Raw genomic sequence first — 90,130 nt, 5'->3', positions numbered from 1 at the left:
TCTGCCTCATTGTAGTTTTTTTTCCATGATTATGGGATGTTTGGTTTCACCCTTTTTTAATTCGCCAACAGTCTCTTGAAACCGATCCTACACAAACTTTGGTCTCTCTCGCTTGAGACTAATGGAGTTAGTAAGGTGCTTATGACGAGCCCTACCGCTGTTAGTTACAGTTTCAAACCCCTCATGGTGAAAACATCCCTGACAGCTTATAAATATGTTTGATAAATCTACATCAAAATCAAACAGGAACATTTCTGATGGTACAACCAAGCAAACCCACCTCCGAGACTCTCCAAAATTATCAAGGAATCGGAGTCCCAGATGAAAGTCTGCCAGTGATTTTGCAGCGCGGCGGCGATGAATTGCTGCTGTCAAAAGTGGACGATCGCTTTACAGTCCGCCCCTCATCAACAGCATCAGCCTCAAATGATTGGACTGCAACAACTGGGGCAAAACTCAACCGTCGCGTCGGCCAAAGCAATCTGGAAGAATATCTCGTTACACCCGATCGCCTAGAAGCAGCAATGCAAGCAGCCCGCGCCAGCGATGCTGTAGCTTTTGCCAGCCACGTCTATTGCCCCGCGAACAATCCCAGTACATTCTTTTATTTAACCGACCAAATTACCATTCAATTTGGCGAACAAGTAGACGAACAATCGCGAAAAGCGATCGCCAATGCAGCAGCTTTAAAAATAGTCCGGCCAGTAGAAGGAATTGCTAACACCTTCGTCTGCGAAGTCACCAAACAAGCAACAGAAAACCCGGTCAAAATTGCCAACCGCCTGACAAGATATCCAGAAGTTCTGGTAGCTGAACCCAACATTGTAGTAGAGACGCAGCAGCATTACACGCCCCGCGATCCGCTTTATCCCAAACAGTGGTATCTAAACAACAAAGGCGGCAACGAACTTGTCGGCGGTGCTCAAATTTATGCAGAACCAGCTTGGAACCTGACTCGCGGAGTTCGATCGATCGTAATTGCCATCGCCGACGATTCAGTTGACATCACCCACCCAGATTTTCAAGGCCAAGGCAAAATCGTCTCACCCATCGATTTCAAAGACGGCGACACTTCCCCGATGCCAGTCGCCGACTCAGACAACCACGGCACAAGTTGTGCCGGCGTCGCCGTTGCTGAAGAAAACGGCAAAGGCATTGTCGGCGTCGCCCCCGGCTGCGCCTTGATGCCCATCCGTACCAGTGGTTTTCTCGATGACAATTCTGTCGAAAAAATCTTTAATTGGGCGATCGAAAAAGGTGCCGCCGTCATTTCTTGCAGTTGGGGGCCTGCGGCAGTTTACTATCCCCTTTCCCTGCGGCAGAGTGCCGTTATCACCAAAGCAGCAACCCAAGGGCGGGGCGGCAGAGGCTGCGTTATTCTGTTCGCTGCCGGCAATGCCAACCGCCCAGTCAACGGCACAATTAACGAGAAAGGCTGGCCCAACAACGTCCTGGGCGGTCAAACTAGATGGCTGGCAGGATTTGCCGTCCACCCCGACGTAATTGCCGTCAGCGCTTCCACTTCCCTCAACAAAAAAGCAGCCTACAGCAATTGGGGCAGCAGCATCTCGGTTTGCGCCCCCAGCAACAACGCGCCGCCGGGAACTTGGTTGCCAGAAACCGGATTTATCGGCACGCCGCCGGAGGTGACGCAGTATTTGCCCGGTTTGGGGGTGTTTACTGCCGATCGAGTGGGCGATCGGGGCTACGACTGGGGGGACTATACTGATACTTTTGGCGGTACTTCCAGCGCCACTCCAGTAGTCGCTGGGGTTGCAGGGTTGATACTTTCGGCTAACCCCCGTTTGACGGCGCGGGAAGTGCGGGGAATTCTCGAACAAACTGCTGAGAAAATTGTCGATCCCGATCCCGATCCCCAGTTGGGCAATCGCATGGGAAATTACGATCCTAACAACGGCCGCAGCGATTGGTTTGGTTACGGGAAAGTGAATGCTTTTAAAGCTGTGCAAGCTGCGGTGAGAAAGGGCGGCGGCAATCCGAATATCGGGGGTACAGTGTTCAGCGATATTTCTGGACATTGGGCACAGAAGTTTATTGAAGCTTTGGCTGCGGCGAATATAATTAGCGGTTTTCCTGACGGTTCTTTTAGGCCTGATGACAGTTTAAACCGTGCTCAATATGCGGCGCTGTTGGTGAGTGCGTTTAGTCCGATTCCGAGGGTGCCGGCTACAAATTTTATTGATGTTTCTGCTACTTTTTGGGCGAGAAGTGCGATCGAACGGGCAAATCGGGGGGGGTTTTTGGCGGGGTTTCCGGGGTTGAAGTTCGGCCCGAATCAGAATTTAACTAAGGCTGATGCGATCGTGTCTTTGGTTAACGGTTTGGAACTTAAGGGCGGCAATCCTGATACTTTGAAAGTTTACACCGATCGCTCTCAAATTCCTAATTATGCTTTAAGTGCGATCGGCACAGCAACTGCTTTGAAGATTGTGGTTAATTATCCTTCCCGCGATTGGCTTTCGCCGCTGCGGGACATTACCCGCGGTGAGATTTCGGCTTTGATTTACCAGACTTTGGTGGCGATTAATCGGGCAAAGGCGATCGATTCTCCTTACATTGTTTAATCGCGATCGGTTCGTAGTGAGGACTGAATTCCTGATAATTTTATGAGGACTTTAGTCCTCACTACAAACCTATTTTATTGTGGCATTTTTAAGCTCGAAAATCCCCCAAAGCTTTCAAGGCAAATTGTGGCAAAGCCAACATCCTCCGCCACCGCCAAGGTTCTTGATAAAGCCGATACAACCATTCTAAATGATTGTCGCAAAACCAAGCAGGGGCGCGAGTTTTTTTGCCCGCCCAAATATCAAAACTGCCGCCAACTCCCACCCAAATCGAATCAGGACAAAGATGCCGGTGTTCGGCAATCCAAAACTCTTGGCGCGGCACTCCCAAGCCCACAAAAATCAGTTTTGGCTGCATTTCTTTCAAGCTTTGATCCAAGTCTTTTTGTTCGTGTGGCGAGAGATATCCATGCTGAGAAACAATCGACAATCCCTTAACTTTTTGCTGCCAATTTTCTGCTGCCGCCTCCGCAATTCCGGGGTAACCTCCGAAGAAAAATATTGATTCAGAATTCGGCAAGTTTCCGGCAGCTTCTAACAGCGATTCTGCTAATTCAATCCCCGGATAGCGCTGTGCCGGTTTGCCACGCAGCCGCAAGTACAACACCACTCCCGAACCGTCGGGAATCACGAGTTCCGCTTTGCGGATTACATCTGCTAAGGCCTGATTTTGCTCGGCTTGCATGGCCATTTCAGCATTCAAAGTCACCACATGACTTCCTAACCCTTGATGCAGACGCTCCATCAGCCAACCTGCATAATCATCTAATATGTGAACTGGTAGTCCCAGCACTGAAAATTGCGGCTGCGATCGATCCATATTTTTTTATTTGAGATTCCTACACACCTAGTTATTTAAATTAGCTTAGATTGGCGATCGACGCTAGACCAGTTTTGGTCGCAAAAAACCCGGTTTGTGCCACCCAGAGTCTGTTAAGTCATCGTTCTGTGGCCCAGAAACCGGTTTTTTTGTAAGCGACGAGTCGCGCAAGTTCATTAGAGTTTGCCCGCCAAGTGCGATCGAGCATTAGCGTTCGATTTTTTTGACAGAGCCGTCTGCGTACCATTCCATCGGTACTAGCTCAATTTTACCATTAATTTTCACTGTAGAGTAGACAACTTTCACGAAAGGAACGCTGTTGTTATTGTGGTTTTGGGTAGACATGGCAATTACCTTTTTGTGTTTGGATAACTTGAGAAATAATCTAATCTCTGATATATTTAAAAGTCTATTCACCCCAAATCTACTCGCATCAGGAAAAAGCAGGAAAACGAAATGGCGATCGCAAAAAACCAGCGGCAAACCAGGTTAGATTATTACTACGAGCAAATCAAAACCATCATCCTCAAGCGCCAGAACCCAATTACTGGTTTGCTGCCCGCGAGTACCGCCGTTAACGCCCACGGCGACTACACCGATGCCTGGGTGCGCGACAACGTGTACAGCATTCTCGCGGTTTGGGGTTTGGGTTTAGCTTACCGCAAAATTGATGGAGATCAGGGCAGGACATTTGAACTCGAACACAGCACAGTCAAACTGATGCGCGGCTTGCTGTTTGCGATGATGCAGCAATCGAGCAAAGTAGAACGTTTTAAAAATACTCAGTCGCCGCTAGACGCCCTGCACGCTAAATACAATACTCAAACGGGAAGTATTGTTGTCGGTGATGACCAGTGGGGACATTTACAGTTAGACGCTACATCTATATTCTTATTAATTCTTGCTCAAATGACGGCTTCCGGGCTGCACGTAATTTTTACAATTGATGAAGTCAATTTCGTGCAAAATTTAGTTTACTACATCGGTAGAGCCTACCGCACGCCGGATTACGGAATTTGGGAAAGAGGTCATAAAATCAATCGCGGCAATGCAGAATTGAACGCCAGTTCAGTTGGCATGGCAAAAGCAGCGCTGGAAGCAATAAATGGGTTGGATTTGTTCGGAATTAAAGGCTCTCAAGCATCGGTGATACACGTTTTGCCAGACGAAATTGCCAGAAGTCGCATAACTTTGGAATCGCTTTTGCCTCGCGAATCGAGTTCAAAAGAAGTAGATGCCGCTTTATTGAGTGTGATTAGCTTTCCGGCTTTTGCTGTGGAAGATCGAGAATTAATAGAACGGACTCGAAATAAGATTATTGACAAATTGCAAGGAAATTACGGCTGCAAGCGGTTTCTGCGGGACGGACACCAAACAGTGTTGGAAGATGCCGATCGCCTGCACTACGAGCCCACAGAATTAAGGCAGTTCGAGCACATTGAATGCGAGTGGCCGCTATTTTTCACTTATTTATTGTTGGACGGCATATTTCAGGGAAATCAAGCCCAAGTGCAAGAGTACCAGCAGCGTTTGGAATCTTTAGCAGTCGATCGCTCTGGTGTGCCGCTACTACCAGAATTGTACTACGTCCCCGCCGAAAATATAGAAGCAGAAAAGCTAAATCCCAGCAGCCAGCAGCGCTTACCCAATGAAAATATTCCCCTAGTTTGGGCCCAAAGTCTGTATTTTCTCGGTCAATTGCTAAATGAAGGATTAATCGCAGTGGGCGATATCGATCCGCTGGGAAGGCATCTGTCAGTGGACCAACACAGAGAACCTTTAGTGCAAATTGCACTGTTAGCTGAAGACGAAGATTTGCAAGCAGAATTAGCCGCTAACGGCATTGCCGCGCAAACCCCAAAACAGGTAGAACCTATTCAAGTCCGCCAGACTAAAGAATTATCAGCTATTTACACCCAAATTGGACGCAACGACCAATTAGGCTTAACCGGCCGCCCCGTGCGCCGTTTGCGGAGTTTAACAACTTCTCGGGTGTTTAAAATTCGCGAAGAGGCGATCGTATTTCTCCCCTCATTTTTGAACAGACAAGAGTTTTACTTAACTTTAGATTACCATTTTTTAGTAGCTCAAATCAAGAGCGAAATAGCTCACATTCACCGCCACTGGTATCAGTTGGGACGCCCTACGGTAACGCTGATGCTGACTCACACGATGCTGGAAACCGGGCGGGAAGCGTTGTTAGAATTAATGAAGGAATTCCGGGATGGACACTGTAACAACACGCCAGTTAAACTCGGAAATCTTAAGCAGTTAATGCTGACCGCTGGCACCGAAAGAATTGATTTCATGCACGATTTTGAATTTACCGAATCTCCGGTGACAGGTGCAGTAGAAACGCGCAGCTATCTAACTTACAATCCGGAAAAAACTTGGCCTTTGGGTCACACGCAAGAATTTAAATTAGAGTGCGAAACTAATACTCAATTCTTGCTAACTAGCCTGCGCGATTCAGAAAACTTGTACGAACAAATAGAGTTGCTGCACACGTTAGTTCGCCTCAAAGGATTAAATTTTGATACGGGATTTGGAGGGGCGGAAGAAACAGTTAAAGTTGTGGATTTGCTCAACGAAGTTTATATAAAAGCTGGAGAAAGTTCGCAATCAAAAATCCAATGGGCAGTCATCCGCCATGCCGCAGGTTTGCTGGACAAAGTTGATATCAGCTTGTCCGATGCGGTGACAGACATTTTGGTGCGGCAAAAACAGATTGCTGTGGGGAAAGCTTACAGCGAAGATTCGATAATTTCGCGACCCGGATCTTACACGGAAGTGATGGACAAAATTCGCCAATTCTGCGGAGAAGACATTCGCGATCGAGTTCTAACTCAAGAAGTTCTCATCTACCTCGGCCTGCTAATTAAAGCCGAACCGCAGTTATTTAAAGGCCTGCTGACGCTAAGAGTTAGCTACTTTATTTTGCTGCTGACTAGCGAGTTTGCCCGCGAATTGGGAGTTACGCAAAATGAAGCTTACGAACATTTAATGCAGCTAAGCCCCTTTGAAATCAAAAATCGCCTGCGCCAAGTGTTGACAGAATACGAGGAAATGAATCAAATCCTCAAACAGCAAGAATCCCTGCGCGTCAAACAGCCGGAAAAAGATATTGAATGGGTAGTAGCGCCAGTTTCTGAAGAACCAACCATGCCTGGGGGAGGATGGCGCCGAAAGCGGCAAATGGAAGGTACTGTCAATCGCGTACCGAAGGATTTTTATCCGAGTGTTTGGGGACTGCTGCGGCACTGCAAAGGCTTGATAATTGGCGACAAATTAGAGCGTCGCAATCGGTTAGATAGCCATATCATTTTATCGGAAATGACACCCGGTGAAAAGAATTTCGCGCTACAAATCGAGCATTTGCTGAATAAAATTGTCGCACCGGAATATCGACAAGTCAATATTGAGGCGCTGATGGAGTTGGCGGCGATCGCCCAGCGCAACCCAGAATTGCAAGTAGAAGAATACATCGTTTTAGATGTATTAGTCGGTCACGCAGTGCGCCTGAATTGGCAAGGAAAACACCCGGAAAGAGCGGGAAAATACGACGAAGATAAAGCCGCGGCTTGGCAAGCTTTTTACAATACTTCGCCTTACGTTTGCGCGAGTCATGTACTCGATGCTTTCCGATTCTTGACGAAGTTTGGATAGAGTGAGGGCGGGTGGTTAATACAAGTCTCGATTGACCTGTTTGTAGTAACGACTTCCGTCCTTTCTTTGCCAACTCATCAGCAAGGGCGAAAGTCCTAACTACAAAGTTATTACATTTTTGCAACAAGTCAAGTAAACTGAATATTCGCAGTAAAATAATGTCAGCTATTAGCTCAATTACACGCGCCATAATCAAAGCTTACTTAGAAGTCTTCATCGAAAACCTTGTCAATGAATACAGAGGACGGCTAATACCGAAACTTGATATTCCAGCAGCATATTTATCATGCAAATCCTCTAAAGGTCAATTGAAACCGTTTCAGGCTGCTATTATGCCCTCAGAGTTGCTGCGGATTAACGAGTTTGAAAGAGGTTTCAGCAGCAGCTTGGGCACAACTTATGAAGAATGTGCAAAACTCATTGCTTTGGAACATCACCAAGAAGCAAGCAGAAGCTATGAAATTTCTGGCGAAGTTAGCATAGAGGCTATCCATGAAATTGAGCGTCAGATAGCGCTATTTGAGAAGTCAGCCGACAAAAATGCAAATAAACCTGCTTTTGAAGAAATGATAGAAGCTGTTCTTGAGGCTCCCAAAACTAACCATTTAGTTACGCGATCGGTCACAGTCAAAGCAGATTTGTACGTGCTATCCCGTGACGGGAGGAAATTTTTCTTTGAAATTAAAGGATCGAAACCCAACAAAGGACAATGCTTGGAGGTAATTCAACGACTGCTGAGATATCATTTACTGTGCGGACTGTCTCGACCCGATGCTCAATCTTATTATGCTATGGCTTACAATCCTTACGGGCCAAATCGTTCAGATTATAAATGGTCAGTGGCAAGGAAGTACACGCCTTTTGAACAAGCTGTCATTATGGGACATGAGTTTTGGAATATTATAGGGGGAGAGACTGCTTACGAAGAACTTTTGGATATATATCAAGAAGTCGGGCGGGAGAAGGGTAAGTATATGCTTGATGCTCTTGCTTTTGGATTTTAGTAAAGTATGAGTTTCTTCAGCTTTCTCTTTTCAGTTAACTAATATTTAAAATAGAGTTGAGGAGAAATAAAAGTGTCAGAGCAACTTCATGAATTATTAGCATTTGTTTTAGAAAAAGAAGTAGGACTGCCGGCCAGAAAGTCTCGCTCTTTCGCCGGTCATTTTGCGGAGTTAGAAGAATTTTTTAACTTACAAGCAGAAACACTCAGAAACGGCATCAGCAGCATATCGGGCAAAAGAGCCCTGAGATTTACTCCCGATGAGATTGAACGCATTTTAGCATTTATATCTTCAGGCCAACTGTCGCTGCAACTTACTATCGCTGAAAATTTTTTAGCCAGCATTTGTCGAGATTTTACTGGGCGACAGCTAGTTATGGTTGAAAATCTGACTTTAGGGAAAATTCATCCCAACCCATTTTTAATTAGGGCGTTAAATTTGGACACTCCCGAAGAAGTTGTCAGGCTCAATGTTTATATGACTGCTACTAGGTCTATTGTCACTTCAATGGGATTTTTTATTCAAAAACTATTGATATCTTGTTCTGAAAGTGCAGAAATTCCACCGGAAGAGTCTGGATGGGACGCAATTAAAACTACCAGTGATGGCGAGAAATGCTGGATACAGGTAAAAAGTGGCCCGAATGATATGGATAAAGACCAGATAGTATATTGGGCTGCCAAAATTGAGGAAAAAATTCAGGAGGGCGATCGCGCTTATATTGGTATAGCTTACGGTAAAAGAACGAATAAAACTGTAACACTTGGTTTGCTGAAGCAAATTTTGCCAAATTCGGAAATGATCACTTTAATAGGTCGAGAACTGTGGGATTTTGTCAGTGAAGATACTCGCTATACTGTGAATCTGTTTGAAGTGTTGCGTCAGTCGGCTAGTCAAGTTTTAGCACAAAGTTCTATTGATGAAGCTATAGAAAGGTGTAGCGATCGACTAATCGCTGAATTTATCGGAAAGTACGGCGAGGGAAGTCAAGGTGTTTTTAACTATATAGCAGATATATTTTGATTTACAAGTTCGTAGTAGCGCCCAAACGCTACTACAAACCCCAAACTACAAAACTCCTTTAGAACTCGGAATCCCACTGGCGCGCCGCGGGTCGATTTCTACCGCCATCCGCAGAGCTCGCGCAAATGCCTTAAACGCCGCTTCCACAATGTGATGAGAATTCCCGCCCTGCAACTGTCGAATGTGCAGTGTCATCTGACTGTGGTTCACCACCGCCGAAAAAAACTCTTTCACTAATTCAGTATCGTAAGTGCCGATCCGCTGGTTGGGAATTTCCAAGTTGTAACTTAAGTGAGGCCGTCCCGAAAAGTCTAGCACTACCTCAATTAAAGCTTCATCGAGAGGGGCGATGAAATGGCCGAAGCGAGAAATGCCCGATCGATCCCCGACAGCTTTTGCTAGGGCTTGGCCCAAGGTAATTCCCACATCCTCGTTCGTGTGGTGGTCGTCAATCTCCAAATCCCCGATCGCCTGCACGTCCAAATCGATCAATCCGTGAGAAGCAATCTGGTGCAACATATGGTCTAAAAACGGAATCCCCGTAGACGCCTTGCAAGTTCCCACACCGTCGAGATTGAGGCTAGCAGTGACATCCGTTTCCAGTGTCGTGCGTTTCACCAAGGCGGCCCTACCTGGTTGAACTGAAGTTGCAGGAGGTACAGAAGGGCGATCGATTATCTCCATAATTCGCAATTGGTCATTCATTAGTTATTGATAATTAGTAATTTGAGAACGGGATTTTTTTAGTGTTGAGTCTCAAGCGAGGGGCTGGTTCTGCATGCAACTGACATCAGACACCAATGTCAATCAAGGGATTTTTGGTGGGTGGGGGCGGGTTTATTTAACCTGTCTGTCACGGGAGAAAGTTTTTGGTGAACCCGCCCCTACAGGTTCTTGAAAATGGTGCAAGATGCGAGTGGGTGGGGGCGGGTTTATTTAACCTGTCTGTCACCGGAGAAAGTTTTTGGTGAACCCGCCCCTACAGGTTCTTGAAAATGGTGCAAGAAGATGCGAGATAAAACTTACTTGTTAAAGTTAAAGTTTATGATCTCAACCCGCCCCTGAATAACTCAAAATTATCGAAAACTGTTACATTCCCATGATTTCGTAACCGGCATCGACATACAAAACTTGACCCGTAATCCCGCTAGCGAGATTGCTGCACAGAAAAGCCGCAGCATTTCCCACTTCCTGCTGAGTCACCGTCCGCCGCAGCGGGGCCACTTCCTCAACGTGGTGGATCATGTCCAGAATACCGCCAACTGCTGACGAAGCCAGAGTCCGAATCGGGCCAGAAGAAATCGCATTTACCCGAATATTTAACGGGCCGAGTTCAGCAGCCAGATAGCGAACATTCATTTCCAAAGCCGCCTTAGCAATTCCCATCACATTATAGTTAGGAACTACCCGGACGCCGCCCAAATAAGTCAGGGTCACAATACTGCCACCCTCGGCCATCAGGGGTTTAGCAGCAGCACAAAGCCGCACCAGCGAGTAAGCGCTAATATCCAAAGCATTGGAGAAACCTTGGCGCGAAGTGTTGGTGAAGTCTCCCGAAAGTTCGTCCTTGCCGGCAAAAGCCAGACAGTGAATCAGGACATCTAACTTGCCCCACTTGTCGGCGATGGTTTTAAAAGTAGACTCAATTTCGCTCTCGTCTTGGACATTGCAGGGCAAATACAGACTGGGATTGAGCGGTTCCACCAGTTCAGCGACTTTGCGCTCGTGCTTGCCTTTCTCGTCCTTCAAATAAGTTATGCCGAGGTTGGCCCCAGCTTTGTGGAGCTGCTGAGCGATGCCCCAGGCGATCGAGCGATTGTTGGCAATGCCCGTAACAAGAGCATTTTTTCCGGTCAAATCTATCATCTGTAGTTTATCTAAAAGCAACTTGCACCGTTCTCATTGGCTCTATGCGACAACCCCGCCAGTTTAGACACAACTGATTCAGATTTAACTGATTGAGACACAATTGAGACACAATTGAGACACAATTGATATTAATTTTGCTGTGGAGCTACATGGGGGGGAATTGAAAAAGTTAAGAGAAGGGCTAGATTTAATCATACAGCGTGTGTTTACCTTAACATTAGATGGAAGTAACAGAATCCCTAGATATTGGAGGTTAGGAAGTATATTTACTCAATAAGGTTAATCGGCAAGTTATAAAGTATTGATTAGTACAAAGGATCTAGTCGTGACGCATGATAGACCGCTAGCAGCCGTGTTCCGCCAAATCAGCGGCGGGGCGTTTCCACCCATTGTGGAAACCTTTGAACGGGGCAAGACAATTTTTTTCCCTGGAGACCCGGCTGAGCGCGTCTACGTTCTCATTAGAGGTGCTGTGAAGCTCTCCAGGGTGTACGAAGCAGGGGAAGAAATTACAGTCGCCCTCCTGCGCGAAAATAGCGTATTTGGGGTGCTGTCTCTGATTACGGGACACCGATCGGACAGGTTTTACCATGCGGTAGCCTTTACACCGGTGGAATTGATCTCGCTGCCGATCGAACAAGTTGAGAAAGCGCTCAAGGAAGACCCAGAATTGTCGATGGTGATGCTGCGGGGACTGTCGTCTCGGATTTTGCAAACCGAGATGATGATCGAAACGCTGGCCCACCGAGATATGGGTTCGAGACTCGTCAGCTTTCTGCTGATTCTGTGCCGGGATTTTGGCGTACCCGGTACAGAGGGGATTACGATAGATTTGAAGCTGTCCCACCAAGCGATCGCCGAAGCGATCGGCTCGACACGGGTAACTGTGACTCGTTTACTGGGCGATCTCAGGCAAGAAACAATGATCTCGATCCACAAGAAAAAGATCACAGTCCACAACCCGGTGGCCCTAAGCCAGCAATTCACTTGATGCCGAGAAAGTATAGGATTTTGGATTTTGGATTTTAGATTCAATCCAAAATCCAAAATCCAAAATCTAAAATCGGAATGACTGCTGGATACATCCTGGTATTTGTAATTTTAGTGTTGGGGGGTGTGATCGCCACTGTCAGCGATCGCCTTGGGACGAAAGTCGGCAAGGCAAGGTTGAGCTTGTTCAAACTTCGCCCCCGCGATACTGCTGTTGTTGTGACAGTAATGGCCGGCAGCATCCTGTCCGCACTGACTCTGGGCATTTTGTTTGCGACTAGCAAACCGCTGCGAACAGGAGTTTTTAGAATAGACGAAATTCAAAAAAGACTTAACAACGCCCGCAGAGAACTCAACCAAACCACTCAAGAAAAAAATCGAGTTGAAACTGAATTAACTCAAGCCAGAGCCGCTCAAGCGCAAGCTAGAGCCAATTTAGAGCAAATTAATCAATCCCTCCAAACGGCTAATGCTGAGCAAGCTCGGACGCAAACAAAATTAAACTCGCTGCGGGCCCAGCTCAACAGCGTGCAAGCAGCCAAGTCTAAAACTGAACAGCAGTTAAGTCAGGTAGAAGCGGCTAAATCTCAGACAGAAGAACAGCTCAGCAGTGTGGAAGCAGCTAAATCCCGCACCGAAGAACAATTGAAACTGGTCGAAACGGCCCGATCGAATACACAAGCTCAGCTCGATCGCACCCAGAACCAATTGAAAACAGTTTCTGCTCAAAAAACGACTTTAGGATCGGAAATCGCTCAACTGCAAGAGGAACGCCAACAGTTAATTGAGCAGCGAGAGCAGGTAAAAACTCAAATTGCCCAGCGCGATCGAGAAATTGCCAAGCGAGAGGCAGAAATTGCCCAGCGGGACAAGGAAATTGTCGCTCGCAACGAACTAATTGCCCAGCGAGACAAGGAAATTGCTCAGCGGGTGCAAAATCTGGCAGAGCGCGATCGAATAATTGTCGAGCGCGACAAAGTAATTGCCGAGAGGGAAGCACTCTTAGAAACCTTGGCACAGCAACAAGCTCAACTAGAACAGCAGCAAACTTTATTGCAGCAGCAAGTGCAAGTTTTGGAACGGGACTTTCAGGCAATCCGCGAGGGTACAGTTGCCATCAGGCGCGGTCAAATTTTAGCTGCTGGCGTCGTTCGCATTATCGAACCCGGTATGGCAAGTCGCGCGATCGATCGACTTTTGCAAGAAGCAAATAAAACCACCGTCGGACTCATGCAGCCGGAAAATAGGAAGGTTAGAGACCAGATTATTCAAATTACTAAAGCAGAAATCGATCAACTAATTAGTCAGATTAAAGACGGTCAAGACTACGTGGTGCGGATTGTCGCCGGCGCTAATTACCTGCGGGAAGAAAAGGTAATTAAGGTATTTGCAGAAGCAGAAATCAATCGAGTTGTTTTCCGCGCTGGAGATGTGATTGCAGGGGTTGCTGTCGATCCCGTGACTTTGACCGACGAACAGGTGCGGCAGCAGTTGCTGCAATTGATAGAAGCTTGTCAATTTCGCGCTCGCCTGATCGGTGTTGTCGGCGGTAGAGTTCAAGTGGCCGACAGTCAGATTGAAACTTTGGCTGGTTTTATCGAGCGGTTGCAGCAGTACGAGAAACCGCTGGACGTTCAGGCGATCGCCGCAGATGTCACTTACATCGCCGGCCCGCTTAAAATAGATTTAGTTGCTCTTGAAAACGGAGTCATTGTTTTTCGCACCGGACAACAAAAACAAGACTCAGGAGACTTGAAAATTAAAAATTAAATTTGGTAATTAATAATGGGTAACGGGCTATGATTTTAGGTTTCGATCCAGGTAAAGACAAATGTGGCATAGCTGTAATGGGTAGAGATAAGAAGGTCTGCTACCATCAAGTTGTGCAGTCCGAAGCAGCGATATCTACTATTCAATCTTTGTGCGAACAGTTTCCCATTGAGTTATTGGTAATCGGAGATCAAACGACTTCTAAGAGTTGGAAACAAAAACTGACGCAGAGTTTGTCGCCTGCGCTCAAAATTGTTCAGGTTGACGAGAGATACAGCAGTTTAGAAGCGAGGGAACGCTACTGGCAAATGTACCCTCCGACGGGACTTTCTCGCTTGATTCCCGAGGGAATGCGGACGCCACCGAAGCCAGTGGACGATATTGTGGCGATCGTCCTAATTGAGAGGTATTTAAACAAAAGTTAGTTAATTTTATAACCGTTACCACTGATTCTCTTTGATTATTAAGGAATCAATATATTTTTGCTGGTCTTGAATTTTTCACTTAAATAAAATACACCCTAAATTTAGAGGAGCGATCGTTGAATCACAATTAGGGCTACTTGATAACACCTTCGGTCAAGATTACCTTACCATTCTGCCGGACTTGCAGGCGTTCGGGGTTAATCGAATAGATAATATTGCCGTTAGTCGCTTCATAACTTCCGTCATCACCTGTAGTTACTTGCATGACATTGATTTGGGTGCCATTTATCTTGCTGAGGCCGCGGTAAAAAATATCGCCTTCCTGGGTTTTGCAAATGTATATAGAAAAGTTGGGCGTTGCGAAAGATTGCACCATTTCGGCCCTCGGACATCCCTCAACTTGAGCAATTTGCAGCGGTTGGTTATTGCCCAAAGTGTTGGGTGCGATCGCCCGAACTTTGCCAATCGGTTGATTTAGTGGAGTTGCTTCTGCTGAGGCGGTCAAAAAGCCTATCGCACTAATCCCCGCCATAACTAGAACTACTCCTTTAATACCCTTAACTCTATCTTTATAAAACATCTGGTCACTCCTGGTTTTAACTATATAATTACATCTTAAGCGATATTTGCTGGATATTAATAATATTTAATCTCAGAGGTGAAAGGTGCAGGAACACGGTACACCGTCGGTTTAAGTAAGGTGCGAACTGTGCACGCTACACCAGTAAAAATACATAAGTATGTCAATGCGATCGAAGGAAAGCAATCTCTTGTATTTAGGACTTTTTTAAGATTTTATGGCTTGTTCACGCTGATTCTAGAAACCGGGTTTCTTCATATATTTCTCGTTAGTAAACCTTTGATTTTCGTAGAAACCGGGTTTCTAGACGCCCATGCGATCGCGAACTGACTCAGTTACAGGGTAATGTTTATTTGTGCTTAGCTATTTAGTCAATAATAAAAAGGGAAACAGAAGATACATTTTTCCTCCCATTTCCCATTTTTAAAATAACCTTCGTCCTGACTGCGAACCTGGTAATTAATTAACTGCTGCCAACTGTTTGTCTTTGATTTCCACAGGCGCGGTTAATGCCTCTTCCAAATCCGCACAGCCGAGTTTTTCCTCCAAAATAGCCATCACTTCGCGGCCGAAATCATTGGAATTCCGCTGCCAAGCTTCTAAACAAATTTGCCCGAAAAACGAACCCAAAGGTTCGGGATTCCACAGCAATTTGCGCGCTGTCCAAGGCATCAAACTCATCGGATCGTAACCCGGTTGCAGAATATCCTTTTTAAAGGCGTATTCTTCTAAAATAGTGTGCGGCTGCAACCCGATAAAGAAAATAGCAGGTTCTACTTTATCTGCTCCGAAAATCCGCTCTAGTTCTCGGTGATAAGCAATAGTTTGCCGGATGGTTTCAAAGGTTTCGTCAATGACGTTAAACGAGTAATTCACGGAAACCACATCGTTGTAACCGGCTGCTTTTAAATCGCGACAATTCTCTAAAACTACTCGCAAGTTGTAGCCCATCCGCATTTTGCGAACCAGTTCCTGGGAACCACTGGTGATGCCGATTTCAAAGTAATTCATCCCCGTTTTTACCATCAAATCGCACAACTCTGGTGTGAGATTGTCCGCACGGATGTAAGCTGCCCAGTGTATGTCGTCCATGCCGGCGGCGATGATTTTTTGCAATAATTCAACTGCATCGTCGATGAATTTGCGTGCTGGGATAAATTGAGCGTCGGTAAACCAGAAATTGCGGATACCTCGATCGTACAATTGCCGCATCTCTGCTACCACCTCATCCGCTGGATTGATCCGCACTTGTTTCCCTTCAATCACCGTATAAATGCAGTAACAGCAATTATGAGGACAGCCGCGCTTGGTTTGGACTCCGACATAGAAGTCCATATCCTGCAGATAATAGGAAAATTCCGGCCAAATGGTTTCGATGTAGTTATAGTTGCAGGCTGTTTTCTCGATGTTGGCTGGTTTTTCGTGAATTAGCTTCGCGCGTGGCACGGTTTCTCCCACCACATAACATCTTTCCTCGGCCAAATCTTCGCCCTTAATCAACTTCTCCAGCAAAGCTTCGCCTTCCCCCACCGAAACCACAGTTCCCGTCGGCAAACTGCGGCCCAACTGCTCGTAAAACACGCTCACAGCACCGCCTCCGACCACTGCACGAGCTTCGGGGCGGTATTTCCGGGCCCGCTTCAATCCGCGCTTAATCAGTCCCAAATTGCGCCAGAGTTCGGTGTAGTAAGACGCGGCTAAACGCAGTCCTCCGAGGGCTCCCCGGAACTTGATCAGCGGATTTTTGGCGTAGTAAAACTCGAAGGCATTTTGCAGCGGATTTCCGCCCCGGCCGCCCACGGGCGCATAAATTTGAATGTCGCGCCAAGAGAAAACCAGCAGAGTCGGCTTAAACTCGTCTATGCTGGCATCCAAAGCTTTAGCGAAATCCAGGGGGGGTACGGCACCTAAATCAAAAATGCGCTGTTCGACATCGGGAAACAGCTTGTGTACGTGATCCGAAAGATACACAACTCCGATCGGGAAAATAGGATTGCAAGGGAGGCGAACGTACAGGACTCGGTTTTCTCGGTTTTCCATGATTGCCATATCCTAAAGTGGAACTTTTTCAGCTATGTTAATATTCTTTTAATATAACTTTACAATATGTCTAATTTTCGCAATTTGACATTAAATATTCTTAAATTTTTCTATTGAGCTCAAGGCCGAGCTTGTTGGTGTCGATCGGCGACAGCAGCAGAAAAAAGCTAATTTTTAAGTCTATACAGCGTATTTTGACTTAAAATCCCAGCGGGGAGTCAAAAAGCCGATATTTATCCGGTTAGATTTTAAGTTAGGTTCGATCGGTCTCTCATGTATTAGGGAGTTGGTAGTCGGCTTTACAGTAGGCGGGATCACCTAGTGTTAGCCTGAGAAGATAACTAAAACTTTTAGGCAAGGCTCCCTCAGCAGTTATGGCTCAAATTCTTGACCCCGTACCCTCAGACACCGACAGCAAGATTCTGTGCTGCTACGTCAACGCCACCAGTCAAATTCAGATTGCTCGTATCACCAACATTCCTAACTGGTACTTTGAACGAGTGGTGTTTCCCGGACAGCGCTTAGTGTTTGAAGCGATGCCGGCCGCAGCATTGGAAATTCACACCGGGATGATGGCTAGTGCAATTTTGTCGGATAAAATTCCTTGCGATCGCTTGCAGATTAACGAAGGCCCCTATTCAAACGTCAATCCTAGCAGATCCCCAGAGGCAGTTCAGGGCGATCGAACAGTCATGGCCGGCCGCCCCAAGTCCCGAGAAATCTCAGAACCTCTGACTGTACCGGCCCTAACCGCCGTCGATTAATCGCAGTTGTGAGTTTTGAGTTATAAATTGTCAGTGAATTGATAACTCCGCGCTCAAAATTCCAACTTCTGCAAAGCGGTAAAAACTCAACAGTTAAGAATCAAAGTTTCTGAAATGAATTTTAGATCAAAACTCACAACTGGAAATATTGTCCGGTTTTTCCTATTTCCCTGAGTTTGGTTGGCGGGCCCGACAACTGTGCAAAAATATCCTTAAACAGCTTCTCGAATTTCAGCCATGTCAGCACAACCTCTTGCCTCTTCCCCATCTTCTGCCCCAGTATTTGAGCCGGCGGTATTCCGGCTTTCTCCCCTGATTAGAATCACGCTGTTGAGCTTGTACACAGCCCTGACAATTCCATTGCCGTTTTTGTCGGAAGTAACGAAAGCACCGATTCCCCCGGCCGCACTCTGGGCGGCAATTGTTGTCGGCGCTGTGGGCTTGTACGGCGTGCTCAGTGAAAGGGTAATTTTGAGCGAGGAAGGGATTGAAGTCACCTATCCCAAGTGGTTTCCGCGTTTGTTTCGCAAGGGTTGGTCGCTACCTTGGACTGAGGTAAAAGCTCTCAAACCTCGATCGACAGGTCAAGGAGGTTTAGTTTACTATTTTTTGAGTCATTCGGGTGAAGGTTATTTGTTGCCAATGCGAGTGGCTGGGTTTGGTAAATTAGTCGGTTTGGTGGAAGCAAAAACAGGTATTGATACTAGAGATGTCCGCCCTTTGTCGCAGCCTTGGATGTATATTATTTTACTTTTATGTACGCTGCTGCTGCTGTTGGTGGATGCGTGGACTATTGTTACGGCGATCGGGATTAAAGGAAATCTGTAATATTATCTCCGGTACAATAACTGTTATAAAGTTGGTAGTGAGGACTTCAGTCCAATGGCACTGAAAAAGTGAGCCAAAAAAAATCTGTAAGGCAAGATATACATAGATAATTGCCTTACAAACCAAAATATCTCCATCCATTCTGCCAAATCGTGCGTGCATTCTCAAACAACAATTATTGGCGTTGCTGAATCAAGGTATGAATGCCCCAGGAATGGGAATATCATGAAATTTCAAGTAATGTATTAATACCTTAATAGAATGCTTGAGCATTTCCTCACATTTAGAATAACAAAGAGTCTGACGATTTAGCCTAGCCAAATAATGTCTTAGTCTGGTATTTTTCCCTTCTAAGGAGTGTCATATAAGTCTTGCTAATAATCTGCTACCCATCAGGAATAAACATGGGATATACAGACCATCCATCAGTTACATAAAAGTAGCATTTCCATGCACTTACCTTGTCCCATAATGGTTCAAATATCTTAGCGCTATGATTCCCTAATACCCAGCCTAAAATTCCTGGTTGAAAGTGGTCAACCGCTGTCCACAGACAGATTTTGTCTGTTTTTTTTTACATAAGTTTGTAATTCATCGAGTTCACCAACTTCTGGAATGACTTCAGGATCATAAACATCTGGCAACAGTTTTCCGACTTGTTTTATCCAATTTATTACGCCCGGTATGATGAACTCCCTTAACTCGTTCTATCGCCCGTAATCCCATACCATTGACATACATTTTTAGGCAATCACGTTTGATACTCTCGCTATAACCTCGATGGGGTTCATAGTGATTAATAAATTGACGACCACATTGGACACAAATGTGATTCTGTTTTCCTTTCTTCTTGCCATTTTTACGGATATGGGTTGATTTACATTCGCTTGTATTGCATAAATTATTCCTCCTATTCATACTCTAACTCAGCAACGCCATTTATTCTTCAGTCCGCGCCTGCGGACTTTGTTTGTTTGTTCGCGTTGCTAGTGACTTACGCTCGCCCGGTATAAAGTGAGTAATAAACTCATCTCATCTTCAAAATCTTCTCAGCAGCAACTTCAGATACCGGCATCACCGATAACCGATTGCCTTTCCTTACCACCAAAATCTCATCAGCACTAAACTTTTGTTTCAGTTCATCCAAAGATATTAACTTAGCAAATTCCTCAACAAACTCAACTCTCACAGTTTGCCAGCGAGGAGCATTAAACGGCGATTTAGGATCATAATATTCGCTATTAATATCGAACTGAGTCGGATCAGCAATTCCAGTTTCAACGACGCGCACTAAGCCGACAATTCCCGGTATTTGAGTATTAGAGTGGTAAAAAAATACTAAATCTCCTCGACTCATTTCTCGCATAAAATTGCGCGCTTGATAGTTGCGGACACCATCCCAAATGGAAGTGCGATCGTGCTTCAAATCCGCAATACTATAAACATCCGGTTCAGACTTCATTAGCCAATAATTCATATAATCTATTCGCTTGGGTTAGCCAAATATTCTTGAATTTTATCTAAACACTGCTGCATAGCTTTTTGCATAAAAACCTGAACTAGCAACAACCCAACGGGATAGAATACCGGAGAAGTCAGCATAAAATAAAACTCCCAATCAATCCGAGTTCCCTTTGCTGTAGCAGTGAAATTCCAATCTCCCCCACCAGACTCAATGAGTAGAGAAATCGGAAACTTAAACCCTCTAACCAGTCGGTAGGTTTGTCTTTCTGGCTTTTTGAAAGTAATGATTTCTTCATCAATAACCGAAGAGTCGGAATTTTCTATCCGCCGCACGCCGCCTTCACGCATTTCTCCACCATCTGCCATCTCAGCTTTAATAATTGCTGGAATTGGGCCATATCCGCGAAAGACTTTGGGCAGATTTGACAGGGAGGTAACAAAATCAAAGACTACTTCAGGCGATGCAGCAATTTCTACTACTGCGTTGGCTTTAACTAACATTTATCTCTCCCCCCATCTGATTTGATAATGAACTGTGAGTTGAAAAGGCGTAATTTTAATTATAAAATATCCTTCCGCTTCTGCAACCACAGAGTCAACATCAAATAAACGAAAATATGCACGCACAAAATACCCCAATTTAAACTCAAATTCTCCCAGGTTGGATCGTAAACCGGAGTAGGCTCAAACGGCTGAGGAAGCGTACTCCCGTCCGGTAATGTAGTAGGCGCGGGAACCATCCCATTCACATTAACTAAAGAGCCGTAAGCACCCACAGACCAGCGGCTTAACATCAGCCAAGAAAACTTGCTCGCCGCACCTTCCATCTTAAACAAAACTCCAGAAAAAATAATCTGAGGCAGCAATAATAGAGGCAAAGCGCTATTAGCTTGAGAGCTATTTTTAACAATCGCGGAAACGACTAATCCAAGGCTTATGCAGCTCATCAAAGTTAGGAATGTGGTAATGCTTGCTCCCACAGACCAGGAAATTAAACTCGGTTCTGGGGATTTAAAAGCAATCAGAATAACTCCTACCATTAACAGTGTTTGCAATACTGCTAAACCAGAAAGTATAAAAAGTTTTGAACCTAAATAAGCAAACAATCCTAAATTGACCAAACGTTCGCGCAAATAGATAGCAGATTCTTTAACAATTTCTTGCAGAGAAGTTGCCAGTCCTACCCAAATCGCCGCACAGGTAAATACAAATAGAACTCTGAGCGCCAAAGGTGCTAAAGTTGCCTCCGGTGCGCCAATTAATGGGTCTTTATCTCTGACGGCTAGCCGCAGCAAACTAATGCCGATCGGAGCCGTTAAAAGAGCTAAACTCAAGTTAATTAAGTCGCGGGAAACGAGTTGTAAATAGCGCTGGGCAAGCAAAACGAGTTGTTTTACAAAAGATTGATATTTTGGTACAGAAGGTGCAGAAGGTATTTTTGCATTAGCGTTGCCTGTGCTGAAGTGGTTGACAATATAGCGCTGATAGTAGGGAGATTTATTAAACTTTTCTGCCCAGCTTTGAACGTTGGTTTCTCCTGTTTCTAATTCGTTGTAAATGTCTGCAAAATCGCCTGTTTTGACATCGAAAAAATCGAGCGCTTCCCTAGGCGGGCCGAAGTAACAAAGGCGTCCGCCGCGACCCATAAAAACAATCCGATCGCACATCGTGATATTTGCCGTCGCGTGAGTCACCAGAATCACCGTCCGGCCTTGATTTGCCAACTTTCGCAGCAGTTGCATCATCTTCTTATCCAAACCCGGATCGAGTCCTGAAGTCGGTTCGTCTAAAAAGAAAAGTTTCGGGTCTGCTAACAGTTCAACTCCGATGCTGACCCGCTTCCGCTGTCCGCCGCTAAGCTGTTTTACCAAAGCCTTGCGGCGGTGAGTCATTTCAATATCTTCTAAAGTTTTTGCGACTACCTGCTTGACATCTGTATCGGGAGGTAAGCGCAATTTAGCTGCATAACTCAAGACTTCTTCTACTGTCAAATCTGCGTGTACAATATCATCTTGAGGCACGTAACCGATTTGATTGCGGTAAATATTGAAGTTTTGGCGCAGGTTGTCGCCGTTGAGAAACACAGCGCCGTTAGTAGTTTTTTCGATGCCTAAAAGCGTCCGCATTAAAGTAGATTTACCCGCACCGCTACCGCCGACTAAAGCCACAAACTGCCCCGGTTCGATCGCCAAAGTGATGTTATCCAAACGCTTCGGAATCACCAGACTGTCAGCATCCAAACGAATTTGATTGCCTCGGTCTTGCATTTGTAACTCACCGCTGCGGTAAGTTAGAGTAAACGGGCCGATCCGAATTGCATCTCCCTCGGACAACTGCACAGAATTTGTCACTCGCTGACCGTTAACAAAAACCCCGTTAACGCTGTGGTCTTGCAAAATATAATTACCGCGACTGTCTTGGTCGATTGTGGCGTGGCGTCTAGAAACAAGCGGCGCATCTAATTGCAGCGAAGCGTTTGGATCGCGGCCCAACAAAACCGACCGATTCTTAAGAAGAATTGACTGCTTGCTAGGGACAGCAACCTGATTGGCCAGCGGATTAAAATAAGTCAGCAAAACTTGATTTTGAGGATCGAGACCGATTTTAATTTCTGTGCCGTTTTTCAGACAATAACCGTCATTGGGAGTGATGCGAGTGCGATCGACAAATAAGCCATTAGTGCTCGGCCGCTGCCCGTCACCGTCGTAAATCCAGTAATTATCCCCAATTTGGCGCAAAACAGCGTGAACGCCGGAAACTGCGCGCCAGGGTTCGGGAATGACTAAATCAGCGCGAGTCCCATCGCGCCCCAATACGTGTTGCTGCTGTTTTAACTCTAACTGTAAAACCTCGCCTTGATTGCTTAATACTAAATACGGTCGATCGCTTAAAGCAGTCAGTTGTCCTATATTGCCTGTCATACTTCAATCGCGGTTTTTGCACTCACTTTTGTTAGCATATCAAAAAGTCATTAGTCATTAGTCATTAGTCATTAGTCAACAGTCAACAGTCAACAGTCAACAGTCAACAGTCAACAGTCATTTTGGCAACAACGGACAAACTACGAAGCCGATTAATTGCCGCCGCTAATTCAAACCGTCGAAACATGGCAAAATCCCCTTCAGGAAAAGGCGATAAAATATCCATCCCCTGCGCGTGAATATCTGCCATCACCAAATCTATGATTTCCGACAAAGTGCGTTTTCCGTCCATGTATTGCTGCTTAGCATAAACCATTGCCGCAGCGATCGCCCTTAACTGTCCGCTGTCCACAATTTGCTCAACAGCACCCAAATCAATCTCCTCAGTTCCGAAAGCCAATTCATCAATATCCCGCACCTTCACCCGCACATCTCGCCGTCCCCGACTCGGATCTAAACTAGCAGGAACCGGCACTCTTTGACTAATCTCACCAAAATTTTCTCCCCCTTCACCAGCGCGGCTAATTGAGTAATTACTTGCTATTTTTTTAGCTTTTTCCGTCACATTATATGCTTGAAAATTTTCCATTGCAATCACAGTCTCCGCCACATCAAAATAATCGCCACTTCCGCCCATGACTAAAATAGTCGATACGCCCAAATCTGCGTACAACTGTTTAACTTTATCAATAAACGGCGTAATCGGTTCCTTATCCTTAGCGATGAGTTCCTGCATTCGGCGATCGCGAATCATAAAATTCGTCGCCGCCGTATCCTCATCCACCAATAAAACAGGCACTAAATCCCCTTCTGAAATAGCGACTAACTCCGTGTCTAAAACAAAAGACTGAGCTTCTTCCCTCTTCCCTCTTCCTTCTTCCTTCTTCCCTCTTCCCTCTTCCTTCTTCTTTCTCCCCACTTCCAAAGCCTCAATAATATTAGCAGCTTGCGACGTGCTACCGCTTGCATTTTCAGTATAAAATTGTGCAGTATCTCTACCTTGTGGCAAGTGGTTAATAAAAGGCGAAATATCAACTCCCGCGACACTTCTGCCATCTTCCGCTCTAATTTTCACCGCCGCCGGATTAGTCACCACAAATTCCCTGCCATCTCCCGGAATTCGGTTGTAAACTCCCAACTCGATCGCCCTGAGTAAAGTTGATTTGCCGTGATAGCCGCCCCCAACAATCAAAGTAATGCCAGCGGGAATACCCATACCGGACATCAAACCGCGATTCGGACAATTAAACTCAACTTTTAACGACGGCGGCGACTCAAAAGCCACAGCATTATTTAACAAAGGGCGATCGTCAACACCCGTGCGGCGGGGCAAAATAGAACCGTCAGCCACAAACGCAACTAATCGGTTTTCAGCTAACTGCTGCCGCAGCCAGTCAGCATCTTCTACAGTTTCAACGTGATGGCGACATTCCGCAGCATTTAAGTGAGAATATTTGAGAGAATTACTGACAATTTGCGGAATATCTTCGCAGAGCATTTCAGCAGCTTGTCGCCCTAAAATACTGCGCCCGCCCGCTGGAAGTCCGACGGCAAATCGCAGTTCAACTCCTCCTAAATTTTCGATATCGGATGTATTTGAGGAAATGATAAATGCGGAAGTTCGCTCTAAAACTTCTTGTCCGAAGCCAGTCACTGCAATCAAACCGCTTTTCCCAGTACCGCGTTTGCTGCTGATGCTGTGTGCTGCTTTGTCAAACTGGCGAGTTAGGTAATCTCGCAAGGCTATTTCTCGACTGCGAGAATTGAAAAGTTGATAAGGAATTTGAGCAATGTTTGGCGGAACTCTGACTCTAAATTTACTCGGAGAAGCAAACGGATCTCCCTGCACGTAATCAATAATTAATCGAAATTCAGAAAAGTCGTAACTACCTTGAATGTCTTTGTAGGCTTTGTAGCCTCGATTGTCTAGTTGCAGTAAATGCCGTTGCAGGCTTTCTTTGTTAGTCATTCGTTATTACTTATTAGTTATTACTTATTAGTTATTTACCTAGTTCCTAGGCTCTGCCTAGGAATTGATATCCAGAGGCTCTGCCCCGCTTGCTTGGCGTGGGAAAATTGGAGGCAGAGCCTCTGGATATGCGTTACCAGGCCCTGCCTGGTAATGAGTAGATTGCTGATTACCAATTACCGATTACCAATTACCGAATTTCCAATAATTTAGCAACGGCATTAACAACAATTTGAGCAGAACCGGCGAAAAAAGGTCGATCGATAGTTGCTAATGTATCGCTAGATTGGTGATAGTGGGGCGATCGCAAATTTGCAGTATCCGTCACCAACACAGCACCAATTCCTTTATACCAGAAAGGCGCGTGGTCGCTGCGTAAAACATCGGGAGTCAGCAACCCTTTCAGGGGAACCGGCAGCGCCACCACCGGCGGCAAATCGGCTTTTCCAGACTCCGCAAAACTTTTCAATAGCAGCGGATGTTCCGCATCCCCAATCACAGCGATAAACTCGCCTTTATCGGGAGAAGTTACCCCCGATGCTTCTAGAAAAGGTTGCGCTGTCAATCCTTCGGGATATTGCTGGCATCCGGGCGTGCGGCAGGCATAACCTACCATATCCAGGACGATCGCACCCTGCAAATTTTTTAACCGCGCCTCGCTACCAGTGAATGCTAAACTGCCTAAAAGTCCCAGTTCTTCCCTGTCGAAAAATGCTACTTGCAATGTCCGAGGTGTGGGGCGAGAACCCAGCAATCTTGCTACTTCTAAAACTACTGCAACTCCCGTCGCATTGTCGTCAGCGCCTGGGGAGTTTGGTACAGTATCGTAGTGTGCTGCCACTAAAATTGCACCGGCGTTTGAGTCAGTACCTTTTCTCTCAGCGAAGACGTTGATTCCGCGATCGAACTGCTGCAAATCAGGGGAAAATCCTAATGTTTGGAGTTGTTGGGAAATGTAGTCTCTAGTAAAAGATCGAGAGCCTTCTCCATCCCGTTCTCCTGCTAAACTATCGACGTGTTTCCACAAGCGAGACTGGTCTATTTGGGGCAGAGAAAAAGCATTTTTTTCAGCAGGAAGCGGTAAGGGAGACGGGTTTTGAGAAGTGTGGATATTGCGATCGATCCCAACTTCGGGTACAGCCGACAACCGCTGCCACGAGTCAGAACCCAAGCCAACAGCCGTCACCGCAACCAGAATAAATAGCGCTATCCAAATCAATTGTTTCATCAGTAAGTTTATTTGAGATTTTAGACAGAGCTCACGCACTCCTCGCTCTCATCAACCGGGTTTTTTAGCGGAAGCGAGGGCTGCAACAAAGTCTTTTCGTAAAACCCGGTTGATGCGTCCAGAACTGTTATATTTTAGATTTTAGATTGACACGAGACTTAAAAATAAACCTGTTTCAAAAAATGAAACTCAAAAATCTTAAAATTAGCTGTACCAGAGGCAGTTTTGTATTTTTTATCTAAAAAAGCAGGTAAAATAATTGCGATGTTGCCGTCGAATCTGTATTGCTTATTAGATGGTTCGACGGCGACATTCAAATCACTAATTTACCTTGAAACTTTACAAGTCAAAACTACGTTTTTTCCCACTCAATCTCCTTATTCTCCAATATCAACCCGCTGCTGCTGGGAACAGCATAAGGAATAGTTGTTGCAGAAAATTTGACTATTTGAGTTGGTTGTTGAAACCACTCAGAATAACTCGGGTTTAGTTGGTCGTACAGTGCTTTCAAAGCTTGAATTTCTACCTCTAGCTGCGCTGCTGCTTGATTGATTCTGCGAGCTTGTGCTTGCAAGCGCTTTTCCCCGGTTTGAACAGTATTTTCTACTTCTTGCCAGTGCTCTCCTGCCAGCATTTTTTCTAATTCACCTTGCTTGTAATTGAGTAAAGCCTGTTTTTGTTGCAGTTGCTTTTCAATATTTTTAGTCTCTCGGTCAATTTCCTGGATTTGCTGCAACCACTGCTCCCCAAAAGCAGCAGTTTGCTGGTGGAACTCGGCAATGGCTTCAGGAGTATTATTTTTGGGAAAACTGACTGCCACTCGGCACTCTGAGCGCTGTACGGCAAGTTTTTCCCGCGACTCTTGCAGGGCGGTAACTTCTGCTTGCAGCGCGCGGACTTCTTTTTGGAGTTCTGGGATGGTCTGACTCATGGGTTCAATTAGTGGACCTCTGCATCGATTTTAAGCTAATTGTTTATTTTTCTAACAAATCCCGATCGCCTCCTTGCGGGAATTATCTAATCTTAGCGCGCTTCCACTCGGTGTCTAGGCAGAATGGCGGATAATTTGTGGCACAATGGCTGATGACACATTTTAAATTAAGATTAAAATTGTAATTAGTTATAAAGCTAAGTTATTAGCTGGGTACAATTTAATTTACAAGCCCACATTAATTAAGGTTGGCTGGGTTTTCCTATGGCAGAGCAAGTTATGCTAAAAGTTTTAACATTTAGGATTGCGGAAAAAGGATTTATTTAAATTTATTAGGAACAGGATCTAATGAAAATAATTTTTCAATTGATGTTGGGATATTTCGCGGTTGCTATTTTTGGTGCGGAATGTTGCATTAATCCCAAAAAATTACCGACAAGTCTAGGAGATGGACATGGTACTAGCCCTGTAGAAGGGATTGTGGTTGGGTCTCAGAAACATAGCTATTTGCGATCGGCATCTCGCCCCCTTACTTCTGCAAGCGCTGCATTATTTTTAGATAAATTATCCCCAATTGAGCCACTACAATTACCGAGTTACAATTATATACAATCTCAGAAAAATTCTAGAAAAGAACCTACTATTAGGTTAACAATAATCGGTTATTCTCTGGTTTTTATTTGTTTAGTAATCTCATTATTTATCAGGGGGAAGACAGTAAATAGCTTATCCAAGAGGATGAGGTTAATCAAGCCGAAGTCTGAAACAGAGAATGACAAGCTACCAAAAGGAGAAAAAGTGTTGTATCCAAAAAAAGAACAGGATATCTGGCATACTATTGCCCAAATGACCCAAGATTTGCAGCAAACTGCCGAATATGTCCTGGATATTTGCGAGGAAATGAACGTCTCGATAATTGCGACCACCCCGGGCGGTCATATCCTGTCGTTAAACCAAGCTACCTGTCAACTTCTGGGATACTCTAAAAAAGAGTTGTTAGGCAAACCAATAGCCGGACTTTTTAAGAAAAGTGAATCACCGGCACAGGAGTTAGAGTTAGCTAGTTTAACAGCCGAAGGTTCTGTCCGCAACGTCGAAAAAGTCTACCTTTCTAAACACAGAAAAAAAATAATTGTACTGCTTTCTATTTCAATTATTCGCGACGGTCAAGGTAAGGTCAGCGGCAAGTTATATATAGCAGAAGATATTACCGATAGCAAGCGGGTTGAAAGAAATTTGCGGCGCAGTGAAAAAAAGTTTCGCCAACTGATAGAAACTGTGAATGCTGTGGCATTTATCTATCACCGTAGACAGTTCCGTTATGTCAATGCTCAGACAGAAGCTCTGACAGGATATACTCGCGAAGAATTACTAGCATTGGATTTATACGACTTAATTCATCTAGATTTTATAGAAATAGTTAAAAAATGGGGTAAATCCAGCCATGCGCGCTCAAATGCAGGGTCTAAATATGAATTAGTAATAGTCACGAAAACTGGAGAAATGCGCTGGATTGAAGCAACTGTAGATATTATCAAATTTGAAAAAAAAGCCTCAATATTAATCACAGCGTTTGACATCAGCGATCGCAAATTAGCAGAGCTAGAACTAGAAACATCTCTTTCGTTGCTTCAAGCAACCATTGAATCTACTGCTGACGGTATTCTGGCGGTTGACAGTGGAGGCACAGTTCTCACCTTTAATCGCAAATTTGCCGAAATGTGGCAGTTGCCGGATTTCCTGCTGGATTCGAGAGATAACAACCAAATTTTGGCGTTTGGAATCAACCTGTTAAAATACCCGGAAATATTTCTCAACCGTACTAAAGAATTGTCCGATCGTCCTGCAGCAGAAAGTTACGATCTCATCGAGTTGACAGATGGCAGAATTTTCGAGCGCTACTCGCTGCCCCAGCGCACCGGAGGCAAAATTACTGGTCGGGTATTCAGCTTTCGGGATGTAACGGAACGGGTGCAATCCGAAGAAAAACTACGCAAAAGCGAAGAACGCTTTCACCTGCTGACGCGGGCGACAAATGATGCCGTATGGGATTTTGATTTATCAAAAAATGAGTATTGGTTGAGTGAAGAATTTGAAAAAGTTTTTGGATACAAACTCAACGAAAATCAGACGATAGAAGTAGAATCGTGGTGGCTAAATATTCATCCCGAAGAACGGGAAAGAGTGATGTTAAGCTTCAACGAAACAATGAACTCAGACGCTCAATATTGGTCGGAAGAATACAGCTTTCACCGTGCAGACGGGGGATATGTTTTTGTACTAGATCGCGGCTATATCATCCGTAATGAAAGTGGCAAAGCAGTAAGGGCGATCGGCACGATGATGGACATCACTCAGCGCAAGCAAGCTGAAGAAATTATTCGCTATCAAGCTGTTTATGACCAACTCACAGGTTTACCGAACCGGATACTTTTTAACGAGCGGCTGCTGGCTTCCTTAAAACAAGCTAAAGAAACCAAAAAAATGCTAGCTGTGATGTTTTTAGACTTGGACAGGTTCAAAAAGATTAATGATACACTAGGTCACGCTGCGGGCGATCGCCTGTTAGAAGGTTTTGCCGGACGCATCAGCGACACTTTGCGATCGACTGACACGGTTGCCCGCTGGGGAGGCGACGAATTTACCATACTGCTTCCCGATATCAATTGCTTAGAAGATGCAGTTAAAACAGCTCAAAGAATACTCAACAATTTAAAGCCAGCATTTAAACTAGAAGGACAGCCGTTTCATGTTAGCAGCAGCATCGGCATTGCCCTTTATCCAAACGACGGCGAAGATGCCGAAACTTTAGTCAAAAATGCCGATGCCGCCTTGTACCGCGCTAAAGAAATGGGAAGAAATAACTATCAGTTATATACTTCAACAATTAATCCCCAAGGCAGCCAGTTACTAACTATAGAACACAGGCTGCACGAGGCTTTAGAACAGGGAGAATTTGAGGTTTTTTACCAACCAAAAGTCAACATCGCTACTTGGAAAATTCAGGGTATGGAAGCCCTGCTACGCTGGCAACATCCACAATTAGGTTTAGTTACTCCCGCTACATTTATTCCGATCGCCGAAGAGAACGGACTCATTGTACCTATTGGGGAATGGGTGCTGCAAACAGCCTGCACTCAAAATAAAGCTTGGCAGGATGCTTTGCAGCCAGATTTGCGGGTAGCAGTCAACGTTTCGGCTCGGCAGTTCCAGCAATTTAATTTATTAGAAATGGTAGCGAAGTGCTTGGAAAAAAGCGGTTTAGCACCCAAGTATTTAGAATTAGAAATTACTGAGACTACAGCCATGCAAGATGTGGATTATACCACAAAAGTTCTCAGGGAGTTGCAGAATATGGGAGTGCAAATTGCGCTGGACGATTTCGGCACGGGTTATTGTTCTCTAAATTATCTCAAAAAGTTTCCCTTGAATATCTTAAAAATAGATAAATCCTTTGTCAGCGGACTGACGACTGATCCGTGCGAACGCGCGATCGCCAAGGCTGTAGCGACGCTGGGGCGAGATTTGAACTTGAGCGTGGTAGCCGAAGGAGTAGAAACTAAAGAGCAGTTGGAGTGTTTGCGCGAACTCCACTGTCAAGAAATTCAGGGTTACTATTTCAGCCCTGCCCTGTCGGCTGGTGATGCTAGGAAGCTATTGCTAAATTCTCAGTTGCAACAAGTGAAAATTGCTTAATTGGGTCGCGACTTACGACTGCGTGCGGTTGTAACGCTGCGTGCAAGTCCTGCGAAGTTACACGTAAAAAGTCGTGCGACCACCGCCGAAACCCGCATACGTCCCGCCGCCGCAGCCGTCGCACGAGCAGCCACTGTAGGAAAACTCGTTGCCGCACTCAAGACAGATCGCCGTCCAGTCGTGATGGTCTGGTGGCGAGGCCTTCTTGCGACAGTTATCGCAGCCGAAAACGGCCAGTTCGCTCACATCGAACGACCTGCGCTTCCGTTTCGTCTGCTTGATGGCATAGTGCATGAACTGGTTAAAACTTAAAATAGTGTGCAGAATAACGGACTTGTACCTAAAGACAGAGGAAAATATCGCTACCCCAACATAAAGGCTTTGTCTATGCAGCCAATTCGTACATTTAACGTTTCCCCGTCGCTACCGACAATTCTCGAACCCCTACGCAAGCTTGCCTACAACTTGCACTGGGACTGGAACGTCGATACCAAAGACCTCTTCCGCCGCCTCGATCGAGACCTGTGGGACTCCAGCAACCAAAACCCGGTGCTGATGCTCGGAACCATATCTCAAGAGCGGCTGCAAGAAATGGCAGAAGACGAAGGCTTCATTGCCCAAATGAACCGAGCAGCCCAGCAGTTAGACGATTATCTCAAAAATCGCGCCTGGTACCGCAAACAGCGCGGCACCGAGCAGCAAGAATGCTACGCTTACTTTTCGATGGAATTCGGCTTAGTTAAAGCCCTACCGATCTATTCGGGCGGCTTGGGCGTGCTCGCAGGCGACCACCTCAAATCAGCTAGCGATTTGGGCTTGCCCTTAGTCGGTGTCGGCTTGCTATACCAAGAAGGTTATTTTTCGCAGTATCTCAACGCCGACGGCTGGCAGCAAGAACGCTATCCGCTCAACGATTTCTACAATATGCCGCTTCACCCAGAACGCAATCCCGACGGTTCGGAATTGCGGATTGAGGTGGACTATCCCGGCCGCAAGGTGTATGCCCGGATTTGGCGAGTACAAGTGGGAACGGTTCCTTTGTACCTAATGGATACAAATATTGAACCTAACAGCCGCTACGACCAAGATATTACCGACCAACTGTATGGTGGTGATAAAACTCTGCGGATGCACCAAGAAATCATGCTGGGCATCGGCGGCGTGAAAATGCTCAAGGCATTGGGGCTGACAGTTACGGCTTATCACATGAATGAAGGCCACGCGGCTTTCATGGCTTTGGAACGCATTCGGATGCTGATGGAGGAATATCACCTGAGTTTCGTAGAAGCGGAACAGGTGGTGGTTTCGAGCAGTATGTTTACGACTCACACGCCGGTGCCTGCTGGGTTTGACTTGTTCGAGCCGGATATGGTGATGCACTATCTGAGTCACTATCCCAAGATATTTGGCTTGTCGCAAGATGAGTTTTTAGGATTGGGCCGGGAGAATACTGGCGATTTGTCCGCACCTCTGAATATGGCAATTTTGGCAATTAAAATGTCGAGTTTTGTCAACGGGGTGGCGGCTTTGCACGGTGTGGTGTCGCGCCCGATGTTTCAGGGTTTGTGGCCGGGTTTGCCGCAGGAAGAAGTACCGATTACTTCGATTACCAACGGGGTGCACGCTCGCAGTTGTGTGGCGAAGTCTACTCAGGAGTTGTACGATCGATACCTCGGCCCGGAGTGGGAAATGACTCGCAAGGACGATCGACTCTGGGATCGGATGTCATCGATTCCTGATGAGGAACTGTGGCGAAATCACGAACGTTGTCGATCCGAGTTGGTAGTGTTCGCACGGGAGTGGCTGCAAAAGACTTTGCGTGAGCGCGGTGCGGCCCAAACGGAAATCGAACACGCGCGGGAAGCTCTCAATCCGAAGGTGCTGACGATCGGGTTTGCACGCCGCTTTGCTACTTACAAGCGGGCGACGCTGTTTTTGCGCGATGTCGATCGAATTATGCGGATCATGCGGGACAGCAATCGCCCGGTGCAGTTTGTGATTGCTGGGAAGGCTCACCCGATGGATATTCCGGGTAAGGAATTGATTCGGGATATCGTTCACTTCATCCGCGAGCACGACACGATGAGCTCGATGGTCTTTTTGCCGAACTACGACATTAACGTCGCTCGGATGATGGTGTCGGGCTGCGATGTGTGGCTGAATACGCCACGCCGCCCGCGTGAGGCTTCCGGGACTTCGGGGATGAAAGCTTCGATGAATGGTTTACCGAATCTGAGCATTCTCGACGGATGGTGGGATGAAGCTGATTATGTTCGCACCGGTTGGCCGATCGGACATGGCGAGTTTTACGAAGATACTAAGTATCAGGATGAGGTCGAGGCTAATGCTTTGTACGACTTGATGGAGAAGGAAGTTGTACCGCTGTTTTACAACCGGGATGCTGATGGAATTCCTCGCGGTTGGACGGAGAAAATGAAGGATTCGATTCGCTTAAACTGTCCTTTCTTCAATACTGCTCGGATGGTGAAAGATTACGCGCGGCGGGCTTATTTCCCGGTGAGCGATCGATTCTTCACGATGACTTCGGATAATTGTGCTCCAGCCAAGGAGTTGTCTCACTGGAAGAAGCACGTTCTGGCGAAGTGGAAGGATATTAAGATTGAGGCTGTTGATATTTCCCAGGATAAGGAAGTTAAGGTCAATCAGTCGATCTCTGTTAAATCTCGGATTAATCTGATGGGATTGACACCTGCAGACGTGCAAGTTGAACTTTATCAAGGCTCCGTTGATGCTAACGGCGATATCATTGGTGGCGTGCCGGTGGTGATGGAGTATTTGGGAGAAGATTCTCAGAATGCTAGCCTTTATACGGCTGACATTACTTATACTTCTAGTGGTTTGCAAGGTTTGTCGTTGCGGGTTTTGCCGAAGCACGATAATCTCAGCAGTCCTTATGAAGCTGGCGTGATTCTCTGGGCACATTAAAGGAAGGAAGAAGGAAGAGGGAAGAGGGAAGAAGGAAGAGGGAAGAAGGGTACGACACGGATTCGGACACGGATACACGGATGAATTTAACTGTGTTTCCCAATTCTCCCCCTCTCCCCCCTCTCCCTCTCTCGCACTCTTTATGGAAGTTGGGGAATGACTATTTAGCCGCTTGTGCGATCGCCCAATACCAAATTCCGCTCTATTCCCAGTACCACCAGTGAGCGCCTATATAAGCGTATAGCAAGGCATCTCGCTGTTCTTTTAAGGCTTTGAGGGTGGCAACACTGGTGGGGATTTCGGGGAGGTTTGAACCACCGATAAACGCTGATTATGCGGAATATTTGCGAAATTCAGACTTGGTTCGAGGATTGATAAATATATAAAATATACTGGCAGAATTTCATCAATTAGAGTTGACATTCTGCCAGTTTTTCTTGTTTGTTGCATTAGGGTTTACTTCATAAACCTGGAATACGCTGTATATCCCTCAATATGAAAGCAGCCGAACAAAATAGTGGTTTCACAATAGTCACACTTTTTTATCCTGCTATTTCATAAAATTGAAGGCAGCCTTGAGACACCTCTAGTTTAGCTTATTTACCTACACCCGCTGGCTGCTGACGGTTTCGCACTTCCAGAAAAATCAACAAAGCATTAACATCAGCCGGATTTACCCCACCAATTCTGGCCGCTTGGCCAATCGTCAGCGGTTTCACCTTAGCCAACTTTTCCCGCGATTCTTTGGAGAGAGTTGTAATTGCCATGTAATCCAAATCTGCAGGCAATTGTCGGCGTTCGTGTTTTGCAATGTCATCGATTTGATTTTGCTGTCTTTGCAGGTAGCCGGAATATTTGATGTCAATTTCTGCACCATCTTTCTCAGCCAACTTCAGACTAGAATTGCCTAAATTGTAGCGTTCCAAGTCCACATAATGAAAACCAGGACGACGCAACAAATCAGCCAGAGTAATTGAACCTTTAATCGCTTGTTGAGTGTCTGCAAAAATTGCCTTGCCTACTTCCTCGTGCTCTTTCACCCGCGTCGAGTACAAACGTTCCTTCTCTGCCACAATATTAGCTTGTTTGCGATCGAACAACTCCCACCGGCGATCGTCAATCAAACCAATTTCCCGTCCCAGCGGCGTCAAGCGTTGGTCAGCATTGTCCGATCGCAATAATAGCCGATATTCCGATCGCGAAGTCAACATCCGGTAAGGTTCCCGCAAATCCTTCGTACACAAATCATCGATCAAAGTCCCGATATAACTTTGCTCGCGAGGAAACACAATCATCTCCTGATTTTTCGCAAACCTGGCCGCATTAATCCCCGCCACAATCCCCTGTGCAGCAGCCTCCTCATATCCAGTTGTACCGTTAACCTGACCCGCGCAAAACAGCCCTTCAATCTTCTTAGTCATCAGCGTTGGAAAGCACTGAGTAGCAGGCAAATAATCGTACTCCACAGCATAAGCAGGGCGCATCATCTCGCACTTTTCCAAACCCGGAAGAGTCCGCAGCATTTGCAATTGCAAATTTTCCGGTAAACCAGTAGAAAAACCTTGGATATAAAGTTCAGGAATATCTCTACCTTCCGGTTCAATAAAAATCTGGTGACTTTCCTTATCCGCAAACCGCACAATCTTATCTTCAATACTCGGACAATAGCGCGGCCCCTTCGCATCAACCCAGCCGCCGTAGACTGGAGAAAGATGCAAATTGTCTCTAATTAATTGATGAGTTTCAGGCGTAGTCCGAGTCAAATAACAAGGCATTTGTTCCCGTTCGATCCAAACTTCTGGATCGAAACTAAACCAGCGAACCTCTGCATCTCCCGGCTGCGGTTCGAGGTGGGTGTAATCGAGAGTACGTTTGTCAACTCTTGCCGGAGTTCCTGTTTTTAACCTGCCAGTTTCAAAGCCCAAACGATTGAGAGTTTCCGTCAAGCCAACGGCGGCAAATTCTCCTGCACGTCCGGCGGGCATCGACTTATTGCCCACCCAAATTGTGCCACCTAAAAAAGTGCCTGTGGTGAGAATTACTGCTTTGCATTCAAATGCGACGCCGAAGTATGTTTCGACGCCTATCACTTCTTCGTTTTTACCCAAAACTAAGTCTGTAACCATCGCTTCGCGGATGGTCAAATTGGGTTGATTTTCAACAATATTATTCATCACAGCGGCATATTCCCGCTTGTCGGTTTGTGCTCGCAGCGCCCACACTGCGGGGCCTCTCGAAGCGTTGAGGACGCGCTTTTGTAAGTAAGTGCGATCGGCCATTTTGCCAATTTCCCCGCCTAACGCATCAACTTCGTTAGTAAGTTGGGTTTTAGCTGGGCCGCCGACAGCCGGATTGCAAGGTTGCCACGCAATTTTGTCGAGGTTGAGGGTGAGGAGAAGGGTGCGACAGCCGAGGCGAGAAGTGGCGAGGGCGGCTTCGCAGCCGGAGTGTCCGCCACCTACTACGATGATGTCGAAACTGTCTTGGAATTGTACTGGAGTTTGTGCGATCATTCGATTTTAGATTTTAGATTTTAGATTTTAGATTGAATAATAGACATCTGGCAAAATTAGGTTTTAGTTTCCTTAATTAAAACTCTTCCTCTCCATTAGTGTAGCTGTTTTCTTCAAACATCGATGTTAATCCAGTAATTTTTACGGGGGGTCGATCTTTAAATTCTACGACAAATGACAACTCCCCACCCATTGCCGCGATATAACTTTGCAAAGTAGATACCAACAAATCCGCACGGCGTTCGAGTCGCGAGACATTTTCTTGACGCATATTTAATAATTCAGCCATGCGAATCTGAGTAAATTTCCTTGCTTTTCGTAAGTCTTGCAAGGTCATTTCTTCAGCCATTAATTCAACCGATCGCTTGTCGACTATTGCTCGTTCTTCGGGAGGCAAATTCTCCATAATAGTTTTCAGGCTAATTGTCATCTGTTTCTGGCTCCATTAATTTATTCAAATGACCGGTAAATCTACTATCTGCTATCTTAATTTGAGTCAATTATGCCTTACATAGCATATTATAGGCAATAGTCGATCGAATAACAATATTTATATGCACCCTTCGCGTCTTCGCAGTTCAATAATTCCGTACAATTGCAGTTTTGCGCTATGTTAGACAAAAAAATCTCAACAAGCATACACAAGTGAAATACTTCTTCTTATCCGACGGCTGGAAAGTTGGGCGCGTTTGGGGCGTCGGCGGCGAGTGGAGTCACGCCGCCTGGAGACGGGCGCCGGACATCCAACAGCTCAACCTCTGTCTTTCCGATCGCAACGAAAAAATGTGGCTCTACCGCGTAGAAGACGCCGTACTCATGGTAGAAGTCCAACCAGCAGTCCGTCCCGATCCTGCCGATCCCGCCAAAAATATCGGCAACGTCACCCTCACCAGACTGATCGATGCCGAGCAAGTCCTCGAACGCCTCGGGACGATCGCCGCCCGCTGCGAAATGGGAAACCCGCAACTAATGTAATGCTCAACATATTGCAATCGGTTCTAACACTCGATACACTTCTTTAAATAACTTTCATTTTTATGCCTCCACCTTTGAAGGTAGATGGCAGTCGGCAAAAGGCAGAGTTTAAACCCTGCAGGTAACTGCTGGGGATTCAGAATCTGATTTTTCCGTAAAAATAGACATCATCACTTACACCTTGGAGAACCGCAGTCAATGGGACTACCCTGGTATCGCGTACACACAGTCGTCTTAAATGACCCAGGCCGATTGATTTCTGTACACTTAATGCACACCGCCCTCGTGGCAGGTTGGGCCGGCTCAATGGCCCTTTATGAACTAGCAGTTTTTGACCCCACAGACCCAGTTCTGAACCCAATGTGGCGTCAAGGGATGTTCGTGTTGCCCTTCATGACTCGCTTGGGAGTTACGGGTTCTTGGGGTGGTTGGAGCATCACTGGCGAAGGTAACGTCGATCCGGGCTTCTGGTCCTTTGAAGGCGTCGCCGTCGCTCACATCGTCCTATCGGGCCTGCTGTTCTTAGCAGCAGTTTGGCACTGGGTATTTTGGGACTTAGAACTTTTCAGAGACCCTCGCACCGGTGAACCAGCCCTCGACTTGCCAAAAATGTTTGGCATTCACCTGTTCCTCTCCGGCTTGCTCTGCTTCGGCTTCGGCGCATTTCACCTTTCGGGACTTTTTGGGCCCGGAATGTGGGTGTCCGACCCCTACGGCCTGACCGGTCACGTCCAGCCAGTGGCGCCTTCTTGGGGCCCTGAAGGCTTCGATCCCTTCAATCCGGGCGGCATCGTGGCTCACCACATTGCAGCGGGCGTAGTCGGCGTAATTGCCGGTTTGTTCCACTTGACAGTGCGGCCGCCGGAACGTCTTTACAAAGCCCTGCGGATGGGGAATATCGAAACTGTACTTTCTAGCAGTATCGCTGCCGTATTCTTTGCAGCCTTTGTGGTTGCGGGTACGATGTGGTACGGTTCTGCTGCAACTCCGATCGAACTTTTTGGCCCGACTCGCTATCAGTGGGACGGAAACTATTTCCAACAAGAAATCGATCGCAGAGCTCAAGCTAGCTTGGCCAGTGGCGCTAGCTTCCAAGAAGCTTACGAACAAATTCCCGAAAAATTGGCTTTCTACGACTACGTGGGCAACTCTCCTGCTAAAGGCGGTTTGTTCCGCGCCGGCGCGATGGTCAATGGCGACGGTATTGCTAAATCTTGGCTGGGCCATCCAGTATTTACTGACAACGAAGGCCGGGTATTGTCGGTTCGCCGCCTCCCCAACTTCTTTGAAACTTTCCCAGTAATTTTGACAGACAAAGATGGGGTCGTTCGCGCTGACATCCCCTTCCGCCGTGCTGAATCAAAATACAGCTTTGAACAAAGCGGAGTTACTGTCAGCTTCTACGGCGGCGAACTTAACGGTCAAACCTTTGATAATCCTCTAGATGTTAAGAAGTTTGCTCGCGCTGCTCAAAAAGGTGAAGTGTTTGAATTCGATCGCGAAACCTTGAATTCTGACGGCGTTTTCCGCACTTCGACTCGCGGTTGGTTCACTTTCGGACACGTTTGCTTTGCTTTGCTGTTCTTCTTCGGCCATATCTGGCACGGTTCTCGGACTATTTTCCGCGACGTGTTTGCTGGAGTTGAGGCTGACCTCGAAGAACAAGTCGAGTGGGGCTTGTTCCAAAAACTGGGCGACGTGACCACCAGAAGAGAAGAACCTCTCTAAATTTCGCCAGCCCCTGGCTAGCCGGGAAACTTTCCCGGTGTAAAAAAACCCGGTTTCTTCAAGAAACCGGGTTTTTTTAGTTAAGAATAAAACCAGCAATTAACTACCAGCCGGGAAGTCCCTCGGTATATTTAGAGGGGATTAATCAGAGCGCTGCGCGAAGTACCCCGAATAAATTACTCCTTGGGATGAAAGGCTCGTCGGGTGTAGGTACGGAAACCGACAATTGTTCTTTTACACCCATTGATGATCGGGAAATACTCTGATACTATATTAGCAAGTGGGGGTGGAACTACCTCACTATAAAAAGCCTTTGAAAAAAAGGAAAAAGAAGCCTGCGGTCTAACTGTACTCAGTTGACCGTCAGGTTTGTTCACGATGAAATAATACGGCAAGGGAAGATAGGGAAAATTTAACATGGAAAGTGTTGCTTACATTTTGATTCTGGCTTTAGCCATAGGCGTACTATTTTTTGCGATCGCCTTTCGGGAACCTCCCCGGATTGGCAAATAATTAGCTATACGCCTCCAGCAAGTCCAAAATATCTTGAACCGGACTGCGGTTAGCCCGCATCATAGCGATCTAATTTGGTGCGGGACTATTTCACCGCTGTGTGTTAAGTGATTTTTCTAGTCCAGCCATTCATCAGACCCCAGGCGGTTAGATGAATGGCAATTTGCTGGCAATGCCTGTTAAAATCAGCAATCATGCGCTGTTCCTCCTGCCAACACACAAATAGCCGCGTTCTAGAATCGCGTTCAGCCGAATCAGGTCAAAGCATCCGTCGGCGGCGTGAGTGTTTGAGCTGCCAGCACCGCTTCACAACTTACGAACGCATAGAATTTGTGCCGATTACGGTGATCAAGCGGGACGGCAAGCGCGAATCTTTTGACAGGTCAAAATTAGTTCGGGGATTGATTCGGGCCTGCGAAAAAACCGGTTTGTCTTCGGGGCATCTCGAAACTCTGGCAGAAGAAATTGAGGCCCAACTCCAAGGTCGATCGCTCCGAGAAATCGCCAGTTCAGAAATAGGGGAACTGGTGCTGTTGCACCTGCGGCCGCTCAGCGAAGTCGCTTATGTCCGTTTTGCCTCGGTATATCGGCAATTTCGAGGCATCCGAGATTTTGTAGATACCCTAAATCACCTTCAGAATCCCCTCAACGAAGCTGAAGATGCAGAAACTAGACCCAATTTTGACGCAGAATTGCCGGATGTCGAAGCAGTCGATCGAGAAAGCCCAGCATCCTGCGCTACTCCCAGCTAAGCTCGCTTAAATTAATTTATAGAAATATTCTGGGAGATTGAAAACCGTGTCGCGAGGAAGGCCGGGAGGAATAGCGACTCAAGGGACTCTCCTTCTAGCGAGTGTTCTTTTTTCTCAGTAAGAGTGCTGGGTGTGATATGATCGTCATCGGTCTAAAATAGAGTATAACTAGACAACGTAAAAACTTAACTGGATTAGTTGAGTGCGTAGTCACACCTAACGGTGTTGCAGTTTAGGAAAGCTCGCATTTGAACAAAACCTAACGAAAGATCGGTGACTAATTAAATACGGTAGGGCATACCGAAATTTACGCTTCTGGAGAAACCGACCTCTACTTAGACTGGAGTCATCCTGTCGCCAGCAAGTCGGCTCGTTGAATGAAGAATCTCAGTTTATTTATACCTGAGAGTGTCAAAATAGTCTACTTGACTCGGAATGTTAAGATTAAACGTTTTAACACAGAGTATGAAGTAACAGTAATGGCAAGCGCTGGTGTGCAGTTGCACCCGGCAAAAGTTAGCAAAAACTGACTTTAGTAAAAGATTTTGAAAAAAGTTAATCGCTTTTTCACCAAAATCTCTAATATCTGCCGGCACAAACGAAAAACATGAAGGAGAGAAATCCTAGGAAACTATTCGCATGGTCAATCTCAAAACCACAGTCAAAGACATCGGCTTTACTCACGAAGATTTTGCAGCCCTACTTGATAAATATGACTATCACTTTAGCCCGGGCGATGTAGTAGCGGGTACAGTTTTTAGTATAGAACCGAGGGGCGCTCTGATTGATATCGGTGCTAAAACAGCAGCTTACATTCCCATTCAGGAAATGTCGATCAATCGAGTCGAAAGCCCTGAAGAGGTATTGCAATCAAACGAAACCAGAGAATTTTTCATTCTAACCGATGAAAATGAAGACGGACAATTAACCCTGTCCATCCGGCGCATCGAATATATGCGGGCGTGGGAAAGAGTGCGACAACTGCAAGCAGAAGATGCCACAGTACGATCGCAAGTATTTGCCACGAACCGCGGCGGCGCACTCGTGAGAATAGAAGGCTTGCGAGGCTTTATTCCCGGTTCTCATATAAGTACCCGCAAACCGAAGGAAGAATTAGTCGCTGAAGAATTACCATTAAAATTCTTAGAGGTAGACGAAGACCGCAACCGCCTAGTGTTGAGTCATCGTCGCGCCTTAGTTGAGCGCAAGATGAACCGCCTCGAAGTCGGGGAAGTCGTCATCGGTACAGTACGCGGTATCAAGCCTTACGGTGCCTTTATCGACATCGGCGGCGTCAGCGGCTTGCTGCACATCTCGGAAATTTCGCACGATCACATCGATACGCCTCATAGCGTCTTCAATGTCAACGACGAAGTGAAAGTGATGATCATTGACTTGGATGCCGAGAGGGGCCGGATTTCTCTCTCCACCAAGCAGTTGGAACCGGAACCGGGCGCGATGGTCAAAAATCGCGAATTGGTATACGAAAAAGCTGAGGAAATGGCAGCTAAGTTCCGGGAGAAAATGCTCGCTCAAAAGCAAGCTAAAGCAGGCATAGACATTCCTGTAGACTCGATCGATGCTGATGATGAGCTCTCCGACGAAATACTCGAAGATGTACCCTCAGCAATGGAAGAGGATCTGCCGGAAGTAGCACCTGAAGCAGCACCTGAAGCAGCATCCGAAGCAGCATCCGAAGCAGCATCCGAAGCAGCACCCGAAGCAGCACCCGAAGCAGCACCCGAAGCAGCACCCGAAGCAGTATTAGATGTAGAGGAAGAAATCCCTTCTGCGACGGAAGAATAACATCGCAGTTAGTGTGATTAAAAGAGGGAATTTTCCCTCTTTTTTTTTTAGTTAGTCATTAATTATTAGTCATTAGTCGCTGCTCGGTGGTTGACAATTCAATACTGTTCAGTTAAGCTCGATCCCCCCTAACCCCCCTTAAAAAGGGGGGGACAAGAACTTACTCAAAGTCCCCCTTCTTAAGGGGGATTTAGGGGGATCTCCGAGGAATAAATAGTTTTAACCCAAGCGTATTGGTTTAGAATTCCCAATTCCCAATTCCCCATTTTTAATTACTGAGATTTAAGATATTTCTGTAGACCGATGCACCGATCGCACTTTGAATTAAAAAAAGTGACAGCGCGATCAATCTGCCTAAATAGGCATCGCCTTCCTCGTGCTAATTTGTTAAGATTTATAAAGGTTAGAGACATTGGCACAGGTGCAAACTCATCAGAATTCTCACGCCAGAACCAACCACACGAGAAAATTATACAAGAAAATTCTTATAAATTTCTTGCCCTGACGCTCAAAGGCAAGTGGATTATGAACATCGAACTATTAAAAGAAAAATTAGAACAGCTCAAAAAACGTCCCAATTGTAGCAAAGGAACGATCGACCAAATTGAAAACTGGTTAACCGGTTCCCACATTTTGCAGAGATTGAGAATTAATCCTTACTATGTAGCAGGCGATACAGTCAAGAATGTTAAAAAAATTACTTCCGAATTTCTGCACGGAGTGAAATCCGGTGCCTTCGACTTGCACTGGGATATTCACTGCCCCCACTGCAACATGATTACAGAAGAATTTAAGGATTTGGCAGACACATCAGAAATGTCTTTTTGCCCGATGTGCGAGCGCGAGTTTAACATTGATTTGCTCGATCGTGTCGAAGTTACTTTTTCCCTGAACAAAGAAATCGAAGACCCGCAACTGCGGCCCGTCTGCGCTCCCCCTCCCGTACTCCAGAGCAAACTGCAACTGGTAACGCCTTTATACTGCACCGAATCAGAGATTGTCACCTTAGAAGAAGGTAGATACCGCTACTGCTGTCCCCTAACTTTAGCTAAAGGGATTTTAAAGGTTGAAGGCGAAGAAACAGAAGCCATACAAGAAATTAAACTCCAGCAGTTAGCCGGCCCAGATTTTGACAAAAAAGAGCTCGCCGTGCGTCCGGGAAAAGTTAAGCTTGAATTAACTAATACCGAACACAATTTGTCCGGGCTGATTTTGCATTCAGATCAATTGCCCGATGAACTGACATTAGAACAACTGCCCCTGCGGCTGTCAGGAATGCAACTGCTTCATCACCCGGATTATAAGCGTTTGTTTGGCGATCAAGTAATATCGGAAAGAGAGCGAGTCAAGATTCGGGCGATTACTATTATGTTTACTGATATTACCGGTTCTACCAGAATGTACGAAACACTGGGAGATACCAAAGCTTACAATATTGTCCGCGATCATTTTGAAATTTTCTTTGAGTCGATCGAGAAATTTGGCGGAAAAGTAATTAAAACCATCGGCGATGCCGTCATGGCTTCTTTTATCAGCAACGAACAAGCAATTATGACAGCCACCGATGCTGTGGCTAGTTTCAGGAAATACAATTCAACTCGCCAACAAGCAGAGTGGATTCAAGTCAGAATTGGTATTCACCGAGGTACGGCTTTGCTCGTAAATCTCAATAATTCGATCGACTATTTTGGCTCTACAGTCAACAAAGCGGCCCGCATTCAAAATCTTTCTAAAAGTGACGAAGTTTCGTTTTCCGAAGATGTTTACAGCGACGAAGCATTTTTAACAGCATTAAAAGCTGCTGGAGTGTCCGAAATTCACAAACGAGTTGAAGATTTAAAGGGAATACAAGGCGCACAAGTCACTTATACTGCTAGAATTAATACGGAATCAGTAATCGCACTTTCTGCTACACAGGTCGCTGAAAAAAGCTAAGTAGGTAAGCAGATATACTACTTAGTTATTGCCAGCCTCTCGTTGCGATCGTCCCGACAGCATATAGCATTGTTCGATCGCCCTCAGATCATGGCCCCCACAGTGTAGCTCATGCTTAATAGAGCTTCATAATGCCAATAATTTAAGTGGGTTCTGAGAAAAATAGTCGGAATTACTTAGGCACAGGCTTACCAGATATCTTTGCTACTAAATAACTGAAGTCGAGGACTTCACATTATGACTTCTCCTCAATTATATCAAGAAAATACACCAGAAGAATCGATCGCACCAGCCGCCCTCGATTCCGAACAATTAGCCGAAACGGATGCCCCGTTTCCCATTGTTGGGATTGCCGCCTCAGCAGGAGGTTTGGAAGCATTCACGCAGTTACTGAGCCATTTACCGAGCGATACGGGTATGGCGTTTGTGCTGATTCAGCATTTAGACCCCAATCACAAAAGTCTGCTGAGCGAGATTCTCGCGAGAACGACGCAAATGCCTGTTAATGAGGTAGAAGACGGCGTAACTGTAGAACCCAATCAAGTCTATGTTATTCCGCCCAACACCAAGATGGTGGTATGTAAAGGCGTGCTGCAACTCTCACCGCGCGAGAAGATTTATGGCAAATATATGCCGGGAGATGCGTTCTTTACCTCATTGGCGATCGATCGCGGGCACAAAGCAATCGCCGTAGTTTTATCCGGGGGAGACGGAGACGGTTCACTCGGGCTCAAGGCAATCAAAGCAGCCGGAGGCATGACTTTTGCTCAATGTCAAGACACAGCAAAATTCGATAGTATGCCGAATACCGCTGTTGCGACAGGAAATGTCGATTTCGTTCTGCCACCGGAAAAAATTGCCGAGGAACTGGCAAACTATAGTCACAATCCCCTTCTGACTGGCCCGCTTGCCATGACAAAAGTTGAGGAATCGCCCGAACAGGGAGATGCCCTGGCTACTATTTTTGCCCTGCTAAAATCCACGACAGGCGTTGATTTTAGCCACTACAAACCCAAGACGATCGCTCGACGCATCCAGCGACGGATGGTTTTGTACAAGCTGGAAAGCTTGAATGATTACGCCCAACATCTTCGACACAATTCGGCTGAAGTCACAGCTTTGTATGAAGAAATCCTGATCCACGTTACCAGTTTTTTCCGCGATCCCGAAGCCTTTGAAAAGTTAACAGAACTGGTTTTCCCCACGATTACCCAAAATAAATCGGCCGAAACTCCGATTCGGATTTGGGTGGCGGGATGTTCGACAGGTGAAGAAGTTTATTCGATCGCGATTTGCTTGTTAGAGTTTTTGAGCGATCGAGTCATCCAGCCACCGATCCAGATTTTTGCCACGGACATTGGCGAACACGCTATCAACAAAGCGAGGTCTGGCGTCTACTCAGAAAACCAGATGGTAGATGTTTCACCAGAACGACGTACTCGTTTCTTTATTGCCGAAGCAAGAGGTAGCTATAGAATCAGCAAGGCAGTCCGCGAACTTTGTGTATTTGCCCGACAAGACTTAGGCAGCGACCCGCCTTTTTCCAATATCGATTTAGTTAGCTGTCGCAATGTGCTGATCTACTTGGGAGAGTCATTGCAAAAAAAAGTTATGCCGATTTTTCATTACAGTCTTAAGCCAACGGGCTTTCTCTTGTTAGGCACTTCGGAGAGTACCGGAGAATTTTCCTACTTGTTTACTTCATTGGATAAAAAGTCTAAAGTTTATACCAAAAAGTTGACTGGGACTCGTCCCAATTTTTCGTTTACGCCGAGTTCCTATCCCGTCGCTAAAGCACGTGAACGGGAGGAAGTGAAAAACAATTTTACGGATAGCTTGGATTTACAACAAGAAACTGACCAACTGATTTTAAATCGATATGCCCCAGCCAGTGTGGTTGTCAACGAGCAGATGAAAATCCTGCAAGTGCGGGGAGACATCGATCCTTACTTGAGAGTGGTAGCTGGAACGCCCGACTTAAACTTGCTGGCAATGGCAAGGGCAGGCTTGCTGGTTGAGCTTCGCACCGCGATTTATCAGGCACAAACGCAGAACGTAACCATTAGGAAAGAAAGGGTTTTGCTTGAATCGGGCGGACGATCGAGTATTGTCAATTTTGAGGTGATTCCGTTCCAGCCACAGGCGGCCGAAGGGCGCTACTTTTTAGTGGTATTTGAAGAGGCTGCACCCCGCGTACTTAACTTCAGCACTCTCCCTTCTGAAAACTTCGAGCAACCTGATTTAGTGCGCGAAATTGAGCTGCTGAGGCAGCAACTTGCAGCCGCTAACCAAGAAAAAACTGCGGCTCAAGCCCAACTGCAAGCGGTGATCCAGGATCAGGAAAGTCTCAACCAAGACCTCAAAGTTGCGAACGAAGAAATCCTATCCAGCAACGAGGAGTTGCAAAGCACCAATGAGGAGTTAGAAACTGCCAAAGAAGAGATTCAAGCCACTAATGAGGAACTCACTACCACTAATGATGAACTTCGCAGCCGCAATATTGAACAAAGCCTGGTCAATAACGATCTGATAAATTTGCTTTCCAGTATCAATATCCCTATCTTAATGCTGACAAACGATTTACAGATTCGACGCTTTACGCCAACGGCACAGCAAATTTTTAGTGTGATTCCTACAGATGTTGGACGACCCTTTAGCGACATTCGCTCAACTCTGAACGTTCCTAACTTGGAACAGATGATTTTGGAGGTGATTGATACTCTCCAGACGAAAGAACAAGAAATTCAAACTTTATCGGGATATTGGTACAACCTCCGCATTCGTCCTTACCGGACAACGGAAAATCAGATTGACGGTGTGGTGATGGTTTTGCTCGATATTGATGCTCTTAAACGCAGTGCCAGAACCTTGGAGGAGGCCCGAAATTATGCTGAAACCATTGTGGAAACTGTGCAAACGCCTTTAGTCGTCCTAGATGCTGATTTCCGAGTGAATAAAGCAAATCGATCGTTTTATGAAATGTTTCAGGTTTCACCGTCAGAAACAGCAAAATCTTCGCTATTTGAGCTAGGCAACGGGCAGTGGAATATCCCCCAAGTGCGATGGATTCTGGAAGATATTCTGGTTAGTGATGTTCAGCTTGAAAACTTTGAGTTGGATCACCTGTTTGATAAGATCGGGCCCAAAACCATGCTGCTGAATGCTTGTAAACTTGAACGAGAAGACCAAGCTTTAATGATTCTGTTGTCGATCGAGGATATCACGCAGCGCAAGCAGTTGGAGACAGTACGATCGCAGTTATTACTGCAGGAACAGTTTGCCCGCCACGAGGCAGAAGCAGCCAACCGTAGTAAAGATGAATTTCTGGCGAATCTCTCCCACGAATTACGCAATCCTTTGACTCCGATTCTGGGCTGGTCACAAATTCTGCGTTCCGGGAAATTAAAGGAACCAGCCGTTACTAAGGCTTTAGAGGTGATCGAGCGCAGCGCGAGGGCGCAATCTCAGTTAATCGAAGATATCCTGGATATTTCCCGGATTACGAGTGGCAAGCTTCAACTGTGCATTTGTCCGATCGATCTGCGGTTAGTGGTGCAAGCTGCGCTGGAGGGGGTGCAATTATCCGCCGAAGCCAAAAACATTCAAATTGTTTCGCAGTTGATTCCTACGACTGTTTTAGGGGATATCAATCGCTTGCAGCAAGTTGTGTGGAATCTTCTGTCTAACTCGATTAAGTTTACTCCGGCGGGGGGACGAGTGGAAATCCTGCTATCGACGATCGAGAATCATGCTCAACTTCGAGTCAGCGATACGGGAAAAGGCATTGGGGCACAATTTTTGCCGTATATTTTTGATCGTTTCCATCAAGGCGATGCCAGCAGCACTAAGGCGAATCAAGGGCTGGGATTGGGTTTAGCGATCGTGCGTCACCTGGTTGAATTGCACGGGGGAACTGTGCAAGCCGAAAGTCCGGGTGATGAACAAGGAACTACAATGACTGTGAGATTGCCGTTGCGATCGCTGCCTCAAGAGTTGACATCGGCGATCGATTTAAAGTCAACTGCTTTGGTAGGGCCTTTAAACGCCTCTAGCGATCGCGTCCCCTCTCTAGAAGGCTTGCACATCTTAGCCGTAGACGATCAGATCGATACGCGCGAGTTCTTACAATTTGTGCTTGAAGGCTACGGGGCGGAGGTTTTGGCAGTTGGATCTGCCAGAAGTGCGATCGCTGCTTTGACTGAAAATCCGGCCAGATACGATGTGCTAATCTCCGATATCGGAATGCCAGAGGAAGATGGGTATTTCTTAATTCGAGAAGTGCGAGCTCTTGCTGCGGAAGCCGGAGGAGAAATTCCAGCCGCGGCGCTGACTGCCTATGCGGGCGATAAAGAACGCGAAAGGGCGATCGAAGCTGGTTTTCAAAGGCATATGGTTAAGCCGATCGAGCCGGTTGTACTAGGATTAATGGTGGCTAATTTAGTAGGACGATTTTAAATATTTTGGAGTGTTGATTTATGATGTTTGAGATTAGATTAGGCAGTTAAACTCTTGTCCCCCGGAGATCCCCCTAAATCCCCCTTAAGAAGGGGAGTAGGGGTTGACTTTGAGTGCTTCATGTCCCCCCCTTATTAAGGGGGGCTAGGGGGGATCGATCCGAGATTAGGAGGATTATGACCAAATTAAACGACTCGAATTTCCACCTACATTACAACCCAAAACTCATCCCTATCGCCAAGGAACTTCGGAAAAATCCAACTCCAGCCGAAAAGAAACTTTGGGAAGATTTTCTGAGAAATTTCCCTTTTCGAGTTTTGAGACAGCGACCGATCGACAATTTTATTGTAGATTTTTATTGTGCTGCTTTAAGATTGGTAATTGAGGTTGATGGCGAGAGTCATTTTACTGAACAGGGGAAACAATATGATGCGGAAAGAACAGGGATTTTCGAGGGGTATGGACTGCAAGTTGTCAGGTTTACGAATGTTGATGTGTTGCAGTGTTTCGAGGGAGTTTGTCAGGAGTTGTTGGGTGCGTGCGATCGTCATTCTTAGGGCCAGATATCCCCTAACCCTCCTTAATAAGGGGGGGGGACAAGAGTACGATATATCTCGTAATAGTTAAGGCCAGATCCCCCCTAGCCCCCCTGATTGTTGGGGAGTAGGGGGTGGGACAAGAGAGTTATGTTGCGCTAAAAACAATTGCTAAAAATAGCACAATATGAGATTATACAAAAAAATATAAAAATTACGGAGTTCAGATTCTTGGTAACTATTAAATGTCGGGGCATTACCTTCTCGAATATCCAAGCCGTAATCTTTGACAAAGACGGTACTCTAGAGGATTCTCAGGAGTTTTTGAGATTGTTGGGGATGAAGCGATCGCGCCTCGCAGACGCTCAAATTCCAGGCGTTGGAGAGCCTTTACAAATGGCTTTCGGCATCGAAAGTGGCAGCATCGACCCCACAGGCTTGTTAGCAGTCGGTAGTCGTAGGGAAAATGAGATTGTGGCGGCGGGATACATCGCCGAAACCGGCCGGGGATGGCTGGAATCTTTAACTATTGCGCGCCGCGCTTTTGACGAAGCTGACGAAATGTTTAAAAATAGTGCTGTTTCTCCTTTATTTGTCGGCAGCTTGGAAGTGCTAAAATATCTTTCGGAAGCGGGTTTAAAACTGGGGATTCTTTCGGCTGCTACAACAGAATCGGTACAGAAATTTGTGAAACACCACGAATTAGCTGACTACATTCAGTTAGAAATGGGAGTTGATTCAACGGTTCATAAACCAGATCCGAAATTATTTTTGCAAGCTTGTGAGAAACTCGGAGTAAATCCCGCAGCAACTTTGATGGTAGGAGATTCAGCGGGCGATATTCAGATGGGTAAAAATGCGGGCGCGGCTGGCTGTATCGGGATTTGTTGGGGAAAGGCCCAGGTTAGTCATTTGGAAAATGCTGATGTGGCGATCGCATCTTTGGATGAAATTACAATTTTAGCAGATTGAGCAAACATCAGAGCCTGGAAAATCTCGCTTCTACCGTAGTCTCGATCCCCCTAAATCCCCCTTAAGAAGGGGAGTAGGGGTTGACTTTGAGCGCTTCCTGTCCCCCCCTTCTTAAGGGGGGCTAGGGGGGATCGAGGCCTAATCGTCAAACAGCAGACCGGTATTACGTTTGACATTAAGTTGACACCAATTGGCATTGCCGTTTCCCTACAGACAACGCAAACCCAGAATTACGACATCTCTTTCAACGCCGTCAAGTTCGGCAACTTGTGGCAGATATCCCCACCGCTGAAAGCCAAATTTCTCAAACAATCTTACACTCGGCTGATTGTGAGCAAAAATTATTCCTATGAGAGTTTTAAGCTTCAATTCTGGACTCCGCACAATTGCCGATTGCAATAAATTTTGTCCGATTCCGCAGCGTTGGCGATCGGGTGCGACGTAGATGCTAACTTCGGCTGTATGCTGATAGGCAGCGCGTCCGTAGAAAATCTGAAAACTCAGCCAGCCCACAATATTTTGTTCTGATTCCATTACCCAAATCGGCCAGGAATTGGGAGAGTGTTCTCTGTACCACGGGAGGCGGCTTTCGACTGAGACTGGTTTTAAATCGGCTGTGGCCATTCTGCCCGGTATTGCTGCGTTATATATTTGGACAATTGCTGGCAAATCGCTTTCTTCTGCGTCGCGGATTTTCATCGTTGGGTTGAATGTTGACTGTTGACTGTTGACTGTTGACTGTTGACTGTTAACTGTTGACTGTTGACTGTTGACTGTTGGCTGTTGACTGTTAACTAATGACTAATGACTAATAACTAATGACTCTTGTACAGTTCCATAATATCGCTGACAGCCATTCTTGAATTTGCTCCCAAAGTCAGCGGTGAGGTGTGTCCTCGCTGCAAGTGTTCTGCCGCCGCACAGCCGATCATTGCTGCGTTGTCTGTACAATATTTTAATGGCGGAAACAATACCCGCAAGTTGTGTTTTGCTGCTGCTGCTTGTAAGTGTTTTCGGAGTCCGCTGTTGGCTGCAACTCCGCCACCGACTACAATAGTGGTAAGCCCGAAATTTACGGCACAGTCGATCGCTCTTTTTGTTAAACCCTTAGCTACTGTTTCCTGAAAGCTGGCCGCAATATCATTAATTGTAGGGGCAGGCAAGAATCCTTCCTCACCCACATTGTTATTTTGTTTTTTGAGTTTCTGCACTAATTGCAAAACTGCTGTTTTCAAGCCGCTAAAACTACTGTCGTAAGGATGATATCCGCCACCAGGCAAGGAAATTCTGCCTTCTGGTAGAGGGTATGCTTGGGGATTGCCAAGGGCGGCCAATTTGTCAATCAGTGGCCCGCCGGGATATCCTAGCTGCAACAGTCTCGCGACTTTATCAAAAGCTTCGCCGGCGGCGTCGTCGCGTGTTTGTCCTACTGTTTCATAAACGCCGCAATCTTTGACGTAAATAAAGCTAGTATGTCCCCCGGAAACTAACAAACACAAAAACGGTGGCTGCAAGTCGGGTTCGGTAAGGTAAGAAGCGTAGATGTGCCCTTCGAGGTGGTGGACGCCTAAAAAAGGTTTTTGATGGACTATTGCCAAGCTTTTCGCCGCTGTCAGCCCGACTAACAATGCACCTACTAAACCAGGGGCACAAGTCGCTGCAATGCCGTCAATTTCTGACCAACTCAGGTTTGCTTCACTGAGACACTGGGCAATTACCTGATTGAGCATTTCTAGGTGACTCCGCGAAGCCACTTCCGGCACTACTCCGCCAAACTGCTCGTGGATTTTAATTTGTGATGCTACAACATTGCTGCAAACTTGACGATTCTTAACAATTGCTGCTGCTGTTTCGTCACAACTTGTTTCGATTGCGAAAATGGTTGCCATTAACTGGTAATTTTATTTGATAGGTTAGTTATTGCTAGCTTAACTAATTCGGCGCAAGTCCCCCGCTCTACCTGTACTCAGGTTATTGTTAAGGGATATTTGCCCGATCGACAGGTAAGGCCGTCATCGGATGCAATGAAGGAATATCCTCGCGGTATTGCTAGCTCAGCATTGACCTATGAAAACGGGAATCCCTCATTCTATTGGGCTTTGCCGCATCAATGATGGATACTTTACACTGTCAACAAACACGATCATCTGGATTCCAGATCGGCAAGTTGAAATGCTTGTACAAAAACTTATTGTTTTGTAACAAAAGGAAACAATTCCATGCGACGATTGTTTGCTGCAATTTTAGTGTTGAGTGTCTGGATCAGTTTTGCTCCAGTTGCTTCGGCTTACAATTTAGTGCCGTGCAAAGACTCTCCCGAATTCAAGGAACTGGCTAAAAATGCACGTTCTACCAATGGCGACCCCGCATCTGCGAAAGCAAGATTCGATCGCTATTCTCAAGCTATGTGCGGCCCGGAAGGATACCCGCACTTAATCGTAGACGGCAACTTGAGCAAAGCAGGGGACTTTTTGATTCCTAGCATACTGTTCTTGTATATCGCAGGTTGGATTGGTTGGGTAGGCCGTTCTTATCTGCAAGTTACCAAAAAATCAGCAACCCCAGAGGAAAAAGAGATTATTATCGACGTTCCTTTGGCAATCAAATGTATGCTGAGCGGCGTTTTATGGCCTCTGGCAGCTCTCACATCAATCACCAGCGGTGAAATGTTTGCGAAGGACGACGAAATTACTGTTTCCCCCCGCTAAAATTGGGAAATGGAGAAGAGCTAATAGCTAAAAGTTAAGTAATTAACTAGAAATTAGCAATTAGCGCGCTAGACCGATCGGCAATTACCAACTGTCTCGAATTTTCAGGAGCAGAATTCATGCAATACTTTGTCAAGTTTCTTTCGACAGCACCAGTATTGGCTATCCTTTGGATATCTATTCAAGCTGCGGCTTTAATTGAATTTAACCGCTTTTTCCCCGACCTGCTTTTCCATCCGATGCCGTAAGATTTGAAGGAAATTAGGTTGGAAAACCTAGTAGGAAAAAGTTGAGAGTTTTGAGTTTTGAGTGATGAGTTACAGGTGAATTCAAAGCTCAAATATCAAAACTCTCACACCATACCAGTTCGTGCAAAACAGCGCCGAAATGGGTGAAACCCAAGGATCTAAACTATTTAGTTATCAAATTAGTTCCCAATGACTAATGACTAATGGCTAATGACTATTGACTATTGACTATTGACTAATATTTTGAATCGATGAAGTCTTATCTCGCCGCAGCAATTCAAATGACTAGCTTGCCTGACCTGCAAAAAAATTTGGTTCAGGCAGAGGAATTAATCGACCTGGCAGTGCGTCAAGGTGCGGAGTTAGTTTCCTTACCAGAAAATTTCTCGTTTATGGGAGAAGAGGAGGAAAAAATTGCTCAAGCAGAGGCGATCGGGCTCCAAAGCGAAAAATTCCTCAAAACGATGGCCCAACGGTTCCAGGTAACGATTCTGGGCGGCGGGTTTCCCGTGCCGACTCCAGGAGGGAAGGTATACAATACTTGTTTGCTAGTAGACCCAAACGGCACTGAAGTGGCAAGGTACAGAAAAGTACATTTGTTCGATGTGGATGTTCCCGACGGCATTACTTACAGGGAATCGAACACTGTGAAAGCTGGTGAAGATTTGCCACCTGTTTATGTGTCGCCGGATTTGGGGACGCTGGGACTTTCGGTGTGCTATGACGTGCGGTTCCCGGAAGTGTACAGGCATTTGTCGTACAAGGGGGCTGATGTTTTGTTCGTGCCGGCGGCGTTTACCGCTTACACTGGCAAGGATCACTGGAAGGTTTTGTTGCAAGCTAGGGCGATCGAGAATACTTGTTATATGATCGCCCCCGCACAGACTGGCCGCCACTACGGCCGCCGTCAAACACACGGTCACGCGATGATTGTAGACCCTTGGGGTGCCGTTTTGGCGGATGCTGGAGAGGAACCGGGTGTGGCGATTGCAGAAATTAATCCCGATCGACTAGAACAAGTCCGCCGCCAGATGCCATCTCTGCAACACCGGGTTTTTCTGTGAATAAATTTTGGCACCCATTGGGTGTCAAAATTTCAGTCCCCGTCAGCGACAAGACCTGAAAAGTTTTTATTCGAGCGAGGAATTGTGTTGGTTCGTACACAAAAAAACTTAGATCATGTGGGTGCGATCGACAAGAATAAGCGGGTGGGGGCGGATTTAGGCTGATCTATGAGTGATATTGTCGATCGGAGGTGACTCTGGCCCCCACAGCTTAATATATTGTTTTTTCCTGCAGATGAACAGCCAATAATATCAAATCCGTTAGCATCGGAATAGTAAATTCGAGTTCACTGTTCACGGCGTTGAGTGTTGACTGTTTACGGCGTCAACAGTCAACAGTCAACAGCCAACAGTCAACATCATTCCGGTGTAACCGGAAATGATATAACTCGCGATAAAATGTCTAATGCAGGTTCAATGGGCGTGCACTTCTGCTAAAAGGCGAATTGGCGAAAGTAGAATTGCACGAAATGCGTCTTTTTGGAGAAATGAAACACACTCTTTCGGTTTTAGTTGAAGATGAAGCGGGTGTCCTCACTCGAATTGCTGGTTTGTTTGCCCGTCGGGGTTTTAATATTGAAAGTCTGGCCGTTGGCCCGGCGGAACAAGGGGGAGTGTCTCGGATTACGATGGTTGTACCCGGAGATGACCAGATTATCGAACAGTTGACAAAGCAACTGTACAAGTTGATTAACGTGCTTAAAGTTCAGGATATAACGGAAATTCCCTGTGTGGAACGGGAGTTGATGTTGCTGAAAGTTAATGCTGCTAGCGGGACGCGATCGGAGATCATTGAGTTAGCTCAAATTTTTAGAGCGCGAGTGGTGGATATTGGTGATGATACGCTGACATTGGAAGTTGTGGGAGATCCCGGCAAAATGGTGGCGATAGTCCAGGTTCTGAATAGATTTGGGATTAAGGAAATTGCTCGTACTGGGAAAATTGCCCTGACGCGCGAGTCGGGGGTAAATACAGAGTTTCTCAAGTCTTTGGAAGCGAAAATTTAGGGAAGTTGACGGTTGACGGTTGACTGTTGACGGTTGACTGTTGACTGTTAACTTGTATTAGTCATTAATCAATTGTTGGCTATCAATTATTTAAAGAAGCTAATATGGAAAGCTTTCAACAGCTACAAGTTTATCAATTAGCTGAAAAAATATCAAATGAAATATGGTTTATTGTTAAAAAATGGGACGACTTTGCGAAGGATACGATGGGCAAACAAATAGTGCGATCGGCTGATAGTGTTGGTGCTAATATTGCAGAAGGACATGGACGCTATAGCTGCCAAGATAATCAGCGTTTTGTGAAAATTGCCAGAGGCTCCTTAAACGAAACAAGACACTGGTTAAGACTTGCTTACGCTCGAAATCTTTTAACTCAAGAACAGAGCGATCGCCTGCATCCCTTATTAAATGGACTTTCACCAAAACTTAATGCTTATCTTAACTCACTAAAACAAAAAGCCAAAGGTTAACAGTCAACAGTCAACAGTCAACAGCCAACAGTCAACAGCCAACAGTCAAATTACCATTTAGGTTGACTTGCTATCAAAAGTGTGGCTGCGATGCTGTCTATCGGCTTTGAGAAAAAGTATCCTTGTCCGTATTCGCATTGCAGAGCTCTGAGTAAATTAAGCTGTTCGCTGGTTTCGATTCCTTCAGCAATTACATCCATACCTAAATGACTGGCTAAAATTAAAATAGTCTGTACAATCGCTTCGTTTCCTTCATCTTCAGTCATGCGGCTGACAAAAGCTCTATCAATTTTTAAAGCATCAGTTGGAAAAGTGTGCAGGCGGCTCAAAGAAGAATAGCCAGTGCCGAAATCGTCAATATATAATTGAATTTCTAAATTTTTCAATTCCGCGAGGATAGCGACTGCTGATTCGGCATTCTCCATGATGACGCCTTCAGTAATTTCTACCTTTAAAGTGCGGGGGTCAAGCTGAGTTTCTTGTAAAATTTCACGAATGCGATCGATTAAATCCGGTTGTTTAAATTGTTGGTTAGAAAGGTTGACGCTGACAGTCAACGGCGGATTGGCAGGGAATTTTTGGTGCCACTCGTGGATCTGATGACAAGCCGATCGCATCATCCACCAGCCCATAGGTATAATCAATCTAGTTTCTTCTGCTACTAAAATAAACTCGCCGGGAGATACGACACCCCGCTGCGGGTGATACCACCGGATCAGCGCTTCAAAACCGCTGATTTTACCGGTAACTAGAGAGACGATGGGCTGATAGTAAAGCTGAAATTCCTGGGAGTCTAAAGCGCGTCGCAGGTCGTTTTCCAGTTGCAAAAGGGCAACGGCGCGAGTGTGCATACTTAAGTCAAAAACTTCGTGGCGAGCTTTGCCCAATCCCTTAGCATGATACATGGCAGCATCTGCATCTCGGAGCAGTTCTTCAGGCCGATCGTACAATACGGACAACGGGACATTGGGAACAGGAGAGTCGGAAGATAAGCAAGACAAAGAAGTTTCCCGATCGATATTTCCCAGATTTTCGGGACTCGACAGTTTGCTGGTTTCCGTTGGATACGGAGGAACACCAGAACAAACAATCCCAATGCTAGCACTGGTAAAAACTTGATATTCGTTAAGGTAAAAAGGCTCTGCCAGTTCCGCTTGCACTCGTTCGGCAATCTGGATCGCATCCTCGGTGCTTTTGATATTTTCCAGCAAAATAGCGAATTCGTCGCCGCCGAGACGGGCAACGGTATCTCCAGCGCGCAAACAGATTCCCAGGCGCTGCGCGATCGCAATCAGCAACCGATCCCCCACTAAATGCCCCAAACTGTCGTTAACAACCTTAAAGCGATCGAGATCGATAAACAGCACCGCAAACAAAATCTCGGGGCGGCGTTTTGAAAGATTGATGGCGTGCCCCAAGCGATCCATAAATAAAGATCGGTTGGGCAAACCGGTTAGCATATCGTGCAAAGCATCGTGTACTAACTTCTCTTCTGCTATTTTGCGGAGGGTAATATCTTCGACAGTGCCTTCGTAGTAAAGTAAATTTCCGTCAGGGTCGCGAACTGCCCGGCCGTTCTCGGAAACCCAGATAGTAGTGCCGTCAGCGCGGTAAACTTGGGACTCGAACTCAGACACAAAACCGTGTTTTTCGATCGCACGCAAAAACTCGACGCGGCGATTGGGATCGAGGTAAAGTTGGCGGTCGATGTTGCGTATGTTCGCGATCAATTCGGCAGCCGAGGAGTAGCCGTAAATTCTCGCCAAAGCTGGGTTAGCGCTGAGGTAGCGCCCGTCAGGCGTTATCTGGAAAATGCCTTCGATCGCATTTTCAAAGATACTGCGGTATTTCTCTTCCGCCTGTTGCAGCGCGAATTCTGCCTGCTTGCGATCGGTGATATCGGTCAACGTGCCGAGATAGCCTAGAACTTCCCCGCTTTTGGTCATTTCTGGCACTGCTTGCCAAAATACCCAGGTTGTGAAGTCACCGTTGCAAAAGCGGTACTCTAACTTACAGGGCAACTTGTCTGTGACAGCGCGATACCACTGGCTCAAAACACGCTCGCGGTCTTCGGGATGCAAACTTTGCGCCCAACCTTCGCCTAGTGCCTTTGGCGCAGTCAGTCCCGCCATCTCCAAAAATCGCTCATTGACGTACAAGCAATCTCCAGAAGCGTCGGCGCGGAAAATCCCGACCGGCAGTATTTTTGCCAAGGTGTAATAGCGGTATTCGCTTTCTAGCAGCGCGCTGGCAGCTACTTTAGTCTCTGTGATGTCAAACATGGCCCCCTGAAGAATGACAGACTTGCTTGCTTCATCGCGAACTGCAGTCGCTTGATCGCGGAACCAGACGACTCGGCCGTTGCGGGCGATCGCGCGGTATTCTGAAACCAGCGACCCCTCGCAGAAGATATCTTCTCCATCGGTGAATTTCTGTGTAGCGTTTTCAACTAACACGCGGTCACGGTCTTCTGGGTGAACGAGTTTCAGCCACAGGTCGGGATCGGCTCTCCATTCAGCTACAGAATAACCTAGAAAAGTCTCGATTTGCGGGCTGATGTAAAGTTTGGCAGCCTTGCGGTTGAGGGGAGAAATGTAGGTGACAGCAGGCATTTGTTCTACCAGGGCGCAGTATTTCGCTTCTACAGTAGACAGTGCTGCTTCTAGGCGCTGCCGCTCTAATTCGGCGGCGGCCCGTCCGGCAAAGATGCTGAGAATTAATCGGAATTTGGCAAGATGTGCTTCCACCAGGGGTCGATCGTGGAAAATACAAATAATGCCTAAAGGTTCGCTGTAAGAGTTTTTCAGCAAGACTCCCAGGAAACTGCGCGCACCTGTAACTACCGGTCTGCAGTCTTCAGGAAAGGTTTCCCAGAGGTTGTCGGGACAGGAATACATTCCCGCCTCCAGCACCCGCGCTTCGGGAGTATTGGCGGTGTCGTAGTCAAAGTTTGGCTGCTGCTGTCCGTCGCTCCAAAAACTGATAAGTTGCAATCTATCAGCACCAGCATCGGTGCGTGCCTTCGACTTAATCGATTTGGCAGCGACGGCGGTGCGAACTCCAAGTGCTGAGGCTAAGTGGCAAACTAAGGCATCAAAGAATTCTCCTCCCCCCGGCGAATCAGTACCTGCTAGGATTTCGCCCAGCAAATCTTCCTCTAATTGCGCGAAAGCATTAACTTTGGGAGGATTCTCGGCATTCGGGCGATCGGGATTTTCCCCCATCGAACCCGAAATGCTCAGACTTAGGGTTTTGCTATTTCCAGGCCCCACAATAGGCGAAGAATTCACTGTTAGGCGCTGTTGCTTGGGCAAGAATACAGCGCGGCCCACACCTAAAACTTTACCCAAGAAGCTGTCAGTTGCCGGCCACCGATTTGAGTTCCGGAAAATCACAAAGTTTTTCGGCATTTTCAATCCTGCAGATAAATCGTCCGGCTTTAAGTCTGCCAACTGCCGTTGCTCTTTGGCTAGCGGTAGCCTGGAAGGCCTTCGGTGCCACTTGAGATAAATCGCGTACACCACGGCTAAAGTCGCCAATAATCCCAGAAGATATGCAAGAATCTCAAAGTAAAAAAATAAATCTAGATCGAACATCGATTAGCACCGCTCGACAATTGTTGTAGTTATCTGAAGCCAATCTATTTAAAAATAACTAAGTATCGTCACGGATGGGTAACGAATACAAGGTCTGATCGCCGTGAAGGCGACAAGAGAGTTAACAGTTCCCAAAAAACCTGGCAATACTTGACATTACCGAACTTTTTGTGGTTTTTTTCGTACAGGCTGAACCCGTACAGGTGAAATTGTAAACACATATATACGATTGTGGCACTCCTCTAAGGGGGTGAGTTTACGTTTACTTTTCTAATTATATTTAACGCTGCCTTCACATCAGAATTAATTCGACTTTCATTCCAAGACCGAAACCACTCGCGTTTACCGATCTTACCCTGGTAAGACTCTTGCTTACCGACAGGCTCTAAATCCCCAAATCTGAACTTATTTGTATAATATGCTTGTGTAACTATTACCTTGATACCGACTAACTCAGTTTTGCAAGTAATAAATTTTATGGGCTCTGTATGAGGAATGACGCCACAAATATGATGCTTTTTTTGTAATTTTATATTCGGTTTATTCCTAACCTTTGTGCCAATAATTAACTGGATTATTTTCTCATACTCCAACCGCTTGACAATCAAACTGCTGGTCTGATGAAGGTAGTTTTCTAAGGGCTTGTTTCGATTAAATGTGATTTGCTGGATTTGGCGCGTGGTAGATTTTTTCCGATCTATTTTTGACAGTAAAAATGCTCTGGGCTGATTGAAAGCTTGAGTAATTAATTTGAGATGTTTTTTATCATAAATAGTTGGAGTAAATGTTGGCTTATTAGATGCCAAAGCGACGAAGTAATCAATCCCTAAATCTATACCTTCTCTGAGGTGGTAATTTAAATTCATCAACGTTACAGGCTTTTGATTAGCAACCTCAAAAAAGTAGAGCGCTGTTGCAGAAACTACCCTTACCTTTATGACATCTTGGAATTTTGTAGAAATTATTATGTCACTTTGAGATAAATGAAGTAGTCCTTTATTGAGGTTTATTCCCCTTTTTTCTAGGGAGTGGTTATCAGAACTTAACAAGTTACGTGTACAGATTTTATGTTGGTATTGGGGAATGCTGGGTAGGAATGAAAATCGAGGTATATCTAGGTCATAAGCTATTCTTAAATTTTGGCAATCCTCCCAATCATGAACAACTTCTTTGAGACCTTGATTTCTAATTTTAGCCGTGAATGATTGAGATATGTCTCTAGGTTTTAAGATGGCAAATAACTGTCGGATAATTCTAGTGCTACCAACTTTATATCCCGAACTGAAAAAGTGTTTTATCATAAACATTTACCATGATAGTAGAAAATTTTGGACAGAAATGATAAGTCATCAAACTCTTTATAAAACGGATGCTGACGATCTATGTAATGCCTTTCAACAACAATCATAAATTTTGGATAAACGAATTTTTTTTTGTTGCTTTGCTAAGCAATATACAATAAAGTTTAGGGATTATCTGATCTAGTGTAACACCCATGATGAAAGCGATTGTTTTTCAAACCCCCGGAAGCCCGTCCGTATTGAAACTGCAAGATATCCCCGCCCCTACTATACAAACAGAAACTGAAGTTTTGGTGCGGTTGCGAGCGGCGGGTATCAATCCGATAGATACTAAGTTGCGATCGCGCGGCACTTTTTACCCCGATAAAGCTCCTCACGTTTTGGGGTGCGACGGTGCTGGAGTCGTAGAGGCTGTCGGTGTTGGTGTGCAAAGTTTCCAAGTAGGAGACGAGGTTTTTTTCTGCAATGGCGGTTTGGGCGGATCGAGGGGTACTTATGCTGAGTTTGCCGTAGTAGACGAACGCTTTCTCGCCCTCAAGCCTGCTGCTTTAAGTTTTGCTGAGGCGGCGGCGGCACCGTTAGTTTTAATTACAGCTTGGGAATCGCTGTACGATCGAGGGCGCTTGCAAGCCGGTCAAAAAGTCCTGGTTCAAGCTGGTGCCGGCGGTGTCGGCCACGTCGCGGTACAGTTGGCGAAGTTGCAGGGTGCAGAGGTTTGCACGACTGTTAGTTCTCAGGAAAAAGCCAATTTTGTCAAGCACCTAGGTGCAGATTCAGTTATTTTATACAAAAATACCAATGTTGTCGATGAGGTTTTGACTTGGACTCAAGGACAAGGAGTTGATTTGGCTTTCGATACAGTCGGGGGAGAAACTTTTTACCAAACTATTCCGGCTGTGAAGATTTATGGAGATTTGGTAACAATTTTGGAACCCGATCCAGCTTTGGGAAATTTGAAAACAGCGAGAATGCGAAATCTGAGAATTAGTCTGGAATTAATGTTAACACCGATGCTGGAAGGTTTGGTGGAGGAACAGGAACAGCAGGCTCATATTTTGCAGAAGTGTGCTCGTTTGTGCGATCGCAACTTGCTAAAAATTCACGTCAGCAAAACTTTCCCTCTCGAAGAAGCGCAAGCCGCTCACGAACTGTTAGAAACAGGCTCAGTAACTGGTAAAATAGTGCTTGAAATTGGGGGCTAAAAATACGGATTGTTAAATAAGAAATTGACAACTGATATCATGTCCGGTCGAGGAACCACGATTTTTGTAGGTAGGGCGAGTTCACCAAGAATACCAGCCAATAATTCACAATCTCAAAAACCCGCCCCGACCGGGATATTATGGTTAATCGATCGGAAATGATATGAAATTCTTGGAGAGAAAGGTGCAAAATCCTGGTTAATAATTTTGAGAGACTTCTGGCTAATTCAACGACCAAGGTAAATCTTTATTTTCTATCAAATCCGTTGGCATCGGAATGATTCATCTGTCTCTTCCGTTTCTCTGTATCCTCTGCGCCCTCTGCGGTTTAATTCGGTTCTATAAACAAGAGCGAAAACCGTATAGGAAAAATGCCGCTGTCGATCGATAAATTTGAAGGTCAACTGCTGAAGTTGACACGACGAAAAGCACGGCCCCGTACCCTAATTGGGGGTAACTAACGGCGATTTACTTGTAACCAAATTTCCAGCGTCACCAGCAGCCACAACTTCAGCCCATAGCGGGGAAAAACTTCCCCACGATAGTTTAGCCACTCGCGGATTAGTGTTCGATCGAGGTAAGGCGCGATCGCCGCATGACGATTCAGCAACAACGATCGCGCTTGCCGCTGCCAATCCCTCAAAAACCACTGCTGCATCGACATCACCATCCCGCTTTTCGGACGGTTGACAATGACATCGGGCAGCAAATCCGCCACAGCAGCCTTGAGAACCGCTTTTTCCTGCGCGCCCGAAAGCTTATATTCTGGCGGAATTTGCAAACTCAGTGCCACCATCCGCGAATCAAACAAAGGCGATCGAGCTTTTAGTCCCGCCGCAGCCGTGAGATTATTTACCTTGGTCAAAATGTAATCGGCTCCCTTAAACTCAATGTTGAGCCGCATCAGCCGATTCAAAAACGTCGTTTCTGTCTGTTGCAATTCCTCAGCAAAGACGGAAGGCGCATTCTTCACCTTTTCCCAAACCTCCGGCTTCAGCAAACGTGGCAAATCCACATAGCATTTTTGAAACGAAGTCAAGTAAGCTGCGATCGGATCTGGTTTACCCTGAATCGAACCGTACAAACTATTCAGCAGCATCGGCTTATTTTTCGGCCCGCCAAAGCACGGATCGCCACCTTCGCCATTCAGTACCACGTCTGCGAATTGCTTTGCCGATCGCCCCAACAGCAAATTGGGAACCGTCAAGCCTTCCCCCACTGGATCATCCATCGCCGCCAGCGTTTCCGGCAGCAACTCCCAAATTTGCTGCGGCGAAACTTCCAAAATGTGGTGCTCAGTGCCACAATGTGCCGCAACGATGTTGGCAAATTCAATCTCGCTGGGATATTGAGCGCCAAAGTGCATCGAAAAAGTGTGTACCGGACGATCATGCAGCCTTGTGGCGATCGCCGCGACGCAACTTGAATCAATACCACCCGAAAGATATGCTGCGACTGGTTCTCCCGCTGGTAGCGCTTCCTGCACCAGTTGTTCCAAAAGCGATCGCACTTGTTGACTGTGCCATTCCAAAGGGCGATCGGCGTTAGTAATTTGCTCCTGTGGCTGCCAGTATCTCTGCGCCTCAATATCCGGTAAGTACAGGTAGCTACCGGGTCGCAACTCTCGCACCGCTTCCCACAGCGTTTGTGTTCCGGGTACAAAGGCACAGCACAAGTAGTCGCGCAAAGCAACTAAATCAAGTTCTCGATCGTGATACGGATTGAGCGATCGCAGTCGGGGCGCAATCCAGCGAGTCGTTCCTGTACGGGTGTAATAGAGGGTTTTGGCTCCGACGCGATCGCGCCCCAGACACAAGGTTTGCTCGTCTCTATCCCACACTGCAAGGGCAAATTGTCCTTCCAGTAAGCTCAGTGTTTTAGTACCGTACTGTTCCCATAGCCGCCCGACGATCGCCAAATCGGTCAATCCATCTGTGTCAATCTGTTGTTTGAGCATGGGAGTGCGATCGAAGCAGCAGTCACCTATCAGCACAAATCGCTGATTGGGGCTGAAGGTGGGTTCAGCTCCGATTATGGCAAAACCGGAAGTCTCCCAAGTTGCAGGGCGCGATCGGCCTTCTGGGCCCCAAGCAATGAGCCAATTAGGGTTAATCAACTTCTGATTTTGCATCGATTTAGTTAGCTTAAAAAATATGAGATATTAACTTATAAATCAAGCGAAAAATAGCTGTGCCAGCGATCGCACCCAAAGCACCCAACCATCCCACAAATAACACGCCAGTGAGCGGAGAATTCGGATAAATCGCAACAGCCGCCGTCTGTAAAACCGGGAAAAACCACAGCAAAGCCACAGTACCTGCACCAATAATCAACATCTCAGTTTGTTCGATCGCCCTGCGGTACTGGCCGTAAATCAAACCCGCCACAATCATCCCCAACAATCCGATACTCAAGCCAGGAGAGGGCAACAAACTCGTCAGGGCGATCGCCAGCAGCCCCCCCTCAAAACCCGTAAACGCCGCCCCCGACAAAACCTCCCAAATCGAAAAAGTCGCTCTCTGCGAAGGTTGTAGCCCTCCTGGAGGTGTTGCAGGAACAGGTATAGGAGGCTGCTGAGTCGGTGGTAGCTGCTGAGTCGGTAGGGGAGTCGGAGTCCGTAGGGTCGGCGGCTGCACGACGCTGTTAGGCTGTTGAGGCCGAGACATCAGAGCCGCTTCCACCTCACTCGCAGATTGAAAACGCTGGCTGGGAGCTGATAATAACATTCGATCGAGAACGTGAGCCAAACGCGAACTTACCTGCACCCGCGACTGCCAATTCCACTCGTTTCTGTAACTATCAAAAAGCTCCGTCGGCTGCAAACCACTCAGCAAAGTAATACAAGTCACAGCCAAAGCATACAAATCCGTTGCCGGATAAACTTCTTGCCCGCTCATCTGTTCTGGCGGAGCGTAACCCAAAGAATAAATGCCCGTCGAAGCTTTTGGACTCCCAACACTTTGTGTTACTTGTTTAACAGCCCCAAAATCTAATAAATAAAGCCGACCGTTTTTACCCCGCATAATATTAGCAGGTTTAATATCCCGGTGAATCGAACCGCGAGAGTGCACAAAATCGAGAACCTTCAAAATTTCCCGCAGCACCTCCACCGTTTCCGCCTCCGAAAACTTGCCTTTAACAGCTAGTTCATCCTCCAAATTTTGACCGTCAATAAATTCTTGAACCAGATAGAAAAACTGATCGTTTTTTCCCGGCTGCAAACTCGTAACAGTCAGCTCAAAAAAAGCCAGCAAACTCGGAATTTGGGAATGTTCGTTTCCCAGTTCTTCCAGCACCGCCGCTTCCCGTTCAAACAGAGTTTGAGCGATTTTTAGCTGGGGCGGAGTCAGACTTACCGACGGCTGCAAAAGTTTAGCAACGCACTGCCGCATCGCCGGAGTATCCCGGTCTCTGGCCAAAAACGCCGCCCCAAAACCGCCTTGACCCAACAACCTCACGGGCAAATAGCGGCCCCTCAAAATCAGGGGCATCCCGCAAGCCGTGCAAAATTTTTGCTGCACCGTTTTCAGCAGCGCACTGTCATTGAGGTCGGGAAAATAGTTTTGAGGGCGCGGGCAGCCCGGTCGGGTGCAGTAAACTTCCATTTTTGTTTGCTAAGAAGAGGGAAGAAGGAAGAGGGAAGAGGGAAGAAGGAAGAGGGAAGAGGGAAGAAAAAGTGATTGTTAAATCAGATTTCGATTTCTCAACTAACCGCGAACTGCTAACTGCCAGCGACCTAAGAGATTAACTTCCCGCCGAGTTGGGGGTTCCTATTTCTATGAATCCCACATCGAGCGCCGGGGGTTCTTTCTTCTCCAGGATGGTGGAATAAGTAGCAAACTGCGGCAAAATTTCATTGCTGAAAGCCTCTGCTGCTTTAGAACGGTAGCGGTTGGGGTTGTAAATCAGCGACAAAATGCGAGTTACCAAAACTTCGTCCATTTGAGATTTGTGCAAGACGCCCATAAGCAACTCTTTTTCGATCGCCGAAACCGAGACAAAAGCAGCTCCCAGCCCCGACTGAACGGCATTTTTAATGGCTTCGATCGAATTTAGTTCCATCTCTATTTTCAAGCGGCGCGTGTCTATGCCACAGCGAGTCAGTACCTGATCGATTACTTTGCGGATCGTAGACTGCGAATCGAGGGATATAAACTGCAATTTGTAAAGGTCTTCTTTTTGGATAGTTTCTTGTTGTACCATCGGGTGAGACGGAGGAAGAATCAGAGCCAGTTCGTCCTCAGCGTAAGGAACAATTTCTAAAGCTTCTACAAGTTCGGTAGGAATTTCTCCGCCAACAATTGCCAAATCGATTTGCCCGTTTGCCACACTCCACGCCGTGCGGCGGGTCGAGTGAACGTGAAGTTGTACTGCTACATCCGGGTACTTTTGCCGAAACATCCCAATCATCCGGGGCAGCAAATACGTCCCGGTTGTTTGAGAAGCGCCCACGATCAAAGTACCGCCTTGGAGATTTTGCAAGTCTTCCAGAGCTCGACAAGTTTCCTGGCAAAGCGATAAAATTTTCTCGCCGTAACTCAGCAGCAGGTGTCCGGCTTCGGTCAGTTGCGCCCGCCGCCCCCCCCGGTCAAACAGCGGCACGTCCAACTGTCTCTCTAAGTTTTGCACCTGCAAGCTAACTGCGGGCTGGGATACATAGAGGCTGTCGGCAGCGCGTTTGAAGCTTCCTTCAGAGGCGATCGCCTTGAGAATGCGTAACTGGTCTAAAGTGAAAGGAAGGTCAGACATATATCTAAATTGTCAGTTGTCAGTTGTCAGTTGTCAGTTGACGGTTGACGGTTGACTGTAGGCAGCGAACAGCAAACAGCGAACAGTCAACAGCGAACAGTCAACAGCGAACAGCGAACAGTCAACAGCGAACAGTGAACAGTTAACTGACTGATAACCGCTGAATGCTCCCATAGATACTTTGTGACACAAATTGGCCGAGAATCAATAACTTTTCTTAATATTTGCAATGACGATCGACTTGGCGCTTGACTCCCACTTAGTTATTCTGGGCTTGTTACTGGTTTTTGCGATCGCCCACAGCGGTTTAGCAGCCCTCCGGCCCAAAGGTGAAAAGCTGATCGGGCCGAGACTTTACCGGGTTTTGTTTGCCCTTGTCAGTTTGCCGCTAGCCGTCATTCTGATTGTCTACTTTTTCAACCACCGCTACGACGGTTTGCAGCTTTGGCAAGTACAGGGAGTACCCGGAGTTAAACCCGCAGTTTGGATACTTTCGGCAATTTCCTTTCTGTTTCTGTACCCAGCAACTTTCAACCTCCTAGAAATTGCCGCCGTTCAAAAGCCCCAAGTTCACCTCTACGAAACTGGCATCATTCGCATCACCCGTCACCCGCAAATGGTGGGACAGGTGATTTGGTGCGTGGCCCACACCCTGTGGATTGGCACTAGCTTTACCCTTGTCACTTCCATCGGTTTGGTACTTCACCACCTGTTCGGAGTGTGGCACGGCGACAGGCGGCTTCAGGCTCGTTTTGGAGAATCCTTTGAAACCATCAAATCTCGAACCTCAATTATTCCTTTTTTGGCAATCCTACAAAAGCGTCAAACCCTTGATTTGCTTGAGTTTCTGCGCCCTTCCTACGTAGGTGTAGTCATTTTTACTGGTTTGCTGTGGGAAATTCATCCTTTTTTGATGCGTGTCACTAGGAACATATACTGGTAGCATGATCCCTAGGATAGAAAAAAAATTATTAAATTTTGAGGGCTCATGGTGTTGTCGGTTAGCGAACGCACTTTTGCACAAGAGGTGTTTCAAGCCTCTACCCCCGTTTTAGTTCACTTTTCGGCTCCTTGGTGCGGTTTGTGCCGCGCGATCGACCCCACGCTTAAGACTTTTGAGGCACAGTGGGCAGAAAAAGTCAAGCTCGTAGGGGTGAATGCTGATCAATGTTTCAAGTTGGCCCACACTTACCGGCTGACAAGTCTGCCCACGCTGATTTTGTTTGAGGGCGATAAAGTTCGATTTAGATTGGAAGACTACCAAGGACGCGAGGAACTGCGGCGGACTCTGGATTCCTGGATGCTCGCGGCTCACGTAGCTTCCCCATCTCAACGGCTGCAACTTCAGGAAGTAGCCAACCGGTAAGGGTTCCAAGGCATTCGGCTCTTGTTGAGAAGGTCTTCGGCTTTATGTCGGAAGCAGAAGGCTTTCCCCATTTTTCCATCAACCATCTGACACCAAAATAAATCTCGCCGTATTGAAGGTACAGGACTGTGAGATTTGTCGTAGAGTTTTAGTTTCCACCGGAATAATAATTTGCGGCGTTTAGTGCGATCGTCTCGCTGGCGATGAAAAAAGTAGTGCAATCGTCTCGCTCGCGATCGCACTCAGCTATAACAATACTTAAAGAATTGGATCAAGTATTTTGGCCCAGTGGCGCAGGCGTGTGTCACAATTGTTTACAGTTTTGGCAATATCTAGTAGAAACTTTAAACTACCTATCAGTCATGGAACTGCTTTATCAATATGCTTGGCTGATTCCTGTCCTGCCACTGGCAGGCGCAATGCTAGTAGGTCTAGGCTTAATCACCTTTAACCAGGCAACCAACAAACTCCGACAAGCGAATGCGATATTAATCGTCTCCGCACTCGGCGGGTCAATGGTACTCTCCTTCGCATTGCTGTGGAGTCAACTACAGGGCCACGCACCCTACACCCGCAGTATTCAGTGGGCTTCTGCTGGCGACTTCTCGCTGAATATGGGCTATATTATCGACCCCCTAACGTCGGTGATGCTGGCGATCGTCACTACGGTCGCCTTTTTGGTGATGATTTACACCGACGGCTACATGGCTCACGATGACGGGTACGTGCGCTTTTACGCCTACCTGAGCATCTTCAGCGCGTCGATGTTGGGTCTGGTCATCAGCCCGAACATCGTTCAGATTTACATTTTTTGGGAACTCGTAGGTATGTGTTCGTACCTGCTAGTCGGATTTTGGTACGATCGCAAACCCGCTGCTGACGCTTGCCAAAAAGCTTTTGTCACCAACCGCGTCGGCGACTTCGGCCTACTGCTGGGCATCCTCGGCATTTACTGGGCCACCGGCAGCTTTGAATTTGAGGTGATGGGCGAACGCCTGCACTCCTTAGTCGAATCCGGTGCTCTCAGCGCAACTCTGGCGACAATCTTCGGCGTCCTCATATTTTTGGGGCCAGCAGCCAAATCTGCTCAATTCCCCCTCCACGTCTGGCTACCAGACGCAATGGAAGGCCCGACACCGATTTCGGCCTTAATCCACGCCGCGACAATGGTAGCTGCCGGCGTATTCCTGATCGCTCGGATGTACCCAGTGTTTGAAGGGTTGCCGGCAGTCATGAATTTGATCGCCTGTACCGGCTGTTTTACGGCATTTATGGGTGCTTCGATCGCGATTACCCAAAATGACATCAAAAAAGGCCTCGCCTACTCCACCATCTCCCAGCTCGGCTACATGGTGATGGCAATGGGCGTCGGCGCTTACAGTGCCGGACTTTTCCACTTGATGACTCACGCTTACTTCAAAGCAATGCTGTTCCTGTGTTCAGGTTCAGTGATTCACGGGATGGAAGCAGTTGTAGGCCACAACCCCGCTCTCGCTCAAGATATGCGAGTCATGGGCGGCTTGCGGAAATATATGCCCATTACCTCTGCTTGCTTTTTAATCGGAAATTTGGCAATCTGCGGAATTCCGCCGTTTGCAGGTTTTTGGTCAAAAGACGAAATCCTCGCCAGCGCCTTCTCCGCAAATCCCGCTCTGTGGGCTGTTAGCTGGCTGACGGCCGGGATGACCGCGTTTTATATGTTCCGAATGTATTTCAGCACCTTTGAGGGCGAATTCAGGGGAAATGACAGCGCCATCAAACAGCAACTCCTGCAACCCGGTGTTGTTTTCGGCCCCGGAGCGATGAACGTTAAGGAATTGGCATCAACTGGCGACAGTCACGATGATCACGACCATTTGCCTCACGAATCTCCTCTGACAATGGCTCTGCCGCTAGTGTTGCTGGCAGTACCTTCTGTGTTTATCGGTTTTCTCGGTACGCCGTTTGCCAATTATTTCGAGCAGTTTGTTCGCGCTCCGGGCGAGTCTCTCGAAGAAGTTTTGGAACACGCTGCTGAGTTCAATTTGACGGAATTTTTGATTATGGGCGGAAGCTCTGTAGGTATTGCTTTGTTGGGCATTACTTTGGCTTCTCTGATGTATTTGAGCCGTAAAATTGACCCAAGTGCGATCGCCCAAAAAATCAAACCGCTTTACGAGTTCTCTCTGAACAAGTGGTATCTCGACGATATCAACGATTTTCTCTTTGTCAAAGGCAGTCGCCGTTTAGCGCGGCAAGTCATGGAAGTGGATTTGCGAGTCGTCGATGGTGTCGTCAACTTAACAGGGTTTATCACCCTGGTTAGCGGCGAAGGTTTGAAATACTTTGAGAGCGGTCGCGCTCAATTTTATGCCTTGATTGTGTTTGTCGCAGTTCTGGGTTTTGCGATCGTTTCTGGAGTCAGTTAAATCGGTAGGGACACGGCATTTAGTGTCAACTTAATGTCCAACCGACTGTATCTCTTGTTTGTCTCGAAGTCTAGATCCCCCCTAACCCCCCTTGATAAGGGGGGAACAAGAGTATTCTCTCAAAGTCAACCCCTACTCCCCTTCTTAAGGGGGATTTAGGGGGATCTGAACTGGGCGAGCAACGAAAGATACAAAAGTTTTTAGGGTTAATTTTACACGCTTTGGGCATTGCCGTATCCCCACGAGGAGATATTTTAAGAAATGGTATTAGCTCAATAACTCACCATTGACAATTAGCAAATAGAAATAAATATTTAATTAAACTTAACTGTTGCGATCGCATAATTTGTCCAAATAATAGCAAAAAAAAATGTTCCGTCTAAAGAAAGTATAAAATTTAGGCCAAAATTGGCAAAATGTGTTTAAACCTAATAACTGATGGATCATTTTAAAACGCAATGGATACAGCTAACTTTCCTTGGTTAACAACAACAATTCTGTTTCCCATTGCTGCGTCCTTGCTGATTCCTTTAATTCCCGATAAGGATGGCAAGACGGTGCGGTGGTATGCCCTAATTGTGGGTTTGATCGATTTTGCCCTACTTGTTTACGCTTTTTACACTCAGTACGACTTCAGCAATCCAGATTTGCAACTGGTAGAAAGTTATACTTGGGTGCAGCAACTCGATTTGAATTGGTCGGTGGGTGCTGACGGTTTGTCGATGCCGCTGATTTTGCTGACTGGTTTTATTACTACGCTGGCTACTTTAGCAGCTTGGCCGGTCACATTTAAACCGAAGCTTTTTTACTTTTTGATGCTGACAATGTACGGCGGCCAAATCGCAGTTTTTGCCGTGCAGGATATGTTGCTGTTTTTCCTAGTTTGGGAACTGGAATTAGTCCCAATTTACCTGATTTTGTCAATCTGGGGCGGCAAAAAACGCCTCTACGCAGCAACTAAGTTTATTCTATACACCGCAGGCGGTTCGCTGTTTATTTTGCTGGGCGGGCTGACGATGGCATTTTACGGCGATACGGTGACTTTCGATATGCGGGCGATCGCAGCTAAAGATTACGCCCCCAATGTAGAATTGCTCCTGTACACGGGTTTCTTGATAGCTTACGGCGTCAAACTGCCAATTTTTCCGCTGCACACTTGGCTCCCTGACGCTCACGGGGAAGCAACCGCACCCGCCCATATGTTGCTAGCAGGAATTCTGCTAAAAATGGGTGGCTATGCTTTACTGCGGATGAATGCGGGAATGCTCCCGGATGCTCACGCTACATTCGCACCCATCTTGGTAATTTTGGGTGTGGTTAACATTGTTTACGCGGCCTTAACTTCCTTTGCTCAGCGCAATTTGAAGCGGAAAATTGCTTATTCTTCGATTTCGCACATGGGGTTTGTGCTGATTGGGATAGCTTCGTTTACCGATTTGGGAATGAGCGGTGCAATGCTGCAAATGGTTTCTCACGGTTTAATCGGGGCGAGTTTGTTCTTTATGGTGGGTTGCACTTACGATCGCACTCACACGCTCATGCTGGACGAAATGGGCGGTGTCGGGCAGAAAATGCGTAAGGTTTTCGCGATGTGGACTGCTTGTTCTATGGCTTCTTTGGCTTTGCCGGGAATGAGCGGTTTTGTAGCAGAATTGATGGTGTTTGTAGGTTTTGCAACCAGCGATGCTTACAATCCGGTCTTTAAGGTTTGCGTGGTATTTCTAGCTGCTGTCGGGGTGATTTTGACTCCGATTTACCTGCTGTCGATGCTACGTGAAATCTTCTACGGCCCTGAGAATAAGGAATTGTCGGAACACGAGGAATTGGTGGATGCGGAACCGCGAGAAGTGTTTATTATTGCGGCTCTGTTAGTGCCGATTATTGGCATTGGTTTGTATCCTAAGATGTTGACTCAGGTTTACGATGCGACTACTGTACAGTTGACTGCAAGATTGCGGGATTCTGTGCCTTCGTTGGTGGCTAAGGCTGCTGCGGATAAAACTGTGTCTTTGAGAGCACCGGCGATCGAGCCGAGCAAGTTGTAATTTAAACTGGATTTAAAAAGGAAACCCCCAAACTTTATTTTTAAAATGGTTTGGGGGTTTTCTATCTACCGGATCGAAGTAAATCGATTAGATTGGGATTTTTAAACCGCAGATTTCAGCAGATAAACACAGATGAACGCTGATGTGATTTTGAGTATTGTCGTTCCTCAAAAAGCATAAAAGAGCATGATAGGCTATATTCGATGTTGCAACTGCAATATAATTAATAGTTGGGCAACATAAAAAGTTCTAGCCTAACAGGGAGACGGAAAAATGAGTGACGACATACTTGGCTCGAAAGATGCGGTCGTGATCTCAGCGGAAAGCATGAATAGTGATGATATCCGCGCGACTATCCAATCAAATATTGACTTTGTGAATGCACTATTTGAAGAGCTTCTGAATCTCTCAGAAATTTCTCACGACGCACTCCTCAGTTACTACGTTGATTACTACCTCGGGCAGGTGAATAATGGCGGTTTTGCTCAGTTTGTCTATAACACAAGGTGGCAGCCTGCGGTCATCGCGCTAGTTAAAGAAGGCATTGAGCAAATCGGCGCGACACAACATACCGATCTTTTTGCAAAAGGAGAGGCGCTGGTTACAGCACGAAAGACAAAGTTAGCATCCTTCTTTTCGAGTGAGTTATTCGGCGAAAATGCTGAGAGAGACAGGCTAAATGGCATAAATGAGAACTTTTATTCGATCGCACAAGAGGAGAGTCTCGAACGATTAAATGCTAACTGGTTAAAAGCGCGCCCCGACCTGATTGTTGTACCAGAAGATCGAATCCAACAGGAAGTCACTCGACGAGCATTCAGTATTTCCGATCGCGAGGCCCGGCGAGCCGAGGCCCGTGCTGCCGAGCCGAAATACATTAAACTGATACGAGCCTTGTGTGATGCAGCCGGCCATAAGCTTGAGCGCGTTACGGCAGGGGATACAATGAATGAGTACGGTGGCAAAAGAATAGTCGCTTGGCACTTTATTACTGACAATGGGCATCACTTCATGGTGGAGGCTGACGGGAAGGCTATGATGTTTTCTGGAAAGTCCAAGGAACAGATTGCGGAGCTGGTAATGGTATAACTATGCAGCCAAATTAATAATTAGGTTGAGGCACTATCTTTTTTAGTCTTAATTGTTCTTATTTCTATATTTGCTAGAATAAAAGGGAATACTAACCGAACTGCAAAGCGTTATTGTTATGCCAAGAGTGCGATCTTTGTTAAGGGCGATAGAAGTGTTAGACCGCAACTACAGTATAATTAATAGTTATGCGGTGTGAGTTATCTTTTCAGGCATAATTGTAAGGTTAGTGGTGGGTAATGAAGATTTATGAGCTATTCAGAAGCATTTTCACCCAACTACATTACTGCACGAGAGCGATTTCGAGCAGCATCTTCATCTTTGGGTTATCAGCACACAGCCTATCCAATCGATCGGGTTAGTCCAACTGGTGAAGAATTAACTATTGATGTGGCGATCGGTGGTTCTTCCAACCCACGACGATGTGTAGTCATTTCTAGTGGCTTGCATGGAGTAGAAGGCTTTATGGGCTCGGCAATCCAACTTACCTTGTTAGAAAAGCAGCAACTTCTCACATCGTTGTCGCCTGATATTAAGGTTGTATTTATTCATGCTCTGAATCCTTATGGTTTTGCATGGCGACGACGTTGGAATGAAAACAACATAGATTTAAATCGTAACTTTTTGTTGCCAGAAGAAGTTTTTGAGGGCAGCCCCAAAGATTATCCTAAATTCAATTCTTTTCTCAATCCAACTTCACCTCCATCACGATTTGAATCTTATATGATTCAAGCTCTCTGGCTGATATTGAGATATGGAATGACGAGTTTGAGAAACACTTTTCCTGTAGGGCAATACGATTTTCCAAAGGGGCTTTTTTTTGGCGGTCATGCTGCATCCAAAACTCAAGAGATTCTAGCTAGCAATTTGCCCCAATGGATTGGTAATGCTTCAGAGGTAGTGCATATTGATTTCCACACAGGTTTAGGACGCTGGGGAACTTATAAGCTTTTGCTTGACGCATCTGCAACATCAGAATCTTGTTCAAGACTAGCTCAACGATTTGGAGCAGAAACAATAGAACCGAACAGTACAGAAGGTGTGTCATATCCCATTCGCGGTGGATTAAAAACTTGGTGCCAAGCTCTTATACCACAGTGTCGCTATGATTTACTAACAGCAGAATTTGGCACTTACTCAACGATTCAAGTCTTGAAGGCATTGCGGGCGGAGAATCGTGCTTACTGGTGGGGTAAGTCACATCAGAAATATGAATGGACAAAAGACCAGTTGGTAGAAATGTTTGCACCCATATCTCGCAAGTGGCGAGAACAATGCTTAAGTCAAGGACTTGAGGTTTGTAAACGAGCCTTGATTGACTGAAGGAGTTGCGACGGTCAGCGATCGCAAAACCCAATACTTCAAAATTACCAGTAGGTCGATCGCCCTTCAATGAGCGTGCGATCGCTCCGTTAGTTCCTAGCCTTATTGTCCTATGGATAGTGTGATATGGGTTTTGGCGATCGAAGTGTTAGACCGCAACTACAGTATATATAACTCGAAATAAACGCCGCTTTGATCAACAAGGTATGCGGGCTGCAACCCTGATTCGGTGTATCTCAATAGCCTCTTTGTCATCCCCCCAGGGTTGATGTATGTATTGGCAGTAGAAATGAATCAGGGGCAAGCGTGATTATGGGATTCTTTATTCCCTATTTCAGAGTCAAGATGCTTCTTGCTTTACAGACTTTTGGAACACATATCCCAAAAATTGGCATTGCACAATTTGAGGATGATTATTGTAGGGTGTCCCGGCTGCTGTGAAAATACACGCCTTCGGGTTTATGGGTTTATTCCACCAATAAAATCACAATCACCCCGCTATTATGCAACGCCAAAAAACACTTAAATATCTACATAACATTCATGTTTCAGTTAGGAGTAACTTTGATTGCACCTCCTAAAATTGAATAAAAAATCCTTCTTATTGTTAATTTGCTATAAGCGACTTATCGAGCCGTAAACCAGGAAAAAGTAAAAATTCGTGATGAATTTATTATGGGCTATTAGTCGAGAATTATCCACGCTGAAGCTAGCATAAATTTATGCAGCACTAGCAGCAATGGCAAGCGCTGCGGAGTATCAAGCTGATGTTTTACAAATGGAAACTGAATTTGCTACAGCTTATTGGGCAGCCTGTAAATTGGCGGAGTCTCAAGGATAACAAACAGTATCAATCAAAAAGATATCCTGGCACATTAACTCACCCTTTACCCCTTTCTCCTTTCAACCTTAAAAACATCCTCAATACTTTTTCCCCCCGTTTTCTCCTCCCACCCCATCGCCATCAAAAAACTCTCAGCAGACTGAGTTTCCACCACATCAACCCCCCATTCTCCCGTCTGCAACGCATCAGCATCGCTACTCAAAGGAGGAGTCTTCTTCAATCCCGCTAAAATCAAAATATCAGGAAAAGAATCATCGGCTTTCCCCTGACTCATCCGCTTATCCACCAAACTTTGAGCACAAAATTCTCCCACTTGAGGCGGAGAAAAAGCATCAGTAGAAAATAAAACTTCTACCATCCAATGACCATGATTTAATTGACGACACTTAATCTCAGGATATTGACTTAAACCCTCAGCAAATACCCGAGTAAATTCTTCCCTACTTAAGGTGGGAAAAACACCCTCTGGCATATCAAAATTATGAGAAAGCAACATCCGCCCCGTTCCAGATTCAGTCATACTTTTAGTTACTTAATTTGAGAAATTGCCAACTTAATCACACCTTGAATCGCCGCTTCTGATTCCTTTGCTAATGCAGCTTGTAGCGGTTCGATCGCAGCCCGATCGCCCACTTTCATCAAAGACAAAGCCGCCGCCCTACGAGTTTCCCCATCACCATCCTCCAGCAACTCAATCAGATTAGGAATTGCAGGTTTATAAGCCAGATTTCCTAAAGCCGCCGCCGCCTCACAACGCACATCCACATCAACATCCGTCAGAGACTTAACTAAAATCTCGAATAATTCATCCTTCGGTTCTTCCTGTGCAACCTTGGCGATCGCACCCACCACCGCACCGCGCACCACAGGCGAATCAGACGCGATCGCCTGATACAAATACTCCTTCGCCCCCGCCCCAATAAAAGCCAACGCCCAAGCCGCATGACCGATCGTACTCTCTGGCAAATCAGTTGACCCTAAAATATCCAACAAAGCCTGCACAGACGGCTCCCCAATCCTCGCCAACGCCCCAATTGATGAACCCTTAACTACCGTATCCTGATCATTCAACAAAGCATGAATTAAATGAGGAACCGCAGTCGGATCAGCAATCAAAGTCAGAGTTTTAGCAGCAGCACGCCGCACAACCGGATTAACATGATTTGCTAAACCATCCAACAAAAAAGGAGTCGCCGCTTCCCCAATTTCAGCCAAAGTTTCCGCGAAACGCAGTCGAGTCATCCCCCGCGTATCTCCCAAACATTCAACCAACCGCTTCAACAGATTGGAATCATTAGCATCGAAAGTATCTAAATCTATTTGTTCAGTAACTTCCCGAAGAAAAGCATCTGTTTCAGCGTGAGCCAATATAATGGGATGTGCCTCAGCTTGAGCATTAGAATTGACCATAATTATCACCTAATTATTAGTAGTTAAAGCCGCCATTTGAGCGCGAAGACTCTCCAGTCCAGCATCAATCTTAGCAAGTTCCGGCTCAATTTTAGCCATCGCCGCCTTCTGAGGTAATTTTGCCTTTTGTGCCGCCGTCATCGTTTCATTAACCAAACGTTCGCGATATTTCTCAAATTCAGCAATTACTTCGGCCAATTCTTCAACATTAGTCTCTGGTAAATTGCCAACTGTTTGTTGATTATCAGATGGATTCAATTCTTCGTTGTCAGACATAGTTTTGAGAGTTTAATAATTAGTCCGGGTAGTCGAGTCGAAATTTGTGTGTAGCTGCAATTGCAGTCGTCTGAATATTTTTTGTTTATGTTACCGCAATTTCAATCACCAGGATATTTTGACTGTGTTTGTAGCTGGGATTTCAAGAGACTCGATATTTGTGCTTTAAGGTGACAGCACACCCACCCCAGAAAATCTCAAGCGATTGTGTTCAATCATCTCTTCTAAAGCAGAGTGAGAAACACAACGACGCTCAGAACAGTATGCCATTTGTTTAACCCCATTTATCATCTGCACAGTCATCACCCGTACCCGAAAATGATCGTTAATAAACCAACAGCGTTCCTGTCCTTGATTAGTCTCATATTCCGTCTCAATAGTCAACACCCCATCATCCGCAAAATGGTAAATACCGATGACCGGAATACCTTCAACATAGCCTCGATTTCGCAGAAACTTGCCCGTTCTCGGATTAGTAGGATTAGGCACATCTAAAAGAATAGCAGCATAGTTTTGGTTCGGAACTGTATCATCTAAATTGTCCTGCCACATAAAACTGCATCCCCCACTAACTAAAGCGGGATCGACATTCTGCTGTTGACAAACATCTAAAAGTCTGGGATCATCTATTGACAAAACTTCAACGATGACATTGGATTCTCCCGACTCATCAGCCGCAGCAGTATCAAAATTATGGACTGTTCGCTGAGTAAACCAAACGCCCTCACTCTTGCGAAAGAAATCCATCATAGTCATAGGTGGTGTTAGCAGCATTTCTGTGTCAACTTAGCGAGAGGAATCAGAGGGATTGAGACAAATCTCATTAAAAAACGGGGATTTAGGCTTTGACCTGAGCTTAGCAGAACTGGGAATCAGAGCTGATTTTGGTTAAGAAAAATAAACAAACGTCAGTCTGGAATCCTTCAAATTCTAGGATAAATGACACAGGACAATTTTGAGCAACTCGATCAATAAATTTTCAGAAAAACATAATGTCACCTCGTCAACACTCATCTTTCCTCTCCGAACCCATTTCTGCAACTGAAATCTTGGCAACTATTCAGCAAGGGAAAAGTCTAGCTCAAAGCAACCTCGCGGGAATCAACCTCAGCCAGATGGATTTATCTGGTATTGATTTCAGTGGATCAAACTTGATTGGGGCAAACCTTAGTCAAACCAATCTGCAAGGGGCAAATCTCCAAGGGGTTGATTTACGAAGGGCAAATCTCAGAGATGCCAATTTGAGTGGAGCGAATTTACAAGAAAGCTATCTTTTTCGTGCAGAGTTACGGGGCTGTAATTTAGTCGATGCCCAGCTACAAGAGGCTAAATTAAAATTAGCTCAATATGATGATCATACTCTTTGGTCAGAGGGTTTTAATTACAAAAATTCAGGAGCCATTGGTCCCCAAGCCAATCTCAGTGGAGCTTTTCTAAATACAGCTTACCTCAGAGGAGCAGATTTACACGGCTGTAATCTGCGAGGTGCTTATCTCAGTGGAGCAGATTTAACTGGGGCCAATTTAGAGGGAGCAGCCTTAAGTGGGGCAAGTCTTCAGAATGCCTTTCTGACTGGTGCTTATTTACGAAACACTATATTGATTGGAGTCGAATTACAAGGAGCGGATTTACGAGGGGCTGACTTAACCGGGGCAAATTTAGAGCAATTAAAGAGTATTGCTGGCGCTGATTTTACCCTAGCACAAGGACTCACCCAAGAGATGAAAGCCATGCTTTGTAGTCGCGATCCCAAAGAATTAGGAACTTGGAATGCTTTTACTCGCAACAATACAGCTCAGAGTCTTCGCTCTCAGGTAGGATAAGTTTAGACTGATTGTTGAACTTCGGGAATGTGGCGTTCTAAATCGAACAGAAAACCGTGAATATATTCCTCAGTCCACTCCTCACCATAGAACCGCGTAAACATTCCTCTAGCGGGATCTTTGGCAGCACGATAATTAATATAACGTCGCTGTGCCTCAAGAATCTCTCCAAGTCGCTGACTATCTGTGACAGGTTGCGCTTGCTCCACCAAATCGAGATAAGCTTGAAGATAATCCTTAAAAGCTTCAAAGACCGTAGTTTGCACAGCCTCTGTTTCTTTGGGACGAGTCCAAAGAAAAGCAGGTGAAAAGAAAGGTTTTGCCTCGTCAGGAAAATCTCCTCCCCAAGGCAATTCCTTTTGATAGTTGTTAAAAATTGGCAAAATTGGCTCTGAGTATTGCTTCTGGTAAGCAACATCGTGAAAAAGAGGCTGCATATCTAAAGCAATTAAATGTCCCCCCGGCAAGGTTACTAAGTCCGCCCCAAAAAAGGGCAAATCATAATTTAACTGGGGGAAAATCACAAAATTAAGTACCTGTAGAGCATCACCACCCTCAACATGAGCTGCCCGAATTTGCCGTAATTTTGAGGACTTAAAAGCATGACTTGTCGTCACAACCAACTGCTCTTTTTTTCCCTTCCCAGTTAGAGCTTCTTTCCGTTCAAAACCTGCGGGAATGGGATAGGGCGCCAAGTCAAGTCGTTCTTTTAGAAGTGGGATAGCGTAATCTAAGAAAGGCTGATAAAGAGTCATTTTTAACTTATCTTACTCCCGCTGGAACTGCTAAGGGAACAGCATCTTCAAACAAAAATTCGTACAGAAACCGATCTGACCATTCATGCCCAAAATAGCTGCCGAATAGCCCTGATGCTGGATCACGTTCCGCACTATACTGATCGTAATCTTTCTGTGCCTTCACAATCCGCTGCATCTCTTCGGGAGAGTTAAGCGGGGAGGCTTGCTCTAGCATTTGCCAATACAACTGGACATATTCTTGATAGGCTGGAAACAAACGACTTACAACCGTTTCTGCATCTGTTTTAGCAAATAGCAAGTTCTTAGAAAAATACTGGTTCGCATCGTAAAACTTCATTTCTAAGTCTTGCGTTAAATCTTTGTATTTCTCCTTAAGTGCGCTCATTGGCCCGATATATTTGTCTATGTAGGCGCGATCGCGGAATAAAGGTTGAAAATCCAAGACAACCAAGATTTTCTTCTGTCCAAATGCTAAAAAATCAATTCCTAGCAAAGGCAGATCGTAATTATAATTCGGATAAATGACACTATTGAAAATTTGTGCCGTTTCTCCAGCATCAATGTAGGTATAACGAATCTTTCGCAATTCGGGACATTGATAGCACCAACTTTGAATCGTCGCGGGATTTTTGCCTCTTTCACTCACCACCGATTCTAACCCAGAGGGAATGGGACGACTCTCTAGAGCAAAACGTCCAACCAGTTCTTTTTCTAAGAATTCCTGAAACGGCTTAAACATAGATTAAAATCTAGCTCCTTCAATCTTTCCCTCAAAACAAGATCATACGGGATTACCTTAAATCTTGTCTCTGTATTTGACAAACAAAGTAATATTTCGTTACAAAAATCTGTTGTGTGCTCAGGATTACCCCGAAAAATCGCGTACCAGCCATCATTAAACGGCTGCATTTGTAATAAATCTTAATCAACCCGCTCATAATTTTAGTCTATCCTAGTAAATTAAGTGAGTGTAATTTAATAAATATGCAATTAAGTGAAAGAGCCAAGCAATTAATTCCCCAAGCGAGAATTGTCAGTTTTGCCACGTGGAAAAACTTATATTCAGATGAAGTAATTGCCATTTTTCAAGATGCTGACAATCAAAGTCGATATCTCACAGATGAGGATTTAGAACGCATTAAAAATCTTCATCCTCATCTCTCTTTAATGCTAGAAAAAGCCAGATTATTGCGAGAGCAAGCTCCTAATATTGTTGCTGATGCGAGGAAAAAGGTATTAGCGGACTTTCCCGATATCACTGAGCCTGGTAATGATCTTTATCCTCCCGAACGTGCTGAAGCCTGTTGGCGAGATTTTTGGCAGTTCCTACGCTGTATCACCTATGGAATTGCAGGTAACAATCCTCAATTTACTAGCCAAGAAGGACTCAAAAACATGGAGCTACTGTATCTAGAATTGCGGGTTCCTGTTTCGGCGATGCTCTGTGGACTAGAACAGTTGAAAAAAGTTAGTTTGCAGCATTTTAATTCTGAAGACCGGGATTTATTGAGTCTCTCTTTTGACCATTTAATCAGTGGGTTAAAAACTTTTAGTCAAGCTTAATCAACTTCCTTATTATTGTCTAAAGCAGATTTTCTAAAGCAGTAGCAACAACTCGATGATTTGAGTCTTGCCGAAGTTGACCTAAAATTTCCTTAGCCTGCGGAGCATCAAAATGCTGTAAAGCAGATGCGACGTGCTGACGCATACGTTCATACTCCGAATTAGCCAGCATTAATAACTGAGAAAGTGCAGCCGGTTCCTGAGTCGTTCCGGCTAATGTACCAAGTGCATCCACAGCCGCTTCCTGGGTGGTCATATCTTCGCCAGCTAAGGCTTCCATACAGACCTCAAAGAGCTCGCTTTCGCACTCCATATCAACCAAAACCGCCAGAATACTACGACGAACCAACCAGTGGTCATCCTGAAAAAAAGTCGAGACTAAATGAGATGCAGCACATCGACCAAACAGCGAAAGAGAATTAGCAGCTTCAGCTCGCACATTCGGCGTATTATCAAATTTCATGATTTGGAGCAATGCGGCGAAGGATTCAGCGGTTTGTTGTGTCCCAAATGCTCTGCTGACAAAGGAACGTACTAAGAATTCCGGGTCATCGAGTTTGGCCTTGAGCAAGGGAACGGCAATCTCTGGTTGATAATCCTTGAGAGCCGCGACGGCCTTGAGTCGATACTGAAAATCAGGATTGTTCAGAGACGTTTCGATTTCGTGAATATCCATAGTCACAACAAAGTATAATTTTTCTTTATTTTAACCAAAAAGTTCCTAATTATGCAAATAATCAAAGATATTTTAATAATTAATAACCTGGGCGGTTGTTATAGCTAAGCTCTTTGATCAAATCGAGTCTGAAAACAGCCGTACTTGAACCAATATTGTCGCAGTTCATGATGAGGTGTATGCAAACTGGCTTTAGCCTGATAGAGAATCACTTGTCGATGATTTCCCATCCAAAGTCGTTTGGCTGGTTCAACAGAAATTAAGCACCCTCCTAGACTGTTAACACATTCCTCAAATCGCTCAACTGCTGGATAGTCTAAAGTTTCAAAAACTAGCAATTGACCGCAAAAAATTAGGTGACGACTTCTGATCCAAGCCTGAATTTTTTTACAAGCTATTGGGGGTAGCATCTTTCAGATTCTCAGCTTGAAAACTGAGTCATTTATTTTTATTCTCAACTGTTGCATAGAAGAAAAAGAGCGAATAATAAACTCGCTCTATAGAAAGCAGGAGATACCAAACTTTAATGAAGACAAAGGTGAAGTCTAGGTAAATTTAGCCAACTTCAGTAATACTGAGAATCTTGCCTCCCATTTTCTGAATATTTTTAATTTGCTTAGACATTTGAGCATAGCTGACTTCATAGCTGATATTGCTCACTCTGACCTTAGCACCACCAGACTTAGCAGCAGTAATCCGAAAACGTTTACCAGTTGTGCTAGAGGCTCCACTGTTACCAACGCTAGAAAGTTTAATTTTCTGAGGCAGATTGCTAGCAACTGTAGCAATTAATTGAGCTTGATTACTACTATCGCTAGTAGCTGCTCCTCCCAGCAAAGAAAGCATCCGATTAAACCCGACATTCTTGATACCAGTTTGGCTGCGAATGTTCCGAGGATAAGGCACAATATTCTCGCCAAAGTTCTGGCTGTAATCGTCACTATCGATATAAGAATCGATTTCGGCTTCATAGCCTTGACCGTTACAAATTTGGACGTGCTCAGAAATCTCCGTCTGTTCTAAAGGAGCGCGACCCAGTAAATGCTTGCAGTTTAACTCGATGAACCGATAGGCAGAATTGGTGTTAAAAAATAGAGACTGATAGAGGTCTGATTTTGCCACTTGTCTGACAAATTCACGCACCGTAATATCACCATTGCGAAGCAATGATTCAGCACTGGTGAGACGCTGACTTTCCATCAGGTGAGCATTTCCTAACACCTGTCGGTAAGCAGCACGAATAACGACTTGTAAATCGTCTTCCGTTGCATTGGAGCGCAGTTCTACTGGGTCACTGACGAAAGCTGCTGTTAAACTGGACATTGTTTTTTCCTAACGTTAATTAAAGAAAGTTTGATTGAGAGTGTAAAAAAAGTTAATGTTGGTTGAAATAGCTTGACAGAGGCGAACACATCTGTTGTTGAGTACAGAAAAACTATCGGTTTATATCGTTATCGCTTTCATAATTTCGAGGGTGATAAGATAAAAATCGCGATTGTTTCAGAGAGGGATAGAGAAGTAAATTTTTACTTCTCTACCCGCTAATCACTCTATGCCTCAAGCAACTTCTGTGATGCTGGCAATTTTGCCACCTGCACGATGAATTCGCTGAATTTGCGGAGTCATATTCGCACCGGATACAAGATATTCAGTGTTACTTAGTCGGCGAGGACTATCAAATTTAGACCCCTTGACTAAAATCTTGAAAGTCTTTTCGGTGGCATCTTTGTAAGCACTGATCCGACCGCCTGTTGTTGGTAAAGTAATCTTGTTACCGCTATTGCCAGCCACAAAATCTACTAAGCGAGAAGCGGTAAAAGCACTATCAACTCCTGCATAACCTTGATACAGGGAAAGGGTACGATTGTAACCGACTTGCTTTTGTCCGACTTGACTTTTTGCCCCTTGATAATAAGGAACGGTATTCTCGCCAAATTTTTCCTGATATTCTGGACTATCGAGATAAGAATCAATTTCGGCATCGTAGCCTTCTTGCGTACACCGACAAATATGCTCAGAAAGTTCCTCTTGAGCTAAAGGAGCGCGACCCAACAAATGTTTGAAGTTTAGCTCGACAAAGCGGTAAGGAGCGCAGGATTCAAAATACCGACGGCGATAAAAGTCAGATTTAGCCACAGCGCGGACAAATTCTCGTACCGTTATCGTGCCATCGCACAACTTGGATTCTGCAATCGTCAGGCGTTCACTTTCCATGACATGGGGATTGCCCAATACTTGCTTGTAAACAGCGCGAATTACCGCCTGTTTATCATCGGAGCTGCTGGTAGGCCAAAGTTCTACTGGCGCATCTAAAACGACACTCATTGAATTTCTCCTAAGAATAAATAACGCTTCAAAACAGGGAATCAGTGATTGTCAAAAACACGCTCAGGGAGATAATTCCCCAAGTCGTTAAGGCAGAAGTTTGAGCGGTTGTTAGTTGACAGCAGTAATGCTGGAAATTACGCCGCCTTGTTTGTGGATGCGTTGATATTCTTGCGAGAGCCTATCAAATGGTACGAGATAGGCTTGATTGCTAGAGCGAAATTTAGAGACTCGGTTCATCACAGTCGTTGCTGAAGAACGATATCCAGTCACAGTAATGCGATAAACTTTGCCTTCTGCTGAGGCGCCTAATCCAGCACGAGTACGTGAATTGATACCAGACTCTTGGAATGCCCAACCATCTCCAACTGCACCACCTGAAGGGGGAACTATGGGTAGGGGGGTTTGCTGAATCACGAATTTATTCAGAACAGGGGTTTTTCCAGAAAGACTGCCCTTGAAGTCGCTACTGGAAGCTCCCCGCAAGAGAGCAAACATATGAGTAAACCCAACCATATTTTGTCCTGGCTGGGTTTTGTAGCCTCGGAAATAGGGAACGATATTTTCCCCGTAGGCATTTTGGTATTCATCGCTGTCGAGGTAAGAATCAATTTCTGCCTCGAAGCCTTCAGTATCTAGAATGGTGCTATGTTCTCTCATTTCTTCTAAGCCATCAGGAGCCCGACCTAGAAGATGTTTGAAATTGAGTTCAATAAACCGATAGCGAGGACAAGTATCGAAAAAGCGAGAGCGGTAAGCGTCTGATTTTGCCAGAGCGCGGACAAATTCGCGCACACTGAATTCACCACTTTTGAATTGGGATTCAGGAATCGTGGCTCGTTCACTTTCCATGACGTAAGCATTACCCAAAACTTGCCGATAAACGGCACGAATAATGGTTTCTACTTCTTCTTGTGAACGTCCTGAAATTAGTTCTAAACGGGGTGTTTCTTCAAATAAACTGACTCCAAGTCGAGATGCAGGTCCAAAAACCATTGAAAAAATCTCCACAAATGTATTACATGAGAAACTACCATACTTAGACGTTATATTAAAAATCTTTACATAACTTAACATAAAATCTAATCAGGGAGATTATTTGTACTACACAAAGAGGTTGATATCTTGGCTATGACTCTCTTATTGCAATATTTTTTCTGTAATACGCCGTGGATTATTGTAATATATGACGAATGGGACTTGAAATTATTAAGGCGATAAGTTATGAGATGTGAGGTAACTCAGTGGCAAAACTTTGACGCTTTTCAAACTGTAGAGAGCCAAAAGCCGACCCCCAAACCTGTTGATGGGTATTCACATCCAGACCTTGATCCAGACTACTCCAAGTTGTTTCTGTAATCTCGACATCACTGACTAGGTAGGTGGAACAACCTCTTTTTTCTATGAGACAAAGGTTTCCAGGTTCCACACGGCCTCGAAACATTTCGCCGTCTCGTTTAAAAATCATGGAACAGTGATAGCGTCGTTGCAGACTATCTGGTTTAATAGTTTTGAGAATGCTTAATTCTCGTGCGGCTCCGGCGTACTGTATGGAGTCTAGGAGGCTATAATTTTCAATATAAATCTGATCTCCCTGGTCGATTAAGCGATGAACTCCCTGACGATAGGGAGTCCACAGATCGTGATCGTAAACCTGTTCAGAGTAAAAGCCAATGGCATTGAAAAATTCAAAGGGTAAGGGACGAAAAAATATCCGAATATGGGCAAATTGTTGTGGGTGATCAAAGGATTGTTGATAGTTACTAAAATCCCCAGCCATCCACTGAGCTAAAGTGATTAAATCATTGCTTTTAACTGAATTCATATGCTAAAAAGAAGGTAGAAGAAAGTTTATGAATAGCAATTGGTAATTCACTAATTCCCTGACAGCGAACGAATCTCTGAGGAAAATGATGCGGTTACTACCCCACTTCCGGCACTGGTTTTAATTAGGGAAACACGAAACCGTAAATTAGGATTAGCAAACCAGATTTTTTCTTCCGCTGCGGCGTGTTCGTAGCTAGTCAAAAGCACAAAAGTTCCATCCTCTGTGATATGATAGTCACCTGCTGCGGCAATAGTTTCAGCATAACCTTGATCTCGTAATAACTTACCCCGATTAGGTACATTTGGATCGGGGATTGGTACCAGAATACAACTCCCCTTAACCTCAGAATTTTCATCCCAATCTGACTCACCCTCCCAACTCATTTGAAAAGGCATTACTGCTTGGGATGGGTCAACATTATACAATTGACAGAGTTCCATTACTGCCCGATCGCCCGGTGAGATAGCAACGATATCAATGACTGACTGCACAGCTTCAAAGTGTCTGAAAGTCAAATGATGGGCGCTGCGCTGCGATCGCCACCGTCCTAGAGAATTTTCAACAAACTGCTTAATATGGTTCATGGAAAACATTGTACAGGGGCAAGAGCCAAAATATTCTTGTCTTCAGAACTCCACTTTTTGTGCCCCTGTCCACGAAAAAAAGTGCTTTTAGCCACAAAAGTAACAAATTGTTACTTTGTTTCTCAGGAATGAGACAGAGGCAACACCCCAGAGATATATTCAAAACCATTAAGTTAGTCACCAAGTTGACCAACTAAGATCAGAAATAATTTTTCTAAGTTAAGGAGAACTCAATGCTTGACGCTTTTTCAAGAGCTGTAGTTGCAGCCGATGCCAGCACCTCCACTGTCGGTGATATTAGTGCCCTGAGAGCTTTCGTTGCCAACGGCAACCGACGCTTGGATGCTGTAAACGCGATCGCCAGCAATGCTAGCTGCATGGTTTCTGATGCTGTTGCCGGTATGATCTGCGAAAACCAAGGCTTGATTCAAGCTGGTGGTAACTGCTATCCTAACCGCCGCATGGCTGCTTGCTTGCGCGATGCAGAAATCATTTTGCGCTATGTAACCTACGCTTTGTTGGCTGGTGATGCTTCTGTTCTTGATGACCGTTGCTTGAATGGTTTGAAAGAAACCTACGCAGCTTTGGGCGTGCCCACCACCTCCACCGTGCGTGCCGTTCAAATCATGAAGGCTCAAGCCGCTGCTCACATCCAAGACAATCCTAGCGAAAAATTTGCTGGTGCTAAGCTCCGCAAAATGGGCAGTCCTGTAGTAGAAGATCGTTGTGCTAGCCTCGTTGCTGAAGCTTCCAGCTACTTCGATCGCATCATTTCTGCACTGAGCTAGTCCGTCGCTAATCGCAATTGGCTCAGCAAAATTGAAACTACGCTCACTGTCATCAAAATCACTTTAGGAGTTTTAGGAAATGAAATCAGTTCTCACCACAGCTATTGCCTCTGCTGATGCAGCAGGCCGCTTCCCTAGCACCTCAGATTTAGAATCCGTTCAAGGTTCTATCCAACGCTCTGCTGCTCGTTTAGAAGCTGCAGAAAAATTAGGCACCAACCTCGACGCAGTTGCTAAAGAAGCTTATGATGCTTGCATCAAAAAGTATCCTTACTTGAACGAATCCGGTCAAGCTAACTCCACCGATACTTTCAAAGCAAAATGCCATCGCGACATCAAGCACTACCTGCGCTTGGTGCAATACTGCTTAGTTGTTGGCGGCACAGGCCCTCTGGACGAATGGGGTATTGCTGGTCAACGCGAAGTTTATCGTGCTTTGGGCTTGCCTACTGCTCCTTACGTTGAAGCATTGAGCTTTGCTCGCAATCGCGGTTGCGCTCCTCGCGATATGTCCGCTCAAGCTTTGACTGAGTACAATGCTCTCCTCGACTACGCGATCAACTCCCTGTCCTAATTAATTGGCAGGTTTGTAATGTCGCAACTGGGTAGTTGATACCCCGACAAGTCTAGGAACTCTTGGCTCATTGCTTTACCAATTTTGGTGAAGTAAGGGTAAAGAATTCCTAGGCTTGTTATTGTATTTTAATAGGCATATCATATTATAGTTTTTGCAGACTGCTAATTTTATGGATAAACGCTTTTTTAGTTTTTTTAATTTAACGGAAGACCAGGCGATCTCCCTTTTAGATACGCCCCAAGCTGAAATCGGCGAAGAGGATTCCCGCTACATAGCTGCTTCCCACTTGATCAATTTCTCCACAGATCGATCGATCGCAGCACTGATGCGAGCAGTACAACAAACTGATCCGGTGCTGGAAAACCGGATTGTGCGCCGCAAATCGGTGGAAACCTTGGGAAGACTCCAAGCTGTGCAAGCATTGCCGGTGATTCGCACCTGTCTGGCGGATGATGACTGTTACACGGTGGAAAATGCCGTTTGGGCGATCGGCGAAATTGGCACTCAAGATCCCGATATTTTAGCAGAAATTGCTCAATTGCTGGATAAACCGGGACAAACCTACCGGGTAATTATCCACACCCTAACTAAATTAGATTATCAGCCAGCCGTAGCCAGAATTCGCAGATTTGTCGATGATATTGACCCGCCGACTGCTAGTGCTGCGATCGCCGGAATTTGTCGCTTAACCAGAGACTTTTCTCAAATGGGAAAAGTTGTCGCGATGTTGCAAAACAAAAATGTCCTTGGGCGCAGATTATCTATTCAGGATTTGATAGATGCGCGTTACTACGATGCAATTCCAAATATTGCCAGGTGTCCGGTATCTTTAGTCTTTCGGCTCAGAGGGATTAGGATGTTAGCAGAAGCAGGCATTGCTGAAAAAATCCTGACCTTTGCTACTATTAAACCATATTTGGAACAAACATTAAGAGACTATCCAGGGGATTTAGATTTAGTGCATAGTTATGAAAAATTACCCGACTTACCGTTTTTGATTCGCCAATTATACGAAACAGATTTTGGACGTTGCTATTTAGCCGCTAAAACGATACTTGAAAATTACTCAGAGGATGCACCAGCAGCCCTGTTTGCTACCTTTGCTGAAGAAGCAAATAATGACTATGGAGCGCATTTTCATGTGGTAAAATTGTTTGGTTGGTTAAAACATTCTCCAGCCTACGATTTGTTATTGGAAGCATTGCATCACCCCCAACCCCAGTTTCAGAAATCCCGTGCAGCGGCGGCGATCGCCCTGGGGGAACTGGGAGAACAACGTGCTATTCCAGAATTGAAAGCCTGTCTGGAAACTAAAATCTGGGATTTGAAGTATGCTGCATTAATGGCACTAGAAAAACTTGGTGATCTCACGGGTTATGAAATCGCTGCGGCCGACCAAGATTGGTTAATTCGAGCTAAAGTAGATGCTCATACTTGTGTAACATCCGAACTATCTTAATTTAGGACGGGAGGCAGAAACCGGGTTTTTTTACGACAATATTGCATCCCTGCCTTTAATACTGGTAAAAAACCCGGTTTCTTTGATATTTATGCGCCCAGGATTGTTAATTCAGCTTAATCAGAATACCTAAAACCACAAAAACCATGACAACAGATGCTTTGTTTGAACAACTAAAACACCCGAATCCTCATCTGCGCGATCGGGCAATGTTTGAAATTGCCGATTCCCGCGATGAAAATACAATTTCTCGACTGGTGGGCATTTTAGATGAAGAAGATGTCACCTATCGTCGGGCGGCAGTAAAAGCCTTGGGCGTGATTGGTGAAGATGCCGTGCCATCGGTGGTGGAGGTATTGTTAAACAGTGATAATGTGACTGTGCGAGGGAGTGCGGCGAAGGTATTGGCACAAATTGCGATTAATTATCCAGAGTTGCCGTTTCCTGAAGCAGGCTTGCAGGGATTAAAAAAGGCGATCGACGATCCGAATCCTGTGGTTAATATTGCTTCTGTGATGGCTTTAGGGCAGATGGGTTCCTCTGCTTTTGAGATTTTGGTGGAGTCGCTGAATACAACGGATAATGTGGCGGTACAAGTGGCGATCGTGAATGCTCTTGCTTCTGTGGGCGATCGGCGTTGTGTAGAAGTTCTCACCACTTTTGCGAATGATGAATCGGTGGATTCTTATGTGCGGGAATCAGCGACAAGTTCTTTATCCCGGTTGGATTTGGTGATGAATTATAAGCGTGCAGATAGTTAGGTTTAGTGAGATTTTTAGCACTACTCTCGATCGCACACAGCACTTGCAGCCGACTAAGCTATGATAAAACTTTGGGGCTTGCTGATTCACGGTATGAATCACCGTTAGAGTCGATAGAGGCGTTGCCACCTCTACCTCTCCTTCAGAACCGGACGTGAGACTTTCATCTCATCCGGCT

General features: G+C 45.7%; 76 protein-coding genes and 1 pseudogene. 41 read left to right on the top strand and 36 right to left on the bottom strand.

Annotated elements, in window-relative coordinates:
- Positions 1 to 257: 257 nt before the first annotated feature.
- Positions 258 to 2,585: a S8 family serine peptidase gene (locus QUA36_RS12960; protein ID WP_333457846.1), complete on the top strand. Its 2,328-nt coding sequence runs from the start codon at positions 258 to 260 to the stop codon at positions 2,583 to 2,585.
- 88 nt (positions 2,586 to 2,673) lie between these two features.
- Here the strand turns inward: QUA36_RS12960 and QUA36_RS12955 are convergent, their stop codons facing one another.
- Positions 2,674 to 3,405, bottom strand: a complete 732-nt coding sequence (locus tag QUA36_RS12955) for a WecB/TagA/CpsF family glycosyltransferase (RefSeq protein ID WP_333457844.1) — start codon at positions 3,403 to 3,405, stop codon at positions 2,674 to 2,676.
- A 207-nt stretch (positions 3,406 to 3,612) separates the two neighbouring features.
- Positions 3,613 to 3,750: a hypothetical protein gene (locus tag QUA36_RS12950; protein WP_333038037.1), complete on the bottom strand. Its 138-nt coding sequence runs from the start codon at positions 3,748 to 3,750 to the stop codon at positions 3,613 to 3,615.
- A 111-nt stretch (positions 3,751 to 3,861) separates the two neighbouring features.
- On the opposite strand from QUA36_RS12950, the gene QUA36_RS12945 reads away from it, so the two are divergent.
- The 3 genes from QUA36_RS12945 (at position 3,862) to QUA36_RS12935 (ending at position 9,098) form a co-directional block, all read left to right on the top strand.
- Complete coding sequence (locus tag QUA36_RS12945) at positions 3,862 to 7,071, top strand: glycoside hydrolase family 15 protein (RefSeq protein WP_333457843.1); 3,210 nt, start codon at positions 3,862 to 3,864, stop codon at positions 7,069 to 7,071.
- Between the two features lie 158 nt (positions 7,072 to 7,229).
- Positions 7,230 to 8,075: a TdeIII family type II restriction endonuclease gene (locus QUA36_RS12940; protein ID WP_333162037.1), complete on the top strand. Its 846-nt coding sequence runs from the start codon at positions 7,230 to 7,232 to the stop codon at positions 8,073 to 8,075.
- A 72-nt stretch (positions 8,076 to 8,147) separates the two neighbouring features.
- Positions 8,148 to 9,098 carry a PmeII family type II restriction endonuclease gene (locus QUA36_RS12935; RefSeq protein ID WP_333457841.1) on the top strand — a complete coding sequence of 317 codons (951 nt, stop codon included), beginning with the start codon at positions 8,148 to 8,150 and terminating at the stop codon, positions 9,096 to 9,098.
- 45 nt (positions 9,099 to 9,143) lie between these two features.
- Here QUA36_RS12935 and hisB read toward each other — a convergent pair whose 3' ends face one another.
- Both hisB and fabI read right to left on the bottom strand, forming a co-directional pair.
- Entirely contained in the window at positions 9,144 to 9,782 is a 639-nt protein-coding gene (hisB, locus tag QUA36_RS12930) for an imidazoleglycerol-phosphate dehydratase HisB (RefSeq protein WP_445301435.1), read from the bottom strand.
- Positions 9,783 to 10,187: 405 nt separating this feature from the next.
- Positions 10,188 to 10,964: an enoyl-ACP reductase FabI gene (gene fabI, locus QUA36_RS12925; protein WP_333101974.1), complete on the bottom strand. Its 777-nt coding sequence runs from the start codon at positions 10,962 to 10,964 to the stop codon at positions 10,188 to 10,190.
- Between the two features lie 328 nt (positions 10,965 to 11,292).
- Between fabI and ntcA the strand changes: the two genes are divergently transcribed.
- From ntcA to QUA36_RS12910, 3 genes are all read left to right on the top strand, one after another.
- Positions 11,293 to 11,958, top strand: a complete 666-nt coding sequence (gene ntcA / locus QUA36_RS12920; protein WP_006634020.1) for a global nitrogen regulator NtcA — start codon at positions 11,293 to 11,295, stop codon at positions 11,956 to 11,958.
- A 77-nt stretch (positions 11,959 to 12,035) separates the two neighbouring features.
- Entirely contained in the window at positions 12,036 to 13,727 is a 1,692-nt protein-coding gene (locus QUA36_RS12915) for a DUF3084 domain-containing protein (protein WP_333457837.1), read from the top strand.
- A 29-nt stretch (positions 13,728 to 13,756) separates the two neighbouring features.
- The gene (locus tag QUA36_RS12910) at positions 13,757 to 14,152 is read left to right on the top strand and encodes a pre-16S rRNA-processing nuclease YqgF (protein ID WP_333162043.1); all 396 of its coding nucleotides are present in this window, start codon (positions 13,757 to 13,759) and stop codon (positions 14,150 to 14,152) included.
- Positions 14,153 to 14,285: 133 nt separating this feature from the next.
- On the opposite strand, the gene QUA36_RS12905 is transcribed toward QUA36_RS12910, so the two are convergent.
- Positions 14,286 to 14,732, bottom strand: coding sequence for a hypothetical protein (locus QUA36_RS12905; RefSeq protein WP_333457835.1), 447 nt, complete (start codon positions 14,730 to 14,732; stop codon positions 14,286 to 14,288).
- 129 nt (positions 14,733 to 14,861) lie between these two features.
- Here QUA36_RS12905 and QUA36_RS12900 point away from each other — a divergent pair, with 129 nt between their 5' ends.
- The gene (locus tag QUA36_RS12900; RefSeq protein ID WP_333457833.1) at positions 14,862 to 15,062 is read left to right on the top strand and encodes a hypothetical protein; all 201 of its coding nucleotides are present in this window, start codon (positions 14,862 to 14,864) and stop codon (positions 15,060 to 15,062) included.
- A 129-nt stretch (positions 15,063 to 15,191) separates the two neighbouring features.
- Here QUA36_RS12900 and QUA36_RS12895 read toward each other — a convergent pair whose 3' ends face one another.
- Complete coding sequence (locus QUA36_RS12895; protein ID WP_333371198.1) at positions 15,192 to 16,772, bottom strand: photosystem II high light acclimation radical SAM protein; 1,581 nt, start codon at positions 16,770 to 16,772, stop codon at positions 15,192 to 15,194.
- A 374-nt stretch (positions 16,773 to 17,146) separates the two neighbouring features.
- Here QUA36_RS12895 and QUA36_RS12890 point away from each other — a divergent pair, with 374 nt between their 5' ends.
- Both QUA36_RS12890 and QUA36_RS12885 read left to right on the top strand, forming a co-directional pair.
- Positions 17,147 to 17,536 (top strand): DUF1830 domain-containing protein, encoded by a 390-nt coding sequence (locus QUA36_RS12890; RefSeq protein ID WP_333162048.1) that lies wholly within the window; start codon positions 17,147 to 17,149, stop codon positions 17,534 to 17,536.
- Positions 17,537 to 17,773: 237 nt separating this feature from the next.
- Positions 17,774 to 18,364 (top strand): hypothetical protein, encoded by a 591-nt coding sequence (locus QUA36_RS12885; protein WP_333457831.1) that lies wholly within the window; start codon positions 17,774 to 17,776, stop codon positions 18,362 to 18,364.
- A gap of 192 nt (positions 18,365 to 18,556) precedes the next feature.
- Here the strand turns inward: QUA36_RS12885 and QUA36_RS12880 are convergent.
- The 7 genes and pseudogenes from QUA36_RS12880 to QUA36_RS12850 all read right to left on the bottom strand — a co-directional run bounded on the left by QUA36_RS12880 (position 18,557) and on the right by QUA36_RS12850 (position 26,877).
- Positions 18,557 to 19,282: pseudogene (locus QUA36_RS12880) on the bottom strand (IS1 family transposase).
- 109 nt (positions 19,283 to 19,391) lie between these two features.
- Positions 19,392 to 19,841 (bottom strand): EVE domain-containing protein, encoded by a 450-nt coding sequence (locus QUA36_RS12875; protein WP_333456617.1) that lies wholly within the window; start codon positions 19,839 to 19,841, stop codon positions 19,392 to 19,394.
- Between the two features lie 5 nt (positions 19,842 to 19,846).
- Positions 19,847 to 20,329, bottom strand: a complete 483-nt coding sequence (locus tag QUA36_RS12870) for an SRPBCC family protein (RefSeq protein ID WP_333159508.1) — start codon at positions 20,327 to 20,329, stop codon at positions 19,847 to 19,849.
- Between the two features lie 59 nt (positions 20,330 to 20,388).
- On the bottom strand, positions 20,389 to 22,749 hold the full coding sequence (locus QUA36_RS12865; protein ID WP_333457828.1) for an FHA domain-containing protein: 2,361 nt from the start codon (positions 22,747 to 22,749) through the stop codon (positions 20,389 to 20,391).
- Positions 22,750 to 22,852: 103 nt separating this feature from the next.
- Positions 22,853 to 24,718 (bottom strand): ABC-ATPase domain-containing protein, encoded by a 1,866-nt coding sequence (locus tag QUA36_RS12860; protein ID WP_333457826.1) that lies wholly within the window; start codon positions 24,716 to 24,718, stop codon positions 22,853 to 22,855.
- A 190-nt stretch (positions 24,719 to 24,908) separates the two neighbouring features.
- Entirely contained in the window at positions 24,909 to 25,946 is a 1,038-nt protein-coding gene (locus QUA36_RS12855; protein ID WP_333457824.1) for a M28 family peptidase, read from the bottom strand.
- Between the two features lie 352 nt (positions 25,947 to 26,298).
- Entirely contained in the window at positions 26,299 to 26,877 is a 579-nt protein-coding gene (locus QUA36_RS12850; protein WP_333457822.1) for a hypothetical protein, read from the bottom strand.
- A 798-nt stretch (positions 26,878 to 27,675) separates the two neighbouring features.
- Here QUA36_RS12850 and QUA36_RS12845 point away from each other — a divergent pair.
- A complete protein-coding gene (locus QUA36_RS12845) occupies positions 27,676 to 30,573 on the top strand; it encodes an EAL domain-containing protein (protein WP_333457820.1) in 2,898 nt (965 codons plus the stop codon).
- Positions 30,574 to 30,630: 57 nt separating this feature from the next.
- Here the strand turns inward: QUA36_RS12845 and QUA36_RS12840 are convergent, their stop codons facing one another.
- Positions 30,631 to 30,867: a hypothetical protein gene (locus QUA36_RS12840; RefSeq protein ID WP_333457819.1), complete on the bottom strand. Its 237-nt coding sequence runs from the start codon at positions 30,865 to 30,867 to the stop codon at positions 30,631 to 30,633.
- A gap of 93 nt (positions 30,868 to 30,960) precedes the next feature.
- On the opposite strand from QUA36_RS12840, the gene glgP reads away from it, so the two are divergent.
- Both glgP and QUA36_RS12830 read left to right on the top strand, forming a co-directional pair.
- Positions 30,961 to 33,519, top strand: coding sequence for an alpha-glucan family phosphorylase (gene glgP / locus QUA36_RS12835; RefSeq protein ID WP_333159521.1), 2,559 nt, complete (start codon positions 30,961 to 30,963; stop codon positions 33,517 to 33,519).
- 80 nt (positions 33,520 to 33,599) lie between these two features.
- Positions 33,600 to 33,743, top strand: coding sequence for a hypothetical protein (locus QUA36_RS12830; RefSeq protein WP_333457817.1), 144 nt, complete (start codon positions 33,600 to 33,602; stop codon positions 33,741 to 33,743).
- A gap of 372 nt (positions 33,744 to 34,115) precedes the next feature.
- Here QUA36_RS12830 and mnmG read toward each other — a convergent pair whose 3' ends face one another.
- Both mnmG and QUA36_RS12820 read right to left on the bottom strand, forming a co-directional pair.
- A complete protein-coding gene (mnmG, locus tag QUA36_RS12825; protein ID WP_333457815.1) occupies positions 34,116 to 36,032 on the bottom strand; it encodes a tRNA uridine-5-carboxymethylaminomethyl(34) synthesis enzyme MnmG in 1,917 nt (638 codons plus the stop codon).
- Positions 36,033 to 36,108: 76 nt separating this feature from the next.
- On the bottom strand, positions 36,109 to 36,462 hold the full coding sequence (locus tag QUA36_RS12820) for a transcriptional regulator (protein ID WP_333457813.1): 354 nt from the start codon (positions 36,460 to 36,462) through the stop codon (positions 36,109 to 36,111).
- Positions 36,463 to 36,677: 215 nt separating this feature from the next.
- On the opposite strand from QUA36_RS12820, the gene QUA36_RS12815 reads away from it, so the two are divergent.
- From QUA36_RS12815 to QUA36_RS12775, 9 genes are all read left to right on the top strand, one after another.
- Positions 36,678 to 37,007 (top strand): hypothetical protein, encoded by a 330-nt coding sequence (locus tag QUA36_RS12815; RefSeq protein ID WP_039887994.1) that lies wholly within the window; start codon positions 36,678 to 36,680, stop codon positions 37,005 to 37,007.
- A 198-nt stretch (positions 37,008 to 37,205) separates the two neighbouring features.
- Entirely contained in the window at positions 37,206 to 38,735 is a 1,530-nt protein-coding gene (psbB, locus tag QUA36_RS12810) for a photosystem II chlorophyll-binding protein CP47 (protein WP_333159529.1), read from the top strand.
- Positions 38,736 to 39,152: 417 nt separating this feature from the next.
- Entirely contained in the window at positions 39,153 to 39,248 is a 96-nt protein-coding gene (locus QUA36_RS12805; protein ID WP_006635641.1) for a photosystem II reaction center protein T, read from the top strand.
- 194 nt (positions 39,249 to 39,442) lie between these two features.
- Positions 39,443 to 40,000 carry a transcriptional regulator NrdR gene (gene nrdR, locus QUA36_RS12800; RefSeq protein WP_333457850.1) on the top strand — a complete coding sequence of 186 codons (558 nt, stop codon included), beginning with the start codon at positions 39,443 to 39,445 and terminating at the stop codon, positions 39,998 to 40,000.
- Positions 40,001 to 40,639: 639 nt separating this feature from the next.
- Positions 40,640 to 41,806: a 30S ribosomal protein S1 gene (locus QUA36_RS12795; protein WP_333457811.1), complete on the top strand. Its 1,167-nt coding sequence runs from the start codon at positions 40,640 to 40,642 to the stop codon at positions 41,804 to 41,806.
- A gap of 525 nt (positions 41,807 to 42,331) precedes the next feature.
- Positions 42,332 to 43,741, top strand: a complete 1,410-nt coding sequence (locus QUA36_RS12790) for an adenylate/guanylate cyclase domain-containing protein (protein ID WP_333457810.1) — start codon at positions 42,332 to 42,334, stop codon at positions 43,739 to 43,741.
- Positions 43,742 to 43,978: 237 nt separating this feature from the next.
- Positions 43,979 to 48,196, top strand: a complete 4,218-nt coding sequence (locus QUA36_RS12785; protein WP_333457808.1) for a chemotaxis protein CheB — start codon at positions 43,979 to 43,981, stop codon at positions 48,194 to 48,196.
- 176 nt (positions 48,197 to 48,372) lie between these two features.
- Positions 48,373 to 48,753, top strand: coding sequence for an endonuclease domain-containing protein (locus tag QUA36_RS12780; RefSeq protein ID WP_333457806.1), 381 nt, complete (start codon positions 48,373 to 48,375; stop codon positions 48,751 to 48,753).
- A 210-nt stretch (positions 48,754 to 48,963) separates the two neighbouring features.
- On the top strand, positions 48,964 to 49,704 hold the full coding sequence (locus QUA36_RS12775) for an HAD family hydrolase (RefSeq protein WP_333457804.1): 741 nt from the start codon (positions 48,964 to 48,966) through the stop codon (positions 49,702 to 49,704).
- Between the two features lie 207 nt (positions 49,705 to 49,911).
- On the opposite strand, the gene QUA36_RS12770 is transcribed toward QUA36_RS12775, so the two are convergent.
- Entirely contained in the window at positions 49,912 to 50,403 is a 492-nt protein-coding gene (locus QUA36_RS12770) for an N-acetyltransferase family protein (RefSeq protein ID WP_333457802.1), read from the bottom strand.
- Between the two features lie 116 nt (positions 50,404 to 50,519).
- Positions 50,520 to 51,593 (bottom strand): tRNA (adenosine(37)-N6)-threonylcarbamoyltransferase complex transferase subunit TsaD, encoded by a 1,074-nt coding sequence (gene tsaD, locus QUA36_RS12765; protein ID WP_333159544.1) that lies wholly within the window; start codon positions 51,591 to 51,593, stop codon positions 50,520 to 50,522.
- A gap of 330 nt (positions 51,594 to 51,923) precedes the next feature.
- Between tsaD and QUA36_RS12760 the strand changes: the two genes are divergently transcribed.
- From QUA36_RS12760 to QUA36_RS12740, 5 genes are all read left to right on the top strand, one after another.
- Positions 51,924 to 52,412 carry a Photosystem I reaction center subunit III gene (locus tag QUA36_RS12760; protein WP_333037176.1) on the top strand — a complete coding sequence of 163 codons (489 nt, stop codon included), beginning with the start codon at positions 51,924 to 51,926 and terminating at the stop codon, positions 52,410 to 52,412.
- 119 nt (positions 52,413 to 52,531) lie between these two features.
- Positions 52,532 to 52,660 carry a photosystem I reaction center subunit IX gene (gene psaJ, locus QUA36_RS12755; RefSeq protein ID WP_333037175.1) on the top strand — a complete coding sequence of 43 codons (129 nt, stop codon included), beginning with the start codon at positions 52,532 to 52,534 and terminating at the stop codon, positions 52,658 to 52,660.
- Between the two features lie 251 nt (positions 52,661 to 52,911).
- Positions 52,912 to 53,724: a carbon-nitrogen hydrolase family protein gene (locus QUA36_RS12750; protein ID WP_333457800.1), complete on the top strand. Its 813-nt coding sequence runs from the start codon at positions 52,912 to 52,914 to the stop codon at positions 53,722 to 53,724.
- Positions 53,725 to 54,212: 488 nt separating this feature from the next.
- On the top strand, positions 54,213 to 54,731 hold the full coding sequence (ilvN, locus tag QUA36_RS12745; RefSeq protein ID WP_333450556.1) for an acetolactate synthase small subunit: 519 nt from the start codon (positions 54,213 to 54,215) through the stop codon (positions 54,729 to 54,731).
- A 104-nt stretch (positions 54,732 to 54,835) separates the two neighbouring features.
- Positions 54,836 to 55,201 (top strand): four helix bundle protein, encoded by a 366-nt coding sequence (locus QUA36_RS12740; RefSeq protein WP_333457798.1) that lies wholly within the window; start codon positions 54,836 to 54,838, stop codon positions 55,199 to 55,201.
- Positions 55,202 to 55,251: 50 nt separating this feature from the next.
- Here QUA36_RS12740 and QUA36_RS12735 read toward each other — a convergent pair whose 3' ends face one another.
- Positions 55,252 to 58,797, bottom strand: coding sequence for an EAL domain-containing protein (locus tag QUA36_RS12735; protein WP_333457796.1), 3,546 nt, complete (start codon positions 58,795 to 58,797; stop codon positions 55,252 to 55,254).
- Between the two features lie 242 nt (positions 58,798 to 59,039).
- Positions 59,040 to 60,098: a transposase gene (locus QUA36_RS12730; protein WP_333347289.1), complete on the bottom strand. Its 1,059-nt coding sequence runs from the start codon at positions 60,096 to 60,098 to the stop codon at positions 59,040 to 59,042.
- A gap of 197 nt (positions 60,099 to 60,295) precedes the next feature.
- On the opposite strand from QUA36_RS12730, the gene QUA36_RS12725 reads away from it, so the two are divergent.
- Positions 60,296 to 61,300 (top strand): zinc-dependent alcohol dehydrogenase family protein, encoded by a 1,005-nt coding sequence (locus QUA36_RS12725; protein WP_333347299.1) that lies wholly within the window; start codon positions 60,296 to 60,298, stop codon positions 61,298 to 61,300.
- Positions 61,301 to 61,757: 457 nt separating this feature from the next.
- Here the strand turns inward: QUA36_RS12725 and QUA36_RS12720 are convergent, their stop codons facing one another.
- Both QUA36_RS12720 and QUA36_RS12715 read right to left on the bottom strand, forming a co-directional pair.
- The gene (locus QUA36_RS12720; protein WP_333457794.1) at positions 61,758 to 63,431 is read right to left on the bottom strand and encodes an asparagine synthase-related protein; all 1,674 of its coding nucleotides are present in this window, start codon (positions 63,429 to 63,431) and stop codon (positions 61,758 to 61,760) included.
- Positions 63,432 to 63,444: 13 nt separating this feature from the next.
- Positions 63,445 to 64,905: a serine/threonine-protein kinase gene (locus QUA36_RS12715; RefSeq protein WP_333450537.1), complete on the bottom strand. Its 1,461-nt coding sequence runs from the start codon at positions 64,903 to 64,905 to the stop codon at positions 63,445 to 63,447.
- 2 nt (positions 64,906 to 64,907) lie between these two features.
- Between QUA36_RS12715 and QUA36_RS12710 the strand changes: the two genes are divergently transcribed.
- On the top strand, positions 64,908 to 65,048 hold the full coding sequence (locus QUA36_RS12710; protein WP_333457792.1) for a hypothetical protein: 141 nt from the start codon (positions 64,908 to 64,910) through the stop codon (positions 65,046 to 65,048).
- Here QUA36_RS12710 and QUA36_RS12705 read toward each other — a convergent pair.
- A complete protein-coding gene (locus QUA36_RS12705; RefSeq protein WP_333128272.1) occupies positions 65,045 to 66,049 on the bottom strand; it encodes a LysR family transcriptional regulator in 1,005 nt (334 codons plus the stop codon). The two genes, QUA36_RS12710 and QUA36_RS12705, sit on opposite strands and share 4 nt — an antisense overlap.
- 229 nt (positions 66,050 to 66,278) lie before the next feature.
- On the opposite strand from QUA36_RS12705, the gene QUA36_RS12700 reads away from it, so the two are divergent.
- Together QUA36_RS12700 and QUA36_RS12695 are read left to right on the top strand one after the other, a co-directional pair.
- Positions 66,279 to 66,992: an NnrU family protein gene (locus QUA36_RS12700; protein ID WP_333457790.1), complete on the top strand. Its 714-nt coding sequence runs from the start codon at positions 66,279 to 66,281 to the stop codon at positions 66,990 to 66,992.
- 45 nt (positions 66,993 to 67,037) lie between these two features.
- Complete coding sequence (locus QUA36_RS12695) at positions 67,038 to 67,415, top strand: thioredoxin family protein (protein WP_006635621.1); 378 nt, start codon at positions 67,038 to 67,040, stop codon at positions 67,413 to 67,415.
- Here the strand turns inward: QUA36_RS12695 and QUA36_RS12690 are convergent.
- Positions 67,394 to 67,636, bottom strand: a complete 243-nt coding sequence (locus tag QUA36_RS12690; RefSeq protein WP_333457788.1) for a hypothetical protein — start codon at positions 67,634 to 67,636, stop codon at positions 67,394 to 67,396. The genes QUA36_RS12695 and QUA36_RS12690 overlap by 22 nt on opposite strands.
- A gap of 141 nt (positions 67,637 to 67,777) precedes the next feature.
- Here QUA36_RS12690 and QUA36_RS12685 point away from each other — a divergent pair, with 141 nt between their 5' ends.
- The 4 genes from QUA36_RS12685 to QUA36_RS12670 all read left to right on the top strand — a co-directional run bounded on the left by QUA36_RS12685 (position 67,778) and on the right by QUA36_RS12670 (position 74,280).
- Positions 67,778 to 69,823, top strand: coding sequence for an NAD(P)H-quinone oxidoreductase subunit 5 (locus QUA36_RS12685; RefSeq protein WP_333457848.1), 2,046 nt, complete (start codon positions 67,778 to 67,780; stop codon positions 69,821 to 69,823).
- 458 nt (positions 69,824 to 70,281) lie between these two features.
- The gene (ndhD1, locus tag QUA36_RS12680) at positions 70,282 to 71,868 is read left to right on the top strand and encodes a photosynthetic/respiratory NAD(P)H-quinone oxidoreductase subunit D1 (protein WP_445251220.1); all 1,587 of its coding nucleotides are present in this window, start codon (positions 70,282 to 70,284) and stop codon (positions 71,866 to 71,868) included.
- Positions 71,869 to 72,141: 273 nt separating this feature from the next.
- The gene (locus QUA36_RS12675; protein WP_333450543.1) at positions 72,142 to 72,957 is read left to right on the top strand and encodes a DMP19 family protein; all 816 of its coding nucleotides are present in this window, start codon (positions 72,142 to 72,144) and stop codon (positions 72,955 to 72,957) included.
- A 249-nt stretch (positions 72,958 to 73,206) separates the two neighbouring features.
- Entirely contained in the window at positions 73,207 to 74,280 is a 1,074-nt protein-coding gene (locus QUA36_RS12670) for a M14 family metallopeptidase (protein ID WP_333457786.1), read from the top strand.
- Positions 74,281 to 75,167: 887 nt separating this feature from the next.
- Here QUA36_RS12670 and QUA36_RS12665 read toward each other — a convergent pair.
- From QUA36_RS12665 to QUA36_RS12650, 4 genes are all read right to left on the bottom strand, one after another.
- Complete coding sequence (locus tag QUA36_RS12665) at positions 75,168 to 75,644, bottom strand: DUF2656 domain-containing protein (protein WP_333159568.1); 477 nt, start codon at positions 75,642 to 75,644, stop codon at positions 75,168 to 75,170.
- A gap of 8 nt (positions 75,645 to 75,652) precedes the next feature.
- Positions 75,653 to 76,534, bottom strand: coding sequence for a HEAT repeat domain-containing protein (locus tag QUA36_RS12660; protein ID WP_333457784.1), 882 nt, complete (start codon positions 76,532 to 76,534; stop codon positions 75,653 to 75,655).
- A gap of 9 nt (positions 76,535 to 76,543) precedes the next feature.
- Positions 76,544 to 76,810, bottom strand: a complete 267-nt coding sequence (locus tag QUA36_RS12655) for a hypothetical protein (protein ID WP_333159572.1) — start codon at positions 76,808 to 76,810, stop codon at positions 76,544 to 76,546.
- 165 nt (positions 76,811 to 76,975) lie between these two features.
- On the bottom strand, positions 76,976 to 77,584 hold the full coding sequence (locus QUA36_RS12650) for a phycobiliprotein lyase (RefSeq protein ID WP_333159573.1): 609 nt from the start codon (positions 77,582 to 77,584) through the stop codon (positions 76,976 to 76,978).
- 218 nt (positions 77,585 to 77,802) lie between these two features.
- On the opposite strand from QUA36_RS12650, the gene QUA36_RS12645 reads away from it, so the two are divergent.
- Positions 77,803 to 78,633 carry a pentapeptide repeat-containing protein gene (locus QUA36_RS12645; protein WP_333457782.1) on the top strand — a complete coding sequence of 277 codons (831 nt, stop codon included), beginning with the start codon at positions 77,803 to 77,805 and terminating at the stop codon, positions 78,631 to 78,633.
- A 2-nt stretch (positions 78,634 to 78,635) separates the two neighbouring features.
- Here QUA36_RS12645 and QUA36_RS12640 read toward each other — a convergent pair whose 3' ends face one another.
- Positions 78,636 to 79,388, bottom strand: coding sequence for a phycoerythrobilin:ferredoxin oxidoreductase (locus tag QUA36_RS12640; RefSeq protein ID WP_333159577.1), 753 nt, complete (start codon positions 79,386 to 79,388; stop codon positions 78,636 to 78,638).
- 7 nt (positions 79,389 to 79,395) lie between these two features.
- Positions 79,396 to 80,130: a 15,16-dihydrobiliverdin:ferredoxin oxidoreductase gene (locus QUA36_RS12635; RefSeq protein WP_333457780.1), complete on the bottom strand. Its 735-nt coding sequence runs from the start codon at positions 80,128 to 80,130 to the stop codon at positions 79,396 to 79,398.
- A 245-nt stretch (positions 80,131 to 80,375) separates the two neighbouring features.
- On the opposite strand from QUA36_RS12635, the gene QUA36_RS12630 reads away from it, so the two are divergent.
- Positions 80,376 to 80,954 carry a phycobilisome protein gene (locus QUA36_RS12630; protein ID WP_333159581.1) on the top strand — a complete coding sequence of 193 codons (579 nt, stop codon included), beginning with the start codon at positions 80,376 to 80,378 and terminating at the stop codon, positions 80,952 to 80,954.
- A 19-nt stretch (positions 80,955 to 80,973) separates the two neighbouring features.
- Here QUA36_RS12630 and QUA36_RS12625 read toward each other — a convergent pair whose 3' ends face one another.
- The 6 genes from QUA36_RS12625 to QUA36_RS12600 form a co-directional block, all read right to left on the bottom strand.
- The gene (locus tag QUA36_RS12625) at positions 80,974 to 81,630 is read right to left on the bottom strand and encodes a HEAT repeat domain-containing protein (RefSeq protein WP_333159583.1); all 657 of its coding nucleotides are present in this window, start codon (positions 81,628 to 81,630) and stop codon (positions 80,974 to 80,976) included.
- Between the two features lie 555 nt (positions 81,631 to 82,185).
- Complete coding sequence (locus QUA36_RS12620; protein WP_333159585.1) at positions 82,186 to 82,953, bottom strand: phycobilisome rod-core linker polypeptide; 768 nt, start codon at positions 82,951 to 82,953, stop codon at positions 82,186 to 82,188.
- 234 nt (positions 82,954 to 83,187) lie between these two features.
- On the bottom strand, positions 83,188 to 83,955 hold the full coding sequence (locus tag QUA36_RS12615) for a phycobilisome rod-core linker polypeptide (RefSeq protein ID WP_333159587.1): 768 nt from the start codon (positions 83,953 to 83,955) through the stop codon (positions 83,188 to 83,190).
- A gap of 111 nt (positions 83,956 to 84,066) precedes the next feature.
- Positions 84,067 to 84,951, bottom strand: a complete 885-nt coding sequence (locus QUA36_RS12610) for a phycobilisome linker polypeptide (protein WP_333457777.1) — start codon at positions 84,949 to 84,951, stop codon at positions 84,067 to 84,069.
- A 226-nt stretch (positions 84,952 to 85,177) separates the two neighbouring features.
- Positions 85,178 to 85,780, bottom strand: coding sequence for a chromophore lyase CpcT/CpeT (locus tag QUA36_RS12605; RefSeq protein WP_333457775.1), 603 nt, complete (start codon positions 85,778 to 85,780; stop codon positions 85,178 to 85,180).
- Between the two features lie 50 nt (positions 85,781 to 85,830).
- Positions 85,831 to 86,367 (bottom strand): phycobiliprotein lyase, encoded by a 537-nt coding sequence (locus tag QUA36_RS12600; RefSeq protein ID WP_333159594.1) that lies wholly within the window; start codon positions 86,365 to 86,367, stop codon positions 85,831 to 85,833.
- Between the two features lie 233 nt (positions 86,368 to 86,600).
- Between QUA36_RS12600 and cpeB the strand changes: the two genes are divergently transcribed.
- From cpeB to QUA36_RS12580, 4 genes are all read left to right on the top strand, one after another.
- The gene (cpeB, locus tag QUA36_RS12595) at positions 86,601 to 87,155 is read left to right on the top strand and encodes a C-phycoerythrin subunit beta (RefSeq protein WP_333067110.1); all 555 of its coding nucleotides are present in this window, start codon (positions 86,601 to 86,603) and stop codon (positions 87,153 to 87,155) included.
- Between the two features lie 79 nt (positions 87,156 to 87,234).
- The gene (locus tag QUA36_RS12590; RefSeq protein ID WP_333159034.1) at positions 87,235 to 87,729 is read left to right on the top strand and encodes a bleomycin hydrolase; all 495 of its coding nucleotides are present in this window, start codon (positions 87,235 to 87,237) and stop codon (positions 87,727 to 87,729) included.
- Positions 87,730 to 87,901: 172 nt separating this feature from the next.
- Positions 87,902 to 89,191 (top strand): HEAT repeat domain-containing protein, encoded by a 1,290-nt coding sequence (locus QUA36_RS12585; RefSeq protein WP_333457774.1) that lies wholly within the window; start codon positions 87,902 to 87,904, stop codon positions 89,189 to 89,191.
- A gap of 146 nt (positions 89,192 to 89,337) precedes the next feature.
- Positions 89,338 to 89,952 (top strand): HEAT repeat domain-containing protein, encoded by a 615-nt coding sequence (locus tag QUA36_RS12580; protein WP_333457772.1) that lies wholly within the window; start codon positions 89,338 to 89,340, stop codon positions 89,950 to 89,952.
- The last annotated feature ends 178 nt before the right edge of the window (positions 89,953 to 90,130 follow it).

Origin of the sequence: Microcoleus sp. Pol10D4 (assembly GCF_036701555.1) — a bacterium.
GTDB lineage: Bacteria > Cyanobacteriota > Cyanobacteriia > Cyanobacteriales > Microcoleaceae > Microcoleus.
Note: the sequence above shows the minus strand (reverse complement) of the source record. Positions and strands in the feature narration are given on the sequence as shown.

Bases quoted from the DNA above. Each gene is read 5' to 3' on its own strand.
- QUA36_RS12960 (WP_333457846.1), top strand. From the start codon at position 258: ATGGTACAACCAAGCAAACCCACCTCCGAGACTCTCCAAAATTATCAA.
- QUA36_RS12955 (WP_333457844.1), bottom strand. From the start codon at position 3,405: ATGGATCGATCGCAGCCGCAATTTTCAGTGCTGGGACTACCAGTTCAC.
- QUA36_RS12950 (WP_333038037.1), bottom strand. From the start codon at position 3,750: ATGTCTACCCAAAACCACAATAACAACAGCGTTCCTTTCGTGAAAGTT.
- QUA36_RS12945 (WP_333457843.1), top strand. From the start codon at position 3,862: ATGGCGATCGCAAAAAACCAGCGGCAAACCAGGTTAGATTATTACTAC.
- QUA36_RS12940 (WP_333162037.1), top strand. From the start codon at position 7,230: ATGTCAGCTATTAGCTCAATTACACGCGCCATAATCAAAGCTTACTTA.
- hisB (WP_445301435.1), bottom strand. From the start codon at position 9,782: ATGGAGATAATCGATCGCCCTTCTGTACCTCCTGCAACTTCAGTTCAA.
- fabI (WP_333101974.1), bottom strand. From the start codon at position 10,964: ATGATAGATTTGACCGGAAAAAATGCTCTTGTTACGGGCATTGCCAAC.
- QUA36_RS12915 (WP_333457837.1), top strand. From the start codon at position 12,036: ATGACTGCTGGATACATCCTGGTATTTGTAATTTTAGTGTTGGGGGGT.
- QUA36_RS12910 (WP_333162043.1), top strand. From the start codon at position 13,757: ATGATTTTAGGTTTCGATCCAGGTAAAGACAAATGTGGCATAGCTGTA.
- QUA36_RS12905 (WP_333457835.1), bottom strand. From the start codon at position 14,732: ATGTTTTATAAAGATAGAGTTAAGGGTATTAAAGGAGTAGTTCTAGTT.
- QUA36_RS12895 (WP_333371198.1), bottom strand. From the start codon at position 16,772: ATGGAAAACCGAGAAAACCGAGTCCTGTACGTTCGCCTCCCTTGCAAT.
- QUA36_RS12890 (WP_333162048.1), top strand. From the start codon at position 17,147: ATGGCTCAAATTCTTGACCCCGTACCCTCAGACACCGACAGCAAGATT.
- QUA36_RS12885 (WP_333457831.1), top strand. From the start codon at position 17,774: ATGTCAGCACAACCTCTTGCCTCTTCCCCATCTTCTGCCCCAGTATTT.
- QUA36_RS12875 (WP_333456617.1), bottom strand. From the start codon at position 19,841: ATGAATTATTGGCTAATGAAGTCTGAACCGGATGTTTATAGTATTGCG.
- QUA36_RS12870 (WP_333159508.1), bottom strand. From the start codon at position 20,329: ATGTTAGTTAAAGCCAACGCAGTAGTAGAAATTGCTGCATCGCCTGAA.
- QUA36_RS12865 (WP_333457828.1), bottom strand. From the start codon at position 22,749: ATGACAGGCAATATAGGACAACTGACTGCTTTAAGCGATCGACCGTAT.
- QUA36_RS12860 (WP_333457826.1), bottom strand. From the start codon at position 24,718: ATGACTAACAAAGAAAGCCTGCAACGGCATTTACTGCAACTAGACAAT.
- QUA36_RS12855 (WP_333457824.1), bottom strand. From the start codon at position 25,946: ATGAAACAATTGATTTGGATAGCGCTATTTATTCTGGTTGCGGTGACG.
- QUA36_RS12850 (WP_333457822.1), bottom strand. From the start codon at position 26,877: ATGAGTCAGACCATCCCAGAACTCCAAAAAGAAGTCCGCGCGCTGCAA.
- QUA36_RS12840 (WP_333457819.1), bottom strand. From the start codon at position 30,867: ATGCACTATGCCATCAAGCAGACGAAACGGAAGCGCAGGTCGTTCGAT.
- glgP (WP_333159521.1), top strand. From the start codon at position 30,961: ATGCAGCCAATTCGTACATTTAACGTTTCCCCGTCGCTACCGACAATT.
- QUA36_RS12830 (WP_333457817.1), top strand. From the start codon at position 33,600: ATGAATTTAACTGTGTTTCCCAATTCTCCCCCTCTCCCCCCTCTCCCT.
- mnmG (WP_333457815.1), bottom strand. From the start codon at position 36,032: ATGATCGCACAAACTCCAGTACAATTCCAAGACAGTTTCGACATCATC.
- QUA36_RS12820 (WP_333457813.1), bottom strand. From the start codon at position 36,462: ATGACAATTAGCCTGAAAACTATTATGGAGAATTTGCCTCCCGAAGAA.
- psbB (WP_333159529.1), top strand. From the start codon at position 37,206: ATGGGACTACCCTGGTATCGCGTACACACAGTCGTCTTAAATGACCCA.
- QUA36_RS12805 (WP_006635641.1), top strand. From the start codon at position 39,153: ATGGAAAGTGTTGCTTACATTTTGATTCTGGCTTTAGCCATAGGCGTA.
- nrdR (WP_333457850.1), top strand. From the start codon at position 39,443: ATGCGCTGTTCCTCCTGCCAACACACAAATAGCCGCGTTCTAGAATCG.
- QUA36_RS12795 (WP_333457811.1), top strand. From the start codon at position 40,640: ATGGTCAATCTCAAAACCACAGTCAAAGACATCGGCTTTACTCACGAA.
- QUA36_RS12790 (WP_333457810.1), top strand. From the start codon at position 42,332: ATGAACATCGAACTATTAAAAGAAAAATTAGAACAGCTCAAAAAACGT.
- QUA36_RS12785 (WP_333457808.1), top strand. From the start codon at position 43,979: ATGACTTCTCCTCAATTATATCAAGAAAATACACCAGAAGAATCGATC.
- QUA36_RS12780 (WP_333457806.1), top strand. From the start codon at position 48,373: ATGACCAAATTAAACGACTCGAATTTCCACCTACATTACAACCCAAAA.
- QUA36_RS12770 (WP_333457802.1), bottom strand. From the start codon at position 50,403: ATGAAAATCCGCGACGCAGAAGAAAGCGATTTGCCAGCAATTGTCCAA.
- tsaD (WP_333159544.1), bottom strand. From the start codon at position 51,593: ATGGCAACCATTTTCGCAATCGAAACAAGTTGTGACGAAACAGCAGCA.
- QUA36_RS12760 (WP_333037176.1), top strand. From the start codon at position 51,924: ATGCGACGATTGTTTGCTGCAATTTTAGTGTTGAGTGTCTGGATCAGT.
- psaJ (WP_333037175.1), top strand. From the start codon at position 52,532: ATGCAATACTTTGTCAAGTTTCTTTCGACAGCACCAGTATTGGCTATC.
- QUA36_RS12750 (WP_333457800.1), top strand. From the start codon at position 52,912: ATGAAGTCTTATCTCGCCGCAGCAATTCAAATGACTAGCTTGCCTGAC.
- ilvN (WP_333450556.1), top strand. From the start codon at position 54,213: ATGAAACACACTCTTTCGGTTTTAGTTGAAGATGAAGCGGGTGTCCTC.
- QUA36_RS12740 (WP_333457798.1), top strand. From the start codon at position 54,836: ATGGAAAGCTTTCAACAGCTACAAGTTTATCAATTAGCTGAAAAAATA.
- QUA36_RS12735 (WP_333457796.1), bottom strand. From the start codon at position 58,797: ATGTTCGATCTAGATTTATTTTTTTACTTTGAGATTCTTGCATATCTT.
- QUA36_RS12730 (WP_333347289.1), bottom strand. From the start codon at position 60,098: ATGATAAAACACTTTTTCAGTTCGGGATATAAAGTTGGTAGCACTAGA.
- QUA36_RS12725 (WP_333347299.1), top strand. From the start codon at position 60,296: ATGAAAGCGATTGTTTTTCAAACCCCCGGAAGCCCGTCCGTATTGAAA.
- QUA36_RS12720 (WP_333457794.1), bottom strand. From the start codon at position 63,431: ATGCAAAATCAGAAGTTGATTAACCCTAATTGGCTCATTGCTTGGGGC.
- QUA36_RS12715 (WP_333450537.1), bottom strand. From the start codon at position 64,905: ATGGAAGTTTACTGCACCCGACCGGGCTGCCCGCGCCCTCAAAACTAT.
- QUA36_RS12705 (WP_333128272.1), bottom strand. From the start codon at position 66,049: ATGTCTGACCTTCCTTTCACTTTAGACCAGTTACGCATTCTCAAGGCG.
- QUA36_RS12700 (WP_333457790.1), top strand. From the start codon at position 66,279: ATGACGATCGACTTGGCGCTTGACTCCCACTTAGTTATTCTGGGCTTG.
- QUA36_RS12695 (WP_006635621.1), top strand. From the start codon at position 67,038: ATGGTGTTGTCGGTTAGCGAACGCACTTTTGCACAAGAGGTGTTTCAA.
- QUA36_RS12685 (WP_333457848.1), top strand. From the start codon at position 67,778: ATGGAACTGCTTTATCAATATGCTTGGCTGATTCCTGTCCTGCCACTG.
- ndhD1 (WP_445251220.1), top strand. From the start codon at position 70,282: ATGGATACAGCTAACTTTCCTTGGTTAACAACAACAATTCTGTTTCCC.
- QUA36_RS12675 (WP_333450543.1), top strand. From the start codon at position 72,142: ATGAGTGACGACATACTTGGCTCGAAAGATGCGGTCGTGATCTCAGCG.
- QUA36_RS12670 (WP_333457786.1), top strand. From the start codon at position 73,207: ATGAGCTATTCAGAAGCATTTTCACCCAACTACATTACTGCACGAGAG.
- QUA36_RS12665 (WP_333159568.1), bottom strand. From the start codon at position 75,644: ATGACTGAATCTGGAACGGGGCGGATGTTGCTTTCTCATAATTTTGAT.
- QUA36_RS12660 (WP_333457784.1), bottom strand. From the start codon at position 76,534: ATGGTCAATTCTAATGCTCAAGCTGAGGCACATCCCATTATATTGGCT.
- QUA36_RS12655 (WP_333159572.1), bottom strand. From the start codon at position 76,810: ATGTCTGACAACGAAGAATTGAATCCATCTGATAATCAACAAACAGTT.
- QUA36_RS12650 (WP_333159573.1), bottom strand. From the start codon at position 77,584: ATGCTGCTAACACCACCTATGACTATGATGGATTTCTTTCGCAAGAGT.
- QUA36_RS12645 (WP_333457782.1), top strand. From the start codon at position 77,803: ATGTCACCTCGTCAACACTCATCTTTCCTCTCCGAACCCATTTCTGCA.
- QUA36_RS12640 (WP_333159577.1), bottom strand. From the start codon at position 79,388: ATGACTCTTTATCAGCCTTTCTTAGATTACGCTATCCCACTTCTAAAA.
- QUA36_RS12635 (WP_333457780.1), bottom strand. From the start codon at position 80,130: ATGTTTAAGCCGTTTCAGGAATTCTTAGAAAAAGAACTGGTTGGACGT.
- QUA36_RS12630 (WP_333159581.1), top strand. From the start codon at position 80,376: ATGCAATTAAGTGAAAGAGCCAAGCAATTAATTCCCCAAGCGAGAATT.
- QUA36_RS12625 (WP_333159583.1), bottom strand. From the start codon at position 81,630: ATGGATATTCACGAAATCGAAACGTCTCTGAACAATCCTGATTTTCAG.
- QUA36_RS12620 (WP_333159585.1), bottom strand. From the start codon at position 82,953: ATGTCCAGTTTAACAGCAGCTTTCGTCAGTGACCCAGTAGAACTGCGC.
- QUA36_RS12615 (WP_333159587.1), bottom strand. From the start codon at position 83,955: ATGAGTGTCGTTTTAGATGCGCCAGTAGAACTTTGGCCTACCAGCAGC.
- QUA36_RS12610 (WP_333457777.1), bottom strand. From the start codon at position 84,951: ATGGTTTTTGGACCTGCATCTCGACTTGGAGTCAGTTTATTTGAAGAA.
- QUA36_RS12605 (WP_333457775.1), bottom strand. From the start codon at position 85,780: ATGAATTCAGTTAAAAGCAATGATTTAATCACTTTAGCTCAGTGGATG.
- QUA36_RS12600 (WP_333159594.1), bottom strand. From the start codon at position 86,367: ATGAACCATATTAAGCAGTTTGTTGAAAATTCTCTAGGACGGTGGCGA.
- cpeB (WP_333067110.1), top strand. From the start codon at position 86,601: ATGCTTGACGCTTTTTCAAGAGCTGTAGTTGCAGCCGATGCCAGCACC.
- QUA36_RS12590 (WP_333159034.1), top strand. From the start codon at position 87,235: ATGAAATCAGTTCTCACCACAGCTATTGCCTCTGCTGATGCAGCAGGC.
- QUA36_RS12585 (WP_333457774.1), top strand. From the start codon at position 87,902: ATGGATAAACGCTTTTTTAGTTTTTTTAATTTAACGGAAGACCAGGCG.
- QUA36_RS12580 (WP_333457772.1), top strand. From the start codon at position 89,338: ATGACAACAGATGCTTTGTTTGAACAACTAAAACACCCGAATCCTCAT.